General features: G+C 68.0%; 99 protein-coding genes (1 of these 99 only partly in view). 58 read left to right on the forward strand and 41 right to left on the reverse strand.

What is annotated here, in order from left to right:
- From grpE to dnaJ, 3 genes are all read left to right on the forward strand, one after another.
- On the forward strand, window positions 1-306 hold the 3' portion of the coding sequence (gene grpE / locus AC3A5T_RS09180; protein ID WP_487628301.1) for a nucleotide exchange factor GrpE. It extends 225 nt beyond the left edge of the window; only the last 306 of its 531 coding nucleotides appear in the window; its start codon lies off the left edge, out of view; the stop codon is at window positions 304-306.
- Window positions 307-439: 133 nt separating this feature from the next.
- Complete coding sequence (gene dnaK / locus AC3A5T_RS09185) at window positions 440-2356, forward strand: molecular chaperone DnaK (protein WP_487628302.1); 1917 nt, start codon at window positions 440-442, stop codon at window positions 2354-2356.
- 139 nt (window positions 2357-2495) lie between these two features.
- Window positions 2496-3632 carry a molecular chaperone DnaJ gene (dnaJ, locus tag AC3A5T_RS09190; RefSeq protein ID WP_487628303.1) on the forward strand — a complete coding sequence of 379 codons (1137 nt, stop codon included), beginning with the start codon at window positions 2496-2498 and terminating at the stop codon, window positions 3630-3632.
- Window positions 3633-4756: 1124 nt separating this feature from the next.
- Here dnaJ and AC3A5T_RS09195 read toward each other — a convergent pair.
- Window positions 4757-5518, reverse strand: a complete 762-nt coding sequence (locus AC3A5T_RS09195) for a 3-oxoacyl-ACP reductase (RefSeq protein ID WP_487628304.1) — start codon at window positions 5516-5518, stop codon at window positions 4757-4759.
- Window positions 5519-5707: 189 nt separating this feature from the next.
- Here AC3A5T_RS09195 and dapB point away from each other — a divergent pair, with 189 nt between their 5' ends.
- The 7 genes from dapB (at window position 5708) to AC3A5T_RS09230 (ending at window position 15634) form a co-directional block, all read left to right on the forward strand.
- On the forward strand, window positions 5708-6433 hold the full coding sequence (gene dapB, locus AC3A5T_RS09200) for a 4-hydroxy-tetrahydrodipicolinate reductase (RefSeq protein WP_487628305.1): 726 nt from the start codon (window positions 5708-5710) through the stop codon (window positions 6431-6433).
- 151 nt (window positions 6434-6584) lie between these two features.
- Window positions 6585-7721 (forward strand): glutamine-hydrolyzing carbamoyl-phosphate synthase small subunit, encoded by a 1137-nt coding sequence (carA, locus tag AC3A5T_RS09205; RefSeq protein WP_487628306.1) that lies wholly within the window; start codon window positions 6585-6587, stop codon window positions 7719-7721.
- 1 nt (window position 7722) lies between these two features.
- On the forward strand, window positions 7723-10992 hold the full coding sequence (carB, locus tag AC3A5T_RS09210; protein ID WP_487628307.1) for a carbamoyl-phosphate synthase large subunit: 3270 nt from the start codon (window positions 7723-7725) through the stop codon (window positions 10990-10992).
- 25 nt (window positions 10993-11017) lie between these two features.
- On the forward strand, window positions 11018-11482 hold the full coding sequence (gene greA, locus AC3A5T_RS09215) for a transcription elongation factor GreA (protein ID WP_465074692.1): 465 nt from the start codon (window positions 11018-11020) through the stop codon (window positions 11480-11482).
- 4 nt (window positions 11483-11486) lie between these two features.
- On the forward strand, window positions 11487-12446 hold the full coding sequence (locus AC3A5T_RS09220) for a phosphoglycerate mutase (RefSeq protein WP_487628308.1): 960 nt from the start codon (window positions 11487-11489) through the stop codon (window positions 12444-12446).
- On the forward strand, window positions 12443-14173 hold the full coding sequence (gene recJ, locus AC3A5T_RS09225; RefSeq protein WP_487628309.1) for a single-stranded-DNA-specific exonuclease RecJ: 1731 nt from the start codon (window positions 12443-12445) through the stop codon (window positions 14171-14173). The genes AC3A5T_RS09220 and recJ overlap by 4 nt, the downstream gene beginning before the upstream one ends.
- 120 nt (window positions 14174-14293) lie before the next feature.
- Window positions 14294-15634, forward strand: a complete 1341-nt coding sequence (locus AC3A5T_RS09230; RefSeq protein ID WP_487628310.1) for a hypothetical protein — start codon at window positions 14294-14296, stop codon at window positions 15632-15634.
- Between the two features lie 20 nt (window positions 15635-15654).
- Here AC3A5T_RS09230 and AC3A5T_RS09235 read toward each other — a convergent pair whose 3' ends face one another.
- The gene (locus tag AC3A5T_RS09235) at window positions 15655-17607 is read right to left on the reverse strand and encodes a tetratricopeptide repeat-containing diguanylate cyclase (RefSeq protein ID WP_487628311.1); all 1953 of its coding nucleotides are present in this window, start codon (window positions 17605-17607) and stop codon (window positions 15655-15657) included.
- 142 nt (window positions 17608-17749) lie between these two features.
- Here AC3A5T_RS09235 and prfB point away from each other — a divergent pair.
- The 4 genes from prfB to AC3A5T_RS09255 all read left to right on the forward strand — a co-directional run bounded on the left by prfB (window position 17750) and on the right by AC3A5T_RS09255 (window position 23872).
- Window positions 17750-18878, forward strand: a protein-coding gene (prfB, locus tag AC3A5T_RS09240) for a peptide chain release factor 2 (RefSeq protein ID WP_332077196.1) whose coding sequence is annotated in 2 segments (ribosomal slippage) — window positions 17750-17824 and window positions 17826-18878 — 1128 coding nt in all. Because the reading frame shifts where the segments join, the coding sequence is not laid out codon by codon here.
- A gap of 93 nt (window positions 18879-18971) precedes the next feature.
- A complete protein-coding gene (lysS, locus tag AC3A5T_RS09245; RefSeq protein WP_487628312.1) occupies window positions 18972-20492 on the forward strand; it encodes a lysine--tRNA ligase in 1521 nt (506 codons plus the stop codon).
- Between the two features lie 163 nt (window positions 20493-20655).
- Window positions 20656-21711: a response regulator gene (locus AC3A5T_RS09250; RefSeq protein WP_232135414.1), complete on the forward strand. Its 1056-nt coding sequence runs from the start codon at window positions 20656-20658 to the stop codon at window positions 21709-21711.
- A gap of 10 nt (window positions 21712-21721) precedes the next feature.
- On the forward strand, window positions 21722-23872 hold the full coding sequence (locus tag AC3A5T_RS09255; protein ID WP_487628313.1) for an ATP-binding protein: 2151 nt from the start codon (window positions 21722-21724) through the stop codon (window positions 23870-23872).
- Window positions 23873-23893: 21 nt separating this feature from the next.
- Here the strand turns inward: AC3A5T_RS09255 and AC3A5T_RS09260 are convergent, their stop codons facing one another.
- A complete protein-coding gene (locus AC3A5T_RS09260; protein WP_487628314.1) occupies window positions 23894-24808 on the reverse strand; it encodes a crotonase/enoyl-CoA hydratase family protein in 915 nt (304 codons plus the stop codon).
- A gap of 168 nt (window positions 24809-24976) precedes the next feature.
- Window positions 24977-26656: a long-chain fatty acid--CoA ligase gene (locus AC3A5T_RS09265; RefSeq protein WP_487628315.1), complete on the reverse strand. Its 1680-nt coding sequence runs from the start codon at window positions 26654-26656 to the stop codon at window positions 24977-24979.
- A gap of 224 nt (window positions 26657-26880) precedes the next feature.
- Here AC3A5T_RS09265 and AC3A5T_RS09270 point away from each other — a divergent pair, with 224 nt between their 5' ends.
- Complete coding sequence (locus tag AC3A5T_RS09270) at window positions 26881-27294, forward strand: nuclear transport factor 2 family protein (protein ID WP_487628316.1); 414 nt, start codon at window positions 26881-26883, stop codon at window positions 27292-27294.
- A 30-nt stretch (window positions 27295-27324) separates the two neighbouring features.
- On the opposite strand, the gene AC3A5T_RS09275 is transcribed toward AC3A5T_RS09270, so the two are convergent.
- Window positions 27325-29406, reverse strand: coding sequence for a GGDEF/EAL domain-containing response regulator (locus AC3A5T_RS09275; protein WP_487628317.1), 2082 nt, complete (start codon window positions 29404-29406; stop codon window positions 27325-27327).
- Between the two features lie 23 nt (window positions 29407-29429).
- Entirely contained in the window at window positions 29430-30473 is a 1044-nt protein-coding gene (gene epmB, locus AC3A5T_RS09280) for an EF-P beta-lysylation protein EpmB (protein WP_487628318.1), read from the reverse strand.
- Window positions 30474-30566: 93 nt separating this feature from the next.
- Here epmB and efp point away from each other — a divergent pair, with 93 nt between their 5' ends.
- From efp to folE2, 7 genes are all read left to right on the forward strand, one after another.
- A complete protein-coding gene (efp, locus tag AC3A5T_RS09285; protein ID WP_487628319.1) occupies window positions 30567-31133 on the forward strand; it encodes an elongation factor P in 567 nt (188 codons plus the stop codon).
- Window positions 31134-31364: 231 nt separating this feature from the next.
- Entirely contained in the window at window positions 31365-32201 is an 837-nt protein-coding gene (locus tag AC3A5T_RS09290) for a PA3715 family protein (protein WP_487628320.1), read from the forward strand.
- 2 nt (window positions 32202-32203) lie between these two features.
- The gene (locus AC3A5T_RS09295; protein ID WP_487628321.1) at window positions 32204-33547 is read left to right on the forward strand and encodes a TRZ/ATZ family hydrolase; all 1344 of its coding nucleotides are present in this window, start codon (window positions 32204-32206) and stop codon (window positions 33545-33547) included.
- A gap of 10 nt (window positions 33548-33557) precedes the next feature.
- Window positions 33558-34268, forward strand: a complete 711-nt coding sequence (ubiG, locus tag AC3A5T_RS09300; RefSeq protein WP_487628322.1) for a bifunctional 2-polyprenyl-6-hydroxyphenol methylase/3-demethylubiquinol 3-O-methyltransferase UbiG — start codon at window positions 33558-33560, stop codon at window positions 34266-34268.
- The gene (locus tag AC3A5T_RS09305; RefSeq protein ID WP_487628323.1) at window positions 34265-34951 is read left to right on the forward strand and encodes a phosphoglycolate phosphatase; all 687 of its coding nucleotides are present in this window, start codon (window positions 34265-34267) and stop codon (window positions 34949-34951) included. The genes ubiG and AC3A5T_RS09305 overlap by 4 nt, the downstream gene beginning before the upstream one ends.
- Window positions 34948-35622, forward strand: coding sequence for a phytoene/squalene synthase family protein (locus AC3A5T_RS09310; RefSeq protein ID WP_487628324.1), 675 nt, complete (start codon window positions 34948-34950; stop codon window positions 35620-35622). The genes AC3A5T_RS09305 and AC3A5T_RS09310 overlap by 4 nt, the downstream gene beginning before the upstream one ends.
- Window positions 35623-35760: 138 nt before the next feature.
- Window positions 35761-36675 (forward strand): GTP cyclohydrolase FolE2, encoded by a 915-nt coding sequence (folE2, locus tag AC3A5T_RS09315; protein WP_487628325.1) that lies wholly within the window; start codon window positions 35761-35763, stop codon window positions 36673-36675.
- Between the two features lie 240 nt (window positions 36676-36915).
- Here folE2 and AC3A5T_RS09320 read toward each other — a convergent pair whose 3' ends face one another.
- The 3 genes from AC3A5T_RS09320 to yidD all read right to left on the reverse strand — a co-directional run bounded on the left by AC3A5T_RS09320 (window position 36916) and on the right by yidD (window position 39416).
- Entirely contained in the window at window positions 36916-37752 is an 837-nt protein-coding gene (locus tag AC3A5T_RS09320) for a M23 family metallopeptidase (RefSeq protein ID WP_487628326.1), read from the reverse strand.
- Between the two features lie 78 nt (window positions 37753-37830).
- A complete protein-coding gene (locus AC3A5T_RS09325; RefSeq protein WP_487628327.1) occupies window positions 37831-39183 on the reverse strand; it encodes a dihydroorotase in 1353 nt (450 codons plus the stop codon).
- Complete coding sequence (yidD, locus tag AC3A5T_RS09330; RefSeq protein WP_487628328.1) at window positions 39180-39416, reverse strand: membrane protein insertion efficiency factor YidD; 237 nt, start codon at window positions 39414-39416, stop codon at window positions 39180-39182. Before yidD ends, AC3A5T_RS09325 begins: the two co-directional genes overlap by 4 nt.
- 112 nt (window positions 39417-39528) lie before the next feature.
- Between yidD and dksA the strand changes: the two genes are divergently transcribed.
- On the forward strand, window positions 39529-40560 hold the full coding sequence (gene dksA / locus AC3A5T_RS09335; protein ID WP_487628329.1) for an RNA polymerase-binding protein DksA: 1032 nt from the start codon (window positions 39529-39531) through the stop codon (window positions 40558-40560).
- Between the two features lie 75 nt (window positions 40561-40635).
- Here the strand turns inward: dksA and AC3A5T_RS09340 are convergent, their stop codons facing one another.
- Entirely contained in the window at window positions 40636-41904 is a 1269-nt protein-coding gene (locus AC3A5T_RS09340; protein WP_487628330.1) for an MFS transporter, read from the reverse strand.
- Window positions 41901-42341 carry a SufE family protein gene (locus AC3A5T_RS09345; RefSeq protein WP_332077214.1) on the reverse strand — a complete coding sequence of 147 codons (441 nt, stop codon included), beginning with the start codon at window positions 42339-42341 and terminating at the stop codon, window positions 41901-41903. The genes AC3A5T_RS09340 and AC3A5T_RS09345 overlap by 4 nt, the downstream gene beginning before the upstream one ends.
- 197 nt (window positions 42342-42538) lie before the next feature.
- Between AC3A5T_RS09345 and AC3A5T_RS09350 the strand changes: the two genes are divergently transcribed.
- From AC3A5T_RS09350 to AC3A5T_RS09360, 3 genes are all read left to right on the forward strand, one after another.
- Complete coding sequence (locus tag AC3A5T_RS09350) at window positions 42539-43954, forward strand: cryptochrome/photolyase family protein (protein WP_487628331.1); 1416 nt, start codon at window positions 42539-42541, stop codon at window positions 43952-43954.
- A gap of 62 nt (window positions 43955-44016) precedes the next feature.
- On the forward strand, window positions 44017-45495 hold the full coding sequence (locus AC3A5T_RS09355) for a WS/DGAT/MGAT family O-acyltransferase (RefSeq protein ID WP_487628332.1): 1479 nt from the start codon (window positions 44017-44019) through the stop codon (window positions 45493-45495).
- A gap of 148 nt (window positions 45496-45643) precedes the next feature.
- Window positions 45644-46321 (forward strand): YiaD family glycine zipper/OmpA-like lipoprotein, encoded by a 678-nt coding sequence (locus tag AC3A5T_RS09360; RefSeq protein WP_332077217.1) that lies wholly within the window; start codon window positions 45644-45646, stop codon window positions 46319-46321.
- A 175-nt stretch (window positions 46322-46496) separates the two neighbouring features.
- Here AC3A5T_RS09360 and AC3A5T_RS09365 read toward each other — a convergent pair whose 3' ends face one another.
- The 3 genes from AC3A5T_RS09365 to AC3A5T_RS09375 form a co-directional block, all read right to left on the reverse strand.
- Window positions 46497-47702 carry an acetyl-CoA C-acyltransferase gene (locus tag AC3A5T_RS09365; RefSeq protein ID WP_487628333.1) on the reverse strand — a complete coding sequence of 402 codons (1206 nt, stop codon included), beginning with the start codon at window positions 47700-47702 and terminating at the stop codon, window positions 46497-46499.
- 91 nt (window positions 47703-47793) lie between these two features.
- Complete coding sequence (locus AC3A5T_RS09370; RefSeq protein ID WP_487628334.1) at window positions 47794-50166, reverse strand: 3-hydroxyacyl-CoA dehydrogenase/enoyl-CoA hydratase family protein; 2373 nt, start codon at window positions 50164-50166, stop codon at window positions 47794-47796.
- A 51-nt stretch (window positions 50167-50217) separates the two neighbouring features.
- The gene (locus AC3A5T_RS09375; protein WP_487628335.1) at window positions 50218-50838 is read right to left on the reverse strand and encodes a TetR/AcrR family transcriptional regulator; all 621 of its coding nucleotides are present in this window, start codon (window positions 50836-50838) and stop codon (window positions 50218-50220) included.
- A gap of 217 nt (window positions 50839-51055) precedes the next feature.
- Here AC3A5T_RS09375 and ndk point away from each other — a divergent pair, with 217 nt between their 5' ends.
- The 11 genes from ndk (at window position 51056) to AC3A5T_RS09430 (ending at window position 62087) form a co-directional block, all read left to right on the forward strand.
- Window positions 51056-51481 (forward strand): nucleoside-diphosphate kinase, encoded by a 426-nt coding sequence (gene ndk / locus AC3A5T_RS09380; protein WP_133392641.1) that lies wholly within the window; start codon window positions 51056-51058, stop codon window positions 51479-51481.
- A gap of 8 nt (window positions 51482-51489) precedes the next feature.
- Window positions 51490-52665: a dual-specificity RNA methyltransferase RlmN gene (gene rlmN, locus AC3A5T_RS09385; protein ID WP_487628526.1), complete on the forward strand. Its 1176-nt coding sequence runs from the start codon at window positions 51490-51492 to the stop codon at window positions 52663-52665.
- Window positions 52652-53464: a type IV pilus biogenesis/stability protein PilW gene (gene pilW / locus AC3A5T_RS09390; protein ID WP_487628336.1), complete on the forward strand. Its 813-nt coding sequence runs from the start codon at window positions 52652-52654 to the stop codon at window positions 53462-53464. The genes rlmN and pilW overlap by 14 nt, the downstream gene beginning before the upstream one ends.
- Window positions 53461-54294 carry a RodZ domain-containing protein gene (locus AC3A5T_RS09395; protein WP_487628337.1) on the forward strand — a complete coding sequence of 278 codons (834 nt, stop codon included), beginning with the start codon at window positions 53461-53463 and terminating at the stop codon, window positions 54292-54294. Before pilW ends, AC3A5T_RS09395 begins: the two co-directional genes overlap by 4 nt.
- A gap of 104 nt (window positions 54295-54398) precedes the next feature.
- On the forward strand, window positions 54399-55031 hold the full coding sequence (locus AC3A5T_RS09400) for a YfgM family protein (protein ID WP_487628338.1): 633 nt from the start codon (window positions 54399-54401) through the stop codon (window positions 55029-55031).
- Window positions 55031-56251 (forward strand): outer membrane protein assembly factor BamB, encoded by a 1221-nt coding sequence (gene bamB / locus AC3A5T_RS09405; protein WP_487628339.1) that lies wholly within the window; start codon window positions 55031-55033, stop codon window positions 56249-56251. The genes AC3A5T_RS09400 and bamB overlap by 1 nt, the downstream gene beginning before the upstream one ends.
- 111 nt (window positions 56252-56362) lie before the next feature.
- Window positions 56363-57775, forward strand: a complete 1413-nt coding sequence (der, locus tag AC3A5T_RS09410) for a ribosome biogenesis GTPase Der (protein ID WP_487628340.1) — start codon at window positions 56363-56365, stop codon at window positions 57773-57775.
- Window positions 57772-58359: a molybdenum cofactor guanylyltransferase gene (gene mobA, locus AC3A5T_RS09415; RefSeq protein WP_487628341.1), complete on the forward strand. Its 588-nt coding sequence runs from the start codon at window positions 57772-57774 to the stop codon at window positions 58357-58359. Before der ends, mobA begins: the two co-directional genes overlap by 4 nt.
- Window positions 58352-59584 carry a molybdopterin molybdotransferase MoeA gene (locus AC3A5T_RS09420; protein ID WP_487628342.1) on the forward strand — a complete coding sequence of 411 codons (1233 nt, stop codon included), beginning with the start codon at window positions 58352-58354 and terminating at the stop codon, window positions 59582-59584. The genes mobA and AC3A5T_RS09420 overlap by 8 nt, the downstream gene beginning before the upstream one ends.
- Window positions 59585-59837: 253 nt before the next feature.
- Window positions 59838-60968, forward strand: coding sequence for a molybdopterin-synthase adenylyltransferase MoeB (moeB, locus tag AC3A5T_RS09425; RefSeq protein ID WP_487628343.1), 1131 nt, complete (start codon window positions 59838-59840; stop codon window positions 60966-60968).
- 81 nt (window positions 60969-61049) lie between these two features.
- Window positions 61050-62087 carry a DUF2272 domain-containing protein gene (locus AC3A5T_RS09430; RefSeq protein WP_487628344.1) on the forward strand — a complete coding sequence of 346 codons (1038 nt, stop codon included), beginning with the start codon at window positions 61050-61052 and terminating at the stop codon, window positions 62085-62087.
- Between the two features lie 238 nt (window positions 62088-62325).
- Here AC3A5T_RS09430 and acnA read toward each other — a convergent pair whose 3' ends face one another.
- Window positions 62326-65091 carry an aconitate hydratase AcnA gene (acnA, locus tag AC3A5T_RS09435; RefSeq protein WP_487628345.1) on the reverse strand — a complete coding sequence of 922 codons (2766 nt, stop codon included), beginning with the start codon at window positions 65089-65091 and terminating at the stop codon, window positions 62326-62328.
- A gap of 190 nt (window positions 65092-65281) precedes the next feature.
- Window positions 65282-66181 (reverse strand): LysR family transcriptional regulator, encoded by a 900-nt coding sequence (locus AC3A5T_RS09440; RefSeq protein WP_232135346.1) that lies wholly within the window; start codon window positions 66179-66181, stop codon window positions 65282-65284.
- Here AC3A5T_RS09440 and AC3A5T_RS09445 point away from each other — a divergent pair.
- The 8 genes from AC3A5T_RS09445 to AC3A5T_RS09480 all read left to right on the forward strand — a co-directional run bounded on the left by AC3A5T_RS09445 (window position 66113) and on the right by AC3A5T_RS09480 (window position 75133).
- Window positions 66113-67399 (forward strand): 4-oxalomesaconate tautomerase, encoded by a 1287-nt coding sequence (locus tag AC3A5T_RS09445; protein ID WP_487628346.1) that lies wholly within the window; start codon window positions 66113-66115, stop codon window positions 67397-67399. The genes AC3A5T_RS09440 and AC3A5T_RS09445 overlap by 69 nt on opposite strands.
- 57 nt (window positions 67400-67456) lie before the next feature.
- On the forward strand, window positions 67457-68485 hold the full coding sequence (locus AC3A5T_RS09450) for an ABC transporter substrate-binding protein (protein ID WP_332077233.1): 1029 nt from the start codon (window positions 67457-67459) through the stop codon (window positions 68483-68485).
- Window positions 68486-68536: 51 nt separating this feature from the next.
- A complete protein-coding gene (locus tag AC3A5T_RS09455; RefSeq protein ID WP_487628527.1) occupies window positions 68537-69328 on the forward strand; it encodes an ABC transporter ATP-binding protein in 792 nt (263 codons plus the stop codon).
- Window positions 69312-70088, forward strand: coding sequence for an ABC transporter permease (locus AC3A5T_RS09460; RefSeq protein ID WP_332077235.1), 777 nt, complete (start codon window positions 69312-69314; stop codon window positions 70086-70088). The genes AC3A5T_RS09455 and AC3A5T_RS09460 overlap by 17 nt, the downstream gene beginning before the upstream one ends.
- Before the next feature lie 189 nt (window positions 70089-70277).
- Window positions 70278-71690, forward strand: coding sequence for an OprO/OprP family phosphate-selective porin (locus AC3A5T_RS09465; RefSeq protein ID WP_487628528.1), 1413 nt, complete (start codon window positions 70278-70280; stop codon window positions 71688-71690).
- Between the two features lie 133 nt (window positions 71691-71823).
- On the forward strand, window positions 71824-72096 hold the full coding sequence (locus AC3A5T_RS09470) for an AbrB/MazE/SpoVT family DNA-binding domain-containing protein (RefSeq protein WP_487628347.1): 273 nt from the start codon (window positions 71824-71826) through the stop codon (window positions 72094-72096).
- A complete protein-coding gene (locus AC3A5T_RS09475) occupies window positions 72093-72494 on the forward strand; it encodes a type II toxin-antitoxin system VapC family toxin (RefSeq protein WP_332077238.1) in 402 nt (133 codons plus the stop codon). Before AC3A5T_RS09470 ends, AC3A5T_RS09475 begins: the two co-directional genes overlap by 4 nt.
- A 47-nt stretch (window positions 72495-72541) precedes the next feature.
- On the forward strand, window positions 72542-75133 hold the full coding sequence (locus AC3A5T_RS09480) for a bifunctional aconitate hydratase 2/2-methylisocitrate dehydratase (protein ID WP_487628348.1): 2592 nt from the start codon (window positions 72542-72544) through the stop codon (window positions 75131-75133).
- Window positions 75134-75348: 215 nt separating this feature from the next.
- Here AC3A5T_RS09480 and AC3A5T_RS09485 read toward each other — a convergent pair whose 3' ends face one another.
- The 5 genes from AC3A5T_RS09485 to AC3A5T_RS09505 are packed head-to-tail and all read right to left on the reverse strand — an operon-like array spanning window position 75349 to window position 78720.
- Entirely contained in the window at window positions 75349-75990 is a 642-nt protein-coding gene (locus AC3A5T_RS09485) for a histidine phosphatase family protein (protein WP_487628349.1), read from the reverse strand.
- A gap of 6 nt (window positions 75991-75996) precedes the next feature.
- Window positions 75997-76581 (reverse strand): high frequency lysogenization protein HflD, encoded by a 585-nt coding sequence (gene hflD / locus AC3A5T_RS09490; RefSeq protein WP_332077708.1) that lies wholly within the window; start codon window positions 76579-76581, stop codon window positions 75997-75999.
- Entirely contained in the window at window positions 76581-77702 is a 1122-nt protein-coding gene (gene mnmA / locus AC3A5T_RS09495; protein ID WP_487628350.1) for a tRNA 2-thiouridine(34) synthase MnmA, read from the reverse strand. The genes hflD and mnmA overlap by 1 nt, the downstream gene beginning before the upstream one ends.
- Window positions 77699-78181, reverse strand: coding sequence for an NUDIX hydrolase (locus tag AC3A5T_RS09500; RefSeq protein WP_232149524.1), 483 nt, complete (start codon window positions 78179-78181; stop codon window positions 77699-77701). The genes mnmA and AC3A5T_RS09500 overlap by 4 nt, the downstream gene beginning before the upstream one ends.
- Window positions 78181-78720 carry a type III secretion system chaperone family protein gene (locus tag AC3A5T_RS09505; RefSeq protein WP_487628351.1) on the reverse strand — a complete coding sequence of 180 codons (540 nt, stop codon included), beginning with the start codon at window positions 78718-78720 and terminating at the stop codon, window positions 78181-78183. The genes AC3A5T_RS09500 and AC3A5T_RS09505 overlap by 1 nt, the downstream gene beginning before the upstream one ends.
- Before the next feature lie 85 nt (window positions 78721-78805).
- On the opposite strand from AC3A5T_RS09505, the gene clpS reads away from it, so the two are divergent.
- Both clpS and clpA read left to right on the forward strand, forming a co-directional pair.
- Complete coding sequence (gene clpS, locus AC3A5T_RS09510) at window positions 78806-79126, forward strand: ATP-dependent Clp protease adapter ClpS (RefSeq protein WP_487628352.1); 321 nt, start codon at window positions 78806-78808, stop codon at window positions 79124-79126.
- 78 nt (window positions 79127-79204) lie between these two features.
- Entirely contained in the window at window positions 79205-81490 is a 2286-nt protein-coding gene (gene clpA, locus AC3A5T_RS09515; protein WP_487628353.1) for an ATP-dependent Clp protease ATP-binding subunit ClpA, read from the forward strand.
- Window positions 81491-81642: 152 nt separating this feature from the next.
- Here clpA and AC3A5T_RS09520 read toward each other — a convergent pair whose 3' ends face one another.
- The 6 genes from AC3A5T_RS09520 to trxB form a co-directional block, all read right to left on the reverse strand.
- A complete protein-coding gene (locus tag AC3A5T_RS09520; protein WP_487628354.1) occupies window positions 81643-83508 on the reverse strand; it encodes a DUF885 domain-containing protein in 1866 nt (621 codons plus the stop codon).
- Between the two features lie 142 nt (window positions 83509-83650).
- Entirely contained in the window at window positions 83651-83869 is a 219-nt protein-coding gene (gene infA, locus AC3A5T_RS09525; protein WP_055248081.1) for a translation initiation factor IF-1, read from the reverse strand.
- Between the two features lie 121 nt (window positions 83870-83990).
- Window positions 83991-84734: a leucyl/phenylalanyl-tRNA--protein transferase gene (gene aat, locus AC3A5T_RS09530; RefSeq protein ID WP_487628355.1), complete on the reverse strand. Its 744-nt coding sequence runs from the start codon at window positions 84732-84734 to the stop codon at window positions 83991-83993.
- Window positions 84731-85858: a GNAT family N-acetyltransferase gene (locus AC3A5T_RS09535; RefSeq protein ID WP_487628356.1), complete on the reverse strand. Its 1128-nt coding sequence runs from the start codon at window positions 85856-85858 to the stop codon at window positions 84731-84733. Before AC3A5T_RS09535 ends, aat begins: the two co-directional genes overlap by 4 nt.
- Window positions 85855-87165 carry a DUF2254 domain-containing protein gene (locus AC3A5T_RS09540; protein ID WP_487628357.1) on the reverse strand — a complete coding sequence of 437 codons (1311 nt, stop codon included), beginning with the start codon at window positions 87163-87165 and terminating at the stop codon, window positions 85855-85857. Before AC3A5T_RS09540 ends, AC3A5T_RS09535 begins: the two co-directional genes overlap by 4 nt.
- A 17-nt stretch (window positions 87166-87182) precedes the next feature.
- The gene (trxB, locus tag AC3A5T_RS09545) at window positions 87183-88148 is read right to left on the reverse strand and encodes a thioredoxin-disulfide reductase (protein WP_487628358.1); all 966 of its coding nucleotides are present in this window, start codon (window positions 88146-88148) and stop codon (window positions 87183-87185) included.
- Between the two features lie 154 nt (window positions 88149-88302).
- Between trxB and AC3A5T_RS09550 the strand changes: the two genes are divergently transcribed.
- The 3 genes from AC3A5T_RS09550 (at window position 88303) to lolA (ending at window position 92575) form a co-directional block, all read left to right on the forward strand.
- Window positions 88303-89370 (forward strand): alanine dehydrogenase, encoded by a 1068-nt coding sequence (locus AC3A5T_RS09550; protein ID WP_394005121.1) that lies wholly within the window; start codon window positions 88303-88305, stop codon window positions 89368-89370.
- A 46-nt stretch (window positions 89371-89416) separates the two neighbouring features.
- Entirely contained in the window at window positions 89417-91798 is a 2382-nt protein-coding gene (locus tag AC3A5T_RS09555; RefSeq protein WP_332077250.1) for a DNA translocase FtsK, read from the forward strand.
- Between the two features lie 102 nt (window positions 91799-91900).
- Window positions 91901-92575, forward strand: coding sequence for an outer membrane lipoprotein periplasmic chaperone LolA (gene lolA / locus AC3A5T_RS09560; protein ID WP_487628529.1), 675 nt, complete (start codon window positions 91901-91903; stop codon window positions 92573-92575).
- 204 nt (window positions 92576-92779) lie between these two features.
- On the opposite strand, the gene AC3A5T_RS09565 is transcribed toward lolA, so the two are convergent.
- Complete coding sequence (locus AC3A5T_RS09565; protein WP_487628359.1) at window positions 92780-93271, reverse strand: hypothetical protein; 492 nt, start codon at window positions 93269-93271, stop codon at window positions 92780-92782.
- A gap of 86 nt (window positions 93272-93357) precedes the next feature.
- The gene (locus AC3A5T_RS09570) at window positions 93358-93630 is read right to left on the reverse strand and encodes a hypothetical protein (RefSeq protein ID WP_487628360.1); all 273 of its coding nucleotides are present in this window, start codon (window positions 93628-93630) and stop codon (window positions 93358-93360) included.
- 102 nt (window positions 93631-93732) lie between these two features.
- On the opposite strand from AC3A5T_RS09570, the gene AC3A5T_RS09575 reads away from it, so the two are divergent.
- A complete protein-coding gene (locus AC3A5T_RS09575; protein ID WP_487628530.1) occupies window positions 93733-95040 on the forward strand; it encodes a replication-associated recombination protein A in 1308 nt (435 codons plus the stop codon).
- A gap of 124 nt (window positions 95041-95164) precedes the next feature.
- Window positions 95165-95569: a hypothetical protein gene (locus tag AC3A5T_RS09580; RefSeq protein WP_487628361.1), complete on the forward strand. Its 405-nt coding sequence runs from the start codon at window positions 95165-95167 to the stop codon at window positions 95567-95569.
- Window positions 95570-95581: 12 nt separating this feature from the next.
- On the opposite strand, the gene AC3A5T_RS09585 is transcribed toward AC3A5T_RS09580, so the two are convergent.
- Window positions 95582-95929 carry a hypothetical protein gene (locus AC3A5T_RS09585; RefSeq protein WP_487628362.1) on the reverse strand — a complete coding sequence of 116 codons (348 nt, stop codon included), beginning with the start codon at window positions 95927-95929 and terminating at the stop codon, window positions 95582-95584.
- A 248-nt stretch (window positions 95930-96177) separates the two neighbouring features.
- Between AC3A5T_RS09585 and lexA the strand changes: the two genes are divergently transcribed.
- From lexA to AC3A5T_RS09615, 6 genes are read left to right on the forward strand one after another with little or no spacing between them, the layout of a single operon-like run.
- A complete protein-coding gene (lexA, locus tag AC3A5T_RS09590) occupies window positions 96178-96777 on the forward strand; it encodes a transcriptional repressor LexA (RefSeq protein ID WP_487628363.1) in 600 nt (199 codons plus the stop codon).
- 1 nt (window position 96778) lies between these two features.
- A complete protein-coding gene (gene imuA / locus AC3A5T_RS09595) occupies window positions 96779-97396 on the forward strand; it encodes a translesion DNA synthesis-associated protein ImuA (RefSeq protein WP_487628364.1) in 618 nt (205 codons plus the stop codon).
- 11 nt (window positions 97397-97407) lie between these two features.
- The gene (locus AC3A5T_RS09600) at window positions 97408-98829 is read left to right on the forward strand and encodes a Y-family DNA polymerase (RefSeq protein WP_487628365.1); all 1422 of its coding nucleotides are present in this window, start codon (window positions 97408-97410) and stop codon (window positions 98827-98829) included.
- Complete coding sequence (locus AC3A5T_RS09605; protein ID WP_487628366.1) at window positions 98826-102074, forward strand: error-prone DNA polymerase; 3249 nt, start codon at window positions 98826-98828, stop codon at window positions 102072-102074. The genes AC3A5T_RS09600 and AC3A5T_RS09605 overlap by 4 nt, the downstream gene beginning before the upstream one ends.
- Window positions 102071-103084: a DUF5829 family protein gene (locus AC3A5T_RS09610; RefSeq protein ID WP_487628367.1), complete on the forward strand. Its 1014-nt coding sequence runs from the start codon at window positions 102071-102073 to the stop codon at window positions 103082-103084. Before AC3A5T_RS09605 ends, AC3A5T_RS09610 begins: the two co-directional genes overlap by 4 nt.
- Before the next feature lie 7 nt (window positions 103085-103091).
- Window positions 103092-103853, forward strand: coding sequence for a class I SAM-dependent methyltransferase (locus AC3A5T_RS09615; protein ID WP_487628368.1), 762 nt, complete (start codon window positions 103092-103094; stop codon window positions 103851-103853).
- 176 nt (window positions 103854-104029) lie between these two features.
- On the opposite strand, the gene AC3A5T_RS09620 is transcribed toward AC3A5T_RS09615, so the two are convergent.
- The 11 genes from AC3A5T_RS09620 to AC3A5T_RS09670 all read right to left on the reverse strand — a co-directional run bounded on the left by AC3A5T_RS09620 (window position 104030) and on the right by AC3A5T_RS09670 (window position 114612).
- Complete coding sequence (locus tag AC3A5T_RS09620) at window positions 104030-104809, reverse strand: TerC family protein (RefSeq protein ID WP_332077262.1); 780 nt, start codon at window positions 104807-104809, stop codon at window positions 104030-104032.
- A gap of 87 nt (window positions 104810-104896) precedes the next feature.
- A complete protein-coding gene (locus tag AC3A5T_RS09625) occupies window positions 104897-105610 on the reverse strand; it encodes a GntR family transcriptional regulator (RefSeq protein ID WP_487628369.1) in 714 nt (237 codons plus the stop codon).
- A gap of 101 nt (window positions 105611-105711) precedes the next feature.
- Window positions 105712-107079 (reverse strand): SLC13 family permease, encoded by a 1368-nt coding sequence (locus AC3A5T_RS09630; RefSeq protein ID WP_487628370.1) that lies wholly within the window; start codon window positions 107077-107079, stop codon window positions 105712-105714.
- An 86-nt stretch (window positions 107080-107165) separates the two neighbouring features.
- Entirely contained in the window at window positions 107166-108086 is a 921-nt protein-coding gene (gene mdcH, locus AC3A5T_RS09635) for a malonate decarboxylase subunit epsilon (RefSeq protein WP_487628371.1), read from the reverse strand.
- Window positions 108083-108940: a triphosphoribosyl-dephospho-CoA synthase MdcB gene (mdcB, locus tag AC3A5T_RS09640; protein ID WP_487628372.1), complete on the reverse strand. Its 858-nt coding sequence runs from the start codon at window positions 108938-108940 to the stop codon at window positions 108083-108085. The genes mdcH and mdcB overlap by 4 nt, the downstream gene beginning before the upstream one ends.
- Window positions 108937-109587 carry a malonate decarboxylase holo-[acyl-carrier-protein] synthase gene (gene mdcG, locus AC3A5T_RS09645; protein ID WP_487628373.1) on the reverse strand — a complete coding sequence of 217 codons (651 nt, stop codon included), beginning with the start codon at window positions 109585-109587 and terminating at the stop codon, window positions 108937-108939. Before mdcG ends, mdcB begins: the two co-directional genes overlap by 4 nt.
- Window positions 109580-110290 (reverse strand): biotin-independent malonate decarboxylase subunit gamma, encoded by a 711-nt coding sequence (gene mdcE / locus AC3A5T_RS09650; protein ID WP_487628374.1) that lies wholly within the window; start codon window positions 110288-110290, stop codon window positions 109580-109582. Before mdcE ends, mdcG begins: the two co-directional genes overlap by 8 nt.
- Window positions 110287-111195, reverse strand: a complete 909-nt coding sequence (locus AC3A5T_RS09655) for a biotin-independent malonate decarboxylase subunit beta (RefSeq protein WP_487628375.1) — start codon at window positions 111193-111195, stop codon at window positions 110287-110289. Before AC3A5T_RS09655 ends, mdcE begins: the two co-directional genes overlap by 4 nt.
- Window positions 111192-111512, reverse strand: a complete 321-nt coding sequence (mdcC, locus tag AC3A5T_RS09660) for a malonate decarboxylase acyl carrier protein (RefSeq protein WP_487628376.1) — start codon at window positions 111510-111512, stop codon at window positions 111192-111194. The genes AC3A5T_RS09655 and mdcC overlap by 4 nt, the downstream gene beginning before the upstream one ends.
- Window positions 111513-111521: 9 nt before the next feature.
- Window positions 111522-113168 carry a malonate decarboxylase subunit alpha gene (gene mdcA / locus AC3A5T_RS09665; protein WP_487628377.1) on the reverse strand — a complete coding sequence of 549 codons (1647 nt, stop codon included), beginning with the start codon at window positions 113166-113168 and terminating at the stop codon, window positions 111522-111524.
- A 211-nt stretch (window positions 113169-113379) separates the two neighbouring features.
- Complete coding sequence (locus AC3A5T_RS09670; RefSeq protein ID WP_487628378.1) at window positions 113380-114612, reverse strand: MFS transporter; 1233 nt, start codon at window positions 114610-114612, stop codon at window positions 113380-113382.
- Window positions 114613-114931 lie beyond the last annotated feature (319 nt).

Genomic DNA, 114931 nt, shown 5'->3' on the forward strand with positions numbered 1-114931 from the left:
GCCGCGCTGGTGCCGGTGTTCGATGCGCTGGAGGCCGGCCTCGCCAATGCCTCGGATACCGATCCGCTGCGCAGCGGCGTCGAGCTCACGCTGCGCGAGCTGACCAAGGCGACCGAGTCCAACGGTCTGGCCACGCTGGCGCCGGCGCCGGGCGACGTGTTCAACCCCGAGCACCACCAGGCGATGAGCATCGTCGAGGTGCCTGGCGTGGCGCCGGGCGCGGTGGCCCAGGTCTTCCAGAAGGGCTACCTGCTCAACGAGCGCCTGTTGCGGCCGGCCATGGTCGTCGTCGCCAAGGCTGACTGAACGTCCCGAGCCCCGGCCCGACCCCCAATTCCGATACGTCGCACCGCTTGAACGCTGTGTTGCGTGTCCCCAGATCACGGTCATCGACGGCCCCGGCCGTCACCCAGACACACATCTTTCAGAGGAAGCAGCAATGGCAAAGATCATCGGCATCGACCTCGGCACGACGAACTCGTGCGTGGCGATCATGGACGGCGGCAAGGCCAAGGTCATCGAGAACAGCGAGGGCGATCGCACCACGCCGTCGATCGTCGCCTACACCAAGGACGGCGAAGTGCTGGTGGGCGCGTCGGCCAAGCGTCAGGCCGTGACCAATCCCAACAACACCTTCTTCGCAGTCAAGCGTCTGATCGGCCGCAAGTTCAAGGATGCCGAGGTCCAGAAGGACATCGGCCTGGTGCCGTACAAGATCCTCGAGCACGACAATGGCGACGCCTGGGTGTCGACCAGCGACGGCAAGCGCCTGTCCGCGCAGGAAGTCTCCGCGCGCATCCTCGAGAAGATGAAGAAGACCGCCGAGGATTACCTGGGCGAGAAGGTCACCGAAGCCGTGATCACGGTGCCGGCCTACTTCAACGACAGCCAGCGCCAGGCGACCAAGGACGCCGGCCGCATCGCCGGTCTCGACGTCAAGCGCATCATCAACGAGCCGACCGCGGCCGCACTGGCCTATGGCCTCGACAAGTCCGGCGGCGACCGCAAGATCGCCGTGTACGACCTCGGCGGCGGCACCTTCGACGTGTCGATCATCGAGATCGCCGAAGTCGACGGCGAGAAGCAGTTCGAAGTGCTGGCCACCAACGGCGACACCTTCCTCGGCGGCGAAGACTTCGACGCGCGCGTCATCGATTACCTGGTCGAAGAGTTCAACAAGGACCAGGGCATCGACCTGCGCAAGGATCCGTTGGCGCTGCAGCGTCTGAAGGATGCGGCCGAGCGCGCGAAGATCGAGCTCTCCAGCTCGCAGCAGACCGAAGTGAACCTGCCGTACGTCACGGCCGATGCCTCGGGCCCGAAACACCTCAACATCAAGCTGACCCGCGCCAAGCTCGAGTCGCTGGTCGAAGAGCTCGTGCGCAAGACCATCGAGCCCTGCCGCACCGCGCTTAACGATGCCGGCCTGCGCGCGTCCGACATCAACGAGGTGATCCTCGTCGGTGGCCAGACCCGCATGCCCAAGGTGCAGGCGGCGGTCGCCGAGTTCTTCGGCAAGGAACCGCGCAAGGACGTGAACCCCGACGAGGCCGTGGCGATCGGCGCGGCGGTGCAGGGCGGCGTGCTGGCCGGTGACGTCAAGGACGTGCTGCTGCTCGACGTGACCCCGCTGAGCCTCGGCATCGAGACCCTGGGCGGTGTGTTCACCAAGATCATCGAGAAGAACACCACGATCCCGACCAAGGCCTCGCAGACGTTCTCCACCGCCGACGACAACCAGTCGGCCGTGACCGTGCACGTGCTGCAGGGCGAGCGCGAGCAGGCCCGCTTCAACAAGTCGCTGGCCCGCTTCGATCTCACCGGCATCGACGCCGCGCCGCGCGGCATGCCGCAGGTCGAGGTGTCGTTCGACATCGACGCCAACGGCATCCTCCACGTGTCGGCCAAGGACAAGAAGACCAATAAGGAACAGAAGGTCGAGATCAAGGCCGGTTCGGGCCTGTCGGACGACGAGATCGCCCGGATGGTCGCCGACGCCGAAGCGCACCGCGAAGACGACAAGAAGTTCCAGGAACTCGTCGGCGCGCGCAACCAGGCCGATGCGCTGGTGCACGCCACGCGCAGCGCGATCAAGGACAACGGCGACAAGGTGCCGGGCGACGTGATCGGCAACGCGGAAGCCGCGATCGCCGAAGTCGAAACCGCGATGAAGGGCGACGACAAGGCGCAGATCGAAGCCAAGTCCAAGCACCTCGAAGAGGTCGCGCAGCAGCTGTTCGCAGCCGCCGGCGCGGCCGGGCAGGGCGACGCCGGCGCGGCTTCGGGCGATGCGCGGAAGTCCGACGACGTCGTCGATGCCGAGTTCACCGAGGTCAAGGACGACGAGAAGAAGTAAGTCGGTACCGCCGCGGCCCCGCCGCGGCGTTTCGGCCGGAACCCCGGCATCGCGCGCGCTTGGGGCGCGGTGGTGTCGGGCGACCGGCTTCCGTTTTTAACGAGACCGTCGCCGCGACGGTCCCTGCGACCGGTTTTCCATGAGCAAACGCGATTACTACGAAGTGCTGGGCGTCACCCGCAGCGCGACCGAAGACGAACTGAAGAAGGCCTATCGCCGTTGCGCGATGAAGTATCACCCTGACCGCAATCCCGGCGACGCGAGTGCCGAGGCTGCGTTCAAGGAGTGCAAGGAGGCCTACGAGGTCCTGTCGGATGGCGGCAAGCGGCGCATGTACGACCAGCATGGACATGCCGCGTTCGAGCACGGCATGGGCGGCGGCAATGCCGGCCCGGGCTTCGGCGGCGGCGCCGACATGGGCGACATCTTCGGTGACATCTTCGGCAACATTTTCGGCGGGGGCGGCGGTCGCGGCGGTCCGCGTCGTGGCGCCGACATCGGTTACGTGATGGAGCTCGACCTCGAGGACGCAGTGGCCGGTGTCGAGAAGCGTGTTGAACTGCCGACGCTCGCCGGTTGCGACGACTGTGACGGCAGCGGCTCGGAAGACGGCAAGCGCGAGACCTGTTCGACCTGCGCCGGTCGCGGTCAGGTGCGGATGCAGCGGGGCATCTTCACGATGCAGCAGGCGTGCCCCCATTGCGGCGGCCAGGGGCAGATCATCGCCAACCCGTGCAAGACCTGCCACGGCGCCGGTCGCGTGGAGGAAGAGAAGGTGTTGTCGGTGAAGGTGCCTGCGGGCGTCGACACCGGCGACCGCATCCGTCTCGCCGGCGAGGGCGAGGCCGGTCCCGCCGGTTCGCCGCCGGGCGATCTGTACGTCGAAGTGCGCGTGCGACCGCATGCGATCTTCCTGCGCGACGGTGACGACCTGCATTGCGAAGTGCCGGTGCGGATCTCGCAGGCCGCGCTGGGGGACATCGTGCGCGTGCCCACGCTCGGCGGGGAAGCGGAGATCCGCGTGCCCGCCGAGACGCAGACCGGCAAGGTGTTCCGCCTGCGCGACAAGGGCGTCAAGTCGGTGCGCAGCCGCAGCCCCGGCGATCTGTACTGCAAGGTCGTCGTCGAGACGCCGGTCAATCTGACCAAGGAGCAGCGGGAGTTGCTGGCGCAGTTCGAGACCACCTTCACCGGTGAGAACGCACACCGGCACTCGCCGAAGTCCAGCACCTTCATGGACGGGGTGAAGGGCTTCTGGGATCGCATGACATCCTGAGTCCTGCGATTGTTCGATCGACCCGCCCGGCCCTGCGCCGGGCGTTGTCGTTTCTGCGGTCGACACAGGGTTTCCGGTAGCGGAGGCAGCTTCCCGGGTGTGCGGCGCAACATGCTGCGGTGATCCACAGAAGGTGTGGATCAACTGTCGACAAAGCTGTGGATAAGCAGCCCAAGTGCGCGTTTGCATTGGGCGACGGCACGCTGGTCATGTCGTCGCCACTGTGACGCCGCGCACATGGACCGGGCGCAGTGGCCGAGCGGCTCGATCCCGGCCGTGGCGGGCTTCGTGGCACAGGACCGCGCGAAAACGCTTGACGTCAGCGCCGGATGCGCCTAGCCGGTCTGCTGTCCACATCCGGTGTGGATGGACTGTGGGTCAAGGTGTGGATAAGCGTGTCGAACGGCGCCGTCTCCGGGCGCGGACATCGTGGTGATTTTCTGGTCAGGCGCGCGGTGCGGGCCTGTTTGCGTGCTTGACCTGCGCACGCGGTGGTGTAGTCGCGTGTGGTCGGCACCCTGCCAGTTCGCCGCCGGATCCCAGCGCTTCGCGTATGGGCGGAAAAGCTCGCCGGAATCGGGTCGGCTGACATCGATGGCGGTCGCCAATCGTCGCAGCGTACAGGCCCGTCGAAGGGATTGACCCGCGTGCATCCGTCGCGTAGCGACGCGGTTCTCCACAGCGCATGTGGACCGTCTGACGACAAGGTTGTGGATAAGCATCACGCGCTGCGCTGCGACGGCTCTGGAAAAACGTGGTGATTTGTTCGCCACCTGCCTGCACGTGTGCGGACACGGCGCTTGACCCGCGCACGCGCTTCGTCATCGCGGAGCGCGGTGCCCGATCGCACGCATGGCTCGACCGCATGCGAGATGGAGTCGCGCTTGACCGGCCCGCGACGACCGGCTAGCCGGCCGGTCATCCACAGTGCTTGTGGATGATTCGATGACAAGTCTGTGGGTAAGCGCCATGAAGCCGGCCATGGCGCAACGCGCACGACGCTGGTCATTGTTTGACCAGTGCAGCGAAGGGGGTTCAAGACGCCGCTTGACCCGCGCATCGTGATCCGCATGCGCAACGTGCGCGCGCCAAGCGCCGGTTCGAGATCGGCGCGGATGGAACACTCAGTCGCGTACGAGGCCACCGTCGACGACGAGGTTCTGCCCGGTGACCGCGCGCGACCACGGCGAGGCGAAGAACAGCACCGCGTCGGCGAACTCGGCCGGCGTGGTCACGCTGCGCAGTGGCGTATTCGCGGCGATGTAGTCGAACACCGCCTCGGGTGTCGCTGCGCTGGCGTCGGTGGTGCGCAGCAGGCCGCCGGACAGCATGTTGACAGTGATGCCGTCCGGGCCGAGATCGCCTGCGAGCGTGCGGGTCAACGAGAGCAGTGCGGCCTTCGCGGCCGTGTAGTCGTGATACGGCACCACCGGGTTCTGGAACAGGTTGGTGCCGATGTTGATGACGCGTCCGAAGGCGTGGGCGCGCATGCCCGGCAGTGCGGCCTGCACGGTGTTCAGCGCACCGCGCACGCTGCCTTCGAACTGCGTGGCGAATGCCGGCCAGTCGATCGTGTCGGCTTTCGCGCGTGCATCGCCGTCGAACGCGAAATCGACCAGCGCATTGTTGACGACGGTGGTGATGTCGGCACCGAAGTGTGCGCGCGCTTGCGCATGGAGCGCGTCGACCTGTACGCGGTCGGTGACGTCGGCCTGCAGCGCGATCGCACGCGTCCCGATCTGCGCGGCCAGCGCCTCGGCCGCCTCGCGGCTGCGCCGGTAGTTGACGATCACACGCGCACCTTCGCGGGCGAACGCAAGGGAGATCTCGCGGCCGAGGCCTCGGCCTGCGCCGGTGACGAGGACGATCTGTTCGAACAACTGCATGACGGGACTCGCGGCACGGGGGCCGTCAGCGTAGCGCCCGCCTGCGCGGACCGCCGAAGTCTTGCGCGCGACCGCTTCCCGTCGAAGCACGCGCCGCTAGAATGCGGACATGAGCATCCTTGGCCCGCAGTCCACTCCGTCCATCGTCCCGCAACGCGGGCGCCGCACCCGTGCCATGGAGCCGCGGGCATGAGCACGCGACCGCGGATTCTCGTGCACGGCGCGTCGGGTCGCATGGGCCAGGCGTTGCTGCGGCTGGCGGCGGGACGCGAGGATCTCGACATCGTCGCCGCGGTGTCGGGGCGCGCGCCGAAACAGCGGGTCATCGACGGCGTGCCGTATTTTGGTGCGTCCGAACTCGGCGGCGCGCCGACCTTCGACGTCGCCATCGATTTCAGTCTGCCGGGCGGGTTCGATCCGCTGCTCGCGCTGTGCCTCAAACGCGGCGCAGCGCTGGTCTCGGGCACCACCGGCCTCGATGACGCGCAACGCGCCGCTCTCGATGCGGCCGCGGCGACGATTCCGGTGCTCTGGGCATCGAACTTCAGTCTGGGTGTCGCGGTGCTCGAAGATCTGGTTGCGCGCGCGGCCGCGGTGCTGCCGGGCTGGGACTGCGACATCGTCGAGTCGCACCATATGCGCAAGCTCGATGCGCCATCGGGCACCGCACTGACGCTGGGCGAAGCCGCAGCGGGGCAGGGCGCGACGCCGCACTACGCCTCGATCCGCGCGGGCGACATCGTCGGCGAGCATCTGGTGCAGTTCACCAGCGTGGGCGAGCGCATCGAGCTGGTGCACCGGGCGACGAACCGCGACATTTTCGCCAGTGGCGCGCTGCACGTGGCGGCGCGTCTGGCCGGCCGTGCGCCGCGCCGTTACGCCATTGCCGACCTGCTGGGCGACGCTGCGGCCTGATTTCCGCGCCCGTATCACTGAACGCATCCGTCACATCGCTGGCGCGGGACGGGGTGCATCGGTACAATTCTCGCTCGCCTGAACCCCAAACCTCCGGACCGGTTTCCACCGCTCTGGCGGTTTCCTGCAACCTGACGTAGGCGAAGACCTCGTGACAGATTCCGCAATTCTCGTCCTTGAAGACGGCACCGTGTTCGAGGGCGTTTCCGTGGGCGCCCCCGGGCTTTCCGTCGGTGAAGTGGTGTTCAACACCGCGATGACCGGCTACCAGGAAGTGCTGAGCGATCCCTCGTACGCGCGCCAGTTGGTGACGCTGACCTATCCGCATATCGGCAATACCGGCTGCACCGACCAGGACGACGAAGCGTCTAAGGTCTGGGCGTCGGGCCTCATCGTGCGCAACGTGCCGCGCCGTCCGAGCAGCTGGCGCAGCCAGGTGTCGTTGCCCGAGTGGCTGCGCGCACGTGGCATCGTCGCCATCTCCGAAATCGATACCCGCAAGCTGACGCGCCTGCTGCGCGACCGCGGTTCGATGAACGGTGCGGTGATGGCCGGCGACGTGAATGTCGAACAGGCGCTCGAGGCCGCGCGCAAGTTCCCGGGCCTCAAGGGCATGGATCTGGCGAAGGTCGTCAGCACGACCGAGCGCTACAGCTGGACCGATGGCCAGCTCGATCTCGACCGCAACGCCTTCGTCACCGCGCCTGCGAAGTTCAAGGTCGTGGCCTACGACTACGGGGTGAAGACCAACATCCTGCGCATGCTGGCCGAGCGCGGCTGCGAACTGACGGTGGTGCCGGCGCAGACGCCCGCCGCCGAAGTGCTGGCGATGAAGCCCGATGGCGTGTTCCTGTCGAACGGCCCCGGCGATCCGGAACCCTGCGATTACGCGGTCGACGCGATCCGCAGTTTCATAGACGCCAAGGTGCCGACGTTCGGCATCTGCCTCGGCCACCAGCTGCTGGCGCTCGCCGCCGGCGCGAAGACGCTGAAGATGCCGCACGGGCATCACGGTGCGAACCACCCGGTGCAGGATCTGGATTCGGGCAAGGTCCTGATCACCTCGCAGAACCACGGCTTCGCCGTCGACGAGGCCTCGCTGCCGGCCAATGTGCGCGTGACCCATCGCTCGCTGTTCGATGGCACCAACCAGGGCATCGCGCTCACCGATGCGCCTGCTTTCAGCTTCCAGGGTCATCCGGAAGCCTCGCCCGGTCCCCACGATGTCGCGCCGCTGTTCGATCGGTTCGTCGCGTCGATGCACAACAAGAACGCCGAGAGCCGCTGACATGCCAAAGCGCACTGATATCCAGACCATCCTCATCATCGGCGCCGGTCCGATCGTCATCGGCCAGGCCTGCGAGTTCGATTACTCCGGCGCGCAGGCGTGCAAGGCGCTGCGCGACGAGGGCTATCGCGTGGTGCTGGTCAACAGCAATCCCGCGACGATCATGACCGATCCGGAAATGGCCGACGCGGTCTACATCGAGCCGATCAACTGGCAGACGGTCGAGAAGATCATCGCCAAGGAAAAGCCCGACGCGCTGCTGCCGACGATGGGCGGCCAGACCGCGCTCAACTGCGCGCTCGATCTCGCCGATCACGGCGTGCTCGAGAAGTACGGCGTCGAGCTGATCGGCGCCAAGCGCGAAGCGATCCGCATGGCCGAAGACCGCGAGCTGTTCCGCGTGGCGATGGGCGAGATCGATCTCGAATGCCCGCGCGCCGAAGTGGCGCACACGCTCGAGGAAGCGATCGACATCCAGACGCGCGTCGGCTATCCGACGATCATCCGTCCGAGCTTCACGCTCGGCGGTTCGGGCGGCGGCATCGCCTACAACCGCGAGGAACTGGTCGACATCGTGACCCGAGGTCTCGAGCTGTCGCCGACCACCGAAGTGCTGGTCGAGGAATCGGTGCTGGGCTGGAAGGAATTCGAGATGGAAGTGGTCCGCGACACCGCGGACAACTGCATCATCGTCTGCTCGATCGAGAACCTCGATCCGATGGGCGTGCACACCGGTGACTCGATCACCGTCGCGCCGGCGCAGACGCTGACCGACAAGGAATACCAGCGCCTGCGTAATGCGTCGGTCGCGGTGCTGCGCAAGATCGGCGTCGACACCGGCGGCTCGAACGTGCAGTTCGGCATCAATCCGAAGGACGGCCGCGTGGTCGTCATCGAGATGAATCCGCGCGTGTCGCGCTCGTCGGCGCTGGCGTCGAAGGCGACCGGTTTCCCGATCGCCAAGGTTGCGGCCAAGCTCGCCGTCGGTTACACGCTCGACGAACTCAAGAACGAGATCACCGGTGGCAAGACCCCGGCCTCGTTCGAGCCGTCGATCGATTACGTGGTCACCAAGATTCCGCGCTTCGCCTTCGAGAAGTTCCCGCAGGCAGATGCGCGCCTGACGACGCAGATGAAGTCGGTCGGCGAAGTCATGGCGATGGGCCGCACCTTCCAGGAGTCGATGCAGAAGGCGCTGCGCGGCCTGGAAACGGGCAAGGTCGGTTTCGATCCCACCGGCCTGGATCTGACCGACGAAGACGACATGGCGACGCTGCGCCGCGAAGTGCGCGAGCCGGGGCCCGAGCGTCTGTTCTATCTGGCCGATGCGTTCCGTGCCGGCTTGTCGGTCGAGGACGTCTACGCGCTGTCGTACGTCGACCACTGGTTCCTCGACCAGATCGAAGAGCTGATCACGACCGAGGCCGAAGTCGCCGCTGCCGGCATCGATGCGCTCGACAAGGCGCGCGTGCGTGCGCTCAAGCGCATGGGCTTCTCCGATGCGCGTCTGTCGCAGCTGCTGGGCACCGACGAGCAGGCGATCCGTGCGCTGCGCCGCGCGTTCGGCGTGCGCCCGGTCTACAAGCGCGTCGACTCCTGCGCGGCCGAGTTCGCCACCGATACCGCGTACCTGTATTCGACCTACGAGGACGAATGCGAGGCGCAGCCGACCGGCCGCGACAAGATCATGGTGCTCGGCGGCGGTCCCAACCGCATCGGCCAGGGCATCGAGTTCGACTACTGCTGCGTGCACGCAGCGCTCGCCCTGCGCGAGGACGGGTACGAGACCATCATGGTCAACTGCAACCCGGAAACCGTGTCGACCGACTACGACACCTCCGATCGTCTGTACTTCGAGCCGCTGACCCTCGAAGACGTGCTGGAGATCGTCGAAGTCGAGAAGCCCAAGGGCGTGATCGTGCAGTACGGCGGTCAGACCCCGCTCAAGCTCGCCCGTGCGCTCGAAGCCAACGGCGTGCCGATCATCGGTACCTCGCCGGACTCGATCGATCTGGCCGAGGACCGCGAGCGCTTCCAGAAGCTGGTCGACGAGCTGGGCCTCAAGCAGCCGCCGAACCGCACCGCGCGCAACCCCGAGGAAGCGCTGGTGCTGGCGCGCGAGATCGGCTATCCGCTGGTCGTGCGTCCGAGCTACGTGCTCGGTGGCCGCGCGATGGAAGTGGTGCACGCCGACAGCGACCTCGCGCGCTACATGCGCGACGCGGTCAAGGTCTCGAACGACTCGCCGGTACTGCTCGACCGCTTCCTCGACAACGCGGTCGAGGTCGACATCGACGTCATCGCCGATCGTGAAGGCAACGTGCTGATCGGTGGCGTCATGGAACACATCGAGGAAGCCGGCGTGCATTCGGGCGATTCCTCGTGTTCGTTGCCGCCGTATTCGCTGTCGGCGGACGTGCAGGCGCGCCTGCGCGAGCAGGTCGTCGCGCTGGCGCGCAAGCTGAAAGTCATCGGCCTGATGAACACCCAGTTCGCGGTGCAGACCGACGACGACGGCAACGAGACGATCTTCCTGCTGGAAGTGAACCCGCGCGCCTCGCGCACGGTGCCGTTCGTGTCCAAGGCGATCGGCATGCCGCTGGCCAAGATCTCGGCGCGTTGCATGGCCGGCAAGACGCTGGCCGAGCAGGGCGCGACCACCGAAATCGTGCCCGAGTACTTCTCGGTCAAGGAAGCGATCTTCCCGTTCGCGAAGTTCCAGGGCGTCGACCCGATCCTCGGCCCGGAGATGCGCTCCACGGGTGAGGTCATGGGCGTGGGCGAGAGCTTCGGCGCGGCGTTCGCACGCGCGCAGGAAGCGGCGAGCATCAAGACGCCGCCGACCAGCGGCAAGGTGTTCGTGTCCGTGCGCGATCCCGACAAGAAGCGCGTGCTGCCTGTCGCCCGCGACATCATCGCGCGCGGCTACACGATCGTCGCGACCGCCGGCACCGCCAAGTGGCTGCGCGAACACGACATCGCCTGCGAACAGATCAACAAGGTCGTCGAAGGCCGTCCGCACGTCGTCGACCTGATCAAGAACGGCGAGATCGCGTATATCGTCAACACGACCGAGGGCAAGCAGGCGATCTCCGACTCGTTCTCGATCCGTCGCGAGGCCCTGCAGCACCGGGTGACGTATTCGACCACCGTTGCCGGCGCCAAGGCCCTGCTGCATTCTCTGGAATTCCGCGGCAGCGGCCCGGTCTGGGCGCTGCAGGAACTGCACGCGCGCCTCCAGGGCGGCGCGGCAGCCACTTCAACGAACTGACGGAGGCACGCCCATGCGCGCACCCATGACCCTGCGCGGCGCCCAGCGCCTGCGCGAAGAGCTCGAAGAACTGAAGTCGGTCAAGCGACCGGCGGTGATCGAGGCGATCTCCGAAGCGCGTGCACACGGCGATCTCAAGGAGAACGCCGAGTACCACGCCGCGCGCGAGCAGCAGAGCTTCATCGAAGGTCGCATCAAGCAGCTCGAGGGCGAGCTGTCCCATGCGGATCTGATCGACGTGGCCAAGCTCAACGCCGGCGACAAGGTGGTGTTCGGTGCGACCGTCGTCATCGCCGATACCGAGACCGACGAAGAGAAGCGCTACCAGATCGTCGGCGACCTCGAAGCCGACATCAAGAAGGGACTGATCGCGATTTCCTCGCCGGTCGCCCGCGCGATGATCGGCAAGCACGAGGGCGACAGCGTCAGCATCGATGCGCCCGGCGGCTCGCGCGAATACGACATCATCAGCGTCGAGTATCTCGGCTGAGCCGATGACGTCAGCCACCTTCCTGTTGCCCGCAGCCGCACGCTTCGGCGCGCAGCGCTGGCAACAGGATGTGTCGCGGGCGCTGGGACGTGCGGACGTCGCGTCGCTGGCGTCCGGCCGGCGTGCGCAGCTCGCGCGGCACATCGAACTGCCGGGCGGCACCTGGCCGCTTGCGGCCCTGTCGCGGCAGGTCGACGTCGGCGATGCCGACGCGGCCGGCAGCGCGTGGCTGCGCGCCGATCCCGCGTGGCTGCGCCCCGACATCAACGGTGTGCGTCTGATGGCGCATGGCGACACGCTGGGCCTGACCCGCGAGGACTGCGATGCACTGCTGCCGGCGCTGCAGCCGGTGTTCGGCGATGCCGGCTTCGCGCTCGACGCGCCCGATCCGGCCCGCTGGTATCTGCGTGTGCTGCGCGCGAGTCCCTTGCCCGAGTTTCTGGATCCGTCCGAAGCGCTGGGCACCGATCTCGCCGATCACGACGACGACAGCGCTCCCGCGCGCCGCTGGCGTGCGCTCGCGACGGAAGCGCAGATCATCCTGCACAACCATCCCTGGAATGCGCGCCGCGTCGCGGCCGGCAAGACGCCGGTCAACGCGCTGTGGTTCTGGGGCGGTGGCCCGCTGCCCGATGCGCGCGTGCACACGCGCAGCGCGCATGTACAGGTCCACACCGACGATCCCACGCTGCACGCACTCGCCGCGAGCGCGACCACGGTCGCGCCCCTGCCGCAGACGTTCCCGGAACCGTCTGAGGCGGCGCTGTTCGATCTGGTCGGCGAACGTGATCTGCGCCGCCTGCAGACGGACTGGTTGCAGCCGGCGCTCGCCGCACTGGCGCGCGGCCAGTTGCGCACGCTGACGATCGACGACGAAGACGGGCATGTGCTGACGCTGCGCCGCTGGCATCGTTTGCGCGTCTGGCGTCGTCCGCGGGTCGCGTCGCCGGCGGCGACGTCTTGAGCGCGCAGGCGCCGACGATCCGCCGCCGCGAGGCCGCGGTCGGCGAAGACTGGCCGTCGACCGTGCCGTCGCTGCTGCGGCGCATCTACGCCGCGCGCGGCGCGCATGATCTCGATGCCGCGCAGCCGAAACTCGCCGGCCTGCTGCCGCCCGATGCGCTGTCGAACATCGACGTCGCGACGGAACTGCTCGCCGACGCCATCCGCAAAGGCGAGCGCATTCTCGTGGTCGGCGATTTCGACTGCGATGGCGCGACGGCGTGCGCGGTGGCGGTGCGCGGGCTGCGCATGCTCGGCGCGCGCGACATCGTGCACGCGGTGCCCAACCGCATCACCCACGGCTACGGCCTGTCGCCGGCACTGGTCGAATCCTTGGCGCCCCTGGCGCCGTCGCTGCTGGTGACCGTCGATCACGGCATCGCCTGCCATGCCGGCATCGCCGCGGCGAAAGCGCTCGGCTGGCGCGTGCTGGTGACCGATCACCATCTGCCCGGTATCGAGCTCCCGCCGGCCGATGCGATTGTCAATCCGAACCTGCCGGGCGATACCTTCCCGAGCAAGATGCTGGCCGGCGTCGGCGTGATCTTCTACGTGCTGATGGCGCTGCGCGCGCGGCTGCGCGGGCAGGGCGATGCGCGCGCCGCGGATGCGGATCTGGGCAGCCTGCTCGATCTCGTCGCGGTGGGCACCGTCGCCGATCTGGTGCCGTTGGACGCGAATAACCGCGCACTCGTGTCCGCGGGCCTGCGCCGCCTGCGCGCACGCCGCGGCTGCGCCGGGCTCAATGCATTGATCGAGGTCGCCGGTCGCGATGCCGCGCGTCTGACCGCGGCCGACATCGGGTTCGCGGTCGGCCCGCGGATCAATGCCGCGGGCCGGCTCGAAGACATGGCGATCGGCATCGAATGCCTGCTCAGTGACGACGGTGCGCATGCGCGCGATCTCGCCGACACGCTGCACCAGATCAATGCCGAGCGCCGCGCGGTACAGCAGTCGATGCTCGACGACGCCGAAGCCGCCGTCGCCGGGCAGCCGCCGGTCGATCCGGCCAGCGCGGGTGTGTGCCTGTTCGACGCCGACTGGCATCCGGGTGTCGTCGGTCTGGTCGCGTCGAAGATGAAGGACGCGCTGCATCGACCAGTGATCGCCTTCGCGCCCGCGGAACCCGACAGCGACCAGCTGCGCGGTTCGGCGCGCTCGATCCCGGGGCTGCACATCCGCGACGTGCTCGCGGCGGTCGACGTCGCGCATCCGGGCCTCATCGAACGCTTCGGCGGGCATGCGATGGCGGTTGGACTCACGCTGCAGCGCGACCGCCTCGACGCGTTCACCGAAGCGTTCCGCGCGACGGTCGAACAGATGCTCGACCCGGCATTGCTGCGCGCCGAGATCCTCACCGACGGCGCCTTGCGCGGCGAGGAGTTCGACATCGTGCATGCCGCGCATCTGCGCGATGCCGGGCCGTGGGGGCAGGGCTTTCCCGAACCGCAGTTCGACGGGGAGTTCGCCGTCGTGGACTGGCGCGTGGTGGGGACCCGGCATCTGAAGATGACGCTGCGCCTCGACGGACATCCGAAGCCGCTGTCGGCGATCCATTTCGGCGGCTGGCGCGAGATCGCACCGTCGGCGCGCGAGCGGATCGTCTACCGGCTCGCACCCGACGACTATCGTGGCGGCGATGCGGTGCAGCTGGTCGTCGAACATCGCGAACCGCTCGGCGCCGTCTGACGCGATCGGTCCGTCACGTGCGGAATCGTGAATGCGGGTGCAGAATGGGCCGCCGCGAATGCGGCAAGCCCGCGGCCGTTGCCCCCGCAACGCCGCCCACTTCTGTACAGGGAGACGTTCTTGAAGACTGTCCACACGCTGGCCCTCGCCGTTGCGCTGGCCCTCGCATCGCCCCTCGTCGTGCATGCCGCGCCGGGTGATGCCGCCGAATCCGTGACCTTGGGCGCCGAGCGCCGGGGCGAGATCACCAGCCGGTCCAGCCTCAACCACCAGGACGGCTCGCGCAGCCAGCTCTATCGCGTCGACCTGCGCGAAGGCCAGGTGGCGTCGTTCAAGCTCGAAGGCGCATTGCGCGGCAAGCTCACCGCCTTCCACGGCGGCGAGCTGGTCGCGAGCTCGAACCCGAACAACGAGTCCGCTTCGCTGGTCGTGCGCGCCAAGCGCGCCGGCAGCTACACCATCGCCGTCAGCGGCGCCGACGCCAGTGCGTACGGCCCGTTCACGCTGCAGGCATCGGCGATCGAGGCCTACAACGGCGAGACCCTGCGCGTGGGCGCGGCGATCAGCGACTGGACCGATGCCAAGCGCCAGCTGCCGCTGCGGATCGACGAGGCCGGCTTCTACACGATCGACATGATGTCCGACGATTTCGACTCGGTGCTCAAGCTCGACGGCCCCGGCGTGGCGCTGAGCAACGACGACGGCGGCGACGGCAGCAACGCGCGCATCAGCGCACGCCTCGCGCCGGGCACCTACACGCTGACGGCCGAGGGCTACGGCAGCGATCGCATCAACGGCATGTACCAGATCCGCGTCGCCGCGCGTCCGCTGCCGGAAGGCGGTCTGCGAGAAGGCGGCGAACTGGCCGTCGGCAGCACCGTGACCGGCCTGTACGAAGGCAGCGCGCACGCATACACCTTCTCGTTGCCGGCGCGCCGCGTCGTGCGCATCGACATGCGCAGCGACGAGATCGATCCGCTGATGCATCTGGCCGGCAACGGCGTGGAGAAGACCGACGACGACGGCGGCGACGGGCTCAATTCGCGCATCTCGATGCTGCTGGAGCCGGGCACGTACACGTTGCGCGCCGATGCGGCGTCGGCCGGTGCGGGTCTGTACACGCTGGCGTTCGCCGCCAGTGAAGCACCGGACAACGTCGGTGGCGGCACGCTGGCGGCGGGTCGTCCGACCGAGGCCACCCTGCTGCCCGGCATGACCGACCGCTGGACGATCAACATCCGCAGCGCCGGCGAGTACGCGATCGCGATGAACTCCGACGACGTCGACAGCTATCTGCGTCTGAGCCGCGACGGCCAGGAAGTGGCGACCGATGACGACGGCGGCGGTGCGCTCAATGCGCGCATCGCGCAGCGGCTCGAGTCGGGCACCTATGTCGTCGAAGCCTCGTCCATCGACGGCGACACCGGCGGCAACTACCGCATCTCGCTCGAGCGTCGCTGAGGGTTCGCCACCGGTGCCGCTCAGCGCGGCGCCGGTGGTTCGCGACCGCCGTCCGCGGCCGTGCCGCGTGGCTGCCAGCCGGGCGCGGCGCTGCCGGGTTCGCTGCTGCGCCACTGGATCGGCATGCGGCTGCTGACCGCGGTGATGTCGCCGGCGACGATCGCGCCCTCCGGATCGCGCAGGACCGCTTTGACGTCCAGCACGTCGCCATCGCACCACAGTCCCGTCCACGCGTCGCGTCCGCCGCGCTTGGAGGCATAGAGCGCCCGATCGGCCAGATCCACCGCCTCGCGCCAACGTTCCTTTCTGGCAAGGCCGGCCGCGGCCGCCGTTGGCCAGCACGCGAATCCGATCGACACCGACAGCGCGGCCTGGCCGCCGTCGAAGGCGAAGGGCGTGTTGGCGACGACTGCGCGCAGGCGTTCGGCGACGTCGCTCGCCCCGCGCAGATCGAGGGCCGGGCAGGCGACCAGGAATTCCTCGCCGCCCCAGCGCGCGACCAGATCGCCGGGGCGACAGCAGGTGCCGAGCCGCGCCGCAATCTCGGTGAGGATCGCATCGCCTGTGCTGTGGCCGTGCTGGTCGTTGCTGTGCTTGAAGTAGTCGACATCGAGCAGGAACACCACCTGCCGCGCAGCGCCGCTGGCGGCGTTCGACATGTTGCGCAGCGCATGCGTGGCGGCGCCGCGGTTGAGCAGCCGGGTGAGGCTGTCGACCGAACTCAGGCGATACAGGCGACGGTTCACCCGGCGCTGGTACCAGGCGAAGGCGAGCATCAGTACGACGAGGATGCCGAGCCCGGCGATCGCCGCGCTGCGCAGCTTGCGTGCGTGCTGCTGGGTGAGGGCATCGACGCGGCGCTGTTCGTGCAACCGCGCGAGCTCGCTCGCACTGTGACGGTCTTCGAGCCGCGCCTGCAGTCCGGCGAGCGTGCCGAGGTTCTGGCTGCGCAGCGCGCGCACTTCGACATCGCGCAGCGTCTGCTGCACGTCGAGCGCGGCCTCGTACTGTCCGAGCGCCCGCAGCGCCGCGACTTCGGCGCGCATCGCGTCGCGATACTCGATGCGGAACGCCCCGCCGCGCGCGATCCCGACGGCGTCGCGCGCATGCGTCAGTGCCTGCGCGGCCTGGCCGGCGTCGAGCGCCAGGCGCGACATGCGCATCAGGGTGATCGCAGCGCCCGACGGATCGTCGCTGCGCTGCGCATCGGCGATGCGCGCCAGCGCCGGCAACGCCTCGATGCCGGTGGCGTCGAGCGCGGCCAGTTCGGCGCGTGAACGCTGCTCGACCACACCCAGCGCGATCGCCTCCGCCTGCGGCAGCGCCACGGCGAATGCATCGCGCGCATCGGCCTCGCGTCCGGCGCGCAGATGGTTCAGGCCCTGGTTGTAGCTCAGGATCGGCTCCGACAGGCCGGCCTTGTCGGCGATCGCCTGCGCACGCGCGAAAATCCGGACCGCGTCGTCGAACGCTTCCAGCTCTTCGCTGTGGATGTTGCCCACGTTGTTGAGCATCTTGATCTGGGCAATATCGGAGTCGCCGGCCTCGGCGGCCTCAAACGCGCGCGTGTACAGCGCCAGTGCGCGCGGCACGTCGCCCGCCAGTTGGAGCGCCGCGCCGGCATTGGACAGCGCCCGCAGCGCGAACTCGGGTGACTGCGGCGACGCGGTGAGCAGGCTTTCGACGCGGTCCACCGCATCGATCGCGGTCAGCGCATCGCCGGTCAGCGCGGACGCGCGCGCCAGACAGGTCTGCAGTTTGATCTCTTCGGGCGCGGGCAGATCGGTGCTCGACAACGCGGCGTGGGCGATCGCGATGGCTTCGGCCGGGCGGCTCTCGCGCAGATCGAAACAGCGCTCGATCTGCGCCGTCAGCGGGTGGCCAGGCGCCGCATCGGGCGCCGCCGCCACTGCGGGCGTGCACCCGAACACCGTCATCGCGGCGGCCAGCAGCCAGCCGCGCGCGTCGCGCATCGTCATTCCGGTCGATCCCCTTGCCAGTGCCCCCAATGGCAGGCGGAATTCTAGCGGGAAAGCGGGCGCCCCCGGTGCCGTCTGCGGGGACGCGGCGGGGCGGACTTGCTAGAATCGCGGGTTTCCCCGGACGTCATCGGCCATGCTTGAACTCAATCCCGTTCGCCAGCGCATCGTCGACCTTCGCGGTCGGCTGGATGCGCTCAGGGGGTTTCTTTGACTACGACGCCCGTCGCGAGCGTCTAGAGGAAGTCGAGCGCGAGCTCGAAGACCCGACCATCTGGAACGATCCCGAGCGCGCACAGGCGCTGGGACGCGAGCGCTCGACGCTCGACAAGACCGTCAACGGCATCCGCAATCTGACCGAAGGTCTGGAAGGCGCGAGCGAACTGCTGGAACTGGCCGAATCCGAACAGGACGAGGACACCGCGCAGGCGGTCGTCGACGACGTCGAGGGGTTCGCGGCCGAGGTCGACAAGCTGGAATTCCAGCGCATGTTCTCCGGCGAGCTCGATTCGGCGAACTGCTTCGTCGACATCCAGGCCGGCGCCGGCGGCACCGAGGCCCAGGACTGGGCCGAGATGATGCTGCGCATGTATCTGCGCTGGGCCGAGGCCCGAGGCTGGAAGACCGAGCTGATGGAAGTGTCCGGCGGCGAAGTCGCGGGCATCAAGTCGGCGACCGTGCGCGTCGAGGGCGAGTTCGCGTACGGCTGGCTGAAGACCGAGATCGGCGTGCACCGCCTGGTGCGCAAGTCGCCGTTCGATTCCGACAACCGCCGGCATACCAGCTTCACCTCGGTGTTCGTGTCGCCGGAAGTCGACGACAACATCGAGATCGACATCAACCCGGCCGACCTGCGCACCGACGTGTACCGCTCGTCCGGCGCCGGTGGCCAGCACGTCAACAAGACCGAATCGGCGGTGCGCATCACGCACATCCCGACCAACACCGTCGTCGCCTGCCAGACCGGCCGCAGCCAGCACCAGAACCGCGACACCGCGATGAAGATGCTGGCCGCCAAGCTCTACGAGCTGGAAGTGCAGAAGCGCAACGTCGAGAAGGACGCGCTGGAAGCCACCAAGTCCGATATCGGCTGGGGCAGCCAGATCCGCAACTACGTGCTCGACCAGAGCCGCATCAAGGATCTGCGCACGGGCGTGGAGCGCAGCGACACGCAGAAGGTGCTCGACGGCGATCTCGACGAATTTGTCGAGGCCAGCCTCAAGTCGGGTCTCGCGGCGGGTTCCAAACGGACCGACGCCGTCTGATCGATCCATCCGCCGACGCGCCGCGTCGGCACCGCGCGACCAGCCGCTCCGGTCGCGCGTGATTCTCCCCTCGCATCCGAACGAAGCACACCCATGACCGACGCCCCCGCACCGCAGACGCCCGCCGACGAGAACGCCCTGATCGCCGAGCGTCGCGCCAAACTGGCCGCGCTGCGCGGGCAGGGCGTGGCGTTCCCGAACGACTTCCGTCGCCGCGACGAGGCCGGTGCGCTGCAGGACTCGCACGGCGATGCCGAGCGCTGGACCGGCGAAGCGCTGGAGGCCGAGGGCGTGCAGGTCGCCGTCGCCGGCCGCCTGATGGCCAAGCGGATCATGGGCAAGGCCGCGTTCGCGACGGTCCAGGACGTCAGCGGCCGCATCCAGCTGTTCCTGCAGTCGGCGACGCTCGGCGAGCGCTACGACGCGTTCAAGAGCTGGGACGTCGGCGACATTGTCGCGGCCGAAGGCACGCTGATGCGCACGAAGACCGGCGAACTGTCGGTCAAGGCCGCGTCGCTGCGCCTGCTGACCAAGTCGCTGCGCCCGCTGCCGGACAAGTGGCATGGCCTGAGCGACGTGGAGCAGCGGTATCGCCAGCGCTACGTGGACCTGATCGTCTCGCCCGATGCGCGCGCGGTGTTCGTCAAGCGCTCGCGCATCATCGGTGCGATCCGCCAGTGGCTCGACACCCGCGACTTCCTCGAAGTCGAGACGCCGATGATGCATTACATCGCCGGCGGCGCTGCGGCCAAGCCGTTCACCACGCATCACAACGCGCTGGATCTCGACCTGTTCCTGCGCGTCGCGCCGGAGCTCTATCTCAAGCGTCTGGTCGTCGGCGGCTTCGAACGCGTCTACGAGATCAACCGCAATTTCCGCAACGAGGGCGTGTCGACCCGGCACAACCCCGAGTTCACGATGCTCGAACTCTACGAGGCCTACGTCGCATACGAAGAGGTCATGGACCTGACCGAGACCCTCATCCGCGACGTGGCGGTGCAGGCGGTCGGCACCACGGCGCTGGAGTGGGATGGCAACGCGATCGACGTCGGTCCGGCGTTCCGTCGCTGGAAGCTCGAAGAAGCCGTGCGCGAACTCAATCCGGAGATTTCCGTCGCCGACTGCCGCGACCGCGAAGCGCTGGCCGCGCATTGCGCGCGTCTGGGCGTGCACGTCAAGGCCGGCTACGGCTGGGGCAAGCTGCTGCTGGAGATCTTCGAGAAGACCGTCGAGACCGGGCTGATCCAGCCGACCTTCATCACCCATTACCCGGTCGAAGTCTCGCCGCTGGCGCGCGAGTCCGACAGCGAAACGGGCATCACCGACCGCTTCGAGCTGTTCATCGGCGGCAAGGAAATCGCCAACGGCTTTTCCGAGCTCAACGATCCCGAAGACCAGGCCACGCGCTTCCGCGCCCAGGTCGACGCCCGCGATGGCGGCGACGACGAGGCCATGCACTACGACGCCGACTACATCCGTGCGCTCGAGGTCGGCCTGCCGCCGACCGGTGGCCTGGGCATCGGCATCGACCGTCTGGTGATGCTGCTCACCGGCTCCTCGTCGATCCGCGACGTGCTGCTGTTCCCCTACATGCGCCCGCAGGCCGACGCCTGAGGTCAGTTGCTGCCGTCCGGCGGCAGCTGCTCCGGTCGTTCCACCATCGGGCGAGCCTCGCCAGACGTGTCAGGTTTCTACCCGACGCTGGCGCGGGACTTGCTTCTGAGGGAGATGGCCCGCGATGATGCGGGTCAGGGGAAGCCGTGAGGAGGCCAACAGCATGAACATCGTCATCGTCGATGATCAGACGTCCGCGCGGACGATGCTGCGGCATATCCTCGAGGACATCAGCCCGGAGCTCGAAGTCTTCGACTTCGGAGACCCTGAGCACGCGCTGCGCTGGTGCGACGATCACCGCCCCGACCTGTTGCTGCTCGACTACCGCATGCCGGTTGTCGACGGTTTGGAGTTCGCGCGTCGCTTCCGCCGTCCGCTGATGCACCGCGACGTGCCGATCGTGCTGGTCACCGTGGTCGGCGACGAGCCGATCCGCCAGGCCGCGCTGGAAGCAGGCGTCATCGATTTCCTGGTCAAGCCGGTGCGTCCGCGCGAACTGCGCGCACGCTGCCGCAATCTCCTGCAACTGCGCCAGCAGTCCGAATCAGTGAAGCAGCGTGCGCTGTCGCTGGAGCAACGCCTGCTCAAGAGCATGCACGAGGTCGAGGAGCGCGAACGCGAGACCCTGACCCGGCTGGCGCGCGCGATCGCGTATCGCGATGCCAGCACCAGCGCCAATCTCGAACGCGTCGCCGCGGTGGCCGGCATGGTCGCCGAAGCGATGGGTCTGTTCGAAGACGAGGTGCGGATGATCGAACTCGCCGCGCCGCTGCACGACATTGGCAAGATCGCGATTCCCGACGCCATCCTGATGAAGCCCGGCCCGCTGACGGCCGAGGAAACGCTGGAGATGCGCCAGCATCCGCAGATCGGCTACGAACTGCTGAGCAACAGCCAGAACCGCTTCATCCAGCTCAGCGCCTTGATCGCGCTGCGCCACCAGGAACGCTTCGACGGCACCGGCTATCCCGACGGTCTGGCCGGCGAACAAATTCCGCTCGAAGCGCGGATCGTCGCGATCGCCGACGTGTTCGACGCGCTGATGTCCAAGCGTCCGTACAAGCGCGCCTGGTCGATCGAGGAAGCGCTGGCCTACATCGGCGAGAACAGCGGCCGCCACTTCGACCCGCGCTGCGTCGAGGCGATGCTGTCGAACGTGCCGCGCCTGCAGCACATCTGCGCCCAGTTCGGCGGACGGCCCGTCGGGCCGTTGCAGTAAGTTGTCCGCGATGAACGCCGCCTTCGGCTGGTTGCGCGCGCGTCTGTCCGACCGCCACGACAGCGAACACGGCCAGGCCACCGTGCGCCTGGTGATGCTGGTGGTCATCTACGCCTATCTGCAGCTGTTCGTCGGCGGCAAGCCCGAAGTCGCGCGCGCGCTGTGGCTGTCGGAAGCCTATCTCGCGATCGAATATGCGGTCGCGCTCGGCATCTTCGTGTGGCTGCTGTGGCGTCCGGGCGTCTCGCATCCGCGCCGCGTCCTGGGCATGGTGGCCGACTACAGCCTGATGGGCGTGGGCCTGTTCCTGCTCGGCGATCTGCTGGCGTGGCTGTACGTGGTGATCATGTGGGTCACCGTCGGCAACGGCCTGCGCTTCGGTCCGCGTTATCTCTATGCCGCGATCGGCTTCGCGGTCGTCACCTTCGGCACCGCGATCGCGATCACGCCGTACTGGCAGCAGAACATGTCGCTGGCGCTCGGCCTGCTGGTCGGTCTGGTCGCCGTGCCGCTGTATCTGAGTTCGCTGCTGCGGGCGCTCACCGAGGCCACGCGCGCGGCCAAGGCCGCCAGCGAGGCCAAGAGCCGCTTCCTGGCCAACATGAGCCATGAGTTCCGCACGCCGCTCAACGGCATCATCGGCATGTCCGATCTGCTGGTGACCACACCGCTCACCGCCGAGCAGCGCGACAGCGCGCACGTGATCCAGACCTCGGCCAAGGCGCTGCAGGTGCTGGTCGACGACGTGCTCGACATCTTCAAGATCGAGGCCGGCAAGTTCCGCAGCAGCCACGCCGACTTCTCGCTGCCGGAACTGGTGCGCGGCATCCAGGTCATGCTGATGCCGAGCGCGCACGCCAAGGGCCTGCAGTTCGAGGCCAAGGTGGCCGACGGCGTGCCGACCCTGCTGCACGGCGACAGCAACCAGCTGCGCCAGGTGCTGGTGAACCTGCTGTCGAACGCGATCAAGTTCACCGAGCAGGGCAAGGTCACGCTGTCGATCGACACGGTGGCCGGCGAGCAGGCACCGGCGCGCGTGCAGCTGCGGTTCTCGGTGCGCGACACCGGCATCGGCATGCCGCCCGAGGCGCTGACCGGCATCTTCGATGCGTTCGAACAGGTCGAAACCGGTCTGGGCCGTCGCTTCGGCGGCACCGGCCTCGGCACGACGATCGCCAAGGGTCTGACCGAGCAGATGGGCGGGCAGATCCACGTGGAGAGCCGTCTGGGCGAAGGCTCGCACTTCTGGATCGAGATTCCGCTGGGCGTGGTCGAACGCGACGATGCGGCCCCGGCCTCGGTCAGCAATGTCATTCCGTTCGACGATCCGTTCGTGCGGCATCGCGCGCGCGTCGAGCCGATGCGCATCCTCGTCGCCGACGACCAGCCGGCCAACCGCATGGTGCTGCGTCGCCTGCTCGAAAAGGCCGGCCACCGCCCGCACATCGTCGACGATGGCGACGACGTGCTGATGGCGCTCGAAGCGCAGACCTTCGACGCGGTGATCACCGACCTGCACATGCCCGGCGCCGATGGCCTGGACATCATCCGGCAGACGCGTTTCATGGAGGCGGGCAGCGGACGCCGCACACCCTTCATCGTGCTCACCGCCGATGCGACCGCCGAAGCGCGCGAGGCCTGCATGCGCGCCGGCGCGATGGTCTATCTGACCAAGCCGATCGTCATCGAGCGCATGCTCGAGAAACTGGCCGAGATCGCACTGGGCACCACGGCCGCACCGGTGGCACCGGCAGCGCCGAAGGTCGTCGCACGCGAGGCCGACGGCAGCGTGATCTCGCAACACATCCTCGACGAGCTGCGCGAGATGGGGCTGGGCGAACAGTTCGTGCAGCGATTCCTCGGCGAATGTTCCCGCGACGCGCGCAAGTGCCTCGTCGATTTCGAGGAAGCAGCGCGTGTGGGCAACTGGGATGCGGCGCGCGATGCCTGCCACGCACTGAAAGGCGCGGCCGGCAACATGGGCGCCGTGCGCCTGGCCGACACCGCGTCGACCGGCATGGGCATGCGTTCGGAGCAGTTGCTCAAGGAATGGAGCGGCCTGCTGCAGACGCTGGGCCAGCAGCTCGACCAGGCACTGGTTGCGTTGCGCGATCGCGGCGACCTGCCGCGGGCCGGCATGCCCGGGTCCGAGAAAGCCTGACCCGGGCCTCGCGTCAGACCATCAGCCGACGTCGGCGGTCTGGTCTTCGTTCACCGCGTCCGGCCGGCGCAGCTGCGCGCGCACCAGACGTTCCATCGTGCGCAATTGGCGATCGCCGAGCTGCAGCGCGGTGTCGACCCAGATCCGGGTGATGCGCATCAGTTCTTCGTGGGTCACCGGATGTGCACCTTCGCGTACGTCGTGCAGCGCCAAGCGTGCGGCGGCGATGCGGCGGTTCTGACGGATCACCTCGTGCACCGCGCGCGTGCCTTCGCCCTTGGGCACCAGCACGTCGACGATCCCCATCTTGTGGAGTTCGTCGCTGCTGTACATCACGCCGTTGAGCATCATCTCCTCGGCGACCTTCGGGCTGACCTTCTGCGCGAGCAGCGAGTAGGCGCCCATGCCCGGGAACAGGCCGAACAGCACTTCGGGGAAGCCCATCTGCACACCGCTCTCGGCGACGATGGTCTGGCAGGCGAGCGCGAGTTCGAAACCGCCGCCCAGTGCGTCGCCTTCGACCAGCGCCACCGTGTGCGCGTTGCGATGCAGGCGCGTGTGCAGCAGGTGGATGTTGTCGACGCATTCGGTCGCGTAGCGCAGCAGGCCATCGCGGTTGCGATCGCGGATCAGCGATGCGAACAGCTTGAGATCGCCGCCCAGATTGAACACGTGGCTGTCGGCGCCGAGCACGATGTGCGAGACGTGCGCGGGCTCGGCCTGCGCGCGGCTCGAGATGCGGTCGATCGTCTGCTGCGCGAACAGGCGTAGTTCGCGCAGCAGCGCGGGAGAGAAGCAGGCCCGATAGGTGGGATCGGAGAACGCCTGCTGCGCATGCATGAAGCACCAATGCGAATCATTGGACGCGTCATGTTCGATACGGATGGTGGACAGTGCGGCGGTTGCGTCACCGTGCAGCAGCTCGACGTTGTGCATTGAAAATCCCCTGAAGCGGACTTCCCGCCGGTCGGGCGCCCGGCAGGCGGTCCCGATAAAAGTTTTCGCCCGATGCGCGCTTCTATGCGCGCATCGGGCGAAAAGGGCAAGGATTTCAATGATCTAAATGCTGAATGCCAAATCCGTCACTCGGATTTGGGAACTGCGTCACGCTTTCGGAGCCTCGTCCCGCAGTTCTCGGCGCAGGATCTTGCCGACATTCGTCTTGGGCAGCTCGGTGCGGAACTCGACGATGCGCGGATGCTTGTAGCCGGTGAGATGTTCGCGCGCATGCGCTTTCACCTGCTCGGCGGTCAGCGACGGATCCTTGCGCACGATGACGACCTTCACCGCTTCGCCAGACTTGTCATCCGGCACGCCGATCGCGGCGACTTCGAGCACGCCGGGCATCATCGCGATGACGTCTTCGACTTCGTTCGGATACACGTTGAAGCCGGACACGAGGATCATGTCCTTCTTGCGATCGACGATGAAGAAGAAACCCTTGTCGTCCATCTTCGCCATGTCGCCGGTGTGCAGCCAGCCGTCGGCGTCGATCGCCTCGGCGGTGTCCTCGGCGCGTTGCCAGTAGCCCTTCATCACCTGCGGGCCGCGGATGCACAGCTCGCCGACTTCCCCCGCCGGCAACTGCGCGCCGTCTTCGCCCTTGATGCAGGCTTCGGTCGACGGCACTGGCAGACCGATCGCACCGTTGTACTCGGCCAGATCCATCGGATTGATGCAGGCCGCGGGCGAGGTCTCGGTCAGGCCGTAGGCTTCGACCAGCGTGACGCCGGTGGTCTGCTTCCAGCGTTCGGCGACCGAACGCTGCACGGCCATGCCGCCACCGAGGGTGAGCCGCAGCGGGCTGAAATCGATGTCGGAAAAACCGGGCGTGTTGAGCAGGCCGTTGAACAGCGTGTTGACGCCGGTGATCGCGGTGAAGGGTTCGCGCTTGAGTTCCTTGACGAAGCCCGGCATGTCGCGCGGATTGGTGATCAGGATGTTCTTCGCGCCCAGACGCATGAAGACCAGCCCGTTCGCCGTCAGCGCGAAGATGTGATACAGCGGCAACGCGGTGATGATCGTTTCCTGGCCTTCGCGCGCCAGTGGTCCGATCCACGCCGAGGCCTGCTGCATGTTCGCGACGAGATTGCGGTGCGTGAGCATCGCGCCCTTGGCCACGCCGGTGGTGCCGCCGGTGTACTGCAGGAACGCGATGTCGTCGTGGGTGATCGAGACCTCCGGCAGTTGGTGCTTCGCGCCGGCCGCGATCGCATCGCGGAATCGCACCGCGCCGCGGATCGCGTAGTCGGGCACCATCTTCTTGACGTGCTTGAGCACGAAGTTGACGATCGCGCCCTTCGGAAAGCCCAGCAGGTCACCCAGGCCCGTGGTGATGACCTGCTTGACCTGGGTATCGGCCAGCACGTCCTGCACGGTCTTGCCGAAGTTGTCCATCACCAGCACGGCGGCGGCGCCGGAGTCGACCAGCTGGTGGCGCAGCTCGCGCGGCGTGTACATCGGGTTGGTGTTCACCACCGTCAGGCCCGCGCGCAGGATGCCGAACGTCGCGATCGGATACTGCAGGCAGTTGGGCATCATGATCGCGACGCGATCGCCCTTCTTGAGCTTGAGCTCACCGAGCAGATAGGCGGCGAAGTCGCGGCTGCGCGCATCGAGTTCGCCGTAGGTGATCGTCTGTCCCATGTTCGAGAACGCGGGCCGGTCGCGGAACTTCGCGATGGCTTCGTCCAGAACCGCCGGCACCGAGCGGTACTGCCCGGGATCGATTTCCGCAGGCACGCCTGCGGGATAGTTCGCCAGCCACGGACGTTGATCGGTCATGCAATCCTCTCCCTGATTGAAGGCCGTCACTCGAACTGGTGACCGTACCTGTGCAATTCGCTCGATTGGAGCATAGGCTCTAGGGGGAGGCAAGGCGCGACGCGGCGTAGATCGCGCAGGTTGCGTGCCGATCGATGCGCATTCCTTGGACGAAGCACGGGGTTTGAAACATGCGGGATACGCGCGGCAGGGCAGGGTGGACGCGTCGGGCATACGCACTGGCGTTGACGTGCGCACTAGCGCTCACCGCCTGCAGTCGTGAGGCGCCCGAAGACTCGATCCGTGCGCAGGTCGTGGCGTTGGAGACGGCGATCGAACACCGCAGCGCGTCGGATGTCGCGGACGTGCTCGACGAGGATTTCATCGGCCCGCAGAACATGGACCGGCGCGCCGCGCGGCAGATGGCGGCGGTGCTGATGCTGCGGCACCAGCGCATCGGCGTGCTGACCGGACCGGTGGACGTGACCTTGCAGGGCGAGGATCGCGCGAGGGTGCGGACGCGCGCCGCGCTGACCGGTGGTGAAGGCAGTGCGCTGCTGCCCGACAGTGCGCAGGCGTGGCGGATCGAAAGCGGCTGGCGGCTGCGCGACGGCGTCTGGCGGATAACCAGCCTGACTTGGACGCCGGTCCTGCAGTGAGTTGCGGCGCCCGGCGGCGCCGCGTGCGCATCACTCGAAGTCGTACTGCATGCCGGGACTGGCGGCGGCCAGGAAGTTGCCCTGCACGTAGTCGATGTCGGCGCCGAACAGGATCGACATGCTGGCCGCGTCCTGCACGAACTCGGCGATCGTGCGGATGCCGACCTGACGCGCCCGCCGCGCGATCTCGCCGATGCGCGCCTGGTTCTCGCTGGTGTTCGGCAGATCGTCGGTGAAGCTGCGATCGAGCTTGAGCAGATGCGGCTGCAGATGGCTCAGCAGCTGGAACGAATCCAGACCCACGCCGAACTGTTCGAGCGCGAAGCGGCCATCGAAGCGGGCGATGCGCGCGGCGAAAGCCTGGGTCGCCTTGAGATGCGTGAACACCTTGGCCTCGGGCAGCTGCAGCACGAGGTATTCGCCGGGCACCTGATGTTCTGCGAGCTGTTCGCCGACGAAATCCGCGAACGCGTCGCCGTCGAGCGAGGCCTGGCTGACCTTGACCAGCAGCGTCGTCGGATGGCCGGCGCGCAGGCGCTGGCCGATCGCCGCGATCGCGCGTGCGGCGACGTGGCGGTCGATCTCGCCGAGCATGCCGTTGTCTTCGGCGATCTGCAGGAAGGTGCCGGGCGCGATTAGTTCGCCGTCGCCGCCGTCCAGGCGCAACAGCACGTCGTAGACCGCGGCGTTGTCGCCCTGCAGATTGATGACCGGCTGGTAATGCAGCACGAAGCCGTCGTCGTCGAGTGCGCCGCGCAGGCGCGCCACCCAGGCCTGGATGCGTTCTTCCTCGACGCGGTCGACCGCACTCGGGTCGAACACTTCGCAGCGGTTGCCGCCGGTGCCGGATGCCGATTCCAGCGCCGTCGTCGCACGCGCGAGCACCTGGGCGACATTGGCGATCTTCTCGCCCACCTGCACGCCGCCGATGCTGACGGTGATGACGCTGGAGCGTTCGCCGACCTCGAACACATGATCGGCGAAGCCTGCGCGGATGCGCTCGGCGGTCGCGGAGGTGGCGTGGTAATCGTGGCCGCGCAGCAGGATCGCGAGCGTGTGGCCGGCGTAGCGGGCGACCGTGGCGTCGTTGCCGACCAGCGTCCGCAGATGTGCGGCTGCCGCGGCCAGGAGGTCGTCGGCGTGATCGAGACCGATGTCGGCCAGCAGCTGCTGGTGGTGATCGGGTTCGAGCATCAGGAAGCCGTACTGGCCATCGGACTGCGCGGCATCGTCGACCGCGTCTTCGATCGCGCGCAGGAAGGTCGGGCGGTTCAGCAGGCCGGTGACCTGGTCGCGGTGACGCAACTCCTCGAGTTCGAGCACGAGGTCGGCATCGAGTTCCTCGCGGCGGCGGAACACGACCTGCAGGCAGGGTTCGCCTTCGTACTGTGCGGTGGCGAACTCCATCGAGGCGGGAAACGCATTGCCGTCGACATCGCGCGCTTCGATCTCGTGGCGTGGCGGTGGCGGCTCGCCCTTGCTCAACGATTTCAGCAGTGCCTTGAACGCTTCCACGTGCTGCGGCGCGACCATGTCCAGCAGCGAGATGCCTTCCACATCCTCGAAGCTCTCGTAGCCGAACATCTCCAGATACGCCGCGTTGGCGCGGATGTGCATGCCTTCGTGGATGTAGGCGATCGGGTCGCGCGAGGAATCGATCAGCGCGTCGCAGCGGCGCTCGGTCTCGCGCACGCGCGCTTCGAGGCGGCGCAGGCCACGACGCGCGTCGCGATCGGCCCAGGCTTCGCGCACGCAGGCCAGCAGCTGCTGCGGTGCATGGCGCAGGGCGACGGCGCGGGCGCCGGACTGGATCGCGTCGATGTAGTCCGCTTCAACCAGCGTGTCGACCAGGGCGATGACCGGCAGGTCACGGCCGCTGTCGGCGATGCGCTGCATGACCTGCGCGAACGGCAGCACGGTCGAAGTGCGCGCGGCGATGACCACGTCGGGCGACTGGCTGCCGATGATGCGGCCCAGATCGTCGTCGGATTCAGGCCGCAGGGGACGCACCGCGATGCCGGCATTGCGCAATCCGCTGGCGAGCGCCTCGGCATCCTCGACGCGGTCGTCGACGATCAGAAGGCGCAGCGCAGTGTCGGCTCGTGTCGACATTCGGGTCTCCAGGGCAGACCGCCTTATGCCACGGAGGGGGGGATCCGTCCATCGCCATGACCGGTCATCGGACGCTTGGACGCGTCACCTGCGACCTCGCGCACAAGACGCGGGACCAGATATCCGGACTGGCGGGCGACGAGCGCCGCGTGCAGGGCGAGCGCGGTGGCGTCGTCGACCTCGAAATGCGCCGCGCCGGCGACGCGATCGAGCTGGTGCAGGTAATAGGGCAGCACGCCGGCGGCGAATCCGCGTTCGCCGAGCGCGGCGAGCGCGTCGACATCGTCGTTGACGCCGCGCAGCAGCACCGCCTGGTTCATCAGCACCGCGCCGGTGTCGCGCAACGCGCGCATCGCCGCGTCGACGTCGGCATCGAACTCGTTGGCGTGGTTGGCGTGGACCACGATCGCGACCGGCCACGGCAAGGACGCCAGCCAGTCGCACAGTTCGGCGTCGACGCGTTCGGGCAGCACGATCGGCAGGCGGGTGTGGATGCGCAGACGGCGCACGTGCGGGATCGCACGCAGGGCATCGGTGAGTTCGACAAGCTTTGGAGTGGCCAGCGACAGCGGATCGCCGCCCGACAGCAGCACTTCCTCGATGCTCGGGTCGGCCTGGACTGCTGCGATCGCCTCGCGCCAGCCGTTCGCAGCCGCGGTTTCCTCGGCATACGGAAAATGCCGACGGAAGCAGTAGCGGCAATGCACCGCGCAGCTGCCGGTCGTGACCAGCAGGGCGCGACCCTCATATTTATGGATCACCCCGTGGCCGGCCTTTGCGGCGCCGTCACCGACCGCGTCCAGACCGAAACCCGGGACCAGGCGCATTTCGTCGTCGAGCGGCAGCACCTGGCGCAGGAGCGGGTCGTGCGGATCGCCGGGGCGCATACGCGCGACGAAGCTGCGCGGCACCCGCAACGGGAACTGCGCGGCAGCGGCGTCGGACACGCCCAGCGCGGCCTCGCGCAGGCCGAGCAGGGCGAGCAGTTCGCGGGGCTCCCGCACGGCCTCGCGCCAGGCCTGCTGCCAGCGCCGCGGCTGCATCGTGAGGGGGGCTGCGGGTATCATGTGCGATTGAATCCGTAGAGCCGTCCGCGCGAGTCGCGGCCCGGGAACCCAACATTGTAGCCGCCGGCGCACCCGGCCCAGCAGGAGCGAGAGATGGCCAGTTATGGCATGAACGACGTCAAGAACGGCCAGAAGATCCTGGTCAACGGTGAGCCTTGCGTCATCATCGACACCGAATACGTGAAGCCGGGCAAGGGCCAGGCGTTCACGCGCATGAAGTACCGCAACATCAAGTCGGGCCGCGTCGTCGAACTGACGATGAAGGCGACCGACTCGGTGGAAGTGGCCGACGTCATGGACACGGACATGCAGTACCTCTACAGCGACGGCGAGTACTGGCACTTCATGAATCCTGAGTCCTTCGAGCAGGTCCAGGCCGACAAGTCGGGCATGGGCGGCGCCGAGAAGTGGCTCAAGGGCGAAGAAGAGTGCGTGGTGACGCTGTGGAACGGCACGCCGATCCAGGTGACCCCGCCGAACTTCGTCGAACTGCAGATCACCGAGACCGACCCGGGCGTGCGCGGCGATACCTCGGGCGGCGGCGGCAAGCCGGCGACGCTGGAAACGGGCGCCGTGGTGCGTGTGCCGCTGTTCGTCGGCCAGGAAGAAGTCATCAAGGTCGACACCCGTTCGGGCGAGTACGTCAGCCGGGTGAAGTGATTGATCGGCAGCGAAATCGCGAAGCGATTTGCGTCGCGGATCAATCATCCCCGCGCAGGCGGGGATCCAGCTTCCGTGTTCGTTTCCAGCGAAATCGCGAAGCGATCTGCGTCGCGGATCCATCATCCCCGCGCAGGCGGGGATCCAGCTTCCATGCTCGTTTCCAGCGAAATCGCGAAGCGATCTGCGTCGCGGATCCATCATCCCCGCGCAGGCGGAGACCCAGTGCCCATGCGAACCGTTGAAGGCACCTCGAAGCGGTTGCGCCGGCGCCTCGCGGCCGTCGCGCTGCTGCTTGCGGCTGCGGGCGCGTCGGGCATGGCGTCTGCGAAGGACGCCTGTCCGCTGCAGACCCTGTATGCATTGACCCAAGCGTCGCTGCTGCCGGCGGGCGACGACGTGCCGCTGGTGGCCGAGGCCTGCAAGGTCTGGCCTTACGACGAATCGCTCGCGCTCGCGGCGGTGGCGTATCCCTTGCCCGCATCCGACGGAGACGGGCGCGTGCTGCGTCTGGTGGTCGCGGTGCTCGGTGCGCAGGAGGCCGACATCCTTGCCGTGCACGAAGCCGACCTCACCGAGGACGCGGCATTCGCGCTGCTCGAGGACGGACTGATGCTCGACACCGCGCGCTACGACCTCTCCAAGGGCGTGCGCGCGTTCGGCGTGAAGGTGCGCAGTTCCGCGCCGGGTCCGAGTTGTCCGGACGGCCGCGTCAACGACGAACTCACGCTGTACGTGCGCGAAGGTGATGCGCTCCGACCGGTGTTCAGTACTTACACCGACTTCTGGGCGCGGGTGGAAGGCGAGCCCTGCAGCTGGGCGCAGGGCCAGCGGCTGGTGACCGAGGAAGCGGCGTTCACCATCGGCGTGGAGCGGAACGCCCACAACGGTTTCGCCGATCTGCGCGTGACCGCCAATGTGGCGCGTATCGAAAGCGCCGCGACCACCGATGCGGAACAGACCGTGCGCCGTCGCGACAGCCGCGTCGTGCGTTACGACGGCACGCGCTACGACACGCGCGTGCTGGAGAACGGGTTCTTCTGGACCCAGGCCCCCGAGGACGAATGAGCATGCACGACGCGACCCCGCAATCCATCGACCTGTTGATCGAAGCCGCGCACGTGGTGCCGGTCGAACCGCACGCGGTGGTGCTCGACGACCACGCGGTCGCGGTGCATCGCGGCGTCATCGTCGCGGTGTTGCCGATCGCCGAAGCGCGGCAGCGTTTCGCACCGGCCGAGACGGTGTCGCGGCCCAACTCGGCGTTGCTGCCCGGTCTGGTCAACGCACACACCCACAACCCGATGACACTGTTGCGCGGCATCGCCGACGATCTGCCGCTGAAGGTCTGGCTGCAGGAGCACATCTGGCCGATCGAAGGCGCGGTGATCGGTCCGGAGTTCGTCGCCGACGGCGTGACTTTGGCGCTGGCCGAGATGATTCGCGGCGGCACCACCTGCGTCAACGAGAACTACTTCTTCCCCGACGTGCAGGCCGCGGTCTACAAGCGTCACGGCTTCCGTGCGCGGGTCGGTCTGCCGGTCATCGACTTTCCGACCGCATGGGCGTCCAGCGACGACGAGTATTTCGAACGTGCCGGCGAAGTGCACGACCAGTGGCGCGATGATCCGCTGATCTCGATGGCGTTCGCGCCGCACGCGCCGTACACGGTCAACGATGCGAACTTCGAGCGCGTGCGCATGCTCGCCGACCAGCTCGATCTGCCGGTGCATCTGCATCTGCACGAGACCGCGCAGGAAGTGCAGCAGTCGGTCGAGCAGTACGGCCAGCGGCCGATCGCGCGGCTCGATCGCCTCGGTCTGGTCAACGACCGCCTGATCGCGGTGCACATGACCCAGCTGACCGAGGCCGAGATCCACCTGTGCGCCGAACGCGGCGTCAGCGTCGTGCACTGCCCGGAATCCAATCTCAAGCTGGCCTCCGGCTTCTGCCCGGCGTGTGCGCTGGAACGTGCAGGCGTGAACCTCGCGATCGGCACCGACGGCGTGGCCAGCAACAACGATCTCGACATGTTCGGCGAGACCCGCACCGCGGCGATCCTGGCCAAGGCAGTCGCCAATGACGCCGCGGGATTCGATGCGTTCACCGCGCTGCGCGCGGCGACGCTGGGCGGCGCGAAGGCGGTCGGCTTCGGCGACCGCATCGGATCGATCGAGCCGGGCAAGCAGGCCGACCTGATCTGCGTCGATCTGTCGCCGATCGAGACCCAGCCGCTGCATCACGTGGTCTCGCAACTGGTCTACGCGACCGGCCGCCACCAGGTCGGCGACGTGTGGATCGCCGGCCAGCCCAAGCTGCAGTCGCGCACCCTCGTCGGTTTCGATCTCGACGCCATCACCGCGAACGCGCGTCAATGGCGCGCGCGCATCGCCACGCTGCGCAACGGCGCATGAGGACACTGCAATGACGGCAGCACGCGACAACTTCCATCAGGCCGAACTCGACAAGTTCGGCGCGCTCGCCAACCGCTGGTGGGATGCCGACGGCCCGCAGAAGGCCCTGCATGCGCTCAATCCGGTGCGGCTTGATTACGTGCGCGAGCGCACCCGTCTCGACGACGCACGCATTCTTGACGTCGGGTGCGGCGGCGGACTGCTCAGCGAGGCGCTGGCGCAGCGCAGTGCGCGCGTCACCGCCATCGATCTGGCCGAAGATCTGGTCAAGGTCGCGAAGCTGCACGGCCTCGAAAGCGGCGTGCAGGTCGATTACCGCGTGCAGTCGGTCGAATCGCTGGCTGCCGAGCAGCCGGGCAGCTTCGATGCGGTGACCTGCATGGAAATGCTCGAGCACGTGCCGGACCCGGGCGCGATCCTCAAGGCCTGCGCCACGCTGCTCAAGCCGGGCGGCTCGCTGTTCGTGTCCACGCTCAACCGCACGCCGGCCGCGTTTGCGCTGGCGATCGTCGGCGCCGAATACGTGGCGCGCCTGCTGCCGCGTGGCACGCACCAATACGCGGCCTTCATCAAGCCGTCCGAACTCGGTGGCTGGTTGCGCGATGCCGGTCTCGAACTGCAGGACGTCACCGGTCTGATGTACGAGCCGTGGCGCAACGGCGCGCGCCTGATTCCGCGCACTGACGTGAATTACTTGGCCTGGGCGCGGAAACCGCAGTGAGCGACTCGAGTCCTGCCGCCCGTTTCCCGGCCGGCGCATTGTTCGATCTCGACGGCACGCTGCTCGACAGCGCACCCGACATGCTCGCGACCGTCAACCGCATGCTCGCCAGCCGCGATCGTCCGCCGTTGACGCTGTCCGACATCCGGCCCGTGGTCTCGCGGGGCGCCCGGGCGATGGCGTCGGTCGCGTTTCCCGAACTCGATACCGACGGCGTGACCGCGCTGGTGCCGGAGTTTCTCGCGGTCTACGCCGAGGAACTCGGCCGCCACAGCGTGCTGTTCGATGGCGTGGAAGCGATGCTGGCCGCACTCGAAGCCGCTGGCACGCCGTGGGGCATCGTCACCAACAAGCCCGAATATCTGGCGGCGCGGATCCTGCCGCAGCTCGGCTGGCAGGAACGCTGCGCGGTACTGATCGGCGGCGACACGCTGGCCGAACGCAAGCCGCATCCGCTGCCGTTGCTGCACGCGGCAGACGCGATCGGCATCGCGCCGGCCGACTGCGTCTACGTCGGTGACGATGCGCGCGACATCGCCGCGGCGCGGGCGGCAGGCATGCCGTCCGTCGTCGCCTTGTGGGGCTACCGCCTCGACGACGACGATCCGGTCGCCTGGCAGGGCGACGTGATGCTGGACGCGGTGCAGGCACTGGTCGAGCCCGCCGGCTGGCCGCAGCGATGAACGCGGCGATGCAGTCGGGCGACGAGGATTTCGTCGGCAAGTGGCAGGCGCGCTGGCCGGAATGGCGCATCGGCATGGCCTTCGTCGCGCCGGAACAGCGTGATCGCGCCGCGCCGTGGTTCTCGCTGCTCGACGAGTTGTGCGATGCGGCCTGGGCCGGCACCGACGCGACACCGGGGCTGGCGAAACTCGCGTGGTGGCAGGACGAGCTGCAGGGCTGGGCCAAGGGTGCGCGCCGGCATCCGCTCGGGTCGCAGCTGCAGCGGGTGGATGCCCCCTGGCAGACGCTCGCCCTGGCGCTGCGTCTGTTGCCTGCGACCCGCGAACATCCTGCCGATACCGCGCGCAATCTCGCCCAGCTGCAGGATCTCGCGCTGGCGATCGCTGCCTGCGAGTCGCGCCTGTTCGGCGACGGCAGCCGCGACAGCGGCGATGGCCGTATCGACGCGACGCCGCTGCTGGCGATGCAGGCCTTCGTGCGCACCGACCAGCCGCTCGCCGCGCATCTGCTGAGCGGTTGGCCGGCGTCCGGTGCTGGTACCCGGCCGCGCCGGATCGCGAACGCGATTCTCGGCGCGCGTCTGCGCGTGCTCGCGCGTGAGGGCGTGAGCCGCCCGGTGCCCGGTCCGCGCGTGCTGTGGTCGAGCTGGCGCGCCGCGCGTCCGCGCTGAACATCGCCTGCGCGAACGAGCGCGGAAACGCAGCGTTGCGGGGGTCGATGCGGACGAGCCGGTAGACTGATGGCCCACGACGGGCGCCGCACACCGGCGCCCGTTGCGTCATTCCCGCCCAACGCCATGAGTCCCGTCTTGAGCACCGCATCCTCCACCGACCGCCTTCCCGACGTCGCCGGCGACCAGGCCCAGGCCGCGCGCCTGCTGGACTGGGTGGGCATGGGCAACATCGCCTTGCCGCTGCGCATCGAGGACGCCGCTGGCGGCGCGGTCACGGTGCCGGCGTCTGCCGATATCGGCGTCAACCTGATCGATCCCGACGCGCGCGGCATCCACATGTCGCGCCTGTACCTGCATCTGCAGGATGCGCTGTCGAGCCAGGTGCTGGATCGCGACACCCTGGCGCGCGTGCTGCGCGACTGCATCGAGTCGCAGCGTGGTCTCGCCGATCGTGTGCAGCTCACGCTGCGCTACGGCCAGCTGCTGCGCCGCCCCGCGCTCGCGAGCGCTCACAGCGGCTGGAAGACCTATCCGGTCGAGATCGACGCCGTGCTCGGCCCGGATGGCCTGGCGCTCACCCTGTCGCTGGCGGTCGAATATTCGAGCACCTGTCCGGCATCGGCCGCGCTGTCGCGCCAGCTCAATGCCGCGCGCTTCGCCGGCGATTTCACGAACGACACCACCGGCTACGACGCCGTCCGAGACTGGCTGGAATCGCCACGCGGTCTGGCCGCCACGCCGCACGCCCAGCGCAGCCGCGCCGACGTTCGCCTGACCCTGGGCGCCGATGTCGACACGTTTCCGATCCTCGCGATCGTCGATGCGCTGGAGCACGCGCTCGGCACGCCGGTGCAGACCGCGGTCAAGCGCGAGGACGAACAGGCCTTCGCCAGCCTCAATGCCGAGAACCTGATGTTCTGCGAGGACGCGGCCCGTCGCGTCGCCGCAGCGCTGTCGGCCGATCCGCGCGTGTCCCGTTTCGAGGCCAAGGTCTCGCACTTCGAGAGCCTGCACGCGCACGACGCGGTGGCGCGGGTGAGCGGGCCATAATGCTTCCCTGAGGAGTCAGGCGCGTGATCGCGCTGATGACGCCGCCGCCCTGCAGACCGTTGGTCCGTCATTCCGGCGAACGCCGGAATCCAGTGACTTGCCGGTGCGGTGTGCTCGATCCACGCGTCGCTGGATGACCAGCCAGCCGGCTGTTGAGGAGCGCTTTCGGCGTTCGCCGGAATGACGAGCTGGACGAGGGCGTGCGAGATCGCGTGGCCAGTGCGCGCGATCAGGAATCGGCTACGGCCGCTCCAGCACCAGCTGCGGATCCACCCGCACGTCCAGCCAGTTCATACCCCAGTGCAGATGCGGCCCGGTCGCGCGCCCTGTCGCACCGACCGCACCGATCACCTGACCCTGTTCGACGCGATCGCCCACCTTCGCGTCGATGCGCGACAGGTGCAGGAAGTTCGAACTCACGCCGTGTCCGTGATCGAGCAACAGCGTGCCGCCGGTCAGATACAGATCGGGTCCCGCGAACGTGACGATGCCGGCGGCCGGCGCCTTGACCGGCGTGCCGGTGGGCGCGGCGATGTCCATACCCGAATGCGGTGAGCCGGGCTGGCCGTTGTACGAGCGGGCACGACCGAAGCGTCCGCTGATGCGGCCTTCGACCGGACGGATGAAACCGTTGCCGAAATCCACGCGGTCGTCGTCGCGCACGCGCGCTTCGGTGACCTGCGCCTGTTCGCGGCGGATGCGTTCGGCGATCGCCGCCGGCGGATTCACCGTGGCCGGCGGCACACCGTTGACGCGCTCGACCGGCCAGTCGCGCGGGGTGATCGCGATCGATGCCGACTGGCGGCTGCCGTCGGCGCGCGTGACCTCGACCTGCACGGGGCCGGCCTCGTCACGACCGACACCGAGCACCACGGTGCCGTAGCCACTCACGCGCAGCGCGCGGTCCCGGTACTGGACCTGACTGCCGGCCGGCACTTTGCCGATCACGAGGCTGCCCTGTTGCACCTGCGCCGGGAACCGCACATCACCCGCGTCCTGCGCCGCCAGCGTAACTGTGGATACGAGTGCTGCGAAAACCAGAAGACACGCGAACGGCAGACGGCGGAGCAGGGGCATGCGGTGGTCCGGGCAGGAAAGGAATGCGCCGGGCACGCTACGCACCCGGCGATGAAGACACGGTGTCCCGTCGACGCGTCAGCGTGCGAATGCGAGACGCTGCCCCGCAGCTTCGCCGACGAGCTGCGCGCCGTCCCATGCCAGACGCCCGTTGACCCAGGTCGAAGCGATGCGCGAGCGGAACGTGGTGCCTTCGAACGGCGACCAGCCGCACTTCGACAGCACCTGCTCGCGGGTCACGGTTAACGGCGTGTCCTCCACCATCACCAGATCGGCGAAATAGCCTTCGCGCAGGAAACCGCGCTCGGCGACGTCGAACAGCTGCGCCGGCGCGTGCGCGAACTTCTGCACCACGCGGGTGATGTCGAAGTGGCCTTCGTGCACGCATTCGAGCGCGGCATTGAGCGCGAACTGCACCAGCGGCAGGCCGCTCGGCGCGCGCGTGTACGGATTCTCTTTCTCGCTCAGCAGATGCGGAGCGTGGTCGGTCGCCAGCACGTCGATGACGTCGTCCGCCAGCGCGCGCAGCAGCGCTTCACGGTCGGACGCGTCCTTGATCGCCGGGTTGCACTTGATCTTGTGACCCAGGCGCGCGTAGTCGGCACGGTCGAAACGCAGGAAATGGATGCAGGTCTCGGCGGTGATGCGCTTGCGCAGCTTGCCGGCGCCGTCGACTAGCGGGCCGCGTTCGAACAGCGCGAGTTCGTCGGCGGTCGAGATGTGCAGCACGTGCAGGCGGGTGTCGTGACGGCGCGCCAGCGACAGCGCCAGCTGCGTCGACTTCATGCAGGCCTCGCGCGAGCGGATGTCCGGGTGGCATTCGGCCGGAATGTCGTCGCCGTACTTCGCCACGTATTCGCGCTGGATCGCGTCGATCGTCGGCGTGTCCTCGCAGTGCGTGATGATCGGCACCGGGGTCTCGCGGAAGATGCCGTCGAGCGTCTCGGGATTGTCGACGAGCATGTTGCCGGTCGACGCGCCCATGAACACCTTGACGCCCGGCGTGGTCAGCGGATCGATGCGGCGCACGTGGTCGAGGTTGTCGTTGCTCGCACCCATGTAGAAGCCGTAGTTCGCGCGCGCGCGGCCGGCGGCGCGGTCGTACTTGTCCTGCAGCACGTCGGCGCTGAGCGTCGGCGGACTGGTGTTGGGCATGTCCATGAAGCTGGTCAGGCCACCGGCGACGGCGGCGGCCGACTCGGTCGCCATGTCGGCCTTGTGCTCCATGCCCGGCTCACGGAAGTGCACCTGGTCGTCGATCATGCCGGGCAGCAGCCAGCGGCCGGCGGCGTCGACGATGGTGTCGCCATCGCGGGCGGCGAGGTCACCGCCGATCGCGGCGATTCGGCCGTCGGCGCCGACGCGCAGGTCGCCGTCGAAGATGCGGCCTTCGTTGACGAGGCGGGCGTTGCGGATCAGGGTCGAGGTCATGGCTTGGGGTCCAGGTTCGGCATCGGCACGGGGTCGTTCCCGCCCGGATGCAGGGGATGGCAGCGCGACAGACGGCGCAGCGCGAGCCAGCCGCCACGCAGCACGCCGAAGCGGGCGATGGCGACCATCGCGTATGACGAGCAGCTGGGATGGAAGCGGCAGCGCGGGCCGAGCAGGGGGCTGATGAAGCGCTTGTAGCCGCGCAGCAGGACGATGAGCAAGCGCGCGATCACGGCATCTCGGCGGGGGCGATGAACACGGTGGTCGGGACGGTTGCTGCTGCAGGGGCATGCAGGGTATAACACGCCGCTTCCCCGCCCAAGGGAATGACAAGGATCGCAGCACGTGGCAGTCAAGAAACCCGCAAAGAAGGCCGTCAAGAAGGCCGCAAAGCCCGCCGCGAAGGCAGCCGTCGGGAAGAAGGCTGCCCCCGTCACCAAGCCACCCGCCAAGAAGGCGCCGGCCCCGAAGAAGCCCGCCGCCAAGGCCGCGCCCGCCAAGCCGGCTGCGAAGAAGGCGCCGGCCAAGGCACCCGCGAAGAAGCCCGCGGCGCCCAAGCCTGTTGCCAAGGCAGCACCGGCCAAGGCGGCTGCCAAGAGTGCGCCGGCGAAGAGCGTGCCTGCAAAGAAAACGGTGAAGGCAACCCCGGCGAAAGCCGCGGCCGCCCCGCCTGCGACGAAGCCGAAGGCCGCTGCTCCCGCAGCGGTGACCAAGCCCGTCGCGAAGAAGGCGGCGCCGGACAAGTCGATCGCCGACAAGTCCGCTGCCGCCCCGAAGACGGAGGCCCCGAAGAAGGCTCCCGCTCCGGCGAAAGCCGCCGCGCCGAAGCCGGTGCCGGCATCCACTCCCACGAAGCGTCCACGTCCGGCCGGCAAAGTCGCCGTCGCGGGCGTTGCGCGCCAGCAAGAGCCGGCGCCAAGAACAAAGGTGAAGGTCGTGCAGTACAAGACCGATGCAGAAACAGGTCGTCCCATTCTTCCGCAGGGCTACAAGCCCGGCGCCGACGAGGAGTACATGAGTGCGTTGCAGCTCGAGTACTTCCGCCAGCGCCTGCAGAACTGGCGTGCGGATCTGGTCGAAGAATCCAAGCAGACGATCGAGAATCTCAAGGACGAAGTGCGTGACGTCGGCGACGAAGCCGAACGTGCCACCCGCGAAACCGAGAACTCGCTCGAACTGCGCACCCGCGACCGCTACCGCAAGCTGATCGGCAAGATCGACAGCACGCTCAAGCGCGTCGACGCGGGCGAGTACGGCTACAGCGTCGATTCGGGCGAAGAGATCGGCCTCGACCGTCTCGAAGCGCGTCTGACCGCCGAGCGTACGATCGACGAGCAGGAGCGCTGGGAACATCTGCAGAAGCAGATGGGCGACTGATCGTCGTCGTCCCGGTGTCGGAAGAAGCCCGCGCAAGCGGGCTTCTTCGTATCCGCGCCCGTGCGCGGCACAGCATTACTGCAGGTCGCGCAGATCCAGCTGGCGCAGCTTCGGTGCCCTGATCGCGGTCGTCGCGACTACGCCCATCGTCACGAAGCCGCCGATGACGACCGCCGGCACCAGGCCGAGCAGGCGTGCCATCGAGCCCATGTAGAACGCGCCGATCTCGTTCGACGAACCGACGAACAGGCCGTTGATCGACGACACCCGGCCGCGCATGTGGTCGGGCGTCGACAGCTGCATGATCGTCGAGCGCATGACGACCGACACGCCGTCGCACATGCCCGACAGCAGCAGGAAGAACGCCGACAGCCAGAATGCCGTCGACAAGCCGAAGCCGACCATGCACAAGCCGAAACCGGCGACCGCGCACAGCAGGAAGCGGCCCGCATTGCGCTGGATCGGATTGCGCGCCAGCCAGATGCCCATCGCGACCGACCCCAGCGCAGGCGCGCTGCGCAGGATGCCCAGGCCTTCCGGCCCGTAGGCGAGGATATCGTGGATGAAGGCCGGCGCCAGCGAGATCGCGCCGCCGAACAGCACCGCGAACATGTCCAGCGCCAGTGCCGCGAGCAGGATCTGGTGGCCGAACACGAAGCGCGCACCTTCGGCGATGCTGGCGAACACGGGTTCGCGCTGCAGCAGCTGCGGCGGTTCGGTGACGCCCATGCGGCCGAGGAACACGATCACCACCAGTGCGAGCATCGACGCCAGCAGGAACACACCGGGAATGCCGAGGGGCTTGATGAGCAGGCCGCCGATCGCCGGGCCGATCACCATCGCGCTCTGGAACACGATGCTGCCCAGACTCGCGCCGCGGACGAACTGGTCGCGCGGCAGCACGCGGGCGAACAGCGCGTTGTAGACCGGGCCGAGAAACGCGCGGACCATGCCGGTCAGCATGATCGGCAGATACAGCAGCCAGACGCTGCCGGCGATCAGACCCGAGGTCAGCAGCGCCAGCAGCAGCGGCGTGATCGCCAGACCCGCGGCGGCCGCCATGCCGAGCTTGCGACGCGGCAGATGGTCGACCAGATACCCGGCGAAGGGCGCGACGCAGAAGTAGGGCAGCACTTCCGCCAGACCGATGAGGCCGAGCATCCACGGATTGCCGGTCTCGGCGTAGATGTGCCAGCCGGCCGTGACCGCGACGATCTGGTAGGACAGGATCGTGAAGATGCGGTAGCCCAGCAGGGCGCGGAAATTGCGGTTGCGCAGCGGCGCCGCACGGCTGGTATCGATGACGCCGGGTTCGTCGGGCTCCGGCGGCGGTGCGGTGCTCACGCCAACGCGCGCTGCGCGCGGTCGCGGATGAAGGCGAGCAGGGCGGCCAGGCCGTTGTTGCGGGTCGGCGACAGGTGTTTCGCCAGCCCGATGTCGCCGATGTAATCGGCATCGGTGTCGACGATCTCACGCGCGCTGCGGCCACTGTAGACACGCAGGGCGAGATAGATCAGACCCGAAACGATCGCCGAATCGCTGGCGGCGGCGAAGTCGAGACGCTCGGCGTCACCGGAGGCGACGATCCAGACCATCGACTGGCAGCCGTGCAGACGGTGTTCTTCGGTCTTCAATGCATCGGGAAACTCGGGCAGCTTGCGGCCCAGATCGATCAGGTACTGGTAGCGCTCGGACCAGTCGCCGAAGAAGGCGAACTCTTCGGCGATGGCGCGCTGGGCATCGGCGGGGCTGGCTTCGAGGGGGAACTTGTTGGCAGTCACGGGGGAGTCGGCTCTCAGACGCGGACACGCGTTCGCAAGCCCGATATTGTGACCGATCCGCTTCGAGGACAGCGCTCGCGCTGGCCGGCGATCGCCCGCTTCCACGTTCGCTGAGGTTTACAGGACACCGGTTTCTCACGATCCTCACGCCTATTCATGGAAAGTCCGCCGCGATTCGGCGCAAGGGGAGAGGCGCTTTGGCAAACGCGATCGTCTGGTTCCGGAACGACCTGCGACTCGACGACAACCCGGCGCTGCGTGCCGCACTGGATGCGGGGCTCGCGCCTGTCTGTGTGTACATCCATGCGCCCGACGAAGAGGGCGACTGGGCCCCGGGCGCAGCCTCGAACGCCTGGCGCCATCGCTCGCTGGCCGCGCTTGACGCCGAGCTGCGCAAGCGCGGCAGCCGGCTGCGTCTGTTCCATGGTCCCAGCCACGCGACGCTCGAGACGCTGGTCGACACCTGCGAGGCCGAGGCGGTGTTCTGGAACCGGCGCTACGACCCGGCAATCGAAGCGCGTGACACCGCGATCAAACGCGATCTGCGCGAATCTGGCGTGCGCGCCGAAAGCCACAACGGTGCGCTGATGCTCGAGCCCTGGTCGCTGCAGACCGGGCAGGGCGGGCCATACAAGGTGTTCACCCCGTTCTGGCGCAAGGCGCTGACCGAACTGCAGCTGCCCGAGACCTGGGAGGCGCCGCGCACGCTGCCCGCCGTGGACACCGGGCCGTCGGGCGTTGCACTCGACGACCTGCAGCTCGCACCGACGCTGGATTGGGACACCGGTTTCTGGACGTTTTGGGATCCGGGCGAAGCCGGCGCGCACGAAGCGCTGGAGGTGTTCATCGACGGCGCCTTGCGCGGCTACCGCGCGAGCCGCGATCGTCCCGACCAGGCCGGCACCTCGCGCCTGTCGCCGCATCTGCATTTCGGCGAGATCGCGCCCTGGCGCGTGGTCGCCGCGCTCGAAGCCGAACGCAATGCATCCACCGCGCCCGATATCGATGCCTACGTGCGCGAGCTGGGCTGGCGCGAGTTCGCCCATCACCTGCTGCACCATTTTCCGAAGACGCCGGAGGAGAACTTCAATCCGCGCTTCGAGCGGTTCCCGTGGGCGCGCGTGCAGCCGACTGCGCTCGATGCCTGGAAGCGGGGGCGTACCGGCGTGCCGATCGTCGATGCGGGCCTGCGCGAGCTCTGGCACGTGGGCTGGATGCACAACCGCGTGCGCATGATCGTCGGCAGCTGGCTGTGCAAACACATGCGCATCCACTGGCGCGAAGGCGCGCACTGGTTCTGGGACACGCTGGTGGACGCCGATCTGGCCAACAACACGCTGGGCTGGCAGTGGATCGGCGGCACCGGCGCGGACGCCTCGCCGTATTTCCGTGTGTTCAATCCGGTCACGCAGGCGCAGAAGTTCGATCCCGACGGCAGCTACATCGCGCGCTGGGTGCCCGAACTCGCCGAGCTGCCGGTACCGCTGCGCTTCAGTCCGTGGACCGATCCGGATCTGCTCAAGTCCGTCGCGCCCGATTACCCCGTCGAGCCGATCGTCGATCTCGCCGCGGGCCGCGAAGCCGCGCTGGCGGCCTACCAGGCATCGCGCTGACGCGCGTTGACCCTGCCGCGGTCGCGTGATCCACTCGGTCGGCTGACTTCTTGGGAGGGGAGATGGCCGAGACCGCCGCACCACCACGCCGCAGGCGCCTGCGCCGCCAGCCGATGACGCGGGTCGACACCGCCTGGCTGCGCATGGAGCGCCCGACCAATCCGATGATGATCACCGCCGTGCTGGTGTTCACCGAACGGATGTCGGTGGACGCGCTGCGCGCACTGGTCGACGCCCGCTTTCTGGCTTACGCGCGGTTCCGGCAGAAGGCCGTCGATGCGACGACCGGCGCGACCTGGATCGAGGATGCGCACTTCGATCTCGACTGGCACGTGCGACGCGCCGCTCTGCCGGGTCGCATCGCCGGCAGCAGCGCGCTCGAGGAAAAACGCGCGCTCGAAGCGTTCACCGGCGAGCTCGCCTCGACGCCGCTCGATCCCGGCAAGCCGCGCTGGCAGTTCCATCTGGTCGAAGACTACGCCGGCGGTTCGGCGCTGGTCGCGCGCATCCATCACTGCTACGCCGACGGCATCGCGCTGGTGCAGGTGCTGCTGTCGCTGACCGATACCGAGCGTCATCCGCAGCCGGCGCAGACCCTGCCGCAGGCCTGGCTCAAGGCCGATGGCGCCGGTGTGGAGCGACGTGTCGGCGCAGTCGCCCGCTATCGCAAGCTCGGCGGACAGGTGCTCGATCGCGGCATGGCGATGTACCGCGATCCGACCCTGGCCAACGTGCTGGCGCGCGAAGGCGGCGAGATCGCCCGCGAACTGCTGTATGCGCTGTCGCTGTCCGACGATCCGCCGTCGCTGCTGCGCGGGGAACTCGGTGTCAGCAAGCGCGTCGCCTGGGCCGAGCCGCTGTGCCTGGACGAAGTCAAAGCGGTCGGGCGTGCGTTCGACTGCACCGTCAACGATGTGCTGATGGCCGCGGCCGCCGGCGCGCTGCGCGGCTACATGCGCGAGCGCGGCGCCGAGCCCGACGGCATGACGCTGCGCGCGACGGTGCCGGTGAATCTGCGCCCGCTCGAGCACGCGAAGAAACTCGGCAATCACTTCGGCCTCGTGTTCCTCGACCTGCCGGTCGGCGAGGCGAATCCCGCGCGTCGGCTCGAACGCGTGGCGGCCTGCATGCGCGAGCTCAAGGATTCGCGCCAGGCGATCGTCGCCTACGGTCTGCTGGCGGCGCTGGGCATGGCGCCGCAATCGGCGCAGGGCATCGCGCTGGATCTTTTCAGCCGCAAGGCCTCGGCGGTGGCGACGAACGTGCCCGGCCCGCAGCAGCCGCTGTACCTCGCCGGCTGCGCGCTGCGCGAGATGATGTTCTGGGTGCCGCAGACCGGTTCGATCGGCATCGGCCTGTCGATCCTGAGCTACGACAACCGCGTACATTTCGGCCTCGTCGCCGACGCGCGGCTGGTGCCCGATCCCGATGCGGCGATCGCGCATTTCCGGCGCGAGTTCGACACCCTGCTGTACCTGGCGATGATGGGCGACTGGTCCCGGGCGCTCGACGCGCAGGCGGCGGAAGCGCTGCTCGACTGACGGCGCGCCGCACGGGCATTCGTGCTGAACGATGTCCGTCCGGACGCATACCCCGTCACCCCGCGTGCATTCTGAACACGCTAAGTTCGGCTCCGATTTCAACGTTCCGGGCACCTTCGCCCGCACCGGACACCAGGAGACCGACACCATGCGCAGACTCACCACCGCAGGCCTCACCACCGCGCTCGCCAGCACCCTGCTGCTGTCCAGCTGCGCGACCTACACCGGCCAGACCAATGCGCCGGACGATCCGAACCGCACCCGCAACAACGCGCTGATCGGCGCGGGCATCGGCGCGGTCGCCGGTCTGCTCAGCGGTGGCGATGCGACCGAGCGCCGCCAGCGCGCGATGGTCGGTGCCGGTGTCGGCGGTCTCGCCGGCGGCGCGGTCGGCGTCTATCAGGATCGTCAGGAAGCAGAGCTGCGTCGCCAGACGCAGGGCACCGGTATCCAGGTCGACCGCGATGGCGATGTCATCAAGCTCAACCTCCCGGACGGCGTGACCTTCGACTTCGGCAAGGCCGATCTCAAGTCGCAGTTCTACCCGGCGCTCAACAACGTCGCCCGCACGCTGGCCGAGTACGACCAGACCATCGTCGAGATATCCGGCCACACCGACAGCGTCGGCACCGACGCGGTCAACCAGCGCCTGTCGCAGCAGCGCGCCGACTCGGTGGGCAACTACCTGATCGGTCAGGGCCTGCTGCGTCAGCGCTTCGAGATCGTGGGCTTCGGCAAGACCCGCCCGGTGGCCGACAACAGCACCGAGCAGGGCCGCGCGCTGAACCGCCGCGTCGAGATCCGCGTGATTCCGCTGCAGTCGTAAGGGCTGCAAGTTTCACGAGAAGAAAAGCCCCGGCAGTGCCGGGGCTTTTTTGTGGCTTCGATACTTCGAAGCAAGATCAAAATGGGCCCCAGCGTTCGCTGGGGCGACGGTGCACGTCGATGCTGTCATCCCAGCGAACGCTGGGATCCATTTTGATCTTGCTGTAGCGCGTGGCTCAAAGCGCCTCGATCACACCCGCAGCGCCCATGCCCGTGCCGATACACATCGTCACCAGGCCATAGCGCTTCTTGCGACGGCGCATGCCGTGGACGATCGTCGCGGTGCGGATCGCACCGGTCGCGCCCAGCGGATGACCCAGCGCGATCGCGCCGCCCAGCGGATTGACCTTGGACGGATCGAGCTTGCTGTCGCGGATCACCGCCAGCGCCTGCGCGGCGAAGGCTTCGTTGAGTTCGATCCAGTCGATGTCGTCGAGCGTGAGTCCGGCCTGCGCCAGCGCCTTCGGGATCGCCGCGATCGGGCCGATGCCCATGACCTCAGGACGCACGCCGGCGACGGCGAAGCTGACGAAACGCGCCAGCGGCTTCAGGCCGTAGTCCTGCACCGCGCGGCCCGAGGCGAGCAGGATACCGGCGGCACCGTCGCTCATCTGCGAGCTGTTGCCGGCCGTCACCGAACCGCCGAACTGGCCGTTGCGGAACACCGGACGCAGCTTGGTCAGGCCTTCGATCGACGAGTCCTGACGCGGACCTTCGTCCGTATCGACCAACAGCGTCTTCAGACGCACGGCATTGCCGGCGAGGTCGGGCTGGTGGGAGATGATCTCGTAGGGACTGATCTCGTCCTTGAACTCGCCGGCCTGGATCGCGGCGATGGCCTTCTGGTGCGAGGCGAGGGCGAACGCGTCCTGGTCCTCGCGCGAGACCTTCCATTCCTCGGCGACCTTTTCGGCGGTGATGCCCATGCCGTAGGCGATCGCGACGTGGTCGTCCTTGAACACGCTCGGCGACAGCGCGACCTTGTTGCCCATCATCGGCACCATCGACATCGATTCGGTGCCACCGGCCAGCATCAGGTCGGCGTTGCCGAGGCGGATCTCGTTCGCCGCCAGCGCGACGGCCTGCAGGCCGGACGAGCAGAAGCGGTTGATGGTCTGCGCGGCGACGGTATCGGGCAGACCGGCCAGCAGCACGCCGATGCGCGCCACGTTCATGCCTTGCTCGCCCTCGGGCATCGCGCACCCGATCACGGCGTCGTCGATGCGGTTGACGTCGATGCCCGGCGCCTGCGCGACAACGGCTTTGAGCACGTGCGCGAGCATGTCGTCGGGACGGGTGTTGCGGAACACGCCCTTGGGCGCCTTGCCCACCGGGGTGCGGGTGGCGGCGACGATGTAGGCGTCCTGGATCTGCTTGCTCATGGAATGATCTCGTAAGTGAGTGAGGGGGTGAGGGCGTCAGCCGGGTTGCTTCGACTGACGCTTCGCGCGCACTGCGCGCCTGACGTCCTCACTAGTTCCGAAGCGGCTTGCCGGTCTTGAGCATGTGGCCGATGCGTGCCTGGGTCTTCTCCTGCTGGGCGAGCTCGACGAAGTGCGTGCGCTCCAGGCGGATCAGCCAGTCCTCGTCGACGACCGCGTTGCGGTCCACGTCGCCGCCGCACAGCACGGTGGCGATACGCTCGGCGATCTCGTAGTCGTACTCGCTGACGAAACGGCCTTCGAGCATGTTGACCAGCAGCATCTTGAACGTGGCGATGCCGACGTCGCCGGCGACCCGGATCGCGCGCGCGGGCAGCGGCGGGCGATAGCCGGCTTCGGCCAGCGCCGATGCCTGCTGACGCGCCACGTGCAGCAGCTCGAACGCGTTGAAGGTGACGATGTCGTCGGCGCGCAGCAGGCCGAGTTCCTTGGCGTTGACCGCCGAGTTCGACACCTTGGCCATCGCGATGGTCTCGAAGGTCTTCTTCAGCTCGGCGAACACGTCGCCGTTCGGGCCCGCGGCCTCGGACGCACGCACCGCCAACTCCTTCAGGCCGCCGCCGGCCGGCAGCAGGCCGACACCGGCCTCGACCAGACCGATGTAGCTTTCGAGATGCGCCACGGTGCGCGCGCTGTGCATCTGGAACTCGCAGCCACCGCCCAGCGCCAGCCCGCGTACGGCCGCGACGACCGGCACCAGCGAGTACTTGATGCGCTGGCTGGTCTTCTGGAAGTTCTCGACCATCGATTCGAACGCGTCGACCTTGCCGGCCTGCAGCAGGCCCAGCGCGCCGGCGAGATCGGCGCCGGCCGAGAAGGGCTCCTTCGGCTGCCAGATCACCACGCCCTTGAACTTGCGCTCGGCGATGCCGATCGCGTCCTGGATGCCGTCGAGCACGTGGTCGGAGACCGTGTGCATCTTGGTCTTGAAGCTGATCACGCCGATGTCGTCGCCATCCGTCCACAGCCGGATGCCGTCGTTCTCGTACACCGTCTCGCCCTGATCGAAGCGCTCACCCAGCAGCGGATCGGGGAAGCGCTGGCGGCGATACACCGGCAGCGCCGAGCGCGGCAGCTTGGCGTTCTTCGACGGACTGTAGCTGCCCTCGGCGGCGTGCACGCCCTCGCGGCCATCGAACACCCAGTCGGGCAGCGGCGCGCTGCTCATGGTCTTGCCGGCGACGATGTCCTCGGCGATCCAGTCGGCGACCTGCTTCCAGCCGGCGGCCTGCCACAGTTCGAACGGACCCTGCTGCCAGCCGTAGCCCCAGCGGATCGCCAGATCCACGTCACGCGCGGTCTCGGCGATGTCTTCCAGATGCACGGCGCTGTAGTGGAACAGATCACGCAGGATCGCCCAGACGAACTGCGCCTGCGGATGCTCGCTGGCGCGCAGTTGGGCCATGCGCTGCGCCGGGTCCTTGGTCTTGAGGATCGCGACGACCTCGTCGGCGGCCTTGCGGTCGGAGGCGCGGTAATCCTGCTTCTCGAGATCCAGGACCAGGATGTCCTTGCCGGCCTTGTGGAAGATGCCGGCGCCGGTCTTCTGGCCCAGTGCGCCCTTGTCGATCAGCGCGGTCAGCCACTTCGGCGAGGCGAAGTATTCGTGCCAGGGATCGTCGGGCAGCGTGTCGGCCATCGTTTTGATGACGTGCGACATCGTGTCCAGACCGACGACATCCGAGGTGCGGTAGGTCGCCGACTTCGGGCGGCCGAGCAGGGGACCGGTCAGCGCATCGACCTCGTCGAAACCGAGCTTCGATTCCTGGGTGTGGTGGATCGTCGACAGGATCGAGAACACGCCGATCCGGTTGCCGATGAAGTTCGGCGTGTCCTTGGCGTAGACCACGCCCTTGCCGAGCTGGGTCACCAGGAAAGCTTCGAGGCCCTCGAGCACCGCTTGGTCGGTGGTCTTGGCCGGAATCAGTTCGGCCAGATGCATGTAGCGCGGTGGATTGAAGAAGTGCACGCCGCAGAAGCGGTAGCGCAGTTCTTCGGGAAGAACATCCGCCAAGGCATTGATTCCAAGGCCCGAGGTGTTGCTGGCGAGCACCGCATGCGCCGGCACGTGCGGGGCGATCTTGCGGTAGAGGTCCTGCTTCCAGTCCATCTTCTCGGCGATCGCCTCGATGATCAGGTCGCAGCTTTCGAGTTCGGCCAGGCCGGTCTCGTAGTTCGCCGGGACGATGGCCTCGGCGAGCGACTTGCTGCTCAGCGGCGCCGGGCTCAGCTTGGCCAGGTTCGCGAGCGCCTTGCGCACCACGCCGTCCTTGTCGCCTTCCTTGGCCGGCAGGTCGAACAGAACCGTGTCGATCCCGGCATTGGTCAGGTGCGCGGCGATCTGCGCGCCCATGACACCCGCGCCGAGGACCGCGGCACGACGTACAAGCAATTTCTCAGACATTTGCTCCATCCCTTTGTTTCGAAAGAAACCCGGCGTGGGCCGGGCTGGTGGTCAGGCGCGGAACCCGGCCGCGGCGAAGCGGATCAGCTCGCCGGCGATCCGGGTGCGGTGCGCATGTTCGGTGGTGCCCGGTGGGCGTTTGATCAGGCCGAAATCGGCCATCGCATAGGTCAGCGCGCCAGCGAGGAAATCGAGGCGGCCGTAGAGCTCGGCCTTGCCGAGATCCGGCAGGCAGCCGGCGAGGGCGCTGGCGAACTCGCGCGGTACATGGCCGTACTGCTCGGAGAGGAACTTGCGCAGGGCGTCGTTCTTCTCCACGTAGGCCCGCGCGATCACCCGCACGAAGGCGCCGCTGCCGGCGCGGCCACTGGCCATGTCCAGCGCGGGCTCGACGAAGGCGGCGATGATCGGCTCGATCTCGCCGGGCTGTTCGGCCAGCGCGCGCTTGAGCTGGGCGAGGCGCTGCGCGCTCATCTGGTCCATCCGGCGGCGGAAGACCTCGTTGACGAGGTTTTCCTTGCTGCCGAAGTGGTAGTTGACCGCGGCGATGTTCACATCCGCCCGGCCGGTCACCTGGCGCAGCGACGTGCCCGCGAACCCGTGGGTCGCAAAAAGTTCTTCGGCGGCGCCGAGGATCTTGTCCTTGGTGGAGAACTGGGCGGTGCTGGCCATGACGACGGGTGCCTCGATCAAACGCTTGTTTGGATTCTGGGGTCCAAGCGCCTGACGCGTCAATGACCGACAACCCACCCGGGGCCGACGCAGTTGCAGCAGATACGTTAGAATTGCCGCAGCCATGTTGGCTAAACCCGCGTTTCGGCGCGGGTTTTTCCATGTAGACTCGGCCGTTCCGGAGTGGACGGCCCCATTCCAGACCGGAGAACACCCGATGGCGCTCGAGCGCACTCTTTCCATCGTCAAGCCCGATGCCGTTGCCAAGAACGTCATTGGCGAGATCTATTCCCGCTTCGAAAAGGCCGGCCTGAAGATCGTGGCCGCCAAGTACAAGCAGCTGACCCGCGAGGAAGCCGAAGGCTTCTACGCCGTGCACAAGGAGCGTCCGTTCTTCGGCGCGCTGGTCGAGTTCATGACCTCCGGCCCGGTGATGATCCAGGCGCTGGAAGGCGAGAACGCCGTGGCCGCGCACCGCGACCTGCTGGGCGCCACCAATCCGAAGGACGCCGCGCCGGGCACGATCCGCGCCGACTTCGCCGACTCCATCGACGCCAACGCCGCCCACGGTTCGGATTCGGTCGAGAACGCGCAGACCGAGATCGCATACTTCTTCAAGAACGACGAAGTCGTTTCCCGCTGAGGGATGCCATCGTGACCGAGGTCGCCATCGACGCCAGCGTCGCCAAGCAGAACCTGCTCGACCTCGACCGCGAGGGTATGGAGCGCTTTTTCGCCGAGACGCTCGGCGAAAAGCGCTTCCGTGCCCACCAGATCATGAAGTGGATCCACCACCGGTACGTCACCGACTTCAACGAGATGACCGACCTGGGCAAGGCGTTGCGCGCCAAGCTCGAGGCGCATGCCGAAGTCCGCGTGCCGCAGATCCAGTTCGAGAAGCCCTCCACCGACGGCACCCACAAGTGGCTGCTGGCGATGGACGGCAAGAATGCGATCGAGACCGTCTACATCCCCGACAAGTCGCGCGGCACGCTGTGCGTGTCCTCGCAGGTCGGCTGTGCGCTCAATTGCCAGTTCTGTTCCACCGCGACCCAGGGCTTCAACCGCAACCTGTCGACCGCCGAGATCATCGGCCAGGTCTGGGTGGCCGCGAAGCATCTGGGCAACGTGCCGCACAAGCAGCGCCGCCTGACCAATGTCGTGATGATGGGCATGGGCGAGCCGCTGATGAATTTCGACAACGTCGTCCGCGCGATGAGCATCATGCGCGACGATCTGGGCTACGGCCTGGCGAACAAGCGCGTCACGCTGTCGACCGCCGGCATGGTGCCGATGATCGACAGGCTGGGCGAAGTCAGCGACGTGTCGCTGGCGGTCTCGCTGCACGCGGCCAACGACGCGCTGCGCACCGAGCTGGTGCCGCTGAACAAGAAGTACCCGATCGCCGAGCTGATGGAAGCCTGTGCGCGCTATGCGCAGCGCAAGCGCGGCGAGTCGATCACCTTCGAATACACGCTGATGAAGGACGTCAACGACCAGCCGCAGCACGCACGCGAGCTGGCCTGTCTGATGCGCGATTTCGACAATCGCCTGCAGATGAAGGACGCGGCGAAGGTGAATCTGATCCCGTTCAACCCGTTCCCGGGCACGCGCTACGAGCGTCCGGACGATGCGACGATCCGCCGGTTCCAGAAGCTGCTCAACGAATCGGGCCGCATTGCGCCGGTGCGCCGCACCCGCGGCGACGACATCGACGCGGCCTGCGGCCAGCTCAAGGGCCAGGTCGCAGATCGCACGCGCCGCCAGGCCGAACACCTCAAGCGTCTCGAGACGCAGGGCGGTCCAGGTGTCGATGCGGCTGCCTGAGGCTGCCGGTCTCGTCGTCCTCCTGCTGGCAGTGTCTGGCTGTTCACGCCTCGACTTCGTCAAGCCCAGTGGCAAGAGCAATTTCCGCCCGGATCAGCGCACCTACGAAACCCGCGGCAATGCGGAATTCCGTCGCGGTGAGGCGGCGCGCGGCCAGCTGGGGATCGCCACGCGCGAGTTCGAAGCCGGCAATTTCGACGCCGCCGCCAAGGCCGCGCGCGATGCGCTGAAAGGCGAGGGCACGGCGGCCGACGCCAATACGCTGCTGGCGGTGATCGAAGACCGCCGCGGCCGCAGCGCCCAGGCCGGTGGCTACTACAAGGCCGCGGCTGAGCGCGCGCCCGACCAGGGCGCCTACCTCAACAACTACGGCACCTGGCTGTGCCGCAACGGCCGGGCGACCGACGCGCTGGCGTATTTCGACGCCGCGGTCCGCGATCCGGCCTATGGCGATCCGTCCGGCGCGCTGGCCAACGCCGGCGCCTGTGCGATGAGCGCGGGCGACATGGCGCGCGTCGAACGCGACCTGCGCGCGTCGCTGGAGCTCGATCCGGAGAACGTCGTCGCCCTCGATGCGATGTCGCGCTACCTCGTTTCCGAGCAGCGTTACTTCGATGCGCGGGCTTTTTCGCAACGACGGCTTGCCGCCGCCCCCGCAACTACGGCAGCATTGCAACTTGCGGTGCAGATCGAAACCGCGCTCGGCGACACAGGGGCCGCCGACCGATACCAGCGACGCTTGCGGGCGGAGTTTCCGTCTGCACCGAACCTACAGCCAAGGGAAACGAGTCCACCATGAGTTCTTCGAACCAGACCATGCCAGCGTCTTCGCCTGGGGTCGGAGAACGTCTGCGCGATGCGCGCATGGAGGCCGGGCTGACGGTCGCCGATGTCGCCGCTCGGTTGCGCATGCAGCTGCGAGTCGTCGACGCGCTCGAAGCCGAAGACTGGGCCCGCCTCGGCGCGCCGGTGTTCATCCGCGGACAGCTGCGCAGCTACCTGCGCCTGCTCAAACTCCCCGAATCGCTGGCCGACGGGGTATCCGACGCCAACGTGCGTCCGCCGGAGCTCACCCCGCGCACCTACACCCCGCCGATGCAGCGCATGCTCGACAAGGCCATGGGCCGGGCGGTGTACGTGGTGATCACCGCGCTGATCGCGGTGCCGGTGTGGGTGGCGACGCGTTCGCACGTCGACAACAGCCGTCCGGTCGAAACCGCCTCGCTGGGGCTCGACGGCAACCTCCAGACGCCCGCCGACGCCGCGCGTCCCGCACGTCCGACGCCGGTGACCGCCTCGCTCGGTGCGTTGCCCAAGCGTGCGCCGGTGGTGCCGGCCGCGTCCGAATCCGTTGCTGATGCGGGCGCGGGCCTCGTGATGCGCTTCAGCGGCGACAGCTGGATCGAGGTGATCGGCCCCGATGGCGCGCAGGTCGAGCAGGCACTCGTGCAGGCCGGCCAGGAGCGCCGCTTCGACGCGGGCACCGTCAGCCGCGTCAAGCTCGGCAATGCCACCGCCGTCGAAGTGTCGAGCGGCGGCGACGTTCAGGATCTGTCCCGGTTCCAGCGGGCCAACGTGGCACGCTTTACGGTATCCTCCGACGGCGCGCTGGCGCCGGCTTCCGAGTAATTCCGGGCGACCGCGCCGGGTTCCGGACCACCGCATCGTTGCGGGGTCCCGCGATCCTTCTTTCATCCGTTTGACCCGCCTTCGACAGCGGGCGTAGAGACCATATGGCGATTGACGAGTTGCTGGACGAACGCGAGCAGGGGGAGCGGGTCAAGGCCTGGCTTCGCGACAACGCTCTGGGACTGGTGGGTGGCCTGGTGGTCGGCGCCGCGCTGATCGGTGGCTGGCAATACTGGAAGAACCGCACGCACACGCAGGCGGTCGAACAGCACTCCGCCTACCAGACCGCGCTGCTGGACATCCGCTCGGGCGAATTCGACAAGGCCTCCCAGGCCGTGGCCGGCCTGCCGGATACCGCGTACAGCGAACTGGCCGCGCTGCAGCTTGCCAAGGCGCAGGTCGACAAGGGCGATCGCGATGCCGCGATCGCGACGCTCGAAGCCGTCAAGGGCGCCGAGCCGGGGGTGGCGGCCGTGGTGAAGCAGCGTCTCGCGCGCCTGCTGACCGATGCCGGTCGCGGCGAAGACGCGGTCAAGCTGCTCGCCGATGCCGACGATGCGGTGTCGCTGGAAGCCCGCGGCGATGCGCATTTCGCACTCAAGCAGAACGAACAGGCCCGCGCGGACTACGCGCAGGCCCTGCGCCAGCTCGACAGCGCCGCGCAACAGCGTGGCCTGATCGAACTCAAGCTTTCCGAAGTCGGCGGCACGCCGGACGAACCCGAGGTTGAATCCTGATGACCGACCAGACCGCGCGTGGCGCGTCTTCCCATGCGCCGAACCGCCTCGTGCGCATCGCGGCGATCGCGCTCTGCGTGATGACCGTCACCGGCTGCAGCACCGTGCGCGGCTGGTTCGGCAACAGCGAGAAGGCCAACGCCAAGGCGCTGTCCGAGCCCGCGCCGCTGACCGACATCACCGAGACGCTGAGCGTGTCGCGTCTTTGGTCGGCCAATGCCGGCAAGGGCGAAGGCCGTCTCGGCGTGCGCCAGTCGCCGGCCGTCGCCGATGGCCGCGTCTACGTCTCCGCGATCAAGGGCGGTGTGCGCGCGTTCGATCTGCAGACCGGTGCCTCGCTGTGGCGTTACGATTCGGACCTGCGCCTGAGCGGCGGCCCCGGCGTCGGTGAGGGTCTGGTCGTGGCCGGCAGCCTCGACGGCGAAGTGGTCGCGCTCGACGCCGCCACCGGCGCGGAGCGCTGGACCGCCAAGGTCTCCAACGAAGTCATCGCCGCGCCCGCGATCGGGCAGGGCGTCGTGCTGGTGCGTTCCAACGACGGCCGCGTGACCGCGTTCGACGTCGCCACCGGCGAGCGTCGCTGGTTCTGGGTGCGCGAGCTGCCGTCGCTGACCGTGCGCGGCAACGATGCGCCGGTGCTCGGCCCGGGCTTCGTATTCGTCGGCAACGACGACGGCACCATCGCCGCGCTGTCGCTGTCCGACGGCCGCACGCTGTGGGAGCAGGCCGTGGCCCAGCCCGATGGCCGCACCGAACTCGAGCGCATGTCCGACGTCGACGGCACCCCGGTGCTCGACGAGGCCGTGCTGTTCGCCAGCAGCTACCGGCACCGCACGATGGCGCTGGAAGGCCCGAGTGGCCGTCCGCTGTGGGTCAGCGAGCACGGCGGCGCGAACCGTCCGGGCCTGTCGCCGCAGCGCGTGGTCGTGACCGATGCCAATGGCACCGTCTGGGCGCTCGACAAGTTTAGCGGCACCGCCGCGTGGCAGCAGCCGGCGCTCGCGCGCCGCAACCTGACCGGCGCGGCGATCCAGGGCGATTACGCCGTGGTCGGCGATCTCGACGGTTATCTGCACTGGATGCGTCTCGACGACGGCGAGTTCGTCGCCCGCGAGCGCGCCGGCCGTGATCCGATCCGCGGCGCGCTGGTGGTTGCCGATGGCGTGCTGGTGGTCCAGAACGTCGACGGCAACGTGACCGCCTGGCGCCTGGCGCAGTAATTCCGCCGCAAGTGCGACAATGACGGCCCCGGGCAGCCACCTGCCCGGGGCCGTGTGCTTCCGGGCCATGCCCGCGCGGCACGCAAGACCCATTCGAACGGAATCCGTCCCATGCTTCCCCTCGTCGCCCTCGTGGGCCGCCCCAACGTCGGCAAATCGACGCTGTTCAACGCGCTGACCCGCACCCGCGACGCGCTCGTCCACGACGAGCCGGGTGTCACCCGTGACCGCCATTACGGCGTGTGCCGGCTCAATCCCGACGTGCCGTTCGCGCTCGTCGACACGGGCGGTATCGCCGGCGAGAACATCCATCTCGAGCACGAAGGCCTGGCCGGCCCCACCGCGAAGCAGTCGCGCGCCGCCGCGGCCGAAGCCGATCTCGTGCTGTTCGTCGTCGATGGCCGCGAAGGTGCTTCCGCGCTCGATGACGAGATCCTGCGCTGGCTGCGCAAGATCGACAAACCCACCTTCCTGGTCATCAACAAGACCGACGGACTGGATGCGCGCGCGGCCGAGGCCGACTTCTCGCGTTACGGCTTCTCCGACACGCACGCGATCTCGTCGGCGCACCGCCACGGCATCGACGAGCTCGTCGACGAGATCCTCGAAAAGCTGCCGGAAGTGGGCCAGTCCGAGCAGCTCGACAGCGATCCCGAGCGCGTCCGCGTGACTTTCGTCGGCCGCCCGAACGTGGGCAAGTCGACGCTGGTCAACCGCATTCTCGGCGAGGAGCGGATGATCGCCTCCGAGGTCGCCGGCACCACGCGCGATTCGATCGAGGTCGATCTGGAACGCGACGGGCGCAAATACCGTCTGGTCGACACCGCCGGCATCCGCCGCAAGTCGAAGGTCGACGAGGCAGTCGAGACGTTCTCCATCATCAAGACGCTGCAGGCGATCGAGCATTCGCAGGTCTCCGTGGTGATGATCGACGCCAGCGAAGGCGTGACCGACCAGGACGCCAGCGTGCTCGGCGCGGTGCTCGATTCGGGCCGCGCGCTCGTCGTCGCGGTGAACAAGTGGGACGGCCTCACCGACTACCAGCGCGAGCAGACCGAAGCGCTGCTGTCGCGCAAGCTGGCGTTCGTGCCGTGGGCCGAGGCGGTGCGCATCAGCGCCAAGCACGGCTCGGGACTGCGCGAACTGTTCCAGGCGATCCACCGCGCGCATGCGTCTGCCAATTACAAGTTCGGCACTTCGGAAGTCACCCGCGCGCTCGAGATCGCCTACGAGACCAATCCGCCGCCGGTCGTGCGCGGCCACGCGCCGAAGCTGCGTTACGCGCATCCGGGCGGCGAGAATCCGCCGACGATCATCGTGCACGGCAACCGCCTGCGGACGCTGCCCGACAGCTACAAGCGCTATCTGGAGAACTTCTTCCGCAAGCGCTTCAAGCTGGTCGGCACGCCGGTGCGCTTCCTGTTCCGCGAGGGCGACAACCCCTACAAGGACAAGAAGAACGTGCTCAACGAACGCCAGCTGGCGAAGAAGAAGCGGCTGATCCGGCACGTCAAGCGCAAGTGATTCCGCCGCCGTCCTGCGACACGCTGACAGTCGGCCTGCTGGCCGGCGGCCGCGCGACGCGGCTGGGCGGTCTGGACAAGGCCTGGCTGCTGCGCGAGGGCGTGTCGCAGGTCGAACGCCTTCGCGAGTATTTCGCCGCGCAGTCGTCGCGCGTGCTGATCAGCGCGAATCGCGAGCTGTCGCGTTATGCCGCCGCAGGCATCGACGCGATTCCCGATCGTCATCCCGATGCCGGCCCGCTGTCCGGTCTCGACGCGCTCGCGGCCGCCGCCCCCACGCCGTGGCTGTTCACGCTGCCGGTGGACGCGCTGCATGTCGATGCGACGGTGCTCGCGCGACTGGTCGATGCAGCCGGCGATGCCGGCGTGAGCGCAGAGGACGACGACGGCTTGCAGCCTCTGGTGGCGCTTTGGCCGGTCGCCGCACTGCGCACGGCAGCTGCCGGTGCGTTGCGCGGCGACGATTTCTCCGTGCGCGGCCTGCAGCGCGCACTTGGTATGCGGACGGTGCGCTTCGCGCAGGTCCGCTTCGGCAATCTCAATACGCCCGACGATCTGGTCCGGGCCGGAGTCACCCATGACTGAGCCCACGTTCCCGTTCCGCGTGCCATTCGACGAGGCCTGCGCGATCGTCGATGCCGTCGCCGCAGAGCGTCGTCTGCAACCGCAGACGGTGTCGCTGTCGCGCGCGCATGGCCACGTGCTGGCGCGCGACGTCGTCGCGACGCTGCCGCAGCCGCCGTTCGACAACTCGGCGATGGACGGCTTCGCGCTGCGTCACGCCGATCTCGCGACCGACGGCGCGCCGACGCGCCTGCGTCTGGCCGGCGAGCAGTTCGCCGGCCCCGATGCGGCGCTGACGGTCGAGGCGGGCAGCTGCGTGCGCATCACCACCGGTGCGCCGCTGCCGGCTGGCGCCGACACGGTGGTGATGAAGGAGAACACCGACCTCGATGGCGAGGACGTCGTCGTGCGGATCGCACCGCGCCCCGGCCAGCACGTGCGCCGCGCCGGCGAGGATTCGAACGTCGGCGATCTGCTGCTGCAGGCTGGCGACACGCTGACGCCGGCGCGCATCGGTCTCGCGGCCTCGCAGGGGCTCGCGCAGCTCGACGTGGTGCGCCGTCCGACGGTCGCGGTGTTCGCCACCGGCGACGAACTCGTCGAGCCCGGCATGTCGCTCGGTCCCGGGCAGATCTACAACTCCAACCGCGACCAGCTGATGGCCCTGCTGCGCGCCGAAGGTCTAGAGCCGGTCGCCTTTCCGACGCTGCCCGACGACGCCGCGCAGGTGACGTCCGCGCTGCGCCATGCCGGCGAAGCCTTCGACCTCGTGCTGACCTGCGGCGGCGTGTCCGCTGGCGAGAAGGACCTTCTGCCCGAGTTGCTGCAGCGCCGGGGCCGCGTGCGGGTGTGGAAGGTCATGATGAAACCCGGCATGCCGCTGCTGCTGGCCGAGGGCGACACGCTCGGTCCGGCGTTGTTCCTGTGCCTGCCGGGCAATCCGGTGTCGGTGCTCGCGACCTGGCTCGCGCTCGGGCGTCGTCTCGTCGACGGCCTGCAGGGCAGGGCGCCGCGGGCATTGCGCCGCGCGCGGCTGGCGTCGGACTGGACCAAGACGCACGAACGTCTCGAGCTGCTACGCGGTCGCTGGTGGATCGACGACGACGGGATCTCGTGGGTCGAGCCGAATCCCGCGGACGGCTCGCATCGCATGCAGGCCGCCGCGGATTCGGACGCGCTGATCGTGCTCGATGCAGGCCCGCGGGATTACTCCCGCGGTATGCCGGTGGATGTGTTGCCCTACTGAGTGCTGCGCTGTCGGGGCCGCGGGACTCGCGGGCGCCCGGACGCCGTGATGCATGAGGCCAGTCCGGCGTCTGCGTGCTGCAGACCCTGAGCACCTCTCCCTCCGGGAGAGGTCGACGCGCACGGCGCGTCGGGTGAGGGTTGTGGCTCTGCAGAGACGCGCGAAGTCACGCGTCTATTCTTCGAGCGGGCGGTCGCGCCTGCGAACCGCAGCGTTCCCCGCGCATCACCCGCGTCCGCGCGATAATCGCGCCATGGCCATCCAGGAACTCACGCCGGCGCAGGCCCGGCAACGCCAGCAGCAGGGCGTGCGCCTGATCGACGTGCGCGATGCCCACCAGCGCGTGACCGGCATGGCCGAAGGCGCGGACGGCGTCGATCGCGCGACGCTCGAAGCTGCGCCGCTGGCGCACGCGCCGGACCTGCAGGCGCCGCTGCTGCTGATCTGCCAGAGCGGTCGACGCTCGATGCAGGCGGCCGAAACGCTGGCCGCGCTCGGCTACAGCGACATCGCATCCGTCGCCGGCGGCACCAGCGCCTGGCAGGCCGACGGACTGCCGACGGTGCTGCCGGACGGCGATGTCGATCTCGATTTCCACGAGCGCTATTCGCGGCATCTCAAGCTTCCGGAGATCGGCCTCGCCGGCCAGCAGCGGCTCGCGAAGGCGACGGTGCTGGTGATCGGCGCAGGCGGCCTCGGGTCTCCGGCCGCGTACTACCTTGCCGCCGCCGGCGTCGGCACGCTGCGGATCGCGGACGACGACGTCGTCGACCGTAGCAATCTGCAGCGGCAGATCCTCCATGCCGAGGACCGCATCGGTCAGCCGAAGGTCCAGTCGGCGGCGACGACGCTCGGCGCGCTCAATCCGCGTACGCGCATCGAAGCCATCGCCGAACGCGTGACCAGTGACAACGTCGACCGTCTGCTCGACGGCGTCGATCTGGTGCTCGACGGCGCCGACAATTTCCCGGTGCGCTATCTGCTCAACGACGCCTGCGTGCTGCACGGCGTGCCGCTGGTCTACGGCGCGGTGCATCGCTTCGACGGACAGGTCAGCGTTTTCGACGCCGGCCGCCGGCGCGGCGCATGTCCCTGCTACCGCTGTCTGTTCCCCGAACCGCCGCCGGCCGAAGCCGCGCCGAACTGTTCGGAGGTCGGCGTGCTCGGCGTGCTGCCGGGTGTGGTCGGCCTGTTGCAGGCGACCGAGGCTTTGAAGCTGCTGCTCGGCATCGGCGAGCCGCTGGCCGGGCGTCTGCTGCAGTTCGACGCGCTGCGCATGCAATTCCGCGAGACGCGGCTGGCGCCCGATCCCGATTGCCCGGTCTGCGCACCGGGCCGCGCGTTCACCGGCTACATCGACTACGCGGCGTTCTGCGCGGGCTGATCGCGCGAGCGGACCCGCTCTTCACGTGCCGCTGGGGCACGATGGCGGCGACCGCGTGTCCCGCGCGGAATGGACGTCCCGATGCGATCGACGCGCTACCTGTTCCTGCTCGCCTGCCTGCTGCTGTCCGCGCCGTTCGCCGCGCTGGCAGCCGATCCCTGTCCACTGCTGCGCGCGCAGGTCGCCTCGCCGGATCCGGCTACCCGGCTCGCCGCAGCCGCGTGCGAGGAACATCTGCTCTGGCACCGGCCTTTCATCGATGTCGAAGGCCGTTATGCCGGCTCGACGGTGCGCGAGGCCGAGACCGCGCTGCTGACCAATGGCGAACAGGCCTGGCGTCGCGTCGCCGGTTACTGGCGCGGCGCCGACCAGCTGTCGCAGCTCCAGCATCGCCCGGGCGCCTGGGACTGCATGTTCGCGCCGACGAGCAGCCAACCGTCGTCGGCCTGCCGCAGCTTCCTCGTCGACGTGCCGTGGTCGGCGGCGTTCGTGTCCTGGGTCGCGCGACGCGCGACGCTGCCGGGCTTCAGCGGATCGCCGAGCCATGTCGACTACGTGCGCAATGCCTATCGCATCCCGGAGACCAACGCCTATCGCGTCGCCGATCCGATGACCTCCCGCCCGGCGCGCGGCGACATGCTGTGCTACGTGCGCGCAGCGAATCGCGTGTTCGGTTTCGCCGGTCTCGCCACGTTGCTCAGCAGCGAGGACGGCGGGCTCGGCATGCATTGCGACATCGTCGTCGGCGCCGAAAGCGGGCAGGCGCAGCTGGTCGGCGGCAATGTGCTTGACGGCGTGACGATGCGGCTGATGCCGCTGACTGCGGGCGGCCAGTTCGCCGCACTGGCGCAACGCGGACTGGACGATCCGCCGTGTAGCCCGGATGCACCACTGGCCTGCAATGCGAACCGGCAGGACTGGGCGGTGCTGCTGCAGTTACGGCCGGCCAACGAGCTCGCCGCGCTGTCGCCGTCGCCGGGGCTCTACGTCGCACCGCCGCCGATGCCGGCCGTGCCGGATGTCCTACAGCCGGGCCAGTCGACGCCGCGTCCGCAGAGCGCGCCGTGCTGCGTCGAGTGCAGCGTGGGCGATGGCTTGCCGCGGTGTCCGGGGGTTTGAGGCGAGGTTGAACGCGCGCGTCGCGCCATCGCTCTAAGCCCTCCTCCGCGTGCGGGGGAGGGTTGGGAGGGGGCGAACCGGCAATTCGGGGCGTTCTGGAATAGCCGGCTTATTCGTTCTGGTCCTCCGAAACTTCGAGTGACCTGACCGTTTGCCCCCATCCCAGCCTTCCCCCGCTCGCGGGGGAAGGGGCGGGTCATGCGAAACCCTAATGCGCTGGCTTCCGCCCGCTCCGGCGTCAGGCCGCCTTCTTCGCGGCCAACTGACGCAATACGTAGTGCAACAAGCCGCCATGACGGAAATACTCGACTTCCTTCGGCGTCAGCAGCAGCACGTCGACTTCGAAGCGGATCTCGGTGCCATCGGCGCGTTTCGCGACGATCTGCGCGGTCTTCGACTTGCCGTTGGCGAGGCCGGTGAGTTCCACCGTCTCCGACCCGTCGAGACCAAGACTCTGCGCGCTCTCGCCGTTGCGGAAGCTGCACGGCAGCACGCCCATGCCGACGAGGTTGGAGCGGTGGATGCGCTCGAAGCTCTCGGCGATCACGGCCTTCACGCCGAGCAGGTTGGTGCCCTTCGCCGCCCAGTCGCGCGACGACCCCGTGCCGTATTCCTTGCCCGCGAACACCACCAGCGGCACGCCTGCGGCCTTGTACTTCTGCGCGGCGTCGTAGATCGACAGCTTCTCCGGCTCGCCATCACCGAAGTACAGCGTGTTGCCGCCTTCCTCGCCGCCGAAGAACAGGTTCTTGATGCGGATGTTGGCGAAGGTGCCGCGCACCATGACGTCATCGTTGCCGCGGCGTGAGCCGTAGCTGTTGAAGTCCGCCGGCTGCACGCCGCGCTCCTGCAGGAAGCGGCCCGCGGGGGAATCGCCCTTGATGTTGCCGGCCGGGGAGATGTGGTCGGTGGTGATCGAGTCGCCGAACAGGCCCATGATCCGCGCGCCGTGGATGTCATCGATGCTGCCGACATCCATGGTCATGCCGTCGAAGTAGGGCGGATTCTTGATGTAGGTGGACGCTTCGTCCCACGCATACAGATCGCCATCGGGCGATTCGATCGTATTCCAGCGCGTGTCGCCCTTGAAGACGTCGGCGTAGTTCTTGGCGAACATCTCCGGCCCGATCGTCTTCGCGATGAAGTCGCCAATCTCTTTGTTGGTCGGCCAGATGTCGCGCAGGTAGACGGGATTGCCGTCCTGGTCCTTGCCCAGCGGATCGTCGGTCAGATCGATGTCGACCGTGCCGGCGATCGCGTAGGCGACGACCAGCGGCGGCGAGGCGAGGTAGTTCATCTTCACTTCGCCGTGGATGCGGCCTTCGAAATTGCGGTTGCCCGACAGCACCGCGGCCACTGCGAGATCGTTCTCGGCGATGCCCTTCGACACCGCGTCCGGCAACGGGCCGGAGTTGCCGATGCAGGTCGTGCAGCCGTAGCCGACGACGTAGAAGCCGAGCTTCTCGAGATCGTCGAGCACGCCCGCCTTTTCGAGGTAATCGGTCACCACCAGCGAGCCCGGTCCGAGCGAGGTCTTCACCCACGGCGCGGCCTTGAGGCCCTTCGCCGCGGCGTTGCGTGCGAGCAGGCCGGCGCCGAGCATCACCGCCGGGTTCGAGGTGTTGGTGCAGGACGTGATCGCGGCGATGACCACCGAGCCGTCGGTCAGTTCGTGCTCACCGTCATCGAGCGTGATCTTCGACACCGGACGTGCGGCGAGGCGCTCGGCCTGCGGCTGTCCGCCACCTTCCTTCTCGAACCGGTCGACCTGCGGGTCTTCCGCGCTCGCCTTGTTGCGCTTGGCGACCAGCGGACCCACGTTGTCCCGGAAATTCTGCTGCACCTTCTCCAGCAGCACGCGGTCCTGCGGACGCTTCGGACCGGCCAGCGACGGGCGCACGTCGGCCATGTCGAGTTCCAGCACGCTGCTGTACTCGGCCTCCGGGGAACCGGGTTCGTGCCACAGCTGCTGCGCCTTCGCGTAGGCCTCGACGAGGGCGATCTGCTCTTCGCTGCGGCCCGACAGACGCAGATAGTTCAGCGATTCCTGATCGATCGGGAAGATGCCGCAGGTCGCGCCGTACTCGGGCGCCATGTTGCCGATCGTCGCGCGGTCGGCCAGCGGCAGATGCTGCAGGCCCTCGCCGAAGAACTCGACGAACTTGCCGACGACGCCATGCTTGCGCAGCGTCTCGGTGACGGTCAGCACGAGATCGGTCGCGGTCGCGCCTTCCGGCAGTCGGCCCTTCAGCTTGAAGCCGACGACCTGCGGAATCAGCATCGACGACGGCTGGCCCAGCATCGCGGCTTCGGCCTCGATACCGCCGACGCCCCAGCCGAGCACGCCGATGCCGTTGATCATCGTGGTGTGCGAATCGGTACCGAACACGGTGTCCGGGTACGCCCACTGCACGCCGTCGTCGCGCTCGGCGGTCATCACCACGCGTGCGAGATGCTCGAGGTTCACCTGGTGGACGATGCCGGTGTTGGGCGGCACGACCTTGAAGTTGTCGAAGGCCTTCTGGCCCCAGCGCAGGAAGCCGTAACGTTCCTTGTTGCGCTGGAATTCGATCTTGCCGTTGAGATCCAGCGCGTCCGGGCGACCGAACACGTCGACCTGCACGGAGTGGTCGATCACCAGTTCCGACGGGATCAGCGGATTGATCTGCTCCGGGCGACCGCCGAGGCGGACCACGGCGTCACGCATCGCGGCGAGATCGACGACGCAGGGCACGCCGGTGAAATCCTGCAGCACCACGCGCGCCGGCATGAAGGCGATCTCGGTATCCGGTTCGGCCTTCGGGTCCCACTTCGCCACCGCCTCGATGTGGTGCGCGGCGACGGTCTCGCCGTCCTCGTGGCGCAGCAGGTTCTCGAGCAGGATCTTCATCGAGTAGGGCAGGCGGGCGATGTCGAACCGCTTGCCCAGCGCCGGCAGGCTGGAATAGGCGTAACGGCGGCCGCCGACGTCGAGGTCGGCGCGCGTGGAAAAGGTATCGGTCATGCGGAAGCTCCTGTCGCGGGTTGCTAGCGGTGACGCGGTCGGACCGGTCGTGGCGGGCATGCGTGGATGCGCAGGCATCCGGGTTGCTGCGGGGTGAAGCGGCGCGACGCCCGGTCGATGCGCGTCACCGCGTCGAGACGGCCAGTGTAGGCAGGCCGGCGTGGCGGACATGTCATCGGTCGGGCGCGTCTCACGGTTTCTGCCAGGTGCTCTTGAGCATCTGCAGGAACCGCTCGGCGGCGGGCGAGAGCATCGCGCCCCGCCTGCGCACGATGCCGATCGTACGTGACACCACGGGGGGCGCGATCTCGCGGGTCACCAGAATGGAGTGTTCCTGCTGCGGCGTGGCCATCCGTGGCAGCACCGAAATGCCGACGCCCGCTTCGACCAGGCCGAGCGAGGTCGACAGGTGCGTGACCTCGTAGAACCAGCTGAGCTTGAGGTTCTCGCGGGCGAGTGCGCCGTCGAGCAGGGTGCGGTTGCCACTGGTGCGATGCACGGTGATCAGCGGGTGCTGGGCGATGTCGCTCCAGGTCACGCGGCGCTTGGTCGCCAGCGGATGGTCGCGGCGGCAGGCGAGCACGAAGGGGTCTTCGACCAGCGAGTCGAATTCCAGCTCGGGATCGGACGCGCCCATGAAGTTGATGCCGAACTCCACCTCGCCGCGCTCGACCGCCTGCAGGCCTTCGGTGGCCGGGATGTCGAGGATGCGGAAACGGACGCTGGGATGGTCCTCGTGGAAGCGGGCGATGACGCTCGGCAGGAAGTAGAACGCTGCCGTCGGCAGGCAGGCGATCGTGACCTGGCTGCCGCGGCCATCGTCGACGCCACGCGAGGCGAACAGCGAGCCGTCGAACTCTTCGATCATCCGGCGCACCAGCGGCAGCAGGTTCTGCCCGACGGCCGTGGGCGCAACGCTGCGCGTGGTGCGTTCAAGCAGGGGCGCGCCCACCGCGCTCTCCAACTTCTGAATGCGTCGGCTCAATGCCGGCTGCGAGACGTGCAGGGCTTCGGCTGCGCGATGGAAGCTGCGGGTCTCGGCCACGAGCAGGAACGCGCGCAGGTCGAGGATTTCGCAATTGATGCTCATAACGTATCAATTCTCCTGAAATCAGCATTTCACAGATCAATTCCGGCCATGCCAGTATCGCAACGAATCGATCAATTGATTCGATATTCATATCAATCTGCGACCCTCATGTCCAACGATCTCTACAGCGTTCCCTGTGTCCTGATGCGTGGCGGCAGCTCGAAAGGGCCGTTCTTCCGCGCGTCGGACCTGCCGGCGGACCCCGCCGAGCGGGATCGCCTGCTGCTGGAGGTCATGGGCGCCGGGCATCCGCTGCAGATCGACGGCATCGGCGGTGGCAATGCGCTGTCGAGCAAGGTCGCCATCGTCGGTCCGCCGACCCGGGCCGATGCCGACATCGACTACCTGTTCGCCCAGGTGCGCCTCGACCGCCAGCTGGTCGATACCACGCCCAACTGCGGCAACATGCTGGCTGCAGTGGGCCCGTTCGCGATCGAGTCGGGCATGGTCGCCGCCGGCGACCCCCGGACCGAGGTGCGTATCCACAACGTCAATACCGGCAAGGTGATCCTGGCCACCGTGGAGACCCCGCAGGGCCGTGTGCACTACCGCGGCGAGACCGCGATCGCCGGTGCGCCCGGCACCGCGGCGCCGATCTCGCTGGCCTTCCTCGACGCCGCCGGCGCCCGGACTGGCAAACTGTTGCCCACCGGCGAGGCCAGCGAATGGATCGATGGCGTCGAGGTGAGCTGCATCGACTGCGCGATGCCGATGGTGATGCTCGAGGGTGCGGCCCTGGGCGTGACCGGTGCGGAAAGCGTGGCCGAACTCAACGCGGACACCGCGATGCTGGCCCGTCTGGAACGGATCCGCATCGAGGCCGGGCGCAGGATGGGCATCGCCGATGCGGGCGATCGCGTCATTCCCAAGCCCGTGCTGCTGTTGCCGCCCCGGGCGGGCGGCGCGCTGCAGGTGCGCTATTTCATGCCCCACCAGTGCCACAGCGCACTGGCGATCACCGGCGCGGTCGGCATCTCGACCGCGTGCGTCACCGACGGGACGGTGGCGCAGCGCATGGCCGGCAGCCTCCCGCTGCCCGGCAGCGTGCGGCTGGAACACCCGAGCGGTTGCCTGGACGTGGCACTGCACAGACCCGCAATGGATGCCCCGATCGTCGCCAGCGTCGTGCGGACCGCACGGCGACTGTTCGAGGGCCGCGTCTTCGCCAGCACGGACCCGCGGCGCAACGCAGCAGCGCCATGGAGTTCGGCTGCGTGAACTGAACAACACCGGGCATCCGCCCGGTCCAAGCCATCACCATCCTGGGAGGGATCGATGTACAAGCGTCTCATCACCGCCGTGCTCGCGGCGGCCATGGTCTGTGTTGCCGGTTGCAGCGGCAGCCGCGGCTCTGCCGAAGGCGAGTCGGTACGCATCAGCGTCGGCTCGTACAACCTCAACAACCTGCCGTTCTTCATCGCCGACGCCAACGGCTACTTCGAAGACGTGGGCCTGAACGTCCAGACCGAGAACTTCGCCCAGGGCGGTTCCAAGGTGCTGCAGGCGCTGGTCGCCGGCTCCACCGACGTCGCGGTCGGCTTCTACGACCACACCATCCAGATGCAGGCCAAGCAGAAGGACGTCGTCGCGTTCGTGCTGCTGTCGCGCAATTCCGGCCTGGTGCTCGCCGGTCGTCCCGACAGCACGTTCGATCCGGCCAACCCGGCGTCGATCCGCGGCATGAAGGTCGGCATCACCGCGCCGGGCTCGTCGTCGGACTTCTTCGTCCGGCATTACCTGGCCCGCAACAACATTCCCGTCGACGACATCTCGATCATCGGCGTGGGCTCGGGCGCGGCCGCGGTCGCGGCGCTGCAGCAGGACAAGATCGACCTGCTGGTGAACTACGACCCAGCCGGCACGCTGCTCGTCGAGCGCGGCGTCGGCAAGATCCTGATCGATGCGCGCAGCGACGAAGGTGCACGCGAGGTCTACGGCGGCATCTATCCGACGTCGGTCATGTACGCCCAGCAGTCCTTCCTCGACAAGCGCCCCGAGGCGGTCGAGAAGATCGTCCGCGCCGAACGCATGGCGCTGGAGTTCATCGCCGATCACACGTCGGCCGAAGTCGTGGCCGCGCTGCCGGACAAGTACGTCTCCGGCGACCGCGAAACCTATGCCAAGGCGGTCGAGCAGGCGCGCGCGATCTTCACCCGCGACGGCCGTTTCGAGCCGAAGGATCTGGAAACGCCGTTGCTCGTGCTGCGCGAGTTCAACACCGATGTCGCCAATGCCGACATCGATCTCGAGAAGACCTACACCAACGTATTCGTCGACCGCGTCGCCGCGGACGCGAAGCAGTAAGGAGGTTCCATGGCTGTCGCCAGTGTTGCCCGCATCCGGGATGAAGTCCCGATGCCGATGCCGTCGCGTTCGATGGTCTCGGTCGACAACGTCACGATGTCCTTCGGTGATTTCACCGCGGTGCGCGACGTCAACATCGAGGTCGCCGACGGCGAGTTCGTCGCCATCGTCGGACCGACCGGCTGTGGCAAGAGCACCATCCTCAATGCCGTTGCCGGCCTGCTGAACCCGACCAAGGGTGGCATCCGCATCGACGACGCGCCGGTCAACGGCGTGCAGGAATCGGTGGGTTACCTGTTCCAGCAGGACGCGCTGCTGCCGTGGAAGACGGCGTTCCAGAACGTCGAACTCGGCCTGCGCTTCCGCGGTGTCGACGCGAAGGACCGCGAGCAGCGGGCGAACGCCTGGCTGGCCAAGGTCGGCCTCAAGGGATTCGAGCACCGCTATCCGCACCAGCTCTCGGGCGGCCAGCGCAAGCGCGTGCAGATGGCGCAGGCGCTGATCGTCGAACCGAAGGTGATGCTGATGGACGAGCCGTTCTCGGCGCTCGACATCCACACCAGGCATCTGATGCAGAACGAGCTGCTGCGGCTGTGGCAGGAAGACCGCCGCGCGGTGATCCTGATCACCCACGACCTCGAGGAAGCGATCGCGCTCGGCGACCGTGTCGTCGTGCTGTCCTCCGGCCCGTCGAGCCGGGTGGTCGAAAGCTTCCACGTGGATCTCGAGCGGCCGCGCAATGTGGCGGAAATCAAGCTCGACCAGCGGTTCACCGACCTCTATCGCGACATCTGGGCCTGCCTGCGCGGCGAAGTGGAGAAGAGCTATGCACGCCAAGACTGACCGTGCCATCCAGATCATGCTCGTCGTCGGTGTCTTCGGCGGCTGGCAGGCCGGTGTCTCGGCCGGCCTCATCGATCCGTTCTTCTTCCCGGCGCCGTGGGACATCGTCCGGCAGATGGTCACCTGGCTGATGGACACGAGCTTCTACAGCCACGTCTACATCACCCTGACCGAAACGGTGCTGGGTTACGTGATCGGTACCGTGCTCGGCGTCACCGGCGGTGTCTGGCTGGGCCTGAGCCCGCGCTCGGCGCGCATCCTCGATCCCTTCATCAAGGGGTTCAACGCGATTCCGCGCGTCGTGCTCGCACCGATCTTCGTGCTCTGGCTGGGTCTGGGCTTGTGGTCGAAGGTGGCGCTCGCCGTGACGCTGGTGTTCTTCATCACGTTCTTCAACGCGATGCAGGGCGTGCGCGAGGTGAACCCGGTGGTGCTGGCGAACGCACGCATCCTCGGCGCCAACCGTCGTGACCTGCTGCGGCATGTGTACTTCCCGGCGGCCGCGAGCTGGATCCTGTCCTCGCTGCGTACCTCGGTGGGCTTCGCGGTGGTCGGCGCGATCATCGGCGAATACCTCGGTGCGTCCGCGGGTCTGGGCTATCTGATCGCGCAGGCGGAAGGCAACTTCAATGCGGTCGGTGTGTTCGCCGGCATCATCATCCTGGCGGGTTTCGTGTTGATCATCGATTTCTTCCTCGACATCGCCGAGAACCGCTTGATCACCTGGCGTCCCAACGCCTCGCGCGAAGCCACGAGCTGACCGCCGACGTCCCGGCGCGCGCTGCGCCGGGACGGTCTGGACACCCGTTCCCCACGTCCGGGTGCGCTCCCGCGCCGGTGCCCCCTCGTCGGCACCGGCGCCTTCCTTCCGAATGTTTGCCCGTCGCCACCCGGCGGGCCTGTCTGCGGCCGCCTGTACCGAGGGCGTGCCGTGTCCGGAGATCGCACGATGCGCATGTCGTTCCGCCCCCGTCCCACCGCACTGGCCGTCGGCCTGCTGCTGGCCTCGTCCACCGGCTTCGCGCAGACCGCGCCAAGCGAACTGGAAACGCTGGTCCGCCAGCAGGCCGAACAGATCCGCCAGCTCGAAGCGCGCCTGTCCGTGCTCGAAACCGGCACGCCGCCAGTCGCCGCCCAGGCGCCAGCCGCGCCCGTCGCCGATCCCGCGCTCGTCGAGCGCATCGCCAAGGTCGAAGCCGCGCAGGCGAAGGCGCCGGCGGTGAGCTGGTCCAAGGGCGCGCCGCAGTTCACCAGCAGCGACGGCCAGACCACGTTCCGGCCGCGCGGCCGCGTCTTCGTCGACACGTCCAGCACCCGCGGCTCGGACTTCGACGCGCGCAACATCACCGGCACCGAGATCCGCTCGGTACGTCTGGGCTTCGAAGGCAGTTACGGCAACCTCGGCTATGCGGTCGAAGGCGATTTCGCCGACAACGGCGTGGCCTGGAAGTCGGCCTACGTGACCCTCGGCCACACGCTGTTCGGCCGTGAGGCGGAACTCACCGTCGGCAACCGGCTCAACGACCGCGGCATCGACGGCTCCAGCGGCACCGGCAATACGCCGTTCCAGGACCGCAACGTGGTCGGCACCCAGATCGTCCCGCAGCGCGGCCTGTTCGGCGTCGGCCTGACCCAGCGCGTCTACGGCGACAGCTGGCACGGCAGCCTGTCGGTGGCCGGCAACGACCTCAACAACGTCGGCGACAGCAACGACTCGATGACCGTCGCCGCCCGCGCGCACTGGAACCCGGTGAAGGGCGAGGGCGGTCTGCTGCATCTCGGCGCCTGGGGCTTCTACGAGGACATCGCGCCCAACAGCACCGGCGTGTTCCGCAGTTCGGCGATTTCCGGTCATCTCAACGATCTGGTGAAGATCGCGCCCGGCACGCTCAACGGCGCCACCCACGGCCACGGCTACGGTGTCGAACTGCTCGGCGTGCGCGGCCCGTTCTGGGGCTATGGCGAGTGGGGCACGCGGGAAGTCTCGGGGCTGGGCGGCGCCGGCCGCTACGCGGTCACCCACGACGCCTGGGCGCTCTCGGCCGGCTGGTTCCTGTCCGGCGCCAGCCCCTCGTTCGCGACGAAGACCGGTACCTGGAGCCGGGTCAGAATCGCGCGGCCGGTCACCGCCGGCGGACCGGGCGCCTGGGAACTCAAGGCGCGTTACGAGAACGCCGACTACGCGGAACTGCCGACGGGCGGCACCGGCGATGCGTTGACCGTCGGCGTGAACTGGTATCTCAACGATTTCAGCCGGGTCATGCTGGACGCGATCCGCTGGGAAACCGACAACCGCAGCGGCGCCTACCAGGGCGAGGACCGGGGCACCACGCTCAACGCACGGTTCCAGCTGGCGTTCTGACGGCCGCCACCAGCGTCGATGCGTTCGGGACGGGCCGGGTTCGCAAGGAATCCGGCCCGTCGCGTTCCGGGCGCCCGGCTTGGGTATGCGGGTTCAGGTATGTATAATGCGCGCATACTTTCCGGAGGCCGTCATGGAAGCCACCGTCGCCGAACGCGGCCAGATCACCCTGCCCAAGGCCGTGCGCGATGCGCTGGGCCTGAGCAAGGGCACGATCCTCAAGGTCGAGCTGGAAGGCAGCCGCATCGTGCTGCGCAAGAGCGTCGACGACGCCGTCTCGCGCGCCCGCGGCCGTTTCAGGCTGGAGGGTTTCGATAACACCGATGCCGCGATGCGCGCGGTGCGTGGCCAGCCGGCCGGTGAGGTCGAGGTCGACGTCGCCACCGACGGAGACGCCGACCGGTGATCGCCGTCGACGCGCCCGTGCTGGTGGATCTGCTGGCCGATGGCCCGCAGGCCGATGCCGCCGAGGCCTGCCTGCGCCAGTACCTGAGCGCCGGTCCGGTCGTCGTCTGCGACGTCGCGCTGGCCGAGATTTGCGGTGCGCTGCACGACGGCGCCGACACCATGTCCGTGCTCGAAGACATGGGCGTGCGCTTCTCGGCGATCGAGGCGAAGTCCGCGCTTCGCGCGGGCGAGATGCAGCGCCGGTCCTGGCAGCGCGGCGACATCGCCGGCCGCCCGTCGCGCGATTTCCTGGTCGGGGCGCACGCGCTGCTGCAGTGCAATGGCCTGATCACCCGCGACGACGCGTTCTTCCGCACCTATTTCAAGGGTCTCAAGCTGATCGTACCGTCGGCCTGAGACCGGTTTTCCCGGTACTACACGAACAAGACACTGGAGTTGCCCGCATGTTGGAAGCCTACCGCCACCACGTTGCCGAGCGCGAAGCGCTGGGCATCCCGCCGCTGCCGCTCGATGCGCAGCAGACCGCCGACGTCATCGAACTGCTGAAGAATCCGCCGGCCGGTGAAGCGGAGTTCCTGCTCGACCTGCTGACCCACCGCGTGCCGGCCGGCGTCGACGACGCCGCCAAGGTCAAGGCCTCGTACCTCGCCGCCATCGCATTCGGCACCGAGCGCAGCGCGCTGATCACCCGCGCGCGCGCCACCGAACTGCTGGGCACGATGCTCGGCGGCTACAACGTGCAGCCGCTGGTCGATCTGCTCGACGACGCCGAAGTCGGCGCGATCGCCGCCGAAGGCCTCAAGCACACGCTGCTGGTGTTCGACGCGTTCCACGACGTCGAAGAAAAGTCCAAGGCCGGCAACGCGAACGCCAAGGCCGTGATCCAGAGCTGGGCCGACGCCGAGTGGTTCACCAGCAAGCCGGAAGTGCCGGCCTCGATGACGCTGACGGTGTTCAAGGTGCCGGGCGAGACCAATACCGACGACCTGTCGCCGGCGCCCGACGCGACCACGCGTCCCGACATCCCGATGCACGCGCTGGCGATGCTGAAGAACGCGCGCGAAGGCGCGGCCTTCGTGCCGGAAGAGGACGGCAAGCGTGGTCCGATCCAGGCCATCCGCGATCTGAAGGACAAGGGCCATCTGGTCGCCTACGTCGGCGACGTGGTCGGCACCGGTTCGAGCCGCAAGTCGGCGACCAACAGCGTGCTGTGGTGGACCGGCGAGGACATTCCGTTCATTCCGAACAAGCGCTTCGGCGGCGTGTGCCTGGGTTCGAAGATCGCGCCGATCTTCTACAACACGATGGAGGACGCCGGCGCGCTGCCGATCGAACTCGACGTGTCGCAGATGGAGCAGGGCGACGTCATCGAGCTGCGCCCCTACGACGGCAAGGCGCTGAAGAACGGCACCGTGATTGCCGAATTCCAGGTCAAGTCGGAAGTGCTGTTCGACGAAGTGCGCGCCGGTGGCCGCATTCCGTTGATCGTCGGCCGCGGCCTGACCGCCAAGGCGCGCGAATCGCTGGGCCTGCCGACGCTGGACCTGTTCCGCCTGCCGCAGCAGCCGGCCAACACCGGCAAGGGCTTCTCGCTGGCGCAGAAGATGGTCGGCCGTGCGATCGGTCTGCCGGAAGGCCAGGGCGTGCGTCCGGGCACCTACTGCGAACCGAAGATGACCTCCGTGGGCTCGCAGGACACCACCGGCCCGATGACCCGTGACGAGCTCAAGGATCTCGCGTGCCTGGGCTTCTCGTCGGATCTGGTGATGCAGTCGTTCTGCCACACCGCGGCGTATCCCAAGCCGGTCGACGTCAAGACGCATCACACGCTGCCGGAGTTCATCTCCACGCGCGGCGGCATTTCGCTGCGTCCCGGCGACGGCATCATTCACAGCTGGCTCAACCGCATGCTGCTGCCCGACACCGTCGGCACCGGCGGCGACTCGCACACGCGCTTCCCGATCGGTATCTCGTTCCCGGCGGGCTCGGGTCTCGTCGCGTTCGCCGCGGCGACCGGCGTCATGCCGCTCGACATGCCCGAATCGGTGCTGGTGCGCTTCAAGGGCAAGATGCAGCCCGGCGTGACCCTGCGCGATCTGGTCAACGCGATTCCGCTGTACGCGATCAAGGCCGGTCTGCTGACCGTCGCCAAGCAGGGCAAGAAGAACATTTTCTCCGGCCGCATCCTCGAGATCGAAGGTCTGCCGGATCTCAAGGTCGAGCAGGCGTTCGAACTGTCCGATGCCTCGGCCGAGCGTTCCGCGGCGGGCTGCACCGTGCACCTCGACAAGGCGCCGATCATCGAATACATCACGTCGAACATCGTGATGCTGAAGTGGATGATCAGCGAAGGCTACGCCGACGCGCGTTCGATCCAGCGCCGCATCGAGAAGATGGAAGCCTGGCTCGCCGATCCGCAGCTGCTCAAGGGCGACGACGATGCCGAGTACGCAGCGGTCATCGAGATCGATCTGGCCGACGTGCACGAGCCGATCCTGGCCTGCCCGAACGACCCGGACGACGTGAAGACGCTGTCCGAGGTCGCCGGCGTCGAGATCGACGAAGTGTTCATCGGGTCGTGCATGACCAACATCGGCCACTTCCGCGCCGCGTCCAAGCTGCTCGAAGGCAAGCGCGACATCCCGACCAAGCTGTGGGTCGCGCCGCCGACGAAAATGGACGCCGCCGAGCTGACCAAGGAAGGCCATTACGGCACCTTCGGCGCCGCCGGTGCGCGCATGGAGATGCCGGGCTGCTCGCTGTGCATGGGTAACCAGGCGCAGGTGCGCGAAGGCGCGACGGTGTTCTCGACCTCGACGCGCAACTTCCCGAACCGTCTGGGCCGCAACTCGAACGTGTACCTGGGTTCGGCCGAACTCGCGGCGATCTGCTCGCGTCTGGGTCGCATCCCGACCAAGGCCGAGTACATGGCCGACGTCGGCGTGCTGGATGCCTCGGCGAGCGACATCTACCGCTACATGAACTTCGACCAGATTGCGGAGTACGTGGACGCGGGCGAGAAGACCGCCGCCTGACGGCAGCGGTCCTCGAACAAGAAAAACCCGGCCATGCGCCGGGTTTTTTTTTGAACCTTCTACGTGCGTAGATCGTGGTCCTTACGATCCAAGCTTCGGCGTGTTGCGTGCCGAATCCGGATCGGACGCGGAACAGCCGCGCTCTCCCATGGAGACGTGCCAGATGCCCGCCGATCGCGTGCGGCCGTGCCGCGGGCGCCAACTGCGTACGGGTTCTACAGCGCGGCGATGCCGCACGCGAGGTCGGCGCGGTAGTGCAGATGCCAGTGCCGACCGCTGCCGGTCAGTTCGTACACCGCGCAATTGGGCATCGGCAGCGCGACCTGGAACTGGCGGAAGGCGCGCATGTCATCCGGTGCGTCGGCGGCGAAGCCCATCAGGCGCCACGCCAGCAGGCCGAACCAGATGCCGTGCCCGAACAGCACGCTGTCGTCGTCCAGCGTCGGCATCGCATCGAGGAAGGCATCGATGCGCGCGACGAACTCGGCGAACGTGTCCGCTGCGTCGCCCATGCGGGCATCGCGGTCGCCGCGTGTCCAGTAGGCCTCGGTCAGGGGGCGCCGCTGTGCACCGGTCAGGCCCGCGATGCGCGCAGGATCGATTGCCGAGAATTCGTGCAGCAGCGGATGCACCTGCGCGTCGCGCCCGGTCAACGCGCAGAACGCCTGCGCGGTTGCGCGGGCACGATCGAAATGCGAGACGAGCACCGGGCCGGCGATCGCGCCCGCGAGTTGCGCCGCCAGCCAGTCGGCCTGCGCATGTCCACGCGCGGACAGCGGAATGGTGGCGTGCGGCAGGGTCTGCCCGCCGGCATTGGCCACGCTCTCGCCGTGACGGACGAAGGTCAGCCGCGCCATGCGGCGTCAGATCGCCTTGAGCATCTGCTGCCGGCGCAGCAGGAAATCCCACAGGCTGCCGCCCATCTGCCGCCACAACACCGCCGAACGCAGCGAGGCCAGCAGCACCGCGCGGATTTCGGCGACGACGTTGGCCTGGCCGAGGTAGTGCGGATTGCCCTGGACCATCACCTTCGGCCGCAGGTGGCTGACGGTGTCGGCGTACAGCGCGCCGAGCGCGGCCAGCACTTCCGGATGGGTGTGCCCGAGTTCTTCGGCCTTAGGCTTGATCTCGAGGATGCCGTGGTGGACCTCGCCACTGACGGCGCTGTCCTGGATGAAGCGGCGCTCCAGCTGCACGACCGCGAGGCCGAGCTTGGGCAGCAGCGGGTCGCTGCCCTGGTTGCCGAAATAGTCACGCAGCAGCATCAGGCCCGGCACGACCGCGTCGCGGCCGCCGTAGACCTCGGCCGGCGAGCTGGCGTCGATGCGGAACACGCTGTCGAGCGCGGTCGACAGCACGGCGGCGTCGGCCTGGCCGGTCTCGGCGATGCGGCGGACCTGCTTGAGCGCCTGCGCCATGCCGGCGAGGGCGAGGACACGTTGCTCCATCATGCCGCCACCTCGCGTGCGCGCAGTTCCAGCGGCGCGTCGGTGCGCGCGATGACCGCGCCGCCGAGGCAGACGTCGCCGTCGTAGAGCACCACGGACTGTCCGGGCGTGACCGCACGCTGGGGGCGGTCGAACCGCACGTCGAGCTGGCCGGTGTTCGCATCGATGGTCACTTCGCAGGATTCCTCGTGTTGCCGGTAACGGGTCTGGGCGGTGCAGCGGAAACGCTGCGCCGGCGGCTCGCCGGCGATCCAGTGTGCGGGTTCGCTCGTCAGATGCGACGACAGCAGATACGGCGTGTCGGCGCCCTGGGCGACGAAGAGCACATTGTCGCCCACATCCTTGCCGACCACATACCAGGGCGCCGCGTCGAAGCCGCGCACACCGCCGATCTGCAGGCCTTCGCGCTGGCCGAGCGTGAAATAGAAAACGCCGGGATGCGTGCCGACGCGGTGCCCGTCGGGCGTGCGCATCTCGCCCTGGCGTGCGGGCAGGTACTGGCCCAGGAACGTGCGGAAGTCGCGTTCGCCGATGAAACAGATGCCGGTCGAATCCTTCTTCTCCGCCGTCGGCAGGCCCGCCGCGCGGGCGAGATCGCGCACATCGGTCTTGGGCAGTTCGCCGAGCGGGAACAGCGTGGCGGCGAGTTGCGCCTGGCCGAGCTGGTGCAGGAAGTAGCTCTGGTCCTTGTTGCGATCACGCGCGCGCAACAGGCGCCAGCGGCCGCTCTCGACATCGACGCGCGCGTAGTGTCCGGTCGCGATCCTGGCCGCGCCCAGATCGCGCGCCGCGTCGAGGAAATGCTTGAACTTGATCTCGCGGTTGCACAGCACGTCGGGATTGGGCGTGCGGCCGGCCGCGTACTCGGCGATGAAGTGCTCGAACACGCCGGCCCAGTATTCGCCGGAGAAATCGCGGAAGTGGATCGGCAGGCCGAGTCGGCCGGAGACGGCCACCGCGTCGCGGCGATCGTCCTCGGCCCGGCAGTCGCCGCTGCCGTCTTCGGCCCAGTTCTGCATGAACAGTCCGGCCAGCGGCGTGCCCGCATCGCGCAGCAGCAGTGCGGCGACCGAGGAATCCACGCCGCCGGACATGCCGACGATGACCTCCGGCGCGCTCACGGAATCTGGCGCACGGCCGACAACGGGAAGCGCTGGCCGGCGAGGCAATCGGCGACGACCTGCCAGACCAGCGGGCTGCGATGTCGCGCCGCTTCGGCCTGCAGCTGCGCCGGGGTGAACCAGGTGGCTTTCTCGATACCGTCGTCGAGCGCGCGCGCCGGATCGTGCGACAGCGGGCGCGCGGCGAAGGCGAAGCGCAGGAAATGCCGGCCGTCCGCTTCGCCGGGACGCGGCGCGGACTTCCACAGATAACTGCCGATGAAACCGGTCAACTCGACCGTCCAGCCCGATTCCTCGAGCGTCTCGCGCACGGCCGCGTGCAGCAGCGATTCGTCCGGCTCCAGATGGCCCGCCGGCTGGTTGATCACCAGGCGCCCGTCGACGCGCTCCTCGATGCAGAGCACGCGGCCGCCGTCCATGACCACGGTCGCGACCGTGACGTCCGGCTGCCAGAAGCGCGGATCGGCCGACACCGCCATCACAGGGCGTCCTCGCCGGTGAGCTGCAATTCCATATCGTCGGCCAGCTCGGCGGCGATTTCGAGTGCCTGCTCGAAACGCGCACCGTCGGCGTCGTCGTGGAGCTTGATCACATAGAACAGTGTGTCGCCGGAAATCTCCCAACCGCCCAACACATTGCGCTGACTGTCGCGCAGCAGCATGTCGGCCTGCTCCGCGCTGAAGCCGCCCGCAGGCACCAGCGCGGCGGGCGAGAACACCTCGCGGACCGCGCTGTCGCCGAGCACGTGGGCGCTGCCGGCGACGAACGCCAGCTGGCTGCGGTTCTCCTGCTGCCAGGCGAAAACGACGCGGTAATCGCCGTCTTCATCGCGCTCGTAACGCACGCCCTGGGCGTCGAGCCGCTGGGCGAGCGTGTCTTCGGCACTGGGGACGAGGCCGGCTGCGGGCGGTGGCCGGTCGGCTGCGCCCGGACCGGCCGCGACGATCGGCGACAGGACGAGCAGGCAGGCGAGTTGCAGCAGGCGCGATGCCCGGAACAAGCGGCGGCGGTGATGCATCGAGGCACCGGGTCGGGGGAATGCCGGTCATTCTGACGACCGGGGTCCGGGGCGTCCATCCACGGCGCGGCGGTATAATCGGCCGATGAGTCGCAGACACGAACACGAACACGATCACGGCACCGCGGTGGCCCCCGGCCGCCCGGAAGTCGCGCCACCGCCGCTGTATTCGGTGCTGTTGCTCAACGACGACTACACGCCGATGGACTTCGTGGTCGAGATCCTGGTGCGGTTCTTCGCGCTGGATCTCGAACGCGCCACCCAGGTGATGCTCCACGTGCACACGCGTGGCCGGGGCGTGTGCGGCATCTACAGCCGCGAGGTCGCGGAGTCGAAGGTCGCGCAGGTGAACGAATACGCACGGCTCAATCTGCACCCCTTGCTCTGCACGATGGAAAGGGCCTAATAAGCCCACGGGGGCAGGGTTTGTTTGCCGCAATCGGGCCCCATCTAGGGTGTCAGTGAAGCCGGAGGCGACCGCCCCATGTTCAGCAAAGATCTCGAGTTCACGATCGGCCAGTGCTACAAGCGCGCCCGCGAGGCCCGCGACGAGTACATGACGGTCGAACACCTGTTGTTGTCGCTGCTCGAGAACCCGTCCGCGGAGGCCGTGCTCAAGGCCACCGGCGCGGATTTCGAACGCCTGCGTGGCGATCTCGAGCAGGCCATCCTGACCTCGGTCACCAAACTGGCCGAAGACGACACGCGCGATACCCAGCCCACGCTCGGATTCCAGCGCGTGCTGCAGCGGGCCGTCTACCACGTGCAGTCTTCCGGCAAGAAAGAAGTCTCCGGCGCGAACGTGCTGGTCGCGATCTTCGGCGAGAAGGATTCGCACGCGGTCTACTACCTCAATCAGCAGGACGTGACCCGGCTGGATGTCGTCAACTATCTCTCCCATGGCATCGCCAAGAGCGGTGGCGAGGAGCCTGACGGCGCGCACGAGGATCCGGCCCAGGCCCGCACTGAAGGTGCCGAAGGCGAGGGCAAGGGCGATGCACTGGCCGAGTTCGCCAGTGATCTCAACATGGCCGCCCAGGAAGGCCGCATCGACCCGCTGGTCGGCCGCGCCGAGGAAGTCGAGCGCACGATCCAGGTGCTGTGCCGCCGCCGCAAGAACAATCCGCTCTACGTCGGCGAAGCCGGCGTGGGCAAGACCGCGATCGCCGAAGGTCTGGCCAAGCGCATCGTCGACGGCGAAGTGCCCGAAGTGCTGGCCGACGCGACGATCTATTCGCTCGATCTCGGCGCGCTGGTCGCGGGCACCAAGTACCGCGGCGATTTCGAGAAGCGCCTGAAGGCCGTGCTGACCGCGATCAAGAAGCATCCCGGCGCGATCCTCTTCATCGACGAGATCCACACCATCATCGGCGCCGGTTCGGCGTCGGGCGGCACGATGGACGCGTCGAACCTGATCAAGCCGGCGCTGGCGTCGGGCGAGCTGCGCTGCATCGGCTCGACCACGTTCCAGGAATACCGCGGCATCTTCGAGAAGGACCGCGCGCTGGCGCGGCGCTTCCAGAAGATCGACATCGTCGAGCCGACGGTCAGCGAGACCTACCAGATCCTGCAGGGCCTCAAGCCGCGCTACGAAGCGCACCACGACGTGACCTACGCCGACGAGGCGCTCCAGGCCGCCGTCGACCTGTCTGTCAAGCACATCGCCGACCGTCTGCTGCCCGACAAGGCCATCGACGTCATCGACGAGGCCGGCGCGCGTCAGCGTCTGCTGCCCGAAGGCGTGCGCAAGGCGCTGATCGACGTCGAGGAAGTGGAGACCATCGTCGCCAAGATGGCGCGCATTCCGGCCAAGCAGGTCAGTGCGACCGACAAGGACGTGCTCGAGCATCTGGAGCGCAATCTCAAGATGGTGATCTTCGGGCAGGACCCGGCGATCGAGATGCTGACGTCTGCGATCAAGCTCGCGCGTTCCGGCCTCGGCAGCCCCGACAAGCCGATCGGCAACTTTCTGTTCGCCGGTCCCACCGGCGTCGGCAAGACCGAAGTCACGCGGCAGCTGGCGCTGCAGCTCGGCATCGAGCTGGTGCGCTTCGACATGTCCGAGTACATGGAATCGCATTCGGTGAGTCGCCTGATCGGCGCGCCTCCGGGCTACGTGGGCTTCGACCAGGGCGGTCTGCTGACCGAGAAGATCGTCAAGACGCCGCACTGCGTGCTGCTGCTCGACGAGGTGGAGAAGGCGCATCCGGACATCTTCAACATCCTGCTGCAGGTGATGGACCGCGGCGTGCTGACCGACACCAACGGGCGCGAGGCGAACTTCCGCAACGTGATCCTGGTGATGACCACCAACGCTGGTGCCACCCAGGCCTCGCGCCGTTCGATCGGCTTCACGCGCCAGGACCACAGCAGCGATGCGATGGAAGTGATCCGCAAGAGCTTCACGCCGGAATTCCGCAACCGTCTCGATGCGGTGGTGCAGTTCCAGTCGCTCGGCTTCGAGCACATCCTGCGCGTGGTCGACAAGTTCATGATCGAACTGGAGTCGCAGCTGCACGACAAGAACGTCTCGCTGTCGGCCACGCCGGCCGCGCGCGACTGGCTGGCGCAGCACGGCTTCGATGCACAGATGGGGGCGCGTCCGATGTCGCGCGTGATCCAGGACAAGGTCAAGCGGCGCCTGGCCGACGAACTGCTGTTCGGCAAGCTGGCCAATGGCGGCCGGGTCTCGATCGACGTGCAGGACGGCGAGCTCATCGTCGAAACCTGGGCGGAGCCGGAGCGTTTGTTGACCGCGACGGTCGACTGACCGACGCCGCAAACCGTGTCACGAAGAAGGCGCCCGAGGGCGCCTTCTTTTTTCGCATTCGTGGAAGCGGCCTTGGCCGCGATGGGCTTCGCGGGACGGCCCCATCGCGCGCAAGCGCGCTCCCACGCGGGGAGCGCTTCCGGCGTGCTGGATCAGCGCGCGGACGCCTCCACCCATGCGTCCACACGACGCTCGAGCAGATCCAACGGCAGCGCGCCGCCGCCGAGCACGGCATCGTGGAATCCGCGCACGTCGAAGCGATCGCCGAGCCGCGCTTCGGCGTTCTTGCGCAGTTCCTGGATGCGGATCATGCCGATCTTGTAGGCCGTCGCCTGGCCCGGCCACGACAGATAACGCTGCACTTCCGAGCGGATCGTCGCTTCCGGGAAGCCGCTGTTGTCGTTGAAGTAGTCGACCGCCTGCTGCTCGGTCCAGCCTTTGGCGTGCATGCCGGTGTCGACGACCAGCCGAATCGCGCGCCACAGCTCGGAACTCAGCTGCCCGTAACGCGAATAGGGATCGACATAGGTGCCCGGAATTTCCTTGGCCTGCCATTCCGAATACAGGCCCCAGCCTTCCGAGTACGCGGTGGTCTGGTACTGGGTACGGAACTGCGGCAGGCCGGTGAGCTCCTGCGCGATCGCGATCTGCATGTGATGGCCGGGCAGGCCTTCGTGATACGCGATGACTTCCAGTTCCGGCTTCGGCATCGCGTTCATGTCGGACAGATGCGCGTAGTAGATGCCGGGTCGGGTGCCGTCGGGACTGCTCGGGAAATAGTGCTGCGCGGCGCCGGGTTCTTCGCGGAAGGATTCGACGCGACGCACGACCAGATCCGCCTTCGGCAGCAGACCGTAGAACTGCGGCAGCTGCTGCTTGATGTTGTCGAGCAGGCGCGTGGATTCGTCGAGGTACGCCTGGCGACCGGCATCGGTGTTCGGGAACTTGAACTGCGGATCGGTGGCGATGAAGCGGAAGAACGCCTGCAAGTCGCCGTCGAAGCCGACCTCGTTCTTGATCGCCTCCAGATCCCTGTGGATGCGCGCCACGTCCTGCAGGCCGATGTCGTGCACCTGTTCGGGCGTCAGGTCGGTGCTGGTGTTGCGACGCAGCTGCGAGGCGTAATACGCCTTGCCGTTGGATTGTGTCGTGCCGACGCCGGCGGGATTCTCCAGTGCGTTGCCGATGTCGCCCTCGTGCCACGCGATCACGCGCTGGTAGGCGGGGCCGACGGATTCCAGCAGCGCCGCGCGTGCCTGGGTCTTGAGCGCCTCGGCTTTCGCCGCGTCGATCGTCCCCGCCTCGCGCAGCGCGTCGGCCTTCTTGACCAGATCGGCCCACAGCGCGGTGTCGTCGCCTTGCGAGAACGGCGCACCGGTGATCACGTTGCGCGACTGGGTGATGACGCCGGTGTAGGCGAACTTCGGCGCGCGCATGCCGGCGTCCGCGCTGGCCTGCGCATGTTCGAGCAGGGTGTCGAACATCGTCGGCAGCGCGCGCAGTCGCGCGATGTAGGCGAGGTAGTCGGCTTCGCTGTCGACCTTGTGGAAGTTGATCAGCAGCGTCGGCAACATCGCCTGCGGTCCCATCATCTGGGTGAAGGCGTAGCCGTTGCGGCGGTACTCGAACTGTTCGGCCGCCTCGCGCGCCTGCTGCGCCCACAGCTCGTAGGACAACCTGCCTTCGAGGTCGAGCGCATCGACGTCGAAGCTGCGCTCCATCTCGGCAACGCTCGCGCGTTGCCATGCGAGCTGCTTTTCCATCGCCGCGTCCGACACGTCGTCGAGCTGGTCGTACAGCTCCTTGCGGCCGAGGAAGGTCAGCCCGATCGGGCTGAAGCGCAGCGAGGTTTCGTACTGCTGGTCGAGCCAGGCATTGAGGCGCGCGGTCTCGGCCGCGGGCGGCGCCTGGGTCATCGCCGTCGGCGCGGCGCCTGTGGCGGGCGCGGTCTGCGCATGGACGGGCAGGGCGAGTACGAGCGCAAGGGCGAGCGTGGCGACGGCAGGCAGTCGGGGCATCAGAGGCATCCGTTCGGTCGTGTGGACCGAGCCTACCGCGGACACGCCGTTCCGGCATGCAGGGCGCCGACCCGGATGTCCGCGCGCCCGAAACGACGAAGGCGACCCATGGCCGCCTTCGGAAGGTGTTGCGCTGCCGCGGTTACTTCATGCGGTAGGTGATGCGGCCCTTGGTGAGATCGTAGGGCGTCATCTCCACCTTGACCCGGTCACCGGTCAGGATGCGGATGTAGTTCTTGCGCATCCGTCCGGAGATGTGCGCAATGATTTCGTGGCCGTTCTCGAGCTTCACCCGGAACATGGTGTTCGGGAGGGTCTCGGAGACCGCGCCTTCGAACTCGATGACGTCGTCTTTCGCCATGCGTGTGGAATATCCGTCGTTGGGGATGCGGCGCACGGTTCGAATGATTTCGAGCTCGCGCCAGCAAAGCGGGGTATTGTCGCACGCGGCTGCAGGCGATGCAAAACGACCCCTGCGCGCTTCAGTCCGGCGTGCCCAGCGCGGCCGCGGGGATCTCGCCGAACGCGCCGGTCCATGCGCCGATGACCGGGGCCGGGGCTTCGGCCAGCACGTCGACCGATGCGATGAACCGTTCACGCGGCCAGCTGGCGGCACCCAGCGACGCCAGATGCGGATTGCCGACCTGGGCATCGATCAGCGGCATGTCCCAGCGGCGCATCTGCCGGGCGAGCCCGAACAGCGCCGCCTTCGACGCACCGGTGCGGGCGCTGAACATGCTTTCGCCGAAGAACATCCGGCCGATCGACACGCCGTAGATGCCGCCGACGAGCGCATCACCGTCGAACACTTCCACGCTGTGGGCGACGCCCGCCGCGTGCAGGGCGGCGTAGGCGTCACGCATGGCATCGGTGATCCACGTGCCGTCCTGACCCGGGCGCGGTGCCCGCGCGCAGGCGGTGACGACCGCGGCAAACGCGGTGTCGGCGCGCAACGTCCAGTCGCTGCCGCGCAAGGTGCGTGCGAAGCGCCGGTTCGGATGCAGCGCCGCGGTCTCGAAGACCGTGCGCGGATCCGGCGACCACCACAGGATCGGTTGCCCCTCGGAGAACCATGGGAACGCGCCGTGGCGGTAGGCGTTGCGCAGCCGCGGCACCGACAGGTCGCCACCGAATGCGAGCAGGCCGTCGGGGCGGCGCAGCGCGCTGTCGACCGGCGGAAACGGGGCGTCCGGTTCCACGCCGAGGCGCGGCAGATGCAGGCTCACGGCGTGGGTTGCCGGAATGGACTGCTGGCGGCGAGTGTCGCTGCATACCCGCGGATCGACTGCGCTTCCTGCGCGCACCACTCGCGCAGCGCGCGCCGGAATTCGGGGTCGGCGATCCAGTGGCGGCTGTGCACCAGTGTCGGCAGGAAGCCACGCGCGAGTTTGTGCTCGCCCTGCGCACCGGGTTCGAAATGACGCAGGCCCGTCCGCAGGCAGTAGTCGATGCCCTGGTAGTAGCAGGTCTCGAAATGCAGGCCGGGCAGGGTGGCGATCGCGCCCCAGTAGCGCCCGTACAGCGTGTCGCCACCGCGCAGGCACAGCGCACCGGCGACCGGTACGTCGCCCAGGTCCGCGAGCACCAGGACCAGCTGGCGCGGCATCGTCGCGGCGAGATGGCGCAGGAAATCCAGCGTCAGCGCGGGCGAGTTGCCGTACTCGGCGAAGGTCTGCAGGTAGAAGCGGTACATCGTCGCGAGATCGTCGTCGCTGGCCTCGTCGCCGTGCAGCACGCGGAACGTCACGCCCGCGCGGGCGACCTTGGCGCGTTCCTGGCGGATGTTCTTGCGGTGCTTGTGGTCCATCGCGCCGAGGTAGTCGTCGAACGTCGACCAGTCGCCGGGATTGCGCCAGTGGTATTGCACGTCGATGCGCGGCAGCCAGTCGGCATCGAAGGCCTCCGCTTCGGCGCCGGTATGGAAATTGACGTGGGCCGACGACCAGCCCGCATCGCCGGTCGCGCGTTCGATGGCCACGCGCAGCGCTTTCCGCGCGCCGGCGTCGCGCGCCAGCAGGCGCGGACCGGTCACCGGCGAATAGGGCGAGGCGACCAGCAGTTTCGGGAAGTAGTCATGGCCATACTGCGCATAGGCATGCGCCCAGGCGTGGTCGAACACGAACTCGCCGTGCGAGTTGGTCTTGCGGTAGGCGGGCGCCGCGGCGGTCAGCGTGTCGCCGTTCCACAGCGTCAGATGCTGCGGCGTCCAGCCCCACTCGGCGCGCAGGCAGCCGTGCTGCTCGAGTCCTGACAGAAAGGCATGGCTGACGAAAGGATTGCCGTCATGCAGCGCATCCCAGTCCGCCGCCGGCACGTCCGACAGCTGTGACAGCACGCGCAGCGCGGTCATCCGCTGCGTCCGTCGACGCTGTCGCCGGCTTCGATGACGGTGCGCCGCAACAGCTCGCGGTCCGGCTCGAAGGTCAGCGCGGTCATCGCCCGCGCCATCGCCAGGCCCGCGTGACGACTCGCAGCCGCGGCGAAGACGGGGTCGCCGGACGCGGCGATCGCCGCCAGCCCCTTCTGCATGCGGATGCCGATTTCCACCAGGCCGGCGCCGTCGCGCGCCAGCGCGGGATAGAGATCGTCGAACACGTCGTCGATGTCGATCGCCGGCACGAACACGCGTGCATGGCGGATTTCCGATGCGGCTGCCGGCACGCCCAGACGGGCCCATTCGCACATCAGCCGGGTCACGGTGCCGATGATGTCGATCGCGGTGCCGGCATCGTTGATGCTGGCCGACAGTGCGCGGCTGCCGATCTCGGTCAGCACGACGAAGCCATAGCGCGGGTCCTGCTCGAAGCTGCGCTCGTCGCTGATGGTGAACGCGCTGCGCACGCGCGCGACGGTTTCATCGGTCGCGGGCAGTCCGCGTGCGGCGACCAGTGCACGACCAGGCGCAGCGAACACCCCGGGCAACGCGACCACATGGATCTCGCCGTCATGGTCGGCCGCGATCGTGGCCAGCAGCGCGACGTCGATGTGCTCGACGTAGCCGATGTCCTGTGCCTCGAGCGCCGTTGCATCGGCCGGCACGCCGGGCGACGGTGCCGCACCGAGATACGGATCGGCCGCGTACTGGCGCACCGCGCGCCGGGTCACGTCTTCGACCAGATTGATCGTCGCGCCGAGCCGACCGAAGCTCGACAGTTGTTCGATCCAGCGCAGCAGGGTCAGGGTGATCAGCACGATCACCAGCACGGTCGCCGCGAACAGCACGACCCGGCCGCTGTCGCCGTAGATGCCGGTGCTCAGCGCGATCAGGCCGACGACCGCGAACAGGAACGCGCCGATGAAGGTCGCCAGCGCGCCCTGGGCGCCGCTGTCGGCGATCAGCAGGCGCGTCGCGCGCGGCGTGGCGCTGGTCGAGGCCGAGCTGTAGGCCGAGACCATCGTCGACAGCGAAAACGTCGTGACCGCCAGCATCGACGCGGCGAGGATGCCGAGCAGATTGCCGACCGAATCGGCGCCGATACGGCCGGCCAGCGATTCGGGAATCCAGGTCTTGACCAGGGCGCCGACCAGCGCGGTGACGATCGCCAGGCCGCAGTAGACCGTCGCGCGCACCCACATGCGCCGGGATTCCCGGCGCAGGATCAAGCGCAGTTGCGCCAGGGTCATGCGCAGCGCCCCGCGCGCGGGGCCGGAACGCATGCGCCTGGCATCGGGCCTCAGCCCTGCTGGTCGAGGAAGCGTTCGGCGTCGAGCGCGGCCATGCAGCCGAAGCCGGCCGAGGTGATCGCCTGGCGGTAATGCTGGTCGGTCACGTCACCGGCGGCGAACACGCCCGGCACGTTGGTCGAGGTCGCATTGCCGTCGATGCCCGAGCGGATCTCGAGGTAGCCGTTGTTCATTGCCAGCTGGCCCTCGAACAGCGTGGTGTTCGGCGTGTGGCCGATCGCGACGAAGAAGCCGTGCACCGCGATCTCGCGGGTGCTGTCGTCCTGCACGGATTTGAGGCGCAGGCCGGTCACGTTGGCATCGTTGCCGAGCACTTCGTCGACCGTGTGATGCCACACCGGCACGATCTTGCCGGCCTGGATCTTCGCGTTGAGCTTGTCCTGCATGATCTTCTCGGCGCGCAGCGTGTCGCGGCGATGAACCAGATAGACCGTTTTGGCGATGTTCGACAGGTACAGCGCTTCCTCGACCGCGGTGTTGCCGCCGCCGACCACGGCCACGTCCTGGTCCTTGTAGAAGAAGCCGTCGCAGGTGGCGCAGGCGGACACGCCGCGGCCCTTGTACGCGTCTTCCGACGGCAGGCCGAGGTATTTCGCGGTCGCGCCGGTGGCGATGATGATCGCGTCGGCGGTGTACTCGCCGCTGTCGCCCTTGAGGCGGAACGGGCGCTGCGAGAGATCCGCGGTGTGGATGTGGTCGAAGATGGTCTCGGTGTCGAAACGTTCGGCATGCGCCTGCATGCGCGCCATCAGGTCCGGACCCATAAGCCCGTGCGCGTCGCCCGGCCAGTTGTCGACCTCGGTGGTCGTCATCAACTGGCCGCCCATCTGCATGCCGGTGATGACCACCGGTTTCAGGTTGGCGCGCGCGGCGTAGACGGCCGCGGTCCAGCCGGCGGGGCCGGATCCGAGGATCAGCAGACGGAGGTGGCGGGGGCTGGTATTCGGAACGCTCATGTATACTCGCGGGCTTCGGCACTGCGGCCTGACGTGGTCCATAGCTTGGCGGTGCGCCCCCCGCAAAACAAGGTTCGGCAACGTCAGCCGACCGGAACAATCCATCCGCGACACGCCGCCGAAAGCGGCGTTTTTTTGTGCAGGAGTCGGCGACATGCGTATCGGTATTCCGAGTGAGACCAAGACCCTCGAAGGCCGCGTGGCCCTGGTGCCGGAAGCGGCAGGCGATCTGGTCAACCGTGGCCACGAAGTGTGGGTGCAGCAGGGCGCGGGCCTGAAGTCGGGCTTCAGCGACGAGGCCTACACCCGTCTGGGCGTGAAGATCGCGCCGGACGCGGCCGCGCTGTACGAAAAGGGCGAACTGATCGTCAAGGTCAAGGAGCCGATCGAAGGCGACCTCGCGCTGCTGCGCAAGGACCATCTGCTGTTCTGCTATCTGCATCTGGCGCCGCTGCCGGAGCTGACCAAGCGTCTGCTCGACATCGGCCTGACCGGCGTCGCGTTCGAGACTGTCGAGCTCGACAACGGTGAGCTGCCGCTGCTGGCGCCGATGTCGGTGATCGCCGGCAAGATCGCGGTGCAGATCGGCACGCATTACCTGCACCAGCCGCTGGGCGGCAAGGGCAAGCTGCTCGGCGGCCTGCCGTCGACCGAGCGCGGCAAGGTCGTGGTGTTCGGCGCCGGCGTGGCCGGTGGTGCATCGGCGGCGCTGGCCGCGGCCGGTGGTGCCAACGTCGTGGTGTTCGAGAAGCGTCAGGACCGCATGGAACAGATGATGCGCCTGGGCAACAACGTCACCGCGCTGTATCCCTACGACGACGTCGTCGCCCGCGAGGTCGCCTCGGCGGACCTGGTGATCGGCGCGGTGCTGGTCACCGGTGCGGTCGCACCGCACGTGGTCACCCGCGAGATGATCAAGTCGATGGAAGACGGCAGCGTGCTCGTCGACATCTCGATCGACCAGGGCGGCTGCTTCGAAACCTCGCGTGGCACGACCTGGAAGGAGCCGGTCTACGTGGAAGAGGGCGTGACCCACTTCTGCGTGACCAACATGCCCGGCGCCGTGCCGCAGACCTCGTCGCAGGCCATCTGCGCGGCGATCCTGCCGTGGGTCAACAAGCTCGCGTCGGGCCAGTGGCGCGACAATGCGGCGCTGGTGCGCGGCATCAACGTCGAAGGCGGCAAGCTCGTGCATCCTGCGCTGCAGGGCATGAAACTTTGACGTAAGATCAAAGGCCTGTACCGACTTTCTCAGGTAAAGACGCACGGTGGCACGACCGCTTTCAGACCGCTCCAAGCGCACGCGCAGCGCAGCCAAGGACGCCGCACCCGCGGCGTCCGCCAAGGCAGCGCCGAACCCGCGTCGCCAGCGGCTGGTCCGTGACATCGCGCTGATCCTGATCGCGCCGCTGCTGCTGTATCTGCTGGCGTGTCTGGTCACGTACTCGCACACCGATCCGGGCTGGACCAATGCCGGTAGCGTCACCGCGCCGCTGAACAATGTCGGCGGCCCGGTCGGCGCGTGGATCGCCGATGTGCTGCTGCATCTGTGCGGCTACGTCGCCTATCTGCTGCCGGTGATCCTCGGCGCGATCGCATGGATCGCGCTGTTCGGCATCGAACGCGACCCCGAGGGCACCGCCGATTTCGGCCCGGCCCTGCGTCTGGTCGGCATCGTCGGCTTTCTGGTGTCCGCGACCGGCCTGCTGTACCTGCGGGTGCCGGCGGTGCAGAACCTGTCGGCCGGTGGCGGCGGCATTCTCGGTCGGCTGGTCGGCAATTCGCTCTATGGGGCGATCGGTCCGGTCGGCGGCAATCTGTTCCTGCTCGCGCTGTTCCTGGTGTCGGTGACGCTGGCGACGGGCCTGTCGTGGTTCGCGCTGATGGACCGCCTCGGCGGCTGGGTCATGAAGCTGCCGGTGCTGTTCCGCCGCAGCAGCAAGCAGGCGACCGACTGGAAGGAAGCCCGCGTGCACCGCGAGGAGCGTACCGAGGCACGCAAGGTCGACACCGAACTGCGGGCCAAGCGCGCACCGGTGAAAATCGAAGCGCCGGTCGTGCCGCCGGTGGTCGAAAAGAGCGAACGCGCCAAGCGCGAGCAGCAGATCCCGATGTTCCATGGCGTCAACGCCAACGGCTCGGATCTGCCGCCGCTGTCGCTGCTCGACGATCCCAAGCCGCAGCCCAAGGGCTACGACGAGGAGACACTGGAAACCCTGTCGCGGCAGATCGAGTTCAAGCTCAAGGACTTCCGCATCGACGTGGAGGTCAAGGAAGCGCAGCCGGGCCCGGTGATCACGCGCTTCGAGATGGAGCCGGCGCCGGGCGTCAAGGTCAGCCAGATCAGTTCGCTGGACAAGGACATCGCCCGCGGCCTGTCGGTCAAATCGGTGCGCGTGGTCGACGTGATTCCGGGCAAGTCGGTGATCGGCCTGGAAATCCCGAACGTGCGCCGGGAGATGATCTATCTCTCCGAGCTGCTGCGCTCCAAGGAATACGACAAGTCGCCGAGCCCGCTGACGCTGGCGCTGGGCAAGGGCATCAGCGGCCAGTCGGTGGTCGCCGATCTCGCGCGCATGCCGCATCTGCTGGTCGCCGGTACCACCGGCTCGGGCAAATCGGTCGCGGTCAACTCGATGGTGCTCAGTCTGCTGTTCAAGGCCAGTCCGAAAGAACTGCGCATGCTGATGATCGACCCGAAGATGTTGGAGCTCAGCGTCTACGAGGGCATTCCGCATCTGCTTGCGCCGGTGGTCACCGACATGAAGGAGGCCGGCAACGGCCTGCGCTGGTGCGTGGCGGAGATGGAGCGCCGCTACAAGCTGATGAGCGCGGTCGGCGTGCGCAACCTGGCCGGCTTCAACAAGAAGGTGAAGGACGCACAGGACGCCGGGCAGCCGATGTCCGATCCGCTGTTCCGGCCGAATCCGGAATCGAGCGACGTCGCCGAACTGCTCGAACCGCTGCCCTACATCGTCATCTTCATCGACGAATTCGCCGACATGATGATGATCGTCGGCAAGAAGGTCGAAGAACTCATCGCCCGTCTGGCGCAAAAGGCACGTGCGGCCGGCATCCATCTGATCCTCGCCACGCAGCGGCCGTCCGTGGACGTGATCACGGGCCTGATCAAGGCCAACATCCCGACGCGCATCGCGTTCCAGGTCAGCTCCAAGATCGATTCGCGCACCATCCTCGACCAGTCCGGCGCGGAAACGCTGCTCGGCAACGGCGACATGCTGTATCTGCCGCCGGGTACGGCGATGCCCGAGCGCGTGCACGGCGCATTCGTATCGGACGAGGAAGTGCACCGCGTCGTCGAGCACCTCAAGCAGAGCGGCCAGGCCCAGTACATTTCGGGCGTGCTCGACGAAGTGCAGACGATGGGCGACGGCACCGTGGTCGGCGCGACGGGGCTGCCGGAAAGCGGCGGCGGTGGTGGCGACGAGAGCGATCCGCTGTACGACGAAGCGGTCAAGATCGTCACCGAGACCCGCCGCGCGTCGATCTCCGGTGTGCAGCGCCGGCTGAAGATCGGCTACAACCGCGCCGCGCGTCTGGTCGAGGCGATGGAAGCGGCCGGCGTGGTGACGCCGCCCGAGCACAACGGCGACCGCAGCGTGCTTGCGCCGCCGCCGCCTCCGCGCTGATCCACTCGGCGCCCGCAAGGGATGCGATGAATCGCGGATGCATGGCATCGGCGCAGAACCGTGCCATCGTCGCCGCATTCAGCAAAGAATTCGCACACTCCGATCCAACGTCACCGAACCCAGAGGTTCTTTCGCATGCGCTCGATGATCCGTCATTCCCGCTGGTTTGCCGCCGCTGCCGTGCTGATGGTGGGCGGCCTCGCGCAGGCCGCCGATGCGCGCCCGCAGCTCGAGCAGTTCACGCGCGGCCTCAAGGGCCTCGAAGCGCAGTTCACCCAGCAGGTCGCCGACGGCAACGGCCGGGTCAAGGAAAGCTCGAGCGGCACGCTGGCGCTGTCGGCGCCGCGCCTGTTCCGCTGGGAATACGTGAAGCCGTATCCGCAGCTCATCGTTGCCGATGGCCGCACGGTGTGGGTCTTCGATCCCGATCTGCAGCAGGTCACGCGCCGCTCGCAGGGCAGCGAGGAACAGGACAGCCCGCTGGCCGCACTGATCGATCCGTCCAAGCTCGACCGCGACTTCAACGTCGCCGAGGCCGGCAGCGCCGGTGGACTGAACTGGCTCGAGCTGCGTCCCAAGCGTACCGAGAACGCCGCGTTCGAACGCGCCCGTCTGGGCTTCGGCAGCGACGGCAGCCTGTCGCGCATGGAAATCCACGACACGCTGGGCCAGCGCACGACGATCGGGTTCAGTGGCTGGAAGCGCAATCCGACGTTCGCCGCCGACACCTTCCGCTACACGCCGCCTGCGGGTGTGGATGTGGTGGGCGAGGAGTGAGGCGTGGGATGTGGAGCGTCAGAGGTGAGGCGTAAGGCGTAAGACGTCAGTGGGCTTGGCTCGCTCGCATAGTTGGTTCTTCGCGCCGATCAAACTCGACCGTCGCCCCAGCGAAAGCTGGGGCCCATGTTGATCTTCGGCCCGACCGCGGAAAATGGGTCCCAGCGTTCGCTGGGACGACGGCTTCAAAGCGCGTTCGGACGGCTAATTCCCCGACTCGCCAACCTGCCGGATCGGCGTGAACGCCGGCAGTACCAAGCGGTAGTCGAATGGCGAGTCCGCGCCTGCGCGACCGCCCGCACGCGAGGGCGCGACATCGACGATCCCGCACGCGTCCCCGCAGGCCCAGTGCGCTCCTCCCGCGGCCGCGACATTGACCGAGTAGGGCGACAGGTCGCGCAGCAGCGCTGTCATCGGCTGTTCGGAAAACCCGAGCGGCGCATCCGCCGGACGCGCGCGCATCGCATGTAAGTTGCCTGTGACGACCACAATCCGACCCTGCGGAAATGCCTCATGCGCTTGCCTCGGTACATGGGCCATCGCCGCCTCGCAGGTGCCGCGCCGGTAGCAACGGATATCCCGCGGATCGAACGGCAGGATCGCGACATCGCGTCCCGCTGCCTTCAGTCGACCGATGCGGCGGACCAGCGCCAGCACATCCTCGCTGCGACGTCCGTAGTTTTCGTCGGCGGGCACCTGCCACTAGGCACGCTGACGCAGCGCTTCGATCGTCGCGTCGCTGCCGCCGCCCGAAACGGCCGCACGCAGGGCGCCGTGTTCGCTCACGGGAATCTCCAGCGCCAGCAGCACCTGCGACGCGTCGCTCCAGCGTCGACCAGATCGCCGGCCAGCAACGGAATCTCGCGCGTGCCATGCATCTCGCCGAGCACGACCAGACGATGCCCGTCCGATGCCCGGGTCAACGTGTCGACCGCATCTGCGCGCCAGTCGGCGGCGGCCGTCGCCGACAGCGCACTCAGCGCGATGCCGAATGCGAGCCGCTGGAGCTGGCGCGTCGCGCTTGTGATCACGTCCCGGTGCCGCAATATCGGCATGTCGCACTCCTTCGCACTCCAGTCCCGACAGGTTAACGCGTGTCCCGATCCCGCCCATCCCGCGCCGACACCGGTGACCTGCTGCAGGTCGACCGCAGTGCGATGCGTCCGCTGGCCGAGCGCATGCGCCCCGCCAGGCTCGACGAGATGGTCGGCCAGCGTCGTCTGGTCGCCGAGGGCACGGCGCTGCGGACGGCGGTCGAGGCCGGCAAGATCCATTCGATGGTGCTGTGGGGGCCGCCGGGCTGCGGCAAGACCACGCTGGCGCTGCTGCTGGCGCATTACGCGGATGCGGAATTCAAGGCGATCTCGGCGGTGCTGTCCGGTCTGCCGGAGGTGCGACAGGTGCTGGCCGAAGCCGCGCACCGTTTCGATAGCGGGCGTCGCACGGTGCTGTTCGTCGACGAGGTGCACCGCTTCAACAAGACCCAGCAGGACGCGTTCCTGCCGCACATCGAACGCGGCACGATCGTGTTCGTCGGTGCGACCACCGAGAACCCGTCGTTCGAACTGAATTCCGCGCTGCTCTCGCGCTGCCGCGTGCACGTGATGGAGGCGGTGTCGCCCGACGACATCCTCGAGACCTTGCGCCGTGCGCTGGCCGATGCCGAACGCGGACTCGGCGATCGCGGGCTGCGGATCGCCGACGATCTGCTGCGGCTGATCGCAGTGGCCGCCGATGGCGACGTGCGCCGCGCACTGACGCTGCTGGAAATCGCCGCCGAACTGGCGGGCGAGGGCGGCGAAGTCACTGCCGGCACCATCGAACAGGTACTGGCCGATCGCACGCGCCGGTTCGACAAGGGCGGCGAGCAGTTCTACGACCAGATCTCGGCGCTGCACAAATGCGTGCGCAGTTCGAATCCCGATGCCGCGCTCTACTGGCTGACGCGGATGCTAGATGGCGGCTGCGATCCCGGCTATCTCGCCCGGCGCATGACGCGCATGGCGGTGGAAGACGTCGGCCTGGCCGATCCGCGTGCGCTGCAGATGTCGATCGACGCCTGGGAGACGTATGACCGCCTCGGCAGTCCCGAGGGCGAACTCGCGCTCGCGCAGTTGGTGATCTATCTGGCGAGCACCGCGAAATCCAACGCCGGCTACATGGCCTTCAACCAGGCCAAGCGCGACGTGCGCGAATACGGCACGCAGGACGTGCCGATGCATTTCCGCAATGCGCCGACCAAGCTGATGAAGGAACTCGGCTACGGCACCGGCTACCAGTACGACCACGACACCGAAGGCGGCATCGCGCTCGACCAGACCGCGTTCCCGGATGCGATGGGCGAGCGGGTGTACTACCAGCCGGTCGCGCGCGGCATGGAGATCAAGCTCAAGGACAAGCTCGACGCCTTGCGCGCCGCACGCGCGGAAGCGATCCGCAAGGCCCGCGAGGCCGGCGACGACTGAGCGCCAGCGGATTTCCTGACGACGCCTGCGGCGCGCGACCGAAACCGCGTGGGCGTTCGCACGATGGTGCGGTTCGCGGCACGCGCGCACGCTCGTAGGCGGTTCTTCCAGGGAGGGAATGCCGATGCGGATCAGCGCCGCTCTGCTGCTGCTCGTCGCGTGGCCGGTCGCCGCGCAGTCGGTGCACAAATGCGCCGATGGTCGCGGTGGCCACAGTTACCAATCGCAGCCCTGCGTCGATGGCGAAAGCCTGCGGACGTGGACGGCCGAGGTGCAGGATCCGCCGGCAGCGACGGCAGTGCAGCGCCCGGCGAAACCGCCGACGCAGCGTCGTGTGGCCGCGTCGACGCGGGACCGTCCGACGCGCGCCACGACGCCCCGACGCGACGACCAGCACGCGCGATGTCTGGCCGCACGCGCCAGTCGCGAAAATGCCTTGCGCAAGCTCGGCACCCAGCGCCGCTACGACGATCTGCGCCGCCTCAACGAACGCGTGTCCGCGGTCTGCAATCACCGCGGACGCGGCTGAAGTACCAGGCGATCAGGGATTGCAGGGGCGGTTGGTGCCTTCCCAGCCGTTCGGCAGGCGACGGATGACTTGGCCGCCGGCGCAGCGTTCGCCGGCTTCGAGCGGGGTCGAACGGTAGGCCACCAGTTTCGGCGCAGCAGGCGCCGCGACGGCCGGTTTCGGATACTCGTAGATCACCCGCTCGGGCGAGGGCAGATGGGCGAGGCGGGAGAAGCCGCCTGCATCGTCATCGCTGCGGCTGGCATGTAACCAGGCCGCATTGGACGCGACCAGCAGGGCCAGCAGAACGATCGCCATGGCCTGCCAGGTCGAACGCCGCCAGCGGCCGGGGAACAGGAACACGTTGCGTTGCCGATCCACGAGGCGCTCCGGAGTCCAGACAGACCGGGTTCGATGCTAGGCGCCGGGGGCAGGGCGGACCACTAGGGACAACCCTGTAACCGTTTTCCCGTGCATCCATCGTGGGATGCACGGGTCGCTTGGGCAGAGGGGTCTGCCTGAACCGGTCAGGCGTGTCGCCGCGCCATCGCCAGCCTCGCCAGGACGTCTGGAAGACCGTTCCCGGAAGCGGTGGCGGATCGGATTTCGAAGGTGTACAAATGTACACCATGAGCGATCTGTCCCCCCAACGTGCCGCCATCCTCGAATTCCTGCGCGAGCGCATCGCCGCCGGTGCGCCGCCGAGCCTGGCCGAGATCGCCGCGGCCTTCGGTTTCGCCTCGCGCAATGCCGCGCAGAAGCACGTGCAGGCGCTGGTCTCGGCAGGACTGGTCGAATTGCAGGCCGGGCAGAAGCGCGGGCTGCGGCTGCCGGGGCAAGGCGACCGCATGGCCGCGTTGCCGGTGCTCGGGCGCGTGGCCGCGGGCGTGCCGATCGGTCCGGACACCGGCAGCGATCGCGTGCTGTGGCTGGACCGCAGCCTGTTCTCGCTGCGCCCGGATTACCTGCTGCGGGTCGAGGGCGATTCGATGATCGACGACGGCATCCTCGAGGGCGATCTCGTGGGCGTGCACCGCAGTCGCGATGCGCGCGACGGCCAGACCGTCGTCGCGCGGCTGGACGATGCCATCACCATCAAGCGGCTCGAACACCGCGCAGGCGGCGTGCGTCTGCTGCCGCGCAATCCTGCGCATGCGCCGATCGTGGTCGCCGCCGACGCCGACTTCGCGATCGAAGGCCTGTACTGCGGTCTGGTGCGGCAGGGCTGACATGGCGCCTGCGCTCCAATCGCTGGATGCCCTGCTCGCCGCGCGCACGGTGTGGTCGGCCGGGCGCGGCACGCGCTGCGCCGACATCGGCCAGCCGACCGGACATGCCGTGCTCGATGCCGCGCTACCGGGCGGCGGCTGGCCGCCGCGCGCATTGACCGAACTGCTGCTGCCGGCCGATGGCGTGGGCGAAATCTCGCTGCTGTTTCCAGCGCTCTCGCGCATCACTGCGGCCGGCGGTCGCGTGGTGCTGGTCGCACCGCCGTGCATTCCCTATGCACCGGCCTGGCAGGCGGCGGGCGTGCGGCTGGACGCGCTGGACGTCGTCGAGGCGGCGCCCGCCGATGCGTTGTGGGCCTTCGAGCAATGCCTGCGCAGCGGCGCCTGCGCGGCGGTGCTGGGCTGGCCCGATACCGGCGATGCGCGTTTGATGCGGCGCCTGCAGGTGGCGGCCGACAGCGGCGATTGCCACGCCTTCGCATTGCGCGATCGACGTCATGCGGCGAATGCCTCGCCGGCGGCGTTGCGGCTGGAATATCTGCCCGAGGTGCAGGCCTGGCAGGTGCGCAAATGCCGGGGCGGGCAGGTGCCGTCGCAACCGCTGCGATTGGCGAGCTGAATGCTCCTGCGATGCTCTGGGCCTGCCTTCTCCTGCCGCAACTGGCGCTCGACGCCGTTCTCCGTCGTCTGCCGGATCCCGACGCACCGTTCGCGCTGGTCGAAGGGCCTGCGCAGCTGCGCACGCTGCACAGCGTCAACGACGCGGCCGGCGCGCACGGACTGAAAGCCGGCATGCGCCTGTCGGCCGCGCATGCGCTGCTGGCCGATGTGCGTACGCAACCGCACGACGCTCTGGCCGAATCGACGGCGCATCGATTTCTGGCCGCTTGGGCGTATCGCCACAGTTCGCTGGTGAGCCAGCAGTGGTCGCGCGCGATCGTGCTGGAGGTGCAGGCGAGCTTCCGCCTGTTCGGGCCGTGGTCGCAGTTCGAACGCACGCTGCGCGAGGAACTGTCGGCGCTGGGCTTCGCACATCGCATCGCGCTCGCGCCGTCGCCGACCGCCGCGCGTGTGCTGGTCGGTTTGCGCGATGGCTTTGCGGTGACCGGCGCGGCGGAACTTTCGGCGCTGCTGGATCGCACACCGGTGCGCCGTGCCGCATTGCCGGGTGATGCCGGCGAACGTCTGTACCGCATGGGCGTACGCACGCTCGGTGCACTACGTGAATTGCCCGGTGCAGGCGTGCAACGCCGGTTCGGCGCGGATGTGCTGGCGCACGTGCGCAGGCTGTATGGCGAGAGCGACGATCCGGTCGCCTGCTACACGCCGCCGGACCGGTTCGACATGCGCGTCGAGCTGGGGTACGAGGTGGAAGCGCATCCGCCGCTGCTGTTTCCGCTGCGGCGCCTGATCAACGACCTGTGCACGTATCTCTCTGCGCGCGACGGTGGCGTGCAGCGTTTCGTGATCGGGCTGGAACACGAGGAAGGCAGTACCGATGTCGAGGTCGGCCTGCTCGCGCCCGAGCGCACGTCGACGATGCTGTTCGAACTCGCGCGCAACCGGCTCGAACGCACGGAGATCGCCAGGCCCGTCGTCGCGATGCGCCTGCTCGCGCGCGAGCTGCCACCGTTCGTGCCGGCCGCGCGCGATCTGTTCGATACCCGTCCGCAGCAGGCGCTCGACTGGCCGCATCTGCGCGAACGTCTGCGTGCACGGCTCGGTGACGATGCGGTCTATCGGGTGACACCAGCCGGCGATCCGCGCCCCGAACGCGCATGGTCGCGCCGCATCGGCGATGGCGGCGGCGCGATTGCGGATGCGCCTGCGCGTCCGCCGCGTCCGGCCTGGCTGCTGCCGCAACCGGTACCGCTGCACGACGCCGGCCTGCGCATCGTGTCCGGGCCCGAGCGTCTGGAAAGCGGCTGGTGGGACGACGCCGACGCGCGCCGCGATTACTACGTCGTCGAAACGCGCGAAGGCCAGCGCGGCTGGGCCTTCGTGCCGCCGGGCCGCTTCGACGGCTGGATGCTGCACGGCTGGTTCGCATGAGTTGGGACGATGCGATCGACGGCGTCGACCGCGACACGCCGGGCAGCCATGTGCCGCGTGCGCTACGCGTTGCCGGGCGCCTGCGCGCGGCCGCGAACGACGACGTCGCCCATGACACCCGCGACGATCTGCCCGCGTACGCAGAGCTGCACTGCCTGTCGGATTTCTCTTTCCTGCGCGGCGCGTCCAGCGCGGAGCAGCTGTTCGCGCGCGCCGTGCACTGCGGATACAGCGCGCTCGCGATCACCGACGAATGCTCGCTCGCCGGCATCGTGCGCGGGCTGGAGGCGTCGGAGGAAACCGGACTCAAGCTGATCGTCGGCAGCGAGTTCCGGCTGCTCGACGACACGCGTTTCGTGCTGCTGGTCGAAACCCGCGCGGGTTACGCGCAGCTGTGCGCGCTAATCACCTGCGGCCGCCGCGCCGGCACCAAGGGCCAGTACCGGCTCTCGCGTGCGGATATCGAAGCCGAATTCCGAGGGACAACACCCGGCGTGTTCGCCGTGTGGCTACCGGGCGCGACGCCCGACACGGGGCAGGGCGCCTGGCTGCGCGACGTGTTTCCCGAACGGACGCATCTGGCCGTGGAACTGCATCGCGAATGTGACGATGCCGAGCGCCTGGCCACGTTGCTGGCGCTGTCGCGCACGCTCGGCATCCCTGCCGTCGCCAGTGGCGACGTCCACATGGCCACCCGTCGTGAACGCATCCTGCAGGACACGCTGACCGCGATCCGACACACCACACCGATTGCCGATTGCGGCACACATCTGTTCCGCAACGGCGAACGGCATCTGCGTTCGCGGCGTGCACTGGGCAACATCTACGGCGCCGATCTGATGCAGGCCGCCGTCGATCTCGCGGCGCGCTGCAGCTTCGGCATGCGCGAACTGCATTACGACTATCCGGTCGAACTGGTGCCCGAAGGACATACGCCGACGACGTGGTTGCGTCATCTGACGGAAGAGGGGATTCGCCTGCGCTGGCCGGACGGGCCGACCCCCAAGGTCCGCAAGCTGATCGATTTCGAACTGGCATTGATCGCGAAGCTGAAGTACGAGGCGTTCTTCCTGACCGTCGCCGACATCGTCCGCTTCGCCAGAGGCGAGGGCATCCTGTGCCAGGGCCGCGGCTCGTCGGCCAATTCGGCGGTCTGCTATGCGCTGGCCATCACCGCGGTGAATCCCGACGACACGCGTCTGCTGATGGCGCGCTTCCTGTCGGAGAACCGCAACGAGCCGCCCGACATCGACGTCGACTTCGAGCACGAACGCCGCGAAGAGGTCATCCAGTACGTCTACGCCAAATACGGCCGCGAACGTGCTGCGCTGGCGGCGACGGTCATCGCCTATCGCGGCAAGAGCGCGGTACGCGATGTCGCCAAAGCCTTCGGCCTGCCGCCGGACCAGATCGCATTGCTCGCCAATTGCTACGGCTGGGGCAACGGCGAGGCGCCGATGGAACAGCGCATCAGCGAAGCCGGGTTCGATCTCGACAATCCGCTGATCGGCAAGATTCTCGTGATCACCGAGATGTTGCGCGACCACCCGCGGCATCTGTCGCAGCACGTCGGCGGTTTCGTGATCTCGAACGAACCGCTGTCGCATCTGGTGCCGATCGAGAACGCGGCGATGGACAACCGCACGATCATCCAGTGGGACAAGGACGATCTGGAAACCATGCAGCTGCTGAAGGTCGATTGCCTCGCGCTCGGCATGCTGACCTGCATCCGCAAGGCGCTCAATCTGGTGCGCGGCGAGCGCGGACGCGATTTCGAGATCGCGACCCTGCCGCGCGAGGACGCGCAGACCTACGAGATGATCCAGATCGCCGACACCGTCGGCGTGTTCCAGATCGAATCCCGCGCGCAGATGGCGATGCTGCCGCGGCTCAAGCCGAAAGAGTTCTACGACCTCGTGGTCGAAGTCGCGATCGTGCGACCCGGTCCGATCCAGGGCGACATGGTGCATCCGTATCTGCGACGCCGGCAGGGACACGAGCTGGTGACGTATCCGTCCGAGGGCGTGCGCGAAATCCTCGGGCCGACGCTCGGCGTGCCGCTGTTCCAGGAGCAGGTCATGGAACTGGTGATCCATGCCGGCTACGACGCCGACGAGGCCGATGGCCTGCGCCGTTCGATGGCGGCCTGGCGTCGTGGCGGCGACATGGAGCCGCATCGACTGCGTATCCGCGGACTCATGGAAGCCAAGGGTTACGCGTCGGAATTCATCGACCAGATCTTCGACCAGATCAAGGGCTTCGGTTCCTACGGCTTTCCGCAGAGTCACGCCGCGTCGTTCGCGAAGCTGGTCTACGCCAGTTGCTGGCTCAAGCGGCACGAGCCGGCGGCCTTCGCCTGCGGCCTGCTCAACGCGCAGCCGATGGGCTTCTATTCGCCGAGCCAGATCGTGCAGGATGCGCGTCGCGGCAGTCCGCATCGCGCGGCGGTGGAGGTGCTGCCGGTCGACGTGATGGTCAGCGATCGCGATTGCACGCTGGTCGGCGGACGTCCGTGGCGCAGTGACGCCGATCCCGGGACGCAGCCGGATATCCGGCTCGGCCTGCGTCTGGTCGCCGGCTTGTCGGACACCATGGCCCAAGCGATCGTTGCCGCACGCGCGCGCCGTCCGTTCTCCAGCGTCCAGGATCTATGCCTGCGCGCCGGTCTCGACGAGAAGGCGCGCAGCGTGCTCGCCGAATCCGGTGCGCTCGCCTCGCTGGCCGGGCATCGCAACGCGGCGCGCTGGGCGGTCTCGGGCATCGAGCGACAACGGCCGTTGCTGCCGGGCAGTCCCGACGAGGACGTGGTCGAACTGCCGGAGCCGCGTGCGGGCGAGGAAATCCTGTCCGACTACCGCAGCACCGGCCTGACGCTGGGCCAGCACCCGATGGCCCTGCTGCGTGCGCAGATGGCTGAGCGCCGGATCATCGGCCTGCGCGATCTGCAGCAGCGCCGGCATGGCAGCGGCGTGCACGTCGCGGGTCTGGTCACACAACGCCAGCGCCCTGCGACCGCCAAGGGCACGATCTTCGTCACGCTGGAAGACGAGACCGGAATGATCAACGTGATCGTCTGGCCGCATCTCGCGTTGCGGCGGCGTCGCGCATTGCTGGAGTCACGTCTGCTCGCGGTGCGCGGGCGCTGGGAGCGCGTGGACGGCGTCGCGCATCTGATCGCAGGCGATCTGCAGGATCTCAGCGGCATGCTCGGTGGCATGCAGTTGCCGTCGCGCGACTTCCATTGAAGGCCCTGAGCCGGCTAGGCACCCTGTCTTTATGTTATATCGTAACTAATCAGCTCAATCCGGCCCGCTGCATGGTGTCCCGCCGCCTTCCTGTCCTCTCCGTGTTCTGCATGGCGGCGATGTCCGTCGGCCTTGCGCTTCCCGTCACGACGTCGGCGCGCTTGCCGCCCGCCGCGCTCAACCACCTGTACGTGGTGCTGGATCAGGCCAGCTTCGATGCAATCCAGCGCAGCAATGCAGTCGCACGTCTCCTGTCGCCGCCCGATACCGGACTGCCGGGCTACGCCGCGCCGGACGATGGGGCAGACCGCCTGTTCCTGCGTGGACGCACGACCTATCTTGAACTCTTCGCGCCCGGCAACCGGTTCGGCGAGCCCGTCGGCAAGGTAGGTCTGGCGATCGGACACGACGCGCCGCGCGATCTCGATCGGCTGGAAACGGCCTGGCGCGCCGTGTATCGGGATGTGCGCCGGAGCGACGTGCACTGGCGCCGCACGACGCCGCCGGTGCCGTGGTACGACGCAGTGCAGCGCGATGCCACGGCTGACAATCCGCATCTCGTCCTGTGGGCGATGACCTACCGCCCGGAACTCGTCGCCTGGCTCGCACCGTCGGCGGATGCCACGCCGCGAACGTCGCGCGCCGACGTGCTCGCGCCGCGCTGGCGGCACGCGCAGGGCCTGATCGACATCATCGGTGTAGATGTCGGCGTGCCCGGCCCACTGCGGCAGCAGCTGGACGATCAGCTCAGCCGGGCAGGCTTGGATCGCCGCACATCTGGCGAAGACCTCGTGTTCGAGGGGCTCGGCTGGACCTTGCATCTGGTGGAAACGGATGCGCCCGGCTTGCGGGCTCTCGACCTGCAGACTGCGCCGCGCGCCGACGGTCCATGTGCGATGGACTGGGGCAGTACCCGGCTCGTGCTCGCCGCCGATGGCGGATCGCGCTGGTGGTTCGCCGGCACGTCTCCGGCGCAGTCCGTCCCTGCCTGTCCCACCGCAACGCACTAGGAATTCCATGTCGCTGTATCACCGAATCGCCGAGCTGCAGGGCGATCGCCCCTGGGGCGCCGTGCTCGACGCCGGCACCGGCCGCAATTCGATGCGCTGGGTGCTGTCGCTGAAGACCGATCGCTGGACTGCCGTTACCGGCGCGGCGTCGATGGCGCGGACGACTGAAACGGAAATCGGCACGCGTCGGCGGGATGTGGATCGTCTGGTCGTCGGCAACTGGCTCGATCCCACGCTGCTCGCGGGCGAGCGCTACGACACCGTGCTCGCCGACTATCTGCTCGGCGCGATCGAAGGCTTCGCACCGTACTGTCAGGACCAGCTGTTCGCGCGTCTGCACGATCTGGTCGCGCCGGGCGGTCGTCTGTACGTCGTCGGTCTCGAACCCTACGTGCCCCACCATCCCGATGCGCTCGACGCGGCCGGCAGTCTGGTCACGCGGATCGGGCGTCTGCGCGATGCCTGTCTGCTATTGGCCGGCGATCGTCCCTATCGCGAGTATCCGGCCGACTGGACGCTGCGGCAGATCGAACGTGCGGGCTTCCGCGTGCTGCATGCCGAACAGGTGCCGATCCGGTTCGGCACACGCTTCGTCGACGGGCAGCTCGACATGTGCGGGCGCGTGCTGGAACGCGTGGCGGATCGCCAGCTGGCCGCCGCTTTGCATGCAAACGTCGAAGCCTTGCGTATGGAGGCGCATCTGCAAATCGCCGAGCACGGCGGTCTGCGGACCGGCCACGATTATGTGATCGCGGCCGAGGTGGTTTGAGGGGGTTGGGTTGGTGCTTGAGCGTGCCGGCCCTCACCCGACGCGCGGAGCGCGTCGACCTCTCCCGGAGGGAGAGGTGTATGGATCACGCTGATGTGGGTTGCTGAGATCGAGTCGTGCAACGCATTCGAAGCACGACGATCGACTCGATCATCAAATGAGCCGGTGATGCCGCCTCAGCGCGGCATCGGATCGGTCGGCTCGTCCACCGGCGGCGTCCGCTCGCCGCGCACGCGCATCGCGTTGCGCTTGGCCCACAGGTTCAGCATCTCGACCGCGGCCGAGAAGCCCATCGAACCGTAGATGTAGCCCTTCGGAATGTGCAGACCGAACCCGTCGAGCAGCAGATAGATACCGATCAGCACGATGAAGGTCAGCGCCAGCATCTTCACCGTCGGGTTCGCATCGATGAACTTGCCCAGCGGCTGCGCCGCCAGCAGCATCACCGCCACCGCCAGCAGGATCGCGCAGACCATCACCGGCACGTAGTCGCCGGCCATGCCGACGGCGGCGATCACCGAGTCCAGCGAGAACACGATGTCGATGACCGCGATCTGCGCGATCACCGCGCCGAACGAGGCCGTCGCCTTGCCGACCGTGCCGTGCGCCTCGCCGTCCTCGCCCTTGAGCTGCTCGCGGATCTCCATCGCGCCCTTCACGATCAGGAACAGACCGCCGAGGATCAGCACCAGATCGCGCACCGAGATGCCGCGTCCGAACAGCTCGAACAGCGGCTCGGTCAGCCCGGCCAGCCAGGCCAGCATCAGCAGCAGGCCGATGCGCGTGATGCACGCCACCGCGATACCGAACTTGCGCGCGAACTCGCGCTGCTCGACCGGCAGCTTGGACACCGCGATCGAGATGAAGACCAGGTTGTCGATGCCGAGCACGATCTCGATCGCACTGAGCGTGATCAGCAGGATCCAGACCTGCGGGTCGGTAATCAATTCCATCATCGGTGACACGTCCTCAGTGGGGTTCGGGCAGCGCGGGGGCGATCAGGCGCGCATCGGAGCACGCAGGATCTGACGCCGGCGTGTGGATCAGATGGCACCGGAGGTGGGCAGCGGGGCCGGCACGTTGAGCTGGCCGCCCGAGGCGACGTAGGCGGCGAGCGCTTGGCCCTGGCTCAGCAGATGCTGTTCCATCGTGCGGCCGGCGGCCTCCGCATCGCGCTTGCGGAAGCAGTCCATCAGGGCGCGGTGTTCGGACAGCGACTGCGCGGTGCGGCCGGGGGTCAGCAACTGCCGGCCGCGGTGCATCTTCAGGATCCGGTGCAGGTCGTGGGTGATGCGGATCAGCCACGGGTTGCCGGCGTAGCGCTGCACGGTCTCGTGGATGACGTAGTTGTTGCGGTAGTACTCGGCGATGTTGCCGGTCTCGACCGCGGATTCCATCGCCGCGTGCAGGCTTTCCAGCAGCGCCAGCCCAGCGTCGTCGATGTTGCGCACCGCCTCGTGCGCGCAGCGGCCCTCGAGCATCGCCATCACCGGGAACAGCTGGTTGAGATCCTCCAGCGTCAGCCGGGTCACGCGGCTGCCACGGCCCGCGTCGATCTGCACCAGGCCTTCGGCGGCCAGAAGTTTGAGCGCTTCGCGCAGCGGCGTGCGGCTGATGCCGAGGCGCTCGCACAGCTCCGGCTCGTCGATCCATTCGCCCGGCGGCAGCTGATAGTCGTAGATCAGCTCGCGTACCTGCTCGGCGACTTCCTCGTAGAGCGGTGCACGCTTGCGCGTGGGTGTGGAGCCGATGGCCATGGTCTGAGCGGAAATCCAGGACGGTGCAGTGTATCGGGGTTGGTGTGCGGACGACCCGGCCTGCCGCGGAGGGGCGACAGGCCGGGCGCCGCCTGGAACGCTTACATCCAGCCCGGCACGACGAACAGCAGCCAGGCCAGCAGCGGGGCGAATGCGACCACGAGTCCGCTGTAGATCAGGAACCGGCGGAACAGCGCCTCGCGTTCTTCCTTCGCGGCCGAGGCCACCACCAGCGCGCCGTTGGTCGAGAACGGGCTGACATCGACGACCGTCGAGGACACCGCAAGTGCGCAGATCACACCGGCCGCACTCAGATGGCCCTGCATCAGGAACGGCACGGCCAGCGGAATCGTCGCCCCCAGCACCGCGGCGGACGAGGCGAATGCCGACACGATGCCGCCGACGTAGCAGACCAGCAGCGCGCCCAGCAGCGGGATGCCGATGCTCGACACGCCGTGGCCGACGAAATCGACCGCGCCCGCGTTCTGCAGCACGCCGATGTAGGTCACCACGCCCGAGATCAGCAGCACCGTCGACCAGCTGATGCCGTCGACCGCGCCCTTCTGGCTGTTGGGCGAAAGCAGGGCGAGCACCACGGCGACGGTGATCGACACCAGACCGACGTTGAGGTCGTAGATCAGCGCGCCGACGCCGAGACCTGCAAGACCGATCAGGGTGAACAGCCGCTCGCGGCTCATGCCGACGGCTTCGAGCGCGTCGGGATCGTTCGACAGCGTGCCGCCGCCGGCCGACAGCAGTGCGCCGTGGCCTTCGATCGCGAACTGCCGCGACGAGGCCTGCGGGCCGCCGGCGACCGCGAATTCGCCGCCGCCCGCCGTCGCCGCCATCGTCACCGAACCGCGGCGCAGCAGCGAGATGCCACCGAAAGCGAAGAAGCAGATCACGCCCATCATCAGGTTGAAGCCGAGGCTGGTCAGGAACACTGCCATCTCGGTGACCTCGAGTCCCGCCTTCTGCACGACGCCGTTGGTGATGCTGCCGTAGACGCTGATGGGCGAGAAACCGCCGGCCTGCGCGCCGTGGATGACCAGCAGACCCATCATCAGCGGATTGATCTTGTACTGCTTGGCGAAGCGCAGCGCGACCGGACCGATGATCGCGACCGCTGCCGGACCCAGCGCACCGAACGCGGTGAGCACCGCGGTGACGACGAACATCACCCACGGAATGGCGACGATGCGTCCGCGCACCGCGCGCACCGCCCAATGCACCAGCAGGTCGATCGTGCCGTTCTTCTGCGCGATCGCGAACAGATAGGTGATGCCGACGAGGGTGAGGAACAGGTCGCCCGGAAAACCGGCGAGCACTTCCTTGCCTTCCATCCCGACGAACAGGCCGCCGATGATGAAGGCGAGCGCGAACGCGACCGCGCCCATGTTGATGGGCAACGCGGTGGCGACGATGAACATGATCACCAGACCGATGATCGTTGCGATTTGTGGACTCATGCGCCCTCCCAGACACCTGACTCGGCTACATCACGGATGGAAGCCCGCCATCCCGGGTCAACACGCCTACTTGCGGTGCCGCACACTCATTGCATCCGGCCCAGCGCGGCGTGCACCCAATCAGCAGCACCGTCCAGACTCCGGAATTCCTCGACCGCGCGGACTTCGCAGCACGGATACGCGGGCGCGGCCATGCGCGCGAGCGCGTTGCCGGGGCCCAGTTGCAGAAACACGCGCGCCCCGCGTTCGAATGCCTGGCGCATGACCTGCGCCCATTCGACGGTCTGCGCGAGCTGAAGCGACAGCGTGCGTTCGACGGCGGCGCGATCGGGCACGGGACGCGCGTCGATGCCGGCGAGCACCGGCAGCGCCGGCGCCTGGATCGAAGCTTCGGCGAGCGCCTGGGCGAATCCGCGCGCGGCATCTGCGAGCAGCGGCGTATGCGCCGGCACGTGCACCGGCAACGGACGGACTTCGGCGCCGCGCGCGGTTGCGACATCGGCCAGTGCGCGCAGCGCATCGAGCCGACCGCCGACGACGAAATGATCGGATCCGTTGGCGATGGCGATGTGTACCGCGTGCGCGGTGCACAGCGCCTGCAACGGATCGCGCTCCAGGCCGAGCACGGCCTGCATGCCGGAATCCGGGGGACTTGCCTCGTCCATCAGCCGTGCGCGCTGCGTCGACAGCGTGAGGCAGGTCGGCGCATCGAAGCTGCCGGCAATCGCGTGCGCGGCCAGTTCGCCGATGCTGTAACCGGCGACCAGCAGGGGCGTCGGCACACGGTCGCGCAGGCCTTGCCAGTGGGCGAGGCTGGCCGCGCACAGCAGCGGCTGCGCGGTGGCGTTGTCGAAGCGGTCTTCGGATGCAGCGGCGCTGTCTGCGGTGCGGCCGAGCACATCCGCAGCCGCGTCGAGAATCGACTGCGCGGCGGCCACGTCACGCACACGATCGAACATCGCGGCGTGCTGCGCGCCCTGGCCGGGGCAGAGCAGGGCGAGACTCATACGGCCTCCTGCTGCAGTAGGAACCAGCTGCAGGCCAGCAGGTCGGCGCTGCCGCCGGGGCTGAGCCGGCGCGCGGCGAATGCGTTGCAGATCGACTGCAAACGGGCGCGCCAACCGGGCGCGAAGGCGCCACCGTCATCGATGAATCCGGTCGCCTGTTCGCGCGCCCAATGCAGACCTTCGGCGCCGCCGCGATGCAGCAGGTTGAGATCGTCGACGTGGGCGACGAGCTGCATCAGCGTGTGGCACAGCGCCGCTTCGCGAGACAGACCGGCGCCTAGTGCATGACGCAAGGTCGGCAGCGAGAGCGTGCGCAGGATCGGATAGCCGGCCGCCGCCTGCTTGCGCACGCCGGCAACGTTATGCCGCGTACGTGCGCGCTGGCCGGGGCTGTGCGGATCGAGTGGCGCGGCACTGAGCGCATGCGCCCACTGCCGCACGCCATCACAGACCTGCTCGCCAGTCGGTGTCGTGCCGAAGGTCTGTCGATGGGACGCAGCGGATGCGATGAGCAGTCCAAGACTGAAGATCGCGCCGCGATGCGTATTGACGCCGCCGGTCGCGCGCAGCATCGCAGCCTCGGCCGCGATGCCGTGCTGCCGCAGCACCTCGAAGTCGTCGCCGCGCGCGCCTGCGGCTGCGATCGCGCGGAAGTAATGCCGCAGCGCGAACAGACTGCGCAGGAAGGTGCCGGCGTCCATGTCGTCGTGGCTGCCGGTGTCGAACGGCGTGACCAGTCCCGGTTTCGGATCGCAGGCGAGCTCGGCGTGCAGGCTGGCGATCGCGAGCCGGCCCAGACGTGCGCTGTCGACGTCGACGCGGGGCGTGAAAACGCTGCGCACGATTGGATTCATGCGGCCACGTCCTGCGCAGCGAACAGCCGCTCGCGATGTTCGAGCATCGCGCCGTCGATGCGCTTGACCAGCACCTGGCGCGTGTCGCCGGCGTACTCGCGCCAGTGCACGGCGCCGCCGTCGGCCAGACACAGCTCACCGTCGACACGCTTGCCGGTCTTCGATTCCCAGGCCAGCAGACGTGCGACGAGTGCATCGGCCTGCGCGGCGTCGTCCACCGTCCACAGCAGGTCGATGTCCGAGCGCGCATGCACATATGACAGACCGGTCTGCGCCTGCCAGGCGAACGCGCCGAACACGCGTGCCGGGCGGATGGTGTCGAGTGCGGTGAGCGCATCGCGCCAGTCGTCGGGCAGGTGCGCATCCAGTCGCGTGATGACATCGCGCAGGCTCAGCGGCGACTGGCGGCAGACCACATGCTGCATCGGCACGCGCAGCGACAGGCGCTGCTTGCCTTCGTCGGGTGGCAGCGGCACGCCCAAGCGCAGGCGCGGATCGGGATCGCTGGCAGTGCGCCGCGCGACGACCGCCGGGAATCCGCGCGCGAACCACGCCGTCAGGCGCGCTTCGTGTGCGGCCACGTCGGCCTGCCAGTCGGCCTCCGCCGACAGCCAGACCAGCGTGTGGCGGGCGAGCCGCTCAGGCATCGCCGTCGGCCACAGCAGCTGCAACGCGGGCCGACAGCGTGCGCCCGCCACGTTCGGCACCCAGCGCCGCGCGGCGATCGCCGCCTGCCGGTGTGCGCAAGGCCTGCAGCAAGGCCTGCGCGAGATCGCCGTCCCAGACCGACTGCACCGCGCCCATCGCCACGTAGTTCTCCACGCCAGGCGCGAATACTGGCGAGGTACGACTCAGGGCCTGCAGTCTTTCCAGCGGCTGTTTGGTCACGCGCGCCATCGCGCGCAGATCCATCACGCGCACCTGCGCATCGGGCAGGGCGTGGATGTGATCGGCCATCAGCCCGAACGACAGGAAGCCGCCGCTGACCGATTCGCCGTAGACGAGTGTCACCAGCGTCGCGCCGCGTCGCCGCGCGAGATCCAGCGTCTGGGCCAGATGCGCGAAGTAGCCGTTGATGCCCAGCAGCTCATCGCGCCGGGCGAGGCGCTGGCCGGCGGTGTCGACCAGCATCACGATCGGTCGCTGCGGATGCGCGGACGTGCTCGCGAGTACGGTATCGGCGAGCGCGAGTGCGTGATCCACGCCGACTTCGATCTTGTCGGTCGTGCCGATGACGGTGACCTCGCCGTCGTCGGTGGTCGCGCTGCCGGTCAGCACGGAATCCTTGATGTCGATCGCATGGCCGCGCGGAAACAGCGCATCGAGCAAGTTGTCGAGCGGCGCGGTCATGGCAGGCTCCGGTTCGCGGTCGCGGCGAGGAAGGCATCGGTTTCAAGCAGCGGCAGACGCGCCGGATCGGCAATGCCCTGCAGCGCCCAGATCTCCAAGCCGTCGCGGCAATTGCCCCAGGCCTGCGCGCGTGCTTTCAGCGCGTCGTGGCGCGCCTGCAATGCGACGAGTGCAGCGTCGGTGTCGATGCTGGGCGTGTCCGGCTGCAGCGCCTCGAACGCCGCCTGGGCGAAGGCCTCGATCGCATCGGGCACCAGCACCTGCGCCTGATCGATCAGATAGCGATGCTTGCCGCCGGTGACGCGCCAGACCAGGGCGCGATCGCGTGAATCGAATTCCTCCACGCCGCGCACGGTCTCGATCACTTCCGGGCCCGACAGCGACAGCCGGCCTTCCTCGGACATGATCACCGTCGTGCAGCAGCGGGCGACGATGCCCATGCCGCCGAATGCGCCGTTGCCACTGCCGATCAGGGCGACCACCGGCACGCAGGCCGCACGCGCGGCGAGCGTGGCACGCATGATTTCGGAGATCGCGATCAGCCCCGCGTTGGCTTCGTGCAGACGCACGCCACCGGTATCGAGCAGCAGCAACACGCCATCCGGCTTGTGCGCAGCCGCACGACGCAGCAGGCCGGTGAGCTTGGCGCCGTGCACTTCACCGACGCCACCACCCATGAATTCACCCTGTTGCGCGGCCACCAGCACGGACTTGCCGCGCAAGGTGCCCGCACCGACGACGATGCCGTCGTCGAACGCCGCCGGCTGGTCGAGCTGCGCCAGATGCGGACTCGTCGCGCGATGCGTCGGTCCGAGAAATTCGACAAACGAATCCGCGTCGAGCAGACCCGCGATGCGTTCGCGCGCATCGGCCTCGTAGAAACTGTGGCGACGCGCGAGGCTCATGCGCGGCTCCCGGCGTGCAGGGTTTCGACCGCCTGGTCGAGACGCAGGCTCACGACCGCAGGCGTTGCGCCGGCGTCGTTGATCGACACGCGCACGTCGCGCAGCGGATGGCGCGCAGCGAAGTCGGCGATCACCGCCTCCCAGATCGTGCCGAAGCCCTGGGCCGCGGTGACGATGCGCACGGTCAATTGCCCGTCCTGCTTCGCCGGTTCCAGCAGCACTTCGAGATTGCCCGAGGCCAGCACGCCGACCAGCACCGCATCGCCGGCGAAGCGCACGGACGTCGTGCCATCGAATCGATAATCGAGGGTTTCCATCGCAGGCCCTTACCAGTTGCGGAAGCGCTTGGGCGGGTCGTAGAGACCGCCGGACCAGCGCACGAGATCCTTGACCGAGCGCGCGGCCAGCAGGTCGCGGCTGGCATCGCGCACGTCGATGCCGAGGTCGTCGGGACGGCGGATCACGCCGCGGTCGCGCAGGTTTTCGACCATCGCGCGATCGCGCCCGAGGCCCACGGCCGTGTAGCCGGCGACGCCGCGGATCGCCTGTTCGCGTTCCTCCGGCGTGCGGCACAGCAGCAGGTTGGCGATGCCTTCCTCGGTCAGCACGTGGCTGACGTCGTCGCCGTAGATCATCACCGGCGGCAGCGGCATCGAGGCGCGTTCAGCGAGGTCCCAGGCATCGAGGCGATCGACGAAGGCCGGCGCCATGTGTTCGCGGAAGGTTTCGACCATCTGCACGACCAGCTTGCGGCCACGCGGCAGCTCGCCGGGACGCGCGGCCTGTTGTCCGGCCTTGAGCCAGGCCTCGCTGGCGTGGCGCCGGCCGCGTGCGTCCGAGCCCATGTTCGGTGCACCACCGAAACCGGCGATGCGATCGCGCGTCGCGGTCGAACTGTTGCCCTGCAGATCGACCTGTAATGTCGAGCCGATGAACATGTCGCAGGCATAGAGACCGGCGGTCTGCGAAAACGCCCGGTTCGAACGCATCGACCCGTCGGCGCCGGTGAAGAACACATCCCCGCGCGCGGCGATGTACTGCTCCATGCCGAGTTCGGAGCCGAAGGAGTGCACGGATTTGACGAAGCCCGATTCGATCGCCGGAATCAGCGCCGGGTGCGGATTGAGCGCCCAGTGCTGGCAGATCTTTCCTTTGAGGCCCAGCGACTCGGCGTAGGTCGGCAGCAGCAGTTCGATCGCCGCGGTGTCGAAACCGATGCCGTGGTTGAGCCGGTTGACGCCGTACTCGGCGTAGATGCCCTGGATGGCCATCATCGCCATCAGCACCTGGATTTCGGAGATCTGCGCGGGGTCACGGGTGAACAGCGGTTCGATGTGGTTCGGCTTCGGCGCGTGCACGACGAAGTTCACCCAGTCGGCAGGAATGTCGACGCGGGGGAGGGTGTCGACGATCTCGTTGACCTGGGCGATGACGATGCCGCCGCCGAATGCGGTGGCTTCGACGATCACCGGCGTGTCTTCGGTATTGGGGCCGGTGTAGAGATTGCCGTGGCGGTCGGCAGCCTGGGCGGCGACCAGTGCGACATTCGGTGTCAGGTCGATGAAGTAGCGACCGAACAGTTCCAGATAGGTGTGGATCGCGCCGATCTGGATGCGGCCTTCGGCGACGAGGTTCGCCAGCCGCACGGCCTGCGGGCCGGAGAACGAGAAATCGAGCTTCGATGCGATGCCGCGTTCGAACACGTCGAGGTGCGACGGCAGCGACAGCACCGACTGCACCATGTGCAGGTCGTGGATGCGGGCGGGGTCGAGATCGGCGAGCGACCGGGCGAGGAAATCGGCCTGTTTCTGGTTGTTGCCTTCGAGACACACCTTGTCGCCGGGTTCGAGGATCGCGTGGAGCAAGTGACCGATATCGGCCGCGGCGACCTCGTGTCCGGTCGTCCACTCGGACGCCCGCTCCAGACGGGTGCGGCGGCTGCGTTCGCGGTGGTCCCAGCTGGGCTGCGCCATGGCGGTCTCTCGTGATGATGTATTAATTACTCCATAATTACGGAGAAGGCGCAACCTTGCGGCGCAGCATTCCGACGGGCGGCAGATGCGCATTCAATGACACGTCGGCAACCGGTGAGCGCGCTGGCGGCTGTCGTCGCGGGCGCCATGGGGACCGCCCGCGTTGCAGCGCCGGAGGCTCCGCCATGCGGCCGGATTCGGGATTGCGGCCTCAGGCAGCGCGCGGCCGGGTCCGCGGCAGCAGCGCGGTGGCCAGGCCGAGCAGCGGCAGGAACGCGGTGACCTGGTAGACCCAGACGATGCCGCGCGCATCTGCGAGCTGACCGAGTGCGGCGGCGCCGATGCCGCCGATGCCGAACATCAGACCGAACATCAGGCCAGAGACCATGCCGACGCGGCCGGGCACGGCTTCCTGTGCATACACGACCAGCGCGGCGAAGGCCGACGACATCACCAGGCCGATGAGCACTGCGAGCACAGCCGTCATCGCCAGACCGACGTGGGGCAGGGCGAGCGCGAAGGGCGCGACTCCGAGGAAGGAAATCCAGATCACCGCCTTGCGGCCGATGCGATCGCCGATCGGACCACCCGCGAACGTGCCCAGCGCGATCGCGCCGAGGAACAGGAACAGATAGACCTGGCTCTGTTGCACGCTCACGCCGAAGCGCTGGATCAGATAGAACGTGAAGTAGTTGGTGAACGAGGCGATGTAGACGAATTTCGCGAACATCAGCACCGATACCACCGCGATCGCCTGCACGATCTTGCCGCGCGGCAGTCCCGTGCCGCGCGTGACCGCAAGACGCGTCAGGCGCGCCTGGCCATGCAGTACCGTCCAATTGGTCAGCCTCAGCAGCACGAACACGGCGAGCGCGGCGACCAGCAGGAACCACGCAATGGCGGACTGGCCGTGCGGAATCACGATCGCCGCGGCCAGCAAGGGGCCGATTGCCGAACCCGTATTGCCGCCGACCTGGAACGTCGACTGCGCCGTGCCGAAGCGACCACCGGAGCCCATCCGCGCGACGCGCGAGGCTTCGGGATGGAAGGTGGCCGAGCCCACGCCGACGATCGCCGCGGCGACGAGCAGCATCGAATAGCTGTGCGCCATCGCCAGCACCGCGATGCCCACGAACGTGACCGCCATGCCGGACGGCAGCAGCCAGGGCAGGGGACGCTTGTCGGTGTACAGACCGATCCACGGCTGGAGCAGCGACGCGGTGATCTGGTAGACCAGCGCGATCACGCCGATCTGGCCGAAGTCCAGATCGAAATCGCCTTTCAGCATCGGGAAGATCGCCGGCAGCATCGCCTGGATCAGATCGTTGAGCAGATGCGCGAATGCCGCCGCACCGACGACGCGGATCGCGAAGCCCTGGGGCGGGGCGGAGAGGTCGGCTGCGGGCGCAGCCGCGGCTTCAGGGAGGTGTACGGGATCGGACATCGGATGCGATGGCGTTCCGGCGTGGCGCGGCGGCGTGCGTCAGCAGACATCCGCTGAGCATCGCGGCCGGGCGACTGCGCCGGATGCGCGGGTCATGTGGGGGCTGCAGATTAGAGCCTTGCGCAGCGCCCGTCTTGCGCGGCGGCGACACGGTCTGTCGCGTTCTGGATGTCGACGGTGCATTGGATCGGGTCGGACCGCCGCGAAGTGGGTGATCACCGGCGGTGCAGGGCGATGCCCGCCGTGTCCATGCGAGCGGCGTGGCCGCTCGACAAACGTGTGCGTCTCCTTAGAATCCGGCGTTCAGGGGATGGAGCCT

The organism is Luteimonas sp. Soil_C_16 (genome assembly GCF_057657295.1).

Bases quoted from the DNA above. Each gene is read 5' to 3' on its own strand.
- clpS (WP_487628352.1), top strand. From the start codon at position 78,806: ATGAGTCGCAGACACGAACACGAACACGATCACGGCACCGCGGTGGCC.
- AC3A5T_RS09275 (WP_487628317.1), bottom strand. From the start codon at position 29,406: ATGTCGACACGAGCCGACACTGCGCTGCGCCTTCTGATCGTCGACGAC.
- AC3A5T_RS09480 (WP_487628348.1), top strand. From the start codon at position 72,542: ATGTTGGAAGCCTACCGCCACCACGTTGCCGAGCGCGAAGCGCTGGGC.
- mdcB (WP_487628372.1), bottom strand. From the start codon at position 108,940: ATGAATCCAATCGTGCGCAGCGTTTTCACGCCCCGCGTCGACGTCGAC.
- AC3A5T_RS09250 (WP_232135414.1), top strand. From the start codon at position 20,656: ATGAACATCGTCATCGTCGATGATCAGACGTCCGCGCGGACGATGCTG.
- AC3A5T_RS09580 (WP_487628361.1), top strand. From the start codon at position 95,165: ATGCGGATCAGCGCCGCTCTGCTGCTGCTCGTCGCGTGGCCGGTCGCC.
- AC3A5T_RS09500 (WP_232149524.1), bottom strand. From the start codon at position 78,181: ATGGCGGTGTCGGCCGATCCGCGCTTCTGGCAGCCGGACGTCACGGTC.
- AC3A5T_RS09420 (WP_487628342.1), top strand. From the start codon at position 58,352: ATGACTGAGCCCACGTTCCCGTTCCGCGTGCCATTCGACGAGGCCTGC.
- AC3A5T_RS09440 (WP_232135346.1), bottom strand. From the start codon at position 66,181: ATGAGCATCAATTGCGAAATCCTCGACCTGCGCGCGTTCCTGCTCGTG.
- AC3A5T_RS09260 (WP_487628314.1), bottom strand. From the start codon at position 24,808: ATGCACAACGTCGAGCTGCTGCACGGTGACGCAACCGCCGCACTGTCC.
- mdcC (WP_487628376.1), bottom strand. From the start codon at position 111,512: ATGGAAACCCTCGATTATCGATTCGATGGCACGACGTCCGTGCGCTTC.
- AC3A5T_RS09550 (WP_394005121.1), top strand. From the start codon at position 88,303: ATGCGTATCGGTATTCCGAGTGAGACCAAGACCCTCGAAGGCCGCGTG.
- hflD (WP_332077708.1), bottom strand. From the start codon at position 76,581: ATGGAGCAACGTGTCCTCGCCCTCGCCGGCATGGCGCAGGCGCTCAAG.
- clpA (WP_487628353.1), top strand. From the start codon at position 79,205: ATGTTCAGCAAAGATCTCGAGTTCACGATCGGCCAGTGCTACAAGCGC.
- AC3A5T_RS09320 (WP_487628326.1), bottom strand. From the start codon at position 37,752: ATGCCCCTGCTCCGCCGTCTGCCGTTCGCGTGTCTTCTGGTTTTCGCA.
- mdcH (WP_487628371.1), bottom strand. From the start codon at position 108,086: ATGAGTCTCGCCCTGCTCTGCCCCGGCCAGGGCGCGCAGCACGCCGCG.
- AC3A5T_RS09450 (WP_332077233.1), top strand. From the start codon at position 67,457: ATGTACAAGCGTCTCATCACCGCCGTGCTCGCGGCGGCCATGGTCTGT.
- AC3A5T_RS09400 (WP_487628338.1), top strand. From the start codon at position 54,399: ATGGCGATTGACGAGTTGCTGGACGAACGCGAGCAGGGGGAGCGGGTC.
- AC3A5T_RS09670 (WP_487628378.1), bottom strand. From the start codon at position 114,612: ATGTCCGATCCCGTACACCTCCCTGAAGCCGCGGCTGCGCCCGCAGCC.
- AC3A5T_RS09465 (WP_487628528.1), top strand. From the start codon at position 70,278: ATGCGCATGTCGTTCCGCCCCCGTCCCACCGCACTGGCCGTCGGCCTG.
- AC3A5T_RS09605 (WP_487628366.1), top strand. From the start codon at position 98,826: ATGAGTTGGGACGATGCGATCGACGGCGTCGACCGCGACACGCCGGGC.
- mdcA (WP_487628377.1), bottom strand. From the start codon at position 113,168: ATGGCGCAGCCCAGCTGGGACCACCGCGAACGCAGCCGCCGCACCCGT.
- AC3A5T_RS09370 (WP_487628334.1), bottom strand. From the start codon at position 50,166: ATGTCTGAGAAATTGCTTGTACGTCGTGCCGCGGTCCTCGGCGCGGGT.
- AC3A5T_RS09290 (WP_487628320.1), top strand. From the start codon at position 31,365: ATGCGAACCGTTGAAGGCACCTCGAAGCGGTTGCGCCGGCGCCTCGCG.
- mdcE (WP_487628374.1), bottom strand. From the start codon at position 110,290: ATGACCGCGCCGCTCGACAACTTGCTCGATGCGCTGTTTCCGCGCGGC.
- AC3A5T_RS09575 (WP_487628530.1), top strand. From the start codon at position 93,733: ATGCGTCCGCTGGCCGAGCGCATGCGCCCCGCCAGGCTCGACGAGATG.
- AC3A5T_RS09220 (WP_487628308.1), top strand. From the start codon at position 11,487: ATGACGTCAGCCACCTTCCTGTTGCCCGCAGCCGCACGCTTCGGCGCG.
- imuA (WP_487628364.1), top strand. From the start codon at position 96,779: ATGGCGCCTGCGCTCCAATCGCTGGATGCCCTGCTCGCCGCGCGCACG.
- AC3A5T_RS09655 (WP_487628375.1), bottom strand. From the start codon at position 111,195: ATGAGCCTCGCGCGTCGCCACAGTTTCTACGAGGCCGATGCGCGCGAA.
- AC3A5T_RS09255 (WP_487628313.1), top strand. From the start codon at position 21,722: ATGAACGCCGCCTTCGGCTGGTTGCGCGCGCGTCTGTCCGACCGCCAC.
- AC3A5T_RS09325 (WP_487628327.1), bottom strand. From the start codon at position 39,183: ATGACCTCGACCCTGATCCGCAACGCCCGCCTCGTCAACGAAGGCCGC.
- AC3A5T_RS09195 (WP_487628304.1), bottom strand. From the start codon at position 5,518: ATGCAGTTGTTCGAACAGATCGTCCTCGTCACCGGCGCAGGCCGAGGC.
- carB (WP_487628307.1), top strand. From the start codon at position 7,723: ATGCCAAAGCGCACTGATATCCAGACCATCCTCATCATCGGCGCCGGT.
- AC3A5T_RS09485 (WP_487628349.1), bottom strand. From the start codon at position 75,990: ATGGCGCGGCTGACCTTCGTCCGTCACGGCGAGAGCGTGGCCAATGCC.
- epmB (WP_487628318.1), bottom strand. From the start codon at position 30,473: ATGATACCCGCAGCCCCCCTCACGATGCAGCCGCGGCGCTGGCAGCAG.
- AC3A5T_RS09355 (WP_487628332.1), top strand. From the start codon at position 44,017: ATGGCCGAGACCGCCGCACCACCACGCCGCAGGCGCCTGCGCCGCCAG.
- AC3A5T_RS09295 (WP_487628321.1), top strand. From the start codon at position 32,204: ATGCACGACGCGACCCCGCAATCCATCGACCTGTTGATCGAAGCCGCG.
- AC3A5T_RS09430 (WP_487628344.1), top strand. From the start codon at position 61,050: ATGCGATCGACGCGCTACCTGTTCCTGCTCGCCTGCCTGCTGCTGTCC.
- AC3A5T_RS09540 (WP_487628357.1), bottom strand. From the start codon at position 87,165: ATGCGTTCCGGCCCCGCGCGCGGGGCGCTGCGCATGACCCTGGCGCAA.
- der (WP_487628340.1), top strand. From the start codon at position 56,363: ATGCTTCCCCTCGTCGCCCTCGTGGGCCGCCCCAACGTCGGCAAATCG.
- AC3A5T_RS09365 (WP_487628333.1), bottom strand. From the start codon at position 47,702: ATGAGCAAGCAGATCCAGGACGCCTACATCGTCGCCGCCACCCGCACC.
- AC3A5T_RS09265 (WP_487628315.1), bottom strand. From the start codon at position 26,656: ATGACCGATCAACGTCCGTGGCTGGCGAACTATCCCGCAGGCGTGCCT.
- AC3A5T_RS09445 (WP_487628346.1), top strand. From the start codon at position 66,113: ATGGAAGCTGCGGGTCTCGGCCACGAGCAGGAACGCGCGCAGGTCGAG.
- infA (WP_055248081.1), bottom strand. From the start codon at position 83,869: ATGGCGAAAGACGACGTCATCGAGTTCGAAGGCGCGGTCTCCGAGACC.
- bamB (WP_487628339.1), top strand. From the start codon at position 55,031: ATGACCGACCAGACCGCGCGTGGCGCGTCTTCCCATGCGCCGAACCGC.
- AC3A5T_RS09310 (WP_487628324.1), top strand. From the start codon at position 34,948: ATGAACGCGGCGATGCAGTCGGGCGACGAGGATTTCGTCGGCAAGTGG.
- dnaK (WP_487628302.1), top strand. From the start codon at position 440: ATGGCAAAGATCATCGGCATCGACCTCGGCACGACGAACTCGTGCGTG.
- efp (WP_487628319.1), top strand. From the start codon at position 30,567: ATGGCCAGTTATGGCATGAACGACGTCAAGAACGGCCAGAAGATCCTG.
- AC3A5T_RS09520 (WP_487628354.1), bottom strand. From the start codon at position 83,508: ATGCCCCGACTGCCTGCCGTCGCCACGCTCGCCCTTGCGCTCGTACTC.
- ubiG (WP_487628322.1), top strand. From the start codon at position 33,558: ATGACGGCAGCACGCGACAACTTCCATCAGGCCGAACTCGACAAGTTC.
- moeB (WP_487628343.1), top strand. From the start codon at position 59,838: ATGGCCATCCAGGAACTCACGCCGGCGCAGGCCCGGCAACGCCAGCAG.
- AC3A5T_RS09460 (WP_332077235.1), top strand. From the start codon at position 69,312: ATGCACGCCAAGACTGACCGTGCCATCCAGATCATGCTCGTCGTCGGT.
- AC3A5T_RS09620 (WP_332077262.1), bottom strand. From the start codon at position 104,809: ATGATGGAATTGATTACCGACCCGCAGGTCTGGATCCTGCTGATCACG.
- ndk (WP_133392641.1), top strand. From the start codon at position 51,056: ATGGCGCTCGAGCGCACTCTTTCCATCGTCAAGCCCGATGCCGTTGCC.
- AC3A5T_RS09505 (WP_487628351.1), bottom strand. From the start codon at position 78,720: ATGCATCACCGCCGCCGCTTGTTCCGGGCATCGCGCCTGCTGCAACTC.
- AC3A5T_RS09395 (WP_487628337.1), top strand. From the start codon at position 53,461: ATGAGTTCTTCGAACCAGACCATGCCAGCGTCTTCGCCTGGGGTCGGA.
- AC3A5T_RS09535 (WP_487628356.1), bottom strand. From the start codon at position 85,858: ATGACCGCGCTGCGCGTGCTGTCACAGCTGTCGGACGTGCCGGCGGCG.
- AC3A5T_RS09570 (WP_487628360.1), bottom strand. From the start codon at position 93,630: ATGCCGATATTGCGGCACCGGGACGTGATCACAAGCGCGACGCGCCAG.
- dnaJ (WP_487628303.1), top strand. From the start codon at position 2,496: ATGAGCAAACGCGATTACTACGAAGTGCTGGGCGTCACCCGCAGCGCG.
- AC3A5T_RS09375 (WP_487628335.1), bottom strand. From the start codon at position 50,838: ATGGCCAGCACCGCCCAGTTCTCCACCAAGGACAAGATCCTCGGCGCC.
- greA (WP_465074692.1), top strand. From the start codon at position 11,018: ATGACCCTGCGCGGCGCCCAGCGCCTGCGCGAAGAGCTCGAAGAACTG.
- lexA (WP_487628363.1), top strand. From the start codon at position 96,178: ATGAGCGATCTGTCCCCCCAACGTGCCGCCATCCTCGAATTCCTGCGC.
- AC3A5T_RS09615 (WP_487628368.1), top strand. From the start codon at position 103,092: ATGTCGCTGTATCACCGAATCGCCGAGCTGCAGGGCGATCGCCCCTGG.
- pilW (WP_487628336.1), top strand. From the start codon at position 52,652: ATGCGGCTGCCTGAGGCTGCCGGTCTCGTCGTCCTCCTGCTGGCAGTG.
- AC3A5T_RS09235 (WP_487628311.1), bottom strand. From the start codon at position 17,607: ATGCGCGACGCGCGCGGCTGGCTGCTGGCCGCCGCGATGACGGTGTTC.
- mdcG (WP_487628373.1), bottom strand. From the start codon at position 109,587: ATGCCTGAGCGGCTCGCCCGCCACACGCTGGTCTGGCTGTCGGCGGAG.
- dapB (WP_487628305.1), top strand. From the start codon at position 5,708: ATGAGCACGCGACCGCGGATTCTCGTGCACGGCGCGTCGGGTCGCATG.
- AC3A5T_RS09455 (WP_487628527.1), top strand. From the start codon at position 68,537: ATGCCGATGCCGTCGCGTTCGATGGTCTCGGTCGACAACGTCACGATG.
- AC3A5T_RS09630 (WP_487628370.1), bottom strand. From the start codon at position 107,079: ATGAGTCCACAAATCGCAACGATCATCGGTCTGGTGATCATGTTCATC.
- AC3A5T_RS09600 (WP_487628365.1), top strand. From the start codon at position 97,408: ATGCTCTGGGCCTGCCTTCTCCTGCCGCAACTGGCGCTCGACGCCGTT.
- AC3A5T_RS09470 (WP_487628347.1), top strand. From the start codon at position 71,824: ATGGAAGCCACCGTCGCCGAACGCGGCCAGATCACCCTGCCCAAGGCC.
- lysS (WP_487628312.1), top strand. From the start codon at position 18,972: ATGACCGACGCCCCCGCACCGCAGACGCCCGCCGACGAGAACGCCCTG.
- AC3A5T_RS09625 (WP_487628369.1), bottom strand. From the start codon at position 105,610: ATGGCCATCGGCTCCACACCCACGCGCAAGCGTGCACCGCTCTACGAG.
- AC3A5T_RS09360 (WP_332077217.1), top strand. From the start codon at position 45,644: ATGCGCAGACTCACCACCGCAGGCCTCACCACCGCGCTCGCCAGCACC.
- trxB (WP_487628358.1), bottom strand. From the start codon at position 88,148: ATGAGCGTTCCGAATACCAGCCCCCGCCACCTCCGTCTGCTGATCCTC.
- acnA (WP_487628345.1), bottom strand. From the start codon at position 65,091: ATGACCGATACCTTTTCCACGCGCGCCGACCTCGACGTCGGCGGCCGC.